Raw genomic sequence first — 88,935 nt, 5'->3', positions numbered from 1 at the left:
TCGACCGGACCAGCTACAAAGCCACCACGAGTATCAACATCCTCGTACTCGCAAGCCCTTGACAGCCTGGCCCAGCCACAAACTTCACGGCCTTGGCGCTAGCCCTGCGGCAGCCGCTCCAGCTGTGCCGCGATCCGTGTGATGTCCTCCTCGGCCTTGGCCAGCCGCGTACGGATCTTCTCGACCACGTGGTCGGGCGCCTTCGCCAGGAACGCCTCGTTGCCGAGCTTGCCGTTCGCCTGGGCCTTCTCCTTCTCCGCGGCCGCCAGATCCTTCGCCAGCCGCTTGCGCTCCGCGGCGACGTCGATCACCCCGGACAGGTCCAGCGCGACCTCGACACCCGCGACCGGCAGCGTCGCCGTGGCGGTGAAGCCGTCGCCCTCCGGCTGGAGCCGCAGGAGCTGCCGGATGGCCGGCTCGTGCGTGGCCAGCGCCGTACCGTCAAGGACCAGGCGGGCCGGGACGCGCTGGCCCGGCTGGAGCCCCTGGTCGGCGCGGAACCGGCGCACCTCGGTGATCACGGACTGGAGGGTCTCGATCTCCCGCTCGGCGGCCGCGTCCCGGAAGCCGCTGTCGGTCGGCCACTCGGCGATGACGGCGGACTCACCGCCCGTCAGCGTCGTCCACAGCGTCTCCGTGACGAACGGGACCACCGGGTGCAGCAGCTTCAGCGTGACGTCCAGGACCTCACCCAGGACGCGCTTGGAGACCTCGGCCGGCTCTCCGCCCGCCTGGAACGTCGTCTTGGACAGCTCGACATACCAGTCGAAGACCTCGTCCCAGGCGAAGTGGAACAGCGTGTCCGACAGCTTGGCGAACTGGAAGTCCTCGTAGTACGCGTCGACTTCGGTGACGACCGAGTTCAGCCGGGACAGGATCCAGCGGTCGGTCGCCGACATCTTCGAGGCGTCCGGCAGCGGTCCGTCCACCGTCGCGCCGTTCATCAGCGCGAAACGGGTGGCGTTCCAGATCTTGTTGGCGAAGTTGCGCGAGCCCTGGACCCAGTCCTCGCCGATCGGCACGTCGACACCGGGGTTGGCGCCGCGGGCCAGGGTGAACCGGAGGGCGTCGGAGCCGTACTTGTCCATCCAGTCCAGCGGATTGACCGCGTTGCCGAAGGACTTCGACATCTTCTTGCCGAACTGGTCGCGGACCATGCCGTGCAGGGCGATGGTGTGGAACGGCGGGGTGCCGTCCATCGCGTACAGGCCGAACATCATCATCCGGGCGACCCAGAAGAAGAGGATGTCGTAGCCGGTGACCAGGACGGAGTTCGGGTAGAACTTCGCGAGGCTCTCGGTCTGCTCGGGCCAGCCGAGGGTGGAGAACGGCCACAGGCCGGAGGAGAACCAGGTGTCGAGGACGTCGGTGTCCTGCTTCCAGCCCTCGGCCTCGGTGCCGGGCGGCTGCTCGTCGGGTCCGACGCAGACGACCTCGCCGTTCGGCCCATACCAGACGGGGATGCGGTGGCCCCACCACAACTGCCGCGAGATGCACCAGTCGTGGAGGTTGTCGACCCAGTCGAAGTACCGCTTCTCCATCTCCTGCGGATGGATCTTGACGCGGCCGTCCCGGACGGCGTCGCCGGCGGCCTTGGCCAGCGGACCGACCTTGACCCACCACTGCATGGACAGGCGCGGCTCGACAGTGGTCTTGCAGCGCGAGCAGTGGCCGACGGAGTGGACGTACGGGCGCTTCTCGGCGACGATCCGGCCCTCGGCGCGCAGCGCGCCGACGATGGCGGAGCGGGCCTCGAAGCGGTCCAGGCCCTGGAAGGGGCCGTGGACGGTGATGACGGCGTGCTCGTCCATCACGGTGATGGCGGGCAGGTCGTGACGCCGGCCGATCTCGAAGTCGTTCGGGTCGTGGGCCGGGGTGACCTTGACGGCGCCGGTGCCGAACTCGGGGTCGACGTGCTCGTCCGCGACGACCGGGATCGAACGGTCGGTGAGCGGCAGCTTGATGAGCTTGCCGACAAGGTGGCGGTAGCGCTCGTCGTCGGGGTGAACGGCGACGGCGGTGTCACCGAGCATGGTCTCGGCACGGGTGGTGGCCACGACGATGGTGTCGTCCCCGTCGCCGTACTTCATCGAGACGAGCTCGCCGTCGTCGTCCTGGTACTCGACCTCGATGTCGGAGATGGCGGTCAGGCACCGGGGGCACCAGTTGATGATGCGCTCGGCGCGGTAGATGAGTTCGTCGTCGTAGAGCCGCTTGAAGATGGTCTGAACGGCCTGCGACAGCCCTTCGTCCATGGTGAAGCGCTCACGCGACCAGGCGACGCCGTCGCCGAGGCGGCGCATCTGGCCGGAGATCTGCCCGCCGGACTCGTTCTTCCACTGCCAGACGCGGTCGACGAAGGCCTCGCGGCCGAGGTCGTGCCGGGACTTGCCCTCCTTGCCGAGTTCGCGCTCGACGACGTTCTGGGTGGCGATGCCGGCGTGGTCCATGCCGGGCTGCCACAGCGTCTCGTGACCCTGCATGCGCTTGCGGCGCGTGAGGGCGTCGATGAGCGTGTGCTCGAAGGCGTGCCCCAGGTGGAGCGAGCCGGTGACGTTCGGCGGCGGGATGACGACGGTGAACGGCGGCTTGTCGCTCTTCTCGTCCGCCTCGAAGTAACCCCGCTCTACCCAGCGCTCGTACAGCGGCCCCTCTACGTCGGCCGGCGCGTACTGGGTCGGCAGTTCGGTGTCGGGCGCTGGTGGCTGCTGCTGAGCGTTTTCGGTCACGGGGTCAGTTTAGAGGCGTCACGGCGCTGTCCCGAACCGCATTTGTTTCGTAACGGTGGCGACCCCGACGACATGGCACCGCCGCACCTGGGCCAGGATGTCAGGGACACATAAGCATCTGGAGGGGAACCCAGGAAATGAGCAACAACCAGCCGGGCCCGTACGGCGGGCAGCCCCAGCAGCCCGGGCCGTACGGCCAGCCGGGCCCCTACGGCCAGCAGCCGCCGCAGGGACCGCCCGCCCAGCCCGGCTACGGCTACCCCCAGCAGGCCCCTCCCGCCCAGCCGCAGCCCGGTTACGGCTACCCGCAGCAGGCCCCGGGCGTCCCGCCCCAGCAGGGCCCCTACGGCCAACAGCCTCCCTATGGACAGCAGCCCCCGTACGGCCAGCAGCCGCCCCAGGGCGGCTTCCCGCAGCCCCCAGCCTCCGGCGGCGGCAAGAAGACGGGCCTGATCATCGGCGTGGTGGCGGTCGTCGTGGTGATCGCGGTGATCGCGGCGGGTGTGTACTTCCTGACGAGCGGGGGCGGCGGCTCCAGCGTCGCGGACGACGGCCCGCACAAGCTGATCACGCCGGCGACGGTTCTCGACGGCCAGTACAAGAAGGCCGAAGGCTCCGGGAACGACGGCATGTCCAAGTCGGACCTGAAGGACGCCGAGAGCTGGGGCGTGAAGAGCCCGAAGGACGTCAACGCCAATTACCAGTCCGGGGACAAGAGCAACCCGCTTGCTCTGAAGCAGGTCACCTTCGGCGGCGTCTACGGCAAGATCGACGACCCCGAGAAGGCCGTCGACAACATGTTCGCGGACATGAAGAAGAACGCCGAGAAGGACAAGAGTGACGGCGGAGAGCTCCTCGGCAGCCCGAAGGCGTACAGCCCGAGCGGCCTGGACGGCGCCGTCCTCAAGTGCCAGGAGATCAAGGTCGGCCTGGGCACGTCGGGCAGCACGGCCGGCGGCCCCAAGGACATGACGATGCCGGTCTGCATCTGGGGTGACCACAGCACCCTCGGACTGGTGATGGCGGTCGACTTCGCATCCGCCATGACCGGCAAGGCGAGCAGCCTCGAGGACGCGGCCGCGACCACGGCCAAGCTCCGCAAGGACGTACGCGTCAAGGTCTGACGCCGGCCTGACGCACGAGGAAGGGCCCCGGTCGGTCGACCGGGGCCCTTCCTCGTGCGCGGCGGCCTCGTTCCCGCGGCGGCGGTTACGCCGTCTTCTGCTCGCCCGGACCGCGGCCGCGCGCGTCGCGCGGGATCAGGGTCGGGTTGACGTTGGAGAGGACCACGTCGGCCGTGATGACCACGCGGGCCACGTCCTTGCGGGACGGGACCTCGTACATCACGCCCTGGAGCACCTCCTCCATGATGGCGCGCAGGCCGCGGGCGCCGGTCTGGCGGAGGATGGCCTGGTCGGCGATGGCCTCCAGGGCCTCGCGCTCGAAGTCCAGCTCCACGCCGTCGAGTTCGAACAGCCGCTGGTACTGCTTGACCAGGGCGTTGCGCGGTTCGACCAGGATCTTCAGGAGCGCCTCGCGGTCCAGGTTGTGGACCGAGGTGATCACCGGCAGGCGGCCGATGAACTCCGGGATCATGCCGAACTTGACCAGGTCCTCCGGCATGACGTCCTCGAACTGGTCCTTGGTCTCCAGCTCCCGCTTGGAGCGGATCGTCGCGCCGAAGCCGATGCCCTTGGCACCCGCCCGGCCCTCGATGATCTTCTCCAGGCCCGCGAAGGCACCGCCCACGATGAACAGGACGTTCGTCGTGTCGATCTGGATGAACTCCTGGTGGGGGTGCTTGCGGCCGCCCTGGGGCGGAACCGAGGCCGTGGTCCCCTCGAGGATCTTCAGCAGGGCCTGCTGGACGCCCTCGCCCGACACGTCCCGCGTGATGGACGGGTTTTCACTCTTCCGCGCGACCTTGTCGATCTCGTCGATGTAGATGATCCCGGTCTCGGCCTTCTTGACGTCGTAGTCGGCCGCCTGGATCAGCTTCAGCAGGATGTTCTCGACGTCCTCGCCCACGTATCCCGCCTCCGTCAGCGCCGTGGCGTCGGCGATGGCGAACGGGACGTTCAGCATGCGGGCCAGCGTCTGGGCCAGCAGGGTCTTGCCGGAGCCCGTGGGGCCCAGCAGAAGGATGTTGGACTTGGCGAGCTCGATGCCGTCGTCCCGGCCCTGCGCGCCGCCGTTCTCGCCGGCCTGGACGCGCTTGTAGTGGTTGTACACCGCGACGGACAGGGCTTTCTTCGCGGCCTCCTGGCCGACGACGTACCCGTCCAGGAACTCGTAGATCTCGCGGGGCTTGGGCAGCTCCTCCCAGCGCACCTCGCTGGTCTCCGCGAGCTCCTCCTCGATGATCTCGTTGCAGAGATCGATGCACTCGTCGCAGATGTACACACCGGGCCCTGCGATGAGCTTCTTGACCTGCTTCTGGCTCTTGCCGCAGAACGAGCACTTGAGCAGATCGCCGCCGTCACCGATGCGTGCCACGGTGTGCTTCCCCTTCGCCTGGGAGACGCCTACGTCCAGCGGCTCCTGGTGCTGCCTTATGTCGACGGTACCTTGCCGGGCCCCTCGTTCGGGCCCCCCTTGGCACGGTTCGCTTTGACGTGCACCGTGCCAAGGAGTGGCAGACGATACTGCCTCCCGTCAGCGGACGGACGCGTTGTTCATCTTCCGGGTCGAGATGATCTGGTCGATCAGCCCGTACGACAGCGCCTCCTCGGCCGTGAGGATCTTGTCGCGCTCGATGTCCTCACGGATCTTCTCGATCGGCGTGGTGGAGTGCTTGGCCAGCATCTCCTCCAGCTGCGCACGCATCCGGAGGATCTCGTTGGCGGCGATCTCCAGGTCGGAGACCTGGCCGCGGCCGGTCTCGCTGTACGGCTGGTGGATCAGCACCCGGGCGTTGGGCAGCGCCATGCGCTTGCCCGGCGTGCCGGCGGCCAGCAGGATGGCGGCGGCGGAGGCCGCCTGGCCCATGCACACGGTCTGGATGTCGGGCTTCACGAACTGCATCGTGTCGTAGATGGCCGTCAGCGCCGTGAAGGAACCGCCGGGGCTGTTGATGTAGACCGAGATGTCCCGGTCGGGGTCCATCGACTCCAGGCACAGCAACTGCGCCATGACGTCGTTGGCGGAGGCGTCGTCGATCTGGACGCCGAGGAAGATCACGCGCTCCTCGAAGAGCTTCGCGTACGGGTCGTACTCGCGGATGCCCTGGGAGGTGCGCTCCACGAAGCGCGGGATGACATAACGGGACTCGGCCGTGGGGCCGGTGTACTCGGCACGCGTACGGTCGTAGAGGCCGCTGCCGGGGAAGTCGTTCACGGTGTCTCCTGGAAAGGGGCTGGGCGGTCGGCTGGGGCTGGCTGGGCTGCGCGGAGGTCTCGGACGCCCGCACGGGGCCGGGAACTCCGCAGGAGCGGCTCAGGGGGCCTCGTGGGCCCCCGTGGGAGCGGCTCAGGCCCCGGTGCCGCCACCGCCCGGCATGCCGGCGGCCGAGGTGATGACGTCGTCGATGAGGCCGTACTCCTTGGCCTCGGGGGCGTCGAACCAGCGGTCGCGGTCGGAGTCGCGGGTGATCTGCTCGACCGACTGGCCGGTGTGGAAGGAGGTCAGCTCGGCCATGCGCTTCTTGGTGTGCAGCAGCCGCTCGGCGTGAATCTTGATGTCCGAGGCCGAGCCGGCCAGACCGGCGGAGGGCTGGTGGATCAGGATCTCGGCGTTCGGCAGCGCGAAGCGCTTGCCGGGGGTGCCCGCGCTGAGCAGGAACTGGCCCATCGAGGCCGCGAGGCCCATGGCGATGGTCACCACGTCGTTCTTGATGTACTGCATGGTGTCGTAGATCGCCATGCCGGCCGTGATCGAGCCGCCGGGGCTGTTGATGTACAGGTAGATGTCCTTGTCCGGGTCCGCGGCAAGGAGCAGCAGCTGTGCGGTGATCTTGTTCGCGATGTCGTCGTCGACCGGCTGGCCGAGGAAGATGATCCGCTCGTTGAGCAGCCGGTTGTAGACCTGGTCGCCGAGGCCACCACCGATGGAAGGCTCGCCGGCGGCGGAGGGCATCAGATTCGTCACGTATCCACCTGCTCGTCTTACGACGGCGCCGGGCCGTCTCACGTGTTCCTGCCAGGGGCTGGGGACTCCCCTGCCCCCGTACTCATGGACCCTAACGCGCGGCTCCCGTCGGCGAATCCCGCTGAGGGGAGTGTTCGCCGGGGGCGTAGCGCGCGGCCTTCGGAAAAAGCGGACGGGCCCCAGGTCACCAACGTACCCGGGGCCCGTCCGCCGCGCGCATCCGTATGCCGTACGGATCAGGCCTCGGCCTTCTCCTCGCCCTCGCCCTCGGCGGCGGCGTCGGCGGTCTCCGCCTCGTCCTCTTCGTCGTCCAGGTCGACGATCTCGCCGTTGGTGTCCTTCACGGTCGCGGCCTCGACCACGACGGCCAGGGCCTTGCCGCGGGCGACCTCGCCGACCAGCAGCGGAACCTGGTTCTGCTCGACGACCGCCTGCGCGAACTGGTCGGGGGACATGCCGGAGGAGGCGGCGCGCCGCATGAGGTGCTCGGTGAGCTCCTCCTGGTTGACGTTGAGCTTCTCCGTCTTGACCAGCTCGTCGAGGACGAACTGGGTCTTGATGCCCTTGACCGCGGCGTCGCGGGTCTCGGTCTCGAACTCCTCGGCGGTCTTGCCCTGGATCTCCAGGTACTTGTCGAGGGTGAGGCCCATCTGGCCGAGCTGGTGGTGCTCCAGGTTGTGCTTGCGGGTGTTGATCTCGTCCTCGAGCAGCTTCTCGGGGACCGGGACCTCGACCAGCTCGAGCAGCTTGTCCAGGACGCGCTCCTGGGCCTGCGTGGCCTGGTCGTACTGCTTCATGTTCTCCAGGCGCTTGCGGCTGTCCGCGCGCAGCTCCTCGAGGGTGTCGAACTCCGAGGCGAGCTGCGCGAAGTCGTCGTCCAGCTCGGGCAGTTCGCGCGCGGCGACCTGGGTGACCTTGACGGAGACCTCGGCCTCCTTGCCGGCCGCGGAGCCGCCCTTGAGCTCGGAGGTGAAGGTGGCCTCGCCACCGGCCTCCAGGCCCTTCACGGCGTCGTCGATGCCGTCCAGCAGCTCGCCGGAGCCGATGGTGTAGGAGACGCCGTTGGCAACGCCGTCCTCGAGCACCTCGCCGTCGACCTTGGCCTCCAGGTCGATGGTGACCACGTCGCCGTCCTCGGCGGCGCGCTCGACCGGGCTCGTCGAGGCGAAGCGCTCGCGCAGCTGCTCGACGGCCTTGTCGACGTCCTCGTCCGCGACCTCGATGGCGTCGACCTCGACCTCGATGCCGGAGTAGTCCGGGATCTCGACGGCCGGGCGGACGTCGACCTCGGCGGTGAAGTTCAGCGTCTCGCCGTCCTTCAGCTCGGTGATGTCGACCTCGGGCTGGCCCAGCGGGTTCAGCTCCGCCTCGTTGACCGCCTCGGTGTAGAACTTCGGCAGCGCGTCGTTGACGGCCTCCTCCAGAACCGCACCGCGGCCGAACCGCTGGTCGATGACGCGGGCCGGGATCTTGCCCTTGCGGAAGCCCTTCACCGTGACCTGCTGGTTGATCTTCTTGTACGCCGCGTCGAGGCTGTCCTTGAGCTCCTCGAAGGGCACCTCGACAGTGAGCCGAACCCGGGTCGGGTTCAGGGTCTCCACGGCGCTCTTCACGGTTCGGTCTCCTTGTGGCTGACTGCTTGGATTCTGCCGGGGCCTGATGGGTCCGGCGGATTTCGACCCGCCCGGAGGAGTTCGCAGGCCCAGCAGGACCGGACACACGGGCGCGCAGTTTGCATAGTAACCGCAGCCACTCCGCGCCCCCAAAGGCGATCACGCGTGGTGACGCCGACCGGCGGCCGGCGGATGGTCGGGGTGGCGGGATTTGAACCCACGGCCTTCCGCTCCCAAAGCGGACGCGCTACCAAGCTGCGCCACACCCCGTCTGGTGCGACAGGTAGGGTACATGCCCGCAGGCAGTGCGGACGCCGCATTCCACGACCACCGGGAGCGCGCCGGGCGCGAACGGCGACCTCGGGGGAACGGAGTGTGCGTCGACGGCGCACGACCCGCTACGATGCCTTGTGTGCCGCGGTCGGCCGACCAGCGGCGCCTTGTGTGCGGGCGTAGCTCAATGGTAGAGCCCCAGTCTTCCAAACTGGCTACGCGGGTTCGATTCCCGTCGCCCGCTCTGTACGGCTGAGGGCCAGGTCGGAGGATGTTTCCTCCGCCTGGCCCTGGTCGTTTCCGGGGGTCGCGATCAGTCCGCCGTGTCCCCCGTGTGCCCCTCGCGGTTCCGCCGGCCCTTGTCGACGAGGCCGCTCAGCGCGTCAGCGATCAACCGGTCACGGTCGGCGCTGGCGTGCTGGTAGATCAACGCGGCCCGCGCGGTGCTGTGGCCCATACGCGCCATCAGCTCTCGCGTGCTTGCCCCGGTCGAGGCCGCGAGGGTGTTGCCCGTGTGTCGAAGATCATGGAAGTGCAGGCTCTTGATCCCGACGTCGCTGCACGCCTTCCGCCACACCCGGTTGAAGTGGTTCCGCCGAGGAGTCGCCCCCTTAGCGCCGACGAACACCCGCCCGTCCGTGCCTGGTTCGGCGTACCGCGCGAGGTGATCGCGGATGTCCGGGACGATCGCGGCGGGAATGGACACCGTCCGCTTGCCCGCAGCGCTCTTGGGCGCCTTGATCTCGCGTTGCCCGTTATCGAGTTCGGCGACGGCACGACGGACACGCACGGCGCCGTGGTCGAGGTCGAGGTCACGGCGGTGCAGGCCGACGAGTTCACCCCAGCGCAGCCCGAGGAAGCCGGCCATGAGGACCAGCGCCCGGTAACGGGGCTGGACGGCGTCGGCAAGGTCGTACACCTCCTGCACAGTGGCGGTCGGACGCTCCGGGGTGTGCACGGTGCTGGCGCCCTTGATCTGGCAGGGGTTTCGTCTGATCACCTGATCGGACACGGCCGTCGCCAAGATGGCGCGCAGCAAGGCGTATGCCTTTGCAACCGTGGTGGGACCTGTGCCGGCGGTCAACTTGTCGGCACGCCAGCGCCGCACGAACGGGGGCGAGATCTCAGCCACGTTGACGCTCCCGAAGGTGGGCTCCAGGTGGAGGCGGAGCAGCGATTCGTAGAGCTGACGCGTCCTCACCGTCAACTCCCGTTCCTTGACCCACGCAGCGGCGTACGAAGCGAACAGCACCTTCCCGGCGTCCGGGCTGTGCCAGTCACCGCGCCGCATCTCGGTTTGCTTGTCGGCAAGCCACGCGTCCGCTTCCCTCTTGGTGCGGAACGTGTCCGGAGCAGGGCGCAGCAGCCCATCCGGACCGACGTAGCGAGCCTGGTAGCGACCGGACGGGAGCTTGCGGACCCGGCCGAACTGCCGACGTTTGCCAGCCATCAGGCAGCCACCCCCCGGAGGCGCGGAGCACGCCGATGCGGTTCCACGGTGTTTGCGGAGATGAACTCCCGTACGACACTCTCCGGGATGCGGACGTGTCGGCCCACCTTCACGAAGGAGATCCGGCGTTCCTCGATCAAGCGCCGAGGGAAGCGAACGGTTGTGCCGAGGACTTCTGCGACTTCCTGCACGCTCAGGAGCCGATCCATGGTCACCACTCCCCCTCGGTGTCAGGCTCGGGCCAGTCGGCCAGTGCTTCGCGCGCTGTCTCGCGGTTCAGGCGGATGTCGCGGGCAATCGATGCTGCGAGCCAAGATTCGCCGGGGGTGTGGCCCTGTCCGGCGTAGGCCCAGTGGGCGAGGGTGAGCGTGGTGCCCTCCGTGTCGTCGAGGTCTTCAGGAAGCCCGCGCTCGCGGCGTTCCTGCCGGGCGCGGTAGTCGGCGCGCACCTGGCGCCGCTCGGTCAGCGTCGTGGAGTAGGCCCGCGACTTGGTCATGAAGTGGCCGCGGAAGCCGAGCATGTGCGCCCAGCGCCACAGCAGCCGATCCGGGTAGGCGTCATCGAGCACCCAGCACGCTTCGATCAGGCGGCGGGTGTGCGCGGGCATGTTCAGCTTGTCCAGCTCGGAGAGCTCCCCGATCCGGCGGTCTACCGTCTCGGTCGTCTCGGCCGCTTTGGTGGCGTACTTGGCGACGTAGGAGGCGACTGCCCCGTCGGTCAGCTCGACTCCGTCCATGCCGCCGATGGCCTGCACGTCGACTTGCGCGCCCCAGCGCAGGACCCGCGCGGGGAAAGTGCCGGCGGACGGCACCGGCACAGCCACCCGAGCGGCGGCGGCCCGGATCGCGGCATCCAGGAGGGCGACCGTCGCCCACGCCGGGGGCGGGGAGTCGGACCCGTCCGGCCCGTCCAGGCGCACCACGGCATGGAAGTGCACGGCCCCGCGTTTCTGGAACTCGGCGACCTTGCCGAAGGAGACCCGGCACACCTCCCGCATGGCCGTCTGGGTCAGGCCCGCACGGGCGGCGACCTCGCGGCGCAGGTAGATCGTGAAGCGCCGCCACAGGTCCCCGGCATGGTTGTTCCACAGCACCGCCCCCGCGTAGTCGTACCGCTCCAGGTCGAGAGCCGTGCCGAGCGCAGGATCATCCTCGGCATGCTGGGTGCCGCAGCGGCAGCGCCCGGACTCGGGACGGTTGTGGACGGGGCCGAACGAGGGGGCGGTGAGGGTGGCGAACACGCCGGGGTGCTGGCGGATCTCCCCCGAAATGCCCATGCGGGGATCTCCGGTGATCCCGGCACGGATCAGGTGGTAGACGTCCCCGGCGTAGGTCCAGGCGCACGAGGGGCAGCGAGAGGCCCGCCGGTTGCCGCAGGCCACCCGGAGCCGTCCGCCCGGCTCATGCTCGGTCGAGTAGGAGTACAGCACGTCACCCGTGCGAGCGTCGCGGGTGACCGTCTGGCCCACCAGGTGGATGGGGTTGGAGCATCCGCCCGTGCGCTTGATCTGCTCTTGCCAGCGGTCGAAGCCCGGAGCGTTCGCCACCCGCAGCAGATCGGCGAGGGTCAGCGGGTCGGCACCCAAGGAGGCCGCAGCACCAGCCACGGCCTCCGGGGCGACGGGGAACACCGTCATCCGGCCACCGCCAGCGAGGCACGGGCCACCGCGTGGAGCGCGCACGGCCGGTACAGGGGACCGTCGTCGTCGAACTCGTCCGGGGTCAGCGGCACGAGCCCGGTGTGACCGCCGTTGAACGGCCAGCGCGCCATCCAGCACGCGCACGGGATGCCGGACGGCTCAGTGCACCACTCCCACCGGCCGCCGAAGGACGGCACGCAGATGCAGGGCACCAGCGCACCCGGCAGACCCGACAGCTCTCCGCTGTCCACGGTCACCAGCGAGCCGACGCAGTCCGAGCACTGCTCGTCATCCTCGACCGGACGTGCGATGTGCAGAACCTCAAGGGTTCCAGTCATGATGGAACTTCCCTTCATGGGACGAAGGAGGGCGGCGGCTTGCTTGGCGGTAGGGCGCCGTCCTCCGGGTCATCTGCGGCTCAGCCGCATGACATACCTTGCTATATAGCAGACTAGATCGCAAGAGGTAGTGCGGCATAGGGTGTGCTATGTCGGCAAGCTCGGTACTCTCGGCGCATGACAGTTGAAGCCCACGACCCCAGGCCCAAGAAAGTGCAGATCGCCGACGCCTTGCGCGAAGAGATCGCAGCGCTACCGCCCGGGCATCGGCTCGCTTCACTGCGCGAGCTGGCCGACCGATTCAAGGTGACCACCGTGACGGCAGGCAACGCGCTGAAGGTGCTTGCAGACGAGGGCGTGATCGTCTCGGTTCCGACTCGGGGGTACTTCGTGCAGTCTCCGCCGAGTGCTGGCGAAGCCGGGCAGAATGCCGGCGGGCCGGTTAACCGAGATGAGATCAATGCAATCCACTCCGAGATTCAGCAACTTGCTGCCCGAGTAGCTGAGTTGGAGAAGCGCGCTCAGTCCCCGAGCAGTGCCTGACTGGTGATCCACCATGCGCGGCGGGCCATGGATGTACTAGGGACAGGCGTGGTGTCACCGGGGGACAGCCCTGGTGCCAACCCCCTGTCACCCCCCGTGTCACCAGCTCTCTGGATGCCAGACTCGGAGGCAAGCACCCGACGGGAGGGCAGCACATGAGTGACGAACGGCCAGCATGGGCGCGACGGCTTTCCTCAGAGCGCGAAGCCCGGCAGTGGTCGCAGGCCGAAGTGGTGGCCGCGCTGCGGGCGCACGCACCGAAGGCTCTGCCAGAAGGCTCCAGCATGGTGCGGCAGTGGAAGCGCTGGGAGTCAGGTGAGGTCATGCCGAGCGACTTCTACAAGCCGATCATCGCCGCCACCTTCGGCACCGTCACTCACGCGATCTTCCCGGTAGCCGGACAGCGAGACGGTAACGCCGAGATCGCGGCCATCAGCGGCATGGAGACGCTCGACATCATCAGCAGGTTGCAGGCATCCGACGTCGACAACGCCACGCTTGACGCGCTCCGGATCACGACGGACCGGCTGTGCTCCGAGTACCCATATCTGCCAAGCGCTCAACTCGCCGCCGAGGGTAGGCAGTGGCTCAAGCGGGTCGCCGGACTTCAGTCCCAGCGGCTCACGCTCGCACAGCACCGCGAAGTCCTCACCCTGTCCGGGTGGCTTGCGCTCCTGATCGGCTGCGTCGAGTACGACATGGGTGACCGGGCCGCAGCCGAGAGCACGCGGAAGGCGGCCCTGTCTTTAGCTCATGAGGCCGGTACCGCAGAGATCTCCGGTTGGGCTCACGAGATGCGAGCTTGGTTCGCACTGACCACGGGTGACTACCGGGGCATCCTCGCTGCCTCGCAGGCCGGTACGGGGGCGGCTCCCACGCATGGCGTAGCCGTACAACTCGCCGCCCAGGAGGCGAAGGGATGGGCGCGGCTGGGCGACCGCCGACAGACCGAGGTGGCGCTGGACCGAGGCCGAAAGCTGCTCGAAGGGATGCCCTATCCCGAGAACCTCGATCACCACTTCGTGGTGGACCCGGCAAAGTTCGACTTCTACGCCATGGACTGCTACCGACTGCTCGGAGAGGACCGGTTCGCCGAGAACCTCGCCCACGAGGTGATCAGGGCAGGCACCGACTTCGATGGATCCGAGCGATCGCCGATGCGAATGGCCGAGGCGAGGATCACCCTCGGTGTGGTCGCAGCGCGGCAAGGCGACTTGGACCAGGCGGTGAACTACGGCGAGTGGGCCTTGAAGGGCGACCGGCAGTCTCTGCCGTCCCTGCTCATGGTCAGCCGCGAGCTTGCAGCCATCGTCAATCGGGACTTCGCTGCCGAGCCGACTGGCCGTGAATACCTCGATCACCTGAACGCGCTAAGCCGCGCAAGCTAGAGCCCGTTACAGGTTTCTCTACCTCATCAAGGGGCGAAGACCAGGCCGGGGCTGGACTGAGACGGCACAGCCGAAGTCAGAACAGTGCCTCCGGCGGGGGATCGGCCGGCACCGGGATGGCGGGGGCGCCGTCCCCGACTGCGGGTCCGTAGTGGTGTGCGCGGGGAGCTCCCATCCCGTCCGCCATCGACCCAGGCAGAGCCGAGCAGACGCGGCCCAGGGCGTCAAGGTCGTTCGTACAGTGGCGCGCTCCACCTTGACGCCCTGAACCACGCCCGCTCCACGGTGTGTGGGTCGACGGCGGACGGGATGAGAGCTGGGGCGGGTGGTGGGTAGAGGAAGGAAGCGGGTGCAGCAATGGGGTCCTTAGGGAACCAACCCGCCCTTGGCCATGGATACAGTCCAGACTAGGTCCATGGCCAAGGGCGAGCATCGTGCAACCTTCAAAGAGATCATGGACTCTCTGGACCCCGGGAGCACCCATGAGGTCTGGCTCTCCGTCGTGAACAGCGGCGTGATCGACGATTGGGCCGGGGGTACCTGGCACCTGACCGGAAAAGAACTGGATGTACGAGTCGCCCGACGACTCGCGATCAGTGCCGACCTCATGGTGTTGGGACGCGGAGGCAGCACTCAGCTGGAGGATGTGCCCGCCGAGCAGCGCGCCGCAGTCTGGGAGACGGCCAGCCGACGCTACGAGGGTCCCGGCGGCAAGGTCGAAGGTCCCGAATGGCCGAAGGAACCGCTCTACTGCGCCTTCAAGTTCGCCTCGGAGGATGGACGAATCCTGCTGCTGATTGACGAGTCCTGCTGAAGTGGCGCAGCGCCGAGAGAAACCCCGGCCGCGTACCCGTTGCGTGCCTGTATCGAGGGGAGCGCGCAACCGGACTCTTCCAAACTGGTGCTCCAAGACGCAGAGAAAAGCCGCTTGTCAAGACCACGTGGGGCGGCTGACACCAGCGGCTGACACCAACAAGCGCGAACGGCAACGGTCGGCGCCGGACCTCAGTGGACGATCGGCCGAGGCGCAGGCCCGGTTGACCGACGTCGACGGTCCCCTGTGATCGACCTGATAAGGATGAGGTCAGATCTTCAAGTCTGCGTCCGGCACAGGCGCTGTTCCAACCTATGGACGGCGCCCGGGGCTTGCCCCAACCATTGAGGATCCACCGCCCGGAGGGTGCGTGGATCAGCTGCTGACTACGCAGGAGGGGCGTAAGGGTTCCCGTTGGACACCGGTGGCCCACCCCACTGCGCCCCCGGCGGCGGGACAGGAGCCCAGTCCGGTCCGCGGTGATCCAGCCACCACCTACCGATGGTGTGGAACTTCTCCTCGAAGCTGCGATCCCAGCTGAGGAACGCGGTGGTCGGCGCCCGCAGGCGGGTACGGCGGCCGCCTGCTTCGTAGATCACGACGGTGCGGCTTCCGAAGAGAGACTCGATCTGGATGGCTTGGACGTTCGACCAGGGGATGGTCCGGCGGCGGAGGTTATGCACGATGGCCGCCGATGGCGTGAGAGTGACCCCGAAGAGCCGCGAGGTGATCAGCACCACGGCCAGCAGGACACCCCACGTCAGTCCTGAGACCAGTACAGGACCAGACGGTCCCCCGTCCAACCAGAACAAGACCTGGGAGGCCATGACGATGATGCCGGACAGCATGGGCAGCAAGCGTTGGAGGCGCGTCAACCGGTACCGGATGCGCTCCGGCGGTATAGCTGTGACCTGCGATTGCTCCATCGATCCCCGCCCCTCACACAATGCAGCCAGTGGTAGCCCATCATCGCCAAGGCAGCATGGCGGACCAGGGGCCCGCTGTCCATCTGCCTACTCTCGGAAGCTGAGCAAGCGCTATGGAGAACTGGTCTGGCCACTTGCTGTGGCCGTGGATCTTGAGAGTGACGAAACTGACGCCTGCGCCGAGAGGAACTGAGGAACTTTCGCAGCCTGAGGTGCTGTGCCCCTTCCGTGCCCGAACGGTCAGCGACCAACGGGGAGCTACGGGGAACAACAGCGAGCCGCCTGCGTTCGCGCAGGTCAACATCGCGCCAGGTCAGCACGGATCCGCATACGCACTCTTCCAAACTGGCTACGCGGGTTCGATTCCCGTCGCCCGCTCTGTACGGCTCAGGGCCAGGTCGGAGGATCAATCCTCCGACCTGGCCCTGACCCGTTTCCACGAACACGGATGGCTCGCGCCCCATCCCGCAGGGTCAGCGGCACGTCACCTGGCCGTCAGAAGCTGATCGAGTTGATCGTGTGCGCTATCGAGTTCAGGAAGCGGTTGATGGACGGCGCCATTCCGGTGGAGGCGAGGAAGAAGCCGAAGAGTATGGCGACGATGGCCGGGCCCGCCTTGATGGAGCCCCCTCGGAGCAGCACCACCAGGATGATCGCCAACATCAGCACCACTGACAGTGAAATGGCCACAACTGATCACACCCTCGGTCGGTCGCTCTCCCGGCCCGCGGACGCCAGCCCCGCGCACCCCGCTGGAACCATCGTGCCACCAACCCGGCTTCCCTATGCGGCGGCTGACACATCATCGGCCACGCCACTCGCTCCGGGGACCGCGCCCCTTGGGACAGGGCGCTTCTCCGACCTTGATCCGTACGGCAATTCGGCGCCGTTCGGCGCACCGCCTCCGCAGGGAATTCGGCGAGATCTTTTACACGCCTGCACATTATTTTCGCAAGGAATTCGAATCGTCGCCCAGAACGTGAACCCGTGCGCCAACTCATCAGGATGAGTCCGGACATTGGGGGTGCGACTGCCCGCACGAAGGGCACGTGAGATGTGTCGACCATCACCCTTGAAGGCATGCCGACTTCGTCAAATCCCGGGTAGCCGCAGCGAATAACCGGCGTATGACGTCGGCGCTTTTACGGAACCCCGCGGACAACACTAGGGTGCCTCAGATGTTCCACGCTGCCTCGTCCCCCGGTCAGAACAGAACACCGCTCCCTCCGGCACAGCCACCGGCCCCCGGAGTGCCGAGTCCGCGCCGGTCGGACGAGTCGGGCGAAAGACCGGCCACACAGCGCGACGCGTTCTTCGACAACGCCAAATACCTGGCGATCGTGCTGGTGGCAGCGGGTCACTCCTGGGCGCCGCTCATGGACGACAGCCGCGTCCTGCGAAGCCTGTACATGTTCGTGTACACCTTCCACATGCCGGCCTTCATCATCATCTCCGGCTACTTCTCGCGCAGTTTCGACGCCCGGCCCGACCGGCTCAAGCGGCTGATCACCGGTGTCGCGGTTCCGTACATCGTCTTCGAGACCGCTCTCTCCCTCTTCAAGCGCTACGCCGGCCACAGCCCCGAACAGGACATCAGTCTCCTCGACCCCTGGTACCTGACCTGGTTCCTGTGCGCCCTGTTCATCTGGCGACTGACCGCCCCCATTTGGAAACTGGTCCGCCGGCCGCTGCCGCTCGCGCTGGTCATCGCCATGCTGGCGTCGGCCAGCTCGGCCATAGGCAACGACCTGGACCTTCAGCGGGTGCTGCAGTTCCTGCCGTTCTTCGTGCTGGGGCTGTCGATGAAGGCCGAGCACTTCCGGCTGGTGCGCCGCCGTTCGGTGCGGATCGCGGCGGTGCCGGTGTTCGCGGCGGCGCTGGTCACCGCCTGGTGGGCGGCGCCGCGGATGCACACCTCCTGGTTCTACCACCGTGACGCCGCGCAGGATCTGGGCGCGCCCTGGTGGGCGGGCCCAGTGATGACGCTGGCGCTGTTCGGCTGCTCGGTGGTGCTGACCGCCTGCTTCTTCGCCTGGGTGCCGGGTCGGCGGATGTGGTTCACGGCGCTCGGCGCGGGCACGCTGTACGGCTATCTGCTGCACGGCTTCGTCATCAAGGGCGCCGGCTTCCAGGGCTGGTTCGACCACGCCTGGCTGCACCGTCCGCTCGGCGAGATCCTCGTCACCGTCCTGGCGGCGACGGTCATCACCCTGTTGTGCACGCGCCCCGTGCGGCGGGTCTTCCGCTGCGTCATGGAGCCCGAGATGAAGTGGGCCTTCCGGCAGGACGCGGGCGATCAGGCCCGCGAGCGCCGGGAGGCTCGGCGGCCGCAGTGGGAGAAGGCCGGCTCGGTCAGCGCCTGAGAGGACCGGCCGGGAGCCCGAGAAGTGCGCGCATCCGTGCGTACTTCCCGGTCAGCCGGGTGCGGGTGGCCTCGTCGAGGACCGCGAGGCGGACCGGGTCGGCGTTGTGCGCCAGGTCCGCCTCCTTCACCAGGAGCGCGCCGGGCGTGGCGAGGATCCGCCGCGCGTACGCCTCCGGTTCCTCCCCCGCCCGCTTGGTGACCGCCAGCACGATGTCCTTCGTACGGCGGCTCAGCGCGGCCTCGCGCAGCCACCCTTCGGACAGGACGCCGTCCTCCACGGAGTCGTGCAGCCAGGCCGCCGCGATCTGCTCGCCGTCGCCGCCCCGGGCCCGTACACCCTCGGCGACGGCCCGCAGGTGCTCGGCGTAGGGCCGGCCCGCCTTGTCGGTCTGACCCTGGTGAGCCGCCCGGGCGGCGGTCTCGACCTCGGCCGGGGACATGGTGCGCGGGGTGCCAGGCGTGTCGGTCACCCGTCCAGTGTGTCAGCGTGCCGCCAGGGCCGTCGGGCCCTCGCGGCAGATCAGGAGCAGCGCGCGGTCGTCGTTGACGTCCTTCGCCACCGCTTCGATCAGGTGCCAGGCGGCGCCGTGGAAGCCGCCGGCGACATAGCGGTCGGCCTCGCCGGTGAGGCGGTCGATGCCCTCGACGATGTCGCGGTCGGACGTCTCCACCAGGCCGTCGGTGAACAGCATCAGGACGTCTCCGGCACGCAGGGAACCCTTGACCGGGTCGAACTGGGCGCCGTCGTAGACGCCGAGGAGCGGGCCCTCGGCGGCCTTCTCCTCCCAGCGGCCGCTGCCCGCGCTGAGCTGGAGGCCCGGCGGGTGCCCAGCGGAGTACAGCTCGTAGTCGCCCGAGTCCAGGTCCAGCACCAGATGGATGGAGGTCGCGAAGCCCTCGTCCCAGTCCTGGCGCAGCAGGTAGCCGTTGGCGGCGGGCAGGAACGCGTGCGGGGGCAGGCTGCCGAGCAGACCGCCGAACGCGCCCGACAGCAGCAGCGCCCGCGAGCCCGCGTCCATGCCCTTGCCGGACACGTCCGTGAGCACGACCTCCAGGGTGCGGCCGCCGTTCGTACGGGCGGCGACCACGAAGTCACCGGAGAAGGACTGACCGCCGGCCGGGCGCAGCGCCATCTCGTGGTGCCAGCTGCCGGGCAGGTGCGGCAGCTTGCTCTGGACGCGGATGCGTTCGCGCAGGTCGAACAGCATGGTGCCACCGCGCCGCCAGGGCACGCCGACCCGGCTGCGGAACTGGGCGATGATCAGCCCGAAGAAGCCGCAGGCGGCGACCACGAGCACCACGCCCGGGGTCACCCTGGACGGGCCCTCGGTGTACGGTCCCAGCCGCACCGACTCCACGATCAGCGCCGTGGCCGCGGCGGCGTACAGGCCGAGCAGGCTCGCCGGGCGCAGCAGCAGCCCGCCGGCGACGATGGGCAGCACCAGCGCGACCGGGGAGAACCACACCGAGTTGGCGAGCGTCAGCACCAGGATCAGCGGGATGGTCAGCAGCAGACCGCCGAGCGCGATCCAGTCCGAGCCGTCCCCGCGGAAGTAGTCGACGGCGGCTCTGCGCACGCCGACGCGGGCCCGGTGCCACTGCATCTTCAACCGGGCCGTGAACGTCTCGGCTTCCGCGCGCCGCTGTCGTCCTGCTGCCATTAGTTGGGGACCCTATCCATCGGACCTGACGCTTGGCACGGGAGGTCCCACTTGTCCCCCGTCCGAGGCTCGGATTCACAGTGAACTTCACCGGCGGCCGTCTCGCTGCCACCTGGGCGAAATTCGTTCGCTTGTTCTGGGGCGCGCTGGTAGGCATGGCGCATGGCGACTGAGCGTGCGACCGAGCCGAGGGTGCTGCGGCGGGACGAGTGGGACCGCTGGTACGACAACCTGATCCGCGCCTTCGGAGGGGTCCCGGAGCCGGCCGAGGAGCGGGAGGCCTGGAACTCCCTCACCGAGCCGGACCGTTCCCTGGGTGTCTGGGACGGGGACGTGTGCGTGGGCACGGCGGGGGCGTTCCGCTTCCGGATCACCGTGCCGGGCGGCGACTCGCTGCCGGCGGCCGGCATCACGATGGTGAGCGTGGCCGCCACCCACCGGCGGCGCGGTGTGCTGACGTCGATGATGCGGCGGCAGCTGGACGACGTGCGCTCCTGGGGCGAGCCGCTGGCGGTGCTGACCGCCTCCGAGCCGGCGATCTACGGCCGCTTCGGGTACGGCGCGGCGACCTTCCAGCTCAGCGCCGAGATCGACACCGACCGGGCCGGTCTGACGGTCCCGGCCGGCACGGACGGCATACGCCTGCGGTACGCGGCGCCCGCCGAGGTGCTGGACGACTGCGAGGCGGTGTACGCGCGGCTGGTGCCCGGCCGGCCCGGGATGCTGGCCCGGCAGCCCGGCTGGGAACGGCTGGCGCTGCTCGACCCGGAGAGCGCGCGGGACGGCGCCTCGCCGCTGCAGTGCGTGGTCGCCGAGCGGGCGGGCGAGGTCACGGGGTACGCCCGCTATCGCGTCAAGCCCGGCTGGGGCGTCGGCGGGCCCGAGGGCACGGTGCTCCTGACCGACCTGGCCGCGCTGGACCCGGAGAGCGACGCGGCCCTGTGGCGCTTCCTGTTCGGCATCGACCTGACCTCGACGCTGATCCTGCGGGAGCGGCCGGTCGACGACGCCTGGCAGTACCTGGTGTCCGACATCCGGCGGTGCCGGCCGCGGCTGCGGGACGTGCTGTGCGTACGGCTCGTGGACGTGGGCGCGGCGCTCGCCGCGCGGACCTACCAGACGCCGGTGGACGTGGTGTTGGAGGTGGCGGACGAATTCTGCCCCTGGAACGCCGGACGGTGGCGGCTGACCGGGGACGCCAAGGGGGCGTCCTGCGAGCGGACCACGGACGCGGCGGAACTCTCCTTGTCCGTACGGGAGTTGGGGGCGGCATACCTCGGTGGCGTGCCGCTGTCCGGGCTGGCGGCGGCCGGGCGGATACGGGAGCTGCGACGCGGGGCGCTGTCCGAGGCGTCGGTGGCGTTCGGCTCGGCGGTGGCGCCGTGGCTGCCGCACGGGTTCTGAGACGGGCGTCTCATCCCACCTTCGCGGGCTGCTGGCAGGTGGGGCACCAGAAGAGGTTGCGGGCGGCGAGGTCGGCTGTGCGGATGTCCATGCCGCAGATGTGGCAGGGCAGGGCGGTACGGCGGTAGACGTAGACCTCGCCACCGTGGTCGTCGACGCGGGGCGGGCGGCCCATGGCCTCGGGGGTGTGCTCGGGGCGGACGGTGTCGATGCGGTTGTTGCGGACGCCCTCGCGCATGAGGACGACGAGGTCGGCCCAGATGGCGTCCCACTCGGCCGGGGTCAGGTCCCTGCCGGGGCGGTAGGGGTCGACGCGGTACCGGAAGAGGACCTCGGCGCGGTAGACGTTGCCGACGCCCGCGACGACCTTCTGGTCCATCAGCAGGGCGGCGATGGTCGTACGGCTGCGGCGTATGCGGGCGAAGGCCCGGTCCGGGTCGGCGTCGGGGCGCAGGGGGTCGGGGCCGAGGCGGTCGTGCACGGCCTGCTTCTCGGCGTCGGTGATCAGGGCGCAGGTGGTGGGGCCGCGCAGGTCGACGTACGAGGTGGCGTTGGCGAGGCGGAGGCGGACGGTGTCCGTGGGCGGAGGTGCGGGAGCGTCGCCGAAGGTGACCTTGCCGAAGAGGCCGAGGTGGATGTGGATCCAGTCGCTGTCGCGGAAGCGGAGGAAGAGGTGTTTGCCGTGGGCTTCCGTGCGAGTGAGCTCCGCTCCGGTGAGGAGGGTGGCGGAGGCGGAGAACTTGCCCTGGGGGCTGGTGACGTGGGCCTGTCGGCCTGAGAAGTGGGCGGCGTAGTCCTGTGCGAGGCGGTGGATGGTGTGCCCCTCTGGCACGGGGTGTCCCTTCTTGCGGTTCTTTGCCCACCCGCCCGACTCGGTGGGTGGAGGGGCGCCGGCCTGGGGCTACGCCCCGGACGGGGCTTCCCCCGGACCCCGTTCCCCACCCACTCGCCCGTCTCGGTGGGTGAAGGGGTGCCGAGCCCGGGGCTGCGCCCCAGCCCCCCCCGGGGGCTCCGTCCCCTGCACCCCTGGCAGGACTCGGCCGGGATCGAGGACTGAGCCGGCCCGCAAGGTGGCGGCACGGCTCCCCTCGGGGCGCCGTGCCTTGGACGGTGAGGCCGTTACTGCTGGGGGTGGTGGGCCGGGATCGGGGGGAGGTCACCCGTCGATTCGTAGGCCGTGAGCATGTCGATGCGGCGGATGTGGCGCTCGTCGCCGGAGAAGGGGGTGCCGAGGAAGGTCTCGACGAACTTCGTCGCCTCCTCCGTGGTGTGCATGCGCGCGCCCACCGCGACGACGTTCGCGTTGTTGTGCTGGCGGCCGAGGGAGGCCGTCTCCTCGCTCCAGGCGAGGGCCGCGCGCACGCCCTTGACCTTGTTCGCCGCGATCTGCTCGCCGTTGCCGGAGCCGCCGATCACGATGCCGAGGGAGTCGGGGTCCGCGGCCGTGCGCTCCGCGGCGCGCAGGCAGAAGGGCGGGTAGTCGTCCTGGGCGTCGTAGATGTGCGGTCCGCAGTCGACGGGCTCGTGGCCCGCCGTCTTGAGCCACTCGACGAGGTGGTTCTTGAGTTCGAAGCCCGCATGGTCGGAGCCGAGATACACGCGCATGGTCCGAGTGTGACATGGCGGAATGCGCGCGGCAGCGCCGGGTCACGTGCACTATCACATCCGCCAGAAGAATGTGGCTAATCTTTCAAAGCTCAAAGAAACCTCAGGTAACAATTACATTTCGAAGGTTCACGGATTCCAATGCCTCCGTTTCACTGGAGCATCCCGTACACCGCTCGTACGGGAGACCGCTCCACCCGAGCAAAGGAATTCCCCCCATGACTTCGCAGCCGACCCTGTCGGAGACCGGAAGCGGCCATACGAACCCCGAGGGCCACGGTTCGGGGCTCCAGGCCGGGCTCAAGAACCGCCATCTGTCGATGATCGCCATCGGCGGTGTCATCGGCGCCGGTCTCTTCGTCGGTTCCAGCTCGGCCATCGCCACCGCCGGACCGGGCATCCTCCTCTCCTACGCCCTCGTCGGCACGCTCGTCGTCCTCGTGATGCGCATGCTCGGCGAGATGTCCGCCGCCAACCCCACCTCCGGTTCCTTCTCCGCGCACGCCGACCGGGCGCTCGGCGGCTGGGCCGGGTTCTCCATCGGCTGGCTGTACTGGTTCTTCTGGGTCGTCGTGCTGGCCGTGGAGGCGACGGCGGGCGCCAAGATCCTCTCCGGCTGGGTGCCGGCCGTGCCCCAGTGGGGCTGGGCTCTCATCGTCATGGTCGTGCTGACCGCCACCAACCTCGTCTCCGTCGGCTCCTACGGCGAGTTCGAGTTCTGGTTCGCCGGGATCAAGGTCGTGGCGATCGCCGCGTTCATCGTCGTCGGCGGGCTGGCCATCTTCGGCGCACTGCCCGGCGTACACAGCGACAAGGCGGGGCTCGGCAACCTCACCGACCACGGCGGGTTCCTGCCCCACGGTCCCGGCGCCATCCTGACCGGTGTACTGCTCGTCGTCTTCTCCTTCATGGGCAGTGAGATCGCCACCCTCGCGGCGGGCGAGTCGGAGGACCCGCAGCGCGCCGTCACCAAGTCGACCAACAGCATCATCTGGCGTATCGGCGTCTTCTACCTCGGCTCCGTCTTCGTCGTGGTCGCCCTGCTCCCCTGGAACGACAAGGCGATCACCGAGAAGGGCTCCTACGTGGCCGCCCTCGACTCCCTCGGTATCCCGCACGCCGGTCAGATCATGAACTTCATCGTGCTGACGTCGGTGCTTTCCTGCCTCAACTCCGGCCTCTACACCGCCTCCCGGATGGCCTTCTCGCTCGGCGAGCGCGGGGACGCGCCGAAGGCGTTCGCACGGACCACCCGCCGCGGTGTGCCGATGGCCGCGATCGTCTCGTCGGTCGTGTTCGGCTTCGTGGCCGTGTTCTTCAACTACAGGTTCCCGGACTCCGTATTCCTCTTCCTCGTCAACTCCTCCGGCGCGGTCGCCCTGTTCGTCTGGCTGGTGATCTGCTTCTCGCAGCTGCGGATGCGGAAGATCATCCAGCGGGAGGCGCCGGAGAAGCTGGTCGTGAAGATGTGGCTGTACCCGTATCTGACGTGGGCGGCGGCCGCGCTGATCGTCTTCGTCTTCGGCTACATGCTGACCGACACCGAGCACGACGGCCGCGAGACCGTGCTGCTGTCGCTGCTGGTCGCGGCGATCGTGCTGGTGATCTCCTTCGTCAAGCAGAGGCTCGGGAGCGGCCGTACGGCGGTCGCGGCCCCGGCCGCCGAGGAGACGGACAAGGTCGCGGCCGGCTGACGACGGTCACGGCAGGGCCCGGCAGGCGCGGTCAGGCCTGACGGTCCGGAACGCGAAAGAGGCCCGCCGGGGGACGTCGCAGGGCGACGCGGCGGGCCTCTTTCACAAGATTTCGCGGGATTTCCGCGGGATGTCCGCGGGATTCTCGCGGGCTTTCGCGAGTACCGGCGGGAACCTTTCGCCAGTACCGGAGGGAACTACGGCATCGCGAAGCGGTCGGTCACTTCCCGGCCAGCTTCCAGGCGCTGGGCAGCAGGCCCATCGCCAGGGCGGCCTTGAGGACGTCGCCGATCAGGAACGGGGTGAGGCCGGCGGCGAGCGCGGCGGACGCCGACATGCCGGTGGCCAGGGCCAGGTAGGGCACGCCGACCGCGTAGATGATCGCCTGGCCCAGCACCATCGTGACGGCCGTGCGCCAGACGTTGCGGTCCCCGCCGCGGCGGGCCAGGGCGCCCACGACGGTGGCTGCGAGCAGCATGCCGAGAACGTAGCCGAAGGAGACGGAGCCCGCGCCCGAGGCGCCGCCCGCGAACCACGGCACGCCCGCCGCGCCCGCGAGCGCGTACAGCGCGAGGGCGAGGAAACCGCGGCCGGCGCCCAGCGTGGTGCCCACGAGCAGCGCCGCGAAGGTCTGACCGGTCACCGGCACCGGGGAGTGCGGGACGGGCACCGCGATCTGGGCGGCGAGTCCGGTGAGCGCGGCGCCGCCCACCACGAGGGCCACGTCCCGGACACGGGACGTGGGCAGCAGGTCGGCGAGGACGACCCCGGTACGGGCGGGGGTGGCGGCAGCGGTACTCATGGGGACTCCGCGGAGTGAGGACAGTTCGGGACAGCGTGACGCTATCCCAGCGGCGGCGCGGCGATCACCGTCGGCGCTCGACAAGGGGTGAACGGACGCTTGGTCGGTTTCACACAAAGGAAACGCCGTACACCCGGCGGGACGTGACGCCTGTCACTGAGGTGGCGCGGTTTCCGCCACTCAGGCCGAGAGCACGGCGACTGTAGGGTCCCACCAAACGGCTCGACGGCTGGATCATGGGCGGTGCCGCGCGCCGCGCACCGGCCGCGACGGCCCGCGCGGGTAATCACCGTCTCACTCTGCGCACAGAGCGCGTCCGGATGGTGAGCGGGCGCTCCGTCGCGGTGGAGCGGCCGCCCAGACTGTGGGCGTTTTCGCATCTGCCCCCCACCGGACGGGCCTCCCCATGCCAAGCGACACCACCTCCCCCCATCTCTCGGCTTCGCCGGAGCAGGGGGGACCCCCGTCGACGCCCCCGCGGGCGGACGACGTCTCCCTGTCCCACGGCCTGAAGCAGCGCCATCTGTCGATGATCGCCCTCGGCGGTGTGATCGGCGCCGGCCTCTTCGTCGGCTCCGGCGCGGGCATCGCCGCCGCCGGCCCCTCGATCGTCGTCGCCTACGCCCTGTCCGGCGCGCTCGTGATGCTGGTCATGCGGATGCTGGGCGAGATGTCGGCCGCGTACCCGTCGTCGGGCTCGTTCTCCGCGCACGCCGAGCGGGCGTTCGGTCCATGGGCCGGTTTCACCGCGGGCTGGTCGTTCTGGGTGCTGCTGTGCACCGCGGTCGGCCTGGAGGGCATGGGCGCCGCGAAGATCGTCACCGGCTGGCTGCCGGGCACGCCGGAGTGGGTGTGGGTGGCGCTGTTCATGGTGGTGTTCTGCGGCACGAACCTGGCCGCGGTGAAGAACTTCGGCGAGTTCGAGTTCTGGTTCGCCGCGCTGAAGGTCGGCGCGATCGCCCTGTTCCTGGTCCTCGGTGTGCTGGCCGTCGCGGGCGTGCTGCCCGGCACGGACTCCCCGGGCGCCTCGAACCTCACCGACTTCCTGCCGCACGGCGGCCACGGCCTGGTCATCGGCCTGCTCGCGTCGGTCTTCGCCTACGGCGGCCTGGAGACGGTCACCATCGCGGCGGCCGAGTCGGAGAACCCGGTGCGCGGAGTGGCGAGCGCCGTGCGTACGGCGATGTGGCGCATCGCGCTGTTCTACGTCGGCTCCATGGCGGTGATCGTCACGCTCGTCCCCTGGGACTCCGAGGAGGTCGTCGGGAAGGGCCCGTACGTCGCCGCGCTGGACCACCTCGGGATCCCGGGGGCCGGTCAGCTGATGAACGTGGTGGTGCTGGTCGCGCTGCTGAGCGCGATGAACGCCAACATCTACGGCTCCTCGCGCATCGCGTACTCGCTGGTCGAGCGCGGTCAGGGCCCGAAGGCGCTGGCGAAGGTGTCCGGCGGGGTGCCGCGGACCGCGGTGCTGGCCAGCTCCGTCTTCGGTTTCGTCTGCGTTCTGCTGAGCTACTGGCGGCCCAACGACGTCTTCCCCTGGCTGCTGAACATGATCGGCGCGGTGATCCTCGTCGTCTGGATCTTCATCGCCGTCTCGCAACTGCGGCTGCGCCGCACGCTGGAGCAGGAGGCGCCGGAGAAGCTGGTGGTCCGGATGTGGGCGTTCCCATGGCTGACCTGGGTGGCCCTGGCCGGTATGGCGGCGGTCTTCGTCCTGATGGCCGGCGAGTCCGGCACGCGGGTGCAGCTGTACTCGACGGGCGCCATGACACTGTTCCTGGCGGCGGCCGGGTACATCCGGCAGCGCGGGCGCGCCCGGAGCTGACGCACCCCGGAACGCCGCCCGGCGTCGTGACCGTCTGCTCACCCCTCACCCGTCACCCTTCACCCGGCAGGCGGAAAGAAGTAAGCCCCCGCGAGAACCTGACTCGCGGGGGCTTTGCGTTCGGATGCGGCCCTGGCAGGGCCGGTTCCGCCCCCGGCAGGACCGGTTCCGGGCTCGCGGCACGGCACCCGCGCCCTTATGATCCCAATTCCGGCGAATCGTACAGCGATCCGACGACCGGACCGGAGGCGCGCATGCCCGACTACATCCACTGCCCCAACTGCCCCGAGAAGAAGTTGCACCCCTTCGGCAAGGTGGGCCCGGCCGAGGCGAAGCACATCAACGAGGCCCGCGGAGTGCGGGACGGCCACGGCTGGTGGCGGTGCGAGAGCCAGAGCCCCAAGGGACGCTGCCTGTGGGTCCAGCCGCGCTGGACCCAGGCGAAGGGCTTCAGCCTCCCCGAGAGCTTCCGCTGACCGGCCGGGTCAGAGGTTGCTGAAGTCCGGTCCCACCGTGCGGGTGCGCTTGATCTCGTAGAAGCCGGGGACGGAGGCGACCGCGAGGGTTCCGTCCCAGAGCCGGGCGGCCTGCTCGCCCTTGGGGGTGGGGGTGACGACCGGGCCGAAGAAGGCGATCTGCTCGCCGTCCGGGCCGGGGACCGCGATGACCGGGGTGCCGACGTCCTGGCCGACCTTCTCGATGCCCTCCTTGTGCGAGGCGCGCAGTTCGGCGTCGAACTCGAAGTTCTCCTGGTCGGCGTAGTCGATCAGGTCGGCGGGCAGGCCCACCTCGTCGAGCGCGGCGACGACGGCCTCGCGGGTGGGGCCCTCGCCGCGGTTGTGGAAGCGGGTGCCGAGCGCGGTGTAGAGCGGGCCGAGGACGTCGTGGCCGTGCTTCTGCCAGGCCGCGGTGACCACCCGTACCGGCCCCCACGCCTTGGTGGTCAGCAGCTCCCGGTATTCCTCGGGCAGTTCGTCCAGCCTCGGCTCGTTGAGCACCGCGAGGCTCATGATGTGCCAGCGGACCTCGATGTCCCGCACCTTCTCCACTTCCAGCACCCACCGGGACGTGATCCAGGCCCAGGGACACAGCGGGTCGAACCAGAAGTCGACGGGAGTCTTGCCGGACGACGGGGTCGCGGCGGAGGCGGTCTCGGACATGGCTCTCCTCGGTAAGGGGTCGTTGAACTGCCAACATCGACGGTCGTGCGCGGCATTCCCGGCTGCCGCGCGGCAAACCCGCATGGCAGGATCGGTGCTGTCCACATCGTGAAACCATCCGAGGGAGTGCCGCCCGTGCCCGGTGAGAATCTGTCCCGCGACGAGGCCCGGGAGCGGGCCGCCCTGCTGTCCGTCGACGCGTACGAGGTGTCCCTGGACGTGCGGTCCGCGGTGGGCGAGGACACCGGGGACGGTCCGCGGACGTTCCGGTCCGTGACGACGATCCGGTTCCGCTGCAACGAGCCGGGCGCGTCGAGCTTCGCCGACCTGCTCGCGCCGAGCGTCACCGCCGTCTCGCTCAACGGCAGGGACCTCGACCCCAGCGAGGTCTTCGACGGCTCCCGGATCCTCCTGGAGGACCTGGCCGCCGACAACGAGCTCGTCGTGGACGCGCAGTGCGCCTACTCGCGCACCGGTGAGGGACTGCACCGCTTCGTCGACCCGGAGGACGGCGAGGTCTACCTCTACACGCAGTACGAGCCCGCCGACTCCCGCCGGGTCTTCGCCAACTTCGAGCAGCCCGACCTGAAGGCGCCGTTCCGCTTCGAGGTGCGGGCGCCGGAGGACTGGACGGTGTGGAGCAACGGGGTCGGTGAGCGGCAGGACGGGGTGTGGCGGTTCGCCGAGACCAAGCCGATCTCGACGTACATCACCTGCGTGGTCGCGGGCCCGTACCACCAGGTGACGGACTCCTACGAGCGCGTGTTCGAGGACGGTACGCGGCTGGAGATCCCGCTGGGCGCGCTGTGCCGCAAGGGGCTCGCCAAGCACTTCGACGCCGAGGACGTCTTCCTGGTCACCAAGCAGGGCCTGGACTTCTTCCACGACCACTTCGACTACCCGTACCCGTTCGGCAAGTACGACCAGGCGTTCGTGCCCGAGTACAACCTCGGCGCGATGGAGAACCCGGGCATGGTCACCTTCCGGGAGGAGTACATCTTCCGCGGGAAGGTCACGCAGGCCTCCTACGAGGCCCGGGCCAATGTGATCCTGCACGAGATGGCGCACATGTGGTTCGGCGACCTGGTCACCATGGAGTGGTGGGACGACCTGTGGCTGAAGGAGTCCTTCGCCGACTTCATGGGCTCGTTCTCGCTGGTCGGCGCGACCCGCTTCACGGACGGCTGGATCACCTTCGCCAACCGCCGCAAGGCCTGGGCGTACCGCGCGGACCAGCTGCCCTCCACGCATCCGGTCACCGCGGACATCCGCGACCTCCAGGACGCCAAGCTGAACTTCGACGGCATCACCTACGCCAAGGGCGCCTCGGTGCTCAAGCAGCTGGTGGCGTACGTCGGCCAGGACGCGTTCCTGGAGGGCGCGCGGCGCTACTTCAAGCGGCACGCCTACGGCAACACCCGGCTGGGCGACCTGCTCGCGGTGCTGGAGGAGACCAGCGGCCGGGACATGGGCACGTGGGCGCGGTCGTGGCTCCAGACGGCCGGGGTCAACTCGCTGACCCCGCAGGTGGTGCTGGGCGCCGACGGCCGGATCGAGGAGCTGGCCGTGGTGCAGGAGGCCGCCGAGTCGGCTGCATCCGCTCATGCGGCTGCGCCGCGTGGGGAGCTGCGCCCGCACCGGGTGGCGGTGGGTCTGTACCAGCGGTCCCAGGTGGGGGCGCTGGAGCGGTACGCGCGCGCCGAGACCGACGTGGCCGGCGCCCGTACGGTGGTGTCCGAGCTGGCGGGTGCGGACGCGCCCGATCTGGTGCTGGTCAACGACGACGACCTGACCTACTGCAAGATCCGCTTCGACGAGACCTCGCTGGCGACCCTGCGGGAGCACCTGGGCGGCCTGACGGATCCGCTGGCCCGCGCGCTGTGCTGGTCGGCGCTGTGGAACCTGACCCGGGACGCGCTGCTGCCGGCGCGGGACTTCGTGGGCCTGGTGCTGCGCTTCGCCGGCCGTGAGACCGACATCGGCGTGCTCCAGATGCTGCACGCCTGGGCGGAGTCCGCGCTGGTGCACTACGCGGCGCCGCAATGGCGGGAGACCGGCGGGCGGGCGCTGGCCGAGGGCGCCCTGGCCGAGCTGCGGCAGGCCGAGCCGGGCAGCGAGCACCAGCTCGCGTGGGCGCGGTTCTTCGCCACGGCGGCCTCGGCGCCGGACGACCTGGAGCTGCTGAAGGGCCTGCTGGACGGCACGGAGGAGATCGCCGGCCTGGAGGTCGACCAGGAGCTGCGCTGGGCGTTCCTGGAGCCGCTGGCGGCGCACGGGGTGGCGGACGAGAAGGTGCTGGCCGCCGAACTCGCCCGGGACGACACCGCCTCCGGCAAGCGGCACCAGGTGCGCTGCCTGGCCGCGCGGCCCTCGGCCGCCGTCAAGGCGGGGGCCTGGGAGCAGGTGGTCGACTCGGACGCGCTGTCGAACGCGCTGGTGGAGGCGACGATCGCGGGCTTCGGGCAGGCCTCCCAGCGGGAGCTGCTCGCGCCGTACACGCCGAGGTACTTCGAGGCGATCGAGCGGGTGTGGACCGAGCGGTCCATCCAGATCGGCATGGACGTCGTACGGGGGCTGTTCCCGGCGTTGCAGGACTCGCCGGAGACCCTGGAGGCGACCGACGCGTGGCTCGCCGCGCACGAGGGAGCCGCTCCCGCGCTGCGCCGCCTGGTGCTGGAGGCCCGGGACGACCTGGCACGGGCGCTGCGCGGACAGGCGTGCGACGCGGCGGCCGGAACGTCCGCCGGCTGACCCGTAGTTCTGGCCAGGGGTCGGGCACGCCGTAACTGTTACACGATGCGTGCCCGGCTCGCCGTAACCCCTGGTCCACCCATGAGGGGACCAGGGGTTTTCGGCATCCGAACAACCGTCCTTTAGGGCGGGCTTGTCCAGGTTTGCCAACGGGCGTGTAACAGCGGTTACGGGCCGGTCGCGAAGCGGGAAACGTGCCGGACATGAACCACGAAACCCCGCTCTCCCCCCGCCCCTTGCACCACCTCGCAGAGGCGCCGCGCCGGATCCTGACCACCGCTCAGCTGCGCGAGCACGGAGTGCCGGCGGCCGAGGCGGCCGTGCGGTGCCGCGCCGGAGGACCCTGGCAACAGCTCCTGCCGGGCGTGTTCCTGCTGCATCCGGGCCCACCGACCAGTGAGGAGCGGCTGCACGCGGCGCTCCTGTACGCGGAGCGCGGACCGCTTCCGCACGCGGCCGCCGGGGTGCCGACGCAGCCGAGCGCCCAGGATCCGCACCGCCCGGTGTACGCGGAGGTGATGGTCACCGGCCTGGCGGCGCTCACCCTGCACGGCTTCGCCACGTCGCCCGGCCTGCCGGCCCTGGAGAAGATCGACGTCCTGGTGGAGCGCGGCCGGCGGCTGCGCTCGGCCGGCTGGGCGCGGATCGTCCGGGCGGCCGGCCTGCCCGCCGCCGAGGCGGTCACGGGTCTGCCGGTGGCCCCGGTGCCGCGCGCCCTGGCGGACGCGGTGGCCGGTCTGTCCGACGCGGGCACGGTACGGCGGCTGCTGACGGAGGCGGTGCGCGGCGGGTACTGCGAACCGTCCGCCGTGGTCCGCGAACTGACCGGGGCCGGGCTGCTGGGCCGGCCGCACGTGGTGGACGCGGTGGGCCTGCTGCTGGCCGAGGGGCGGGCGCTCGCGGAGGACCGGCTGTACCGGATGGTGCGCGAGCACGGGCTGCCGGACCCGGTCTGGAACGTGGACCTGCGGCTGCCGGGCGGCCCCCGTCTCGGCGGCGTGGACGCGTACTGGCCGGAGCAGGCGGTCGCCCTGGAGCTGGACACTCGCACCCCCCGCCACGGCGGCCGGCCGGACGACGAGACCCGGCACTCCGAGTACGCCCGCAAGCGCGAGCACCTGGAGCGGCTGGGCATCACGGTCGTCCACGTCACCCCCCGGAAGCTGCGGGAGTCCCCGGACCAGCAGGCGACCATCGTCCGCACCGCCCTGATGGCAGCCACCGACCGCGCCCCGGCCGCACACGTGGTGGCACTCCCCCGGTAGCACCCGGGCGCCGGACGGACACGTCAGGAGAGGAGGGGCCACCGGGCCACGCCCCGGCGGCCCCTCCTCGCACGCCACAAGGCGTACCGGCCGGGGGCGAACAGGGCGGCGCTGACGGATGTCACCGTCGACCGAGGGCCCACAGGTCGACGCGGACCGGCGCCACGCTCGGCCCGGCACGGACAGGCAGACGCGGTCGACCAGGCACAGACAGCGGGCGGGGGGCCACGCTGGGCCCGACGCAGGCAGGCGCGAGCCGGCGCCGCGCTCGGCGCGGACAGGCCCGCGCGGTAGGCCGGGGGGCGACAGGCAGACGCGGACCGGTGTCGCGCTCGACCGGGCACGGGCAGCCGGACACGGGCCGGTGCCGCGCTCAGCCGGACACCGGCGCGCGGACGCGGGCCGGTGCCGTGCTCGGCGGGCGCGGAGAGGCAGGCGGGCCGGTGCCGCGCTCGGCCCGGCACGGACAACCCGGCGCGGTCGGCCGGGGGTCGGCAGCCGGGTGTTGTCAGGTGGGGTTTCCCGTGGGTGGGCGGTTGTGCCATAGGTGCAGGCCCACGTCGACCAGGCCGACGCGGGGCAGTGCGGGTACCGCGTCCAGGGGGTGCCAGGCGGCTCGGTCCGTGGAGCCGCCCGTCTCGTGGCGCAGTTCGCCGCCGGTGACACGGCCCTCGTAGAGGATGCGCAGGCCGTGGAAGTCGGCGTGGGTGCCCAGGGGGCGCGGGTAGTTGCGGCGGACGGAGTCCAGGCCCAGGAGGGCGACCGGTTCGACGGTGTAGCCGGTCTCCTCCTCGGCCTCGCGCACGACGGTGTCGTAGGGGTCCTCGCCGTGCTCCATGCCACCGCCGGGCAGGGTCCACCGCCGGGCGCCGTCGCCCGCCACCCAGCGGGCCAGCAGCAGCCGTCCGTCCCGCACACACACGGCGTAGGCCGCCACCCTCAACTCCTTGTCCATGGGTGGACGTTACGGCAGGAAGAGGGCTGTCCGGCGTGAATCGGCAAGGACGGGGCCCAGCGCGCGGCCGGATGAACGCCCCTTGCGGCAGGTGTGGTTGCCCTCCGGCGATGCCGGGGAAAGCGCCATGGTTTGGACCCCTATGCCCCTCGTGACGCATGGCGGAAGTACGCCATGCTTCCATCCCGCCAGGACCAAGTCTCGTCAAACATCTTTCCTTTGGGTAAAGCTGAGCGATCATCCGACTCCGAAATCCGGACGATCGCGATCGACCCCGATCGCACCTCGCTTGGTTCCTTTACCTGCAAGGGATGCCGATGACCCCCGACCCCCAGCGCGCACCGCTCACGGGCGCGAGACGCCTGGCCCGCATCGCCATGGCCGCCGGCGTGGTGGCCGCGCTCTCCGTGGCCGGCCCGATACCCATGGCCGTCGCCCAGGACGGCCCCGCGGCCACCGACCCGACCGTCAAGCCGGCGGGCGACAAACTCGGTTCGGCCGACGCCGAACTGCTCGCCGAGGCCAAGGCCGAGGGCGCCAAGAACGTCACCATGATGATCGCGACCGAGCCGGGGCAGACCGCTCAGGTCGCCAAGCAGCTGGACGCGGTCGACGGCGGCGCCGTGGGCCGCACCTACGACAAGCTCGGCTACGTCCGCGCCACCGTGCCGACGGACAAGGCGGACTCGGCGATCGCCGCCGCCGCGAAGCTGTCCTCCGTGCAGGCCATCGACCTCAAGCAGGACATCCCGCTCGACGACCCGAGGCCCGAGGCGGACGCCCCCCAGGGCAAGGACACGAGCAAGGGGCAGGACAAGGGCACCTATCCGGCGCCGGACAAGAACACCCCCGCCGAGAACCCGTACAACCCGTCCTTCGAGACGGGCGCCGTCGACTTCGTGCAGAAGAACCCGAAGGCGGACGGCCGGGGCGTCACCATCGGCATCCTCGACTCCGGCGTGGACCTCGGCCACCCGGCGCTCCAGAAGACCACCACCGGCGAGCGCAAGATCGTCGACTGGGTCACCGCCACCGACCCGATCGTCGACAGCGACGGCACCTGGCGCCCGATGACCGCCAGCGTCACGGGCCCCCAGTTCACCTCGGGCGGCAAGACCTGGAAGACGCCGGCCGGCACCTTCCTGTTCAACACCTTCAGCGAGTCCGCGACCAAGGGCGGCGACGCCAACGGCGACCTGGACCGCGACGGCGGGACCGCCAGCGTGTGGGGCGTCCTGTACGACCCGGCGAACGGCACCGTCCGCGTCGACCTGAACAACAACAACGACTTCACGGACGACGTTCCGATGAAGCCGTACAAGGACGGCTACCAGGTCGGCTACTTCGGCCAGGACAAGAAGGACCCGGCGACCGGCGCCGACCTGCGCGTGCCGTTCGTCGTGGAGGTCCGCAAGGACGTGGCGATGGACCCCTACGGCGGGTCCTGGATCGGCAAGAAGGCCGACTTCGTCAACATCGGCGTCATCGAGTCCGAGCACGGCACGCACGTCGCCGGCATCACCGCCGCCAACAGCCTGTTCGGCGGCAAGATGAACGGCGCGGCCCCGGGCGCGAAGATCGTCTCCTCCCGGGCCTGCACCTGGAGCGGCAGCTGCACCAACGTCGCGCTCACCGAGGGCATGATCGACCTCGTCGTCAACCGCGGCGTGGACATCGTCAACATGTCCATCGGCGGCCTGCCGGCGCTCAACGACGGCAACAACGCCCGCGCGCAGCTCTACACGCGGCTCATCGACACCTACGGCGTGCAGCTCGTCATCTCGGCGGGCAACAGCGGCCCGGGCCTGAACACCATCGGCGACCCCAGCCTCGCCGACAAGGTCATCTCGGTCGGCGCGACCATCTCCAAGGAGACCTGGGCGGCCAACTACGGCTCCGTGGTGGACAAGTCGTACGCCATGATGCCGTTCTCCTCGCGCGGTCCGCGTGAGGACGGCGGCTTCACGCCGATCATCTCGGCGCCCGGCGCGGCCATCAACACCACCCAGACCTGGCTGCCCGGCGGCCCGGTCGCCGAGGCCGGCTACTCGCTGCCGGCCGGCTACTCGATGCTCCAGGGCACCTCGATGGCGTCCCCGCAGGCGGCCGGCGCGTCCGCGCTGCTGCTGTCGGCGGCCAAGCAGAAGCGCATCGACCTGACCCCGGCCACGCTCCGCACCGCGCTGACCTCGACCGCCAAGCACATCAAGGGCGAGCAGCCGCACAGCGAGGGCGCCGGCCTGATGGACATCGTCAAGGCCTGGAAGTCGATCGAGCAGGGCGCCTCGGCGCACGAGTACGCGGTCAAGGCCCCGGTCACCACCTCGCTGTCCTGGGCGCTCAAGACGCCCGACTTCGGCACCGGCCTGTACGACCGTGAGGGCGGCCTGAAGAAGGGCCAGAAGAAGACCTACGACGTCCAGGTCACCCGCACGACGGGCCCGGCCGGTTCGGTCAAGCACAAGCTGAGCCTGAAGAACGACGACGGCACCTTCAGGATCCTCGGCGACGACGAGGTCTCGCTGCCGCTGAACAAGCCGGTGACGGTCAAGATCGAGGCCCGTCCCGCCTCCGCCGGTGTGCACAGCGCGATCCTCGAGGTCGACGACCGCCGCACCGAGGGCGTGGACAAGCAGATCATGCTGACCGTCGTGGTCTCCACGGAGATCGCCAAGCCGTCCTACACCTACTCGGTGTCGGGTGTGGCGCAGCGCAACAGCACCACGTCGTACTTTGTGACGGTCCCGGAGGGCGCGAAGACCCTCGAGGTCTCGATGAGCGGTCTCAAGGACGGCAGCCAGACCCGCTTCATCGCGATCCACCCCTACGGCACCCCGGTGGACCCCACCTCGACGCCCAACTGCTACCCGAACTACAACAACCCGGCCAACACCTGCCGTCCGGACGTGCGTTCGTACGCCAAGCCGATGCCGGGAGTCTGGGAGATCGAGGTCGAGTCGCGTCGTACCTCGCCGCTGCTCGACAACCCGTACACGCTGAACGCGGCGGTCTACGGGCTGGACTTCAGCCCCGCGGTGCAGACGGTCGACGAGGCGAAGGCCGGTACGCCGGCCCCCGTGTCCTGGACGCTGACGAACAAGCTCGCCGGGCTGGACGCCAAGCTGAAGGGCGGCTCGCTGGGATCGTCGAAGACGGACCGGCCGACCATCGCCAACCATGACACCCACACCAGGACGGTCGTCGTCCCCGCCGGTGCCGAGCGCCTGGACGTGGCCATCGGCAACGTCTCGGACGCCGGGGCCGACCTGGACCTGTTCGTGTACAACGCCGCCGGCACGCGCGTCGCCTACTCGGCCGCGGGCGGCTCGGAGGAGTCCGTCTCCATCGCCAAGCCCGCCGCGGGCACGTACACCATCCTGATCGACGCCTACTCGGTGCCGGCCGGCACCACGGCCTACGACTACCGGGACGTGTACTACTCGGCGGCGCTCGGCTCGGTCAAGGTCGACGAGGCGAAGGTGTTCACCCTCGCCCCGAACGGCACGGCGCAGATCTCCGCCGACGTCATCGCGAACGAGCCGGCCCCCGCGGGCCGCGAGTTCTTCGGCGAGGTGCAGGTGCTGAACACCCGCGGCACCGCCGCGGGCCTCGGCAGCGTGAAGATCGGCAAGGTCGTCCCGTAACGGCGGTCTCCACCTCCGGTACGTGACGGCGGGGCGGGCTCCACTCGGAGCCCGCCCCTTGCGTTTCCGGCGGAGCCCGCCCACCGGGCCGTCGCACTCCGTCCCGCGCCGTCCCACTCCGTGGGCAATGATTGGACAGACGGACCCGGGACAGACGCATGATGGAACCGTCCTGCGCGTACCGCGTACGCAGCGTCAGTGAAGTGAGCAGAAGGAGTCACCGTGAGGATCGGAATCGTCGGAGCCACCGGTCAGGTCGGCACGGTCATGCGCGGGATCCTCACGGAGCGCGATTTCCCGGTGACCGAGCTGCGCCTGTTCGCCTCGGCCCGCTCGGCGGGGACGGTCCTCGACGGGGTCACGGTGGAGGACGCCGCCACCGCGGACTACACCGGCCTGGACATCGTGCTGTTCTCGGCGGGCGGCGCGACCTCGAAGGCGCTGGCCGAGAAGGTCGCCGCGCAGGGCGCCGTGGTGATCGACAACTCCTCGGCGTGGCGCAAGGACCCGGACGTCCCGCTGGTGGTGTCCGAGGTGAACCCGCACGCGATCACCGACCGCCCCAAGGGCATCATCGCCAACCCGAACTGCACCACGATGGCCGCGATGCCGGTCCTCAGGCCCCTGCACGCGGAGGCGGGCCTTCAGGCGCTGGTCGTCGCCACCTACCAGGCGGTGTCCGGCTCGGGCCTCGCGGGCGTCGCCGAGCTGCACGGCCAGACCCAGAAGGTCGTCGCGGACGCCGACAGGCTGACCCACGACGGCGCGGCCGTGGACTTCCCCGAGCCGTCCGTCTACAAGCGCCCGATCGCCTTCAACGTGCTCCCCTTCGCGGGCAACCTTGTCGAGGACGGCCTGAACGAGACCGACGAGGAGCAGAAGCTCCGCAACGAGTCCCGCAAGATCCTGGAGATCCCGGAGCTGAAGGTGTCCGGCACCTGCGTGCGCGTGCCCGTCTTCTCCGGTCACTCCCTCCAGGTCAACGCCCGTTTCGCGCGCCCGCTCAGCGTGGAGCGCGCGACCGAGCTGCTGGGCGGCGCCCCCGGTGTCGCCCTCTCCGACATCCCGACGCCGCTCCAGGCGGCCGGCCAGGACCCGTCGTACGTCGGCCGCATCCGCCGCGACGAGACGGTGGACAACGGCCTGGCCCTGTTCATCTCCAACGACAACCTCCGCAAGGGCGCGGCCCTGAACGCGGTGCAGATCGCGGAGCTGGTGGCGGCGGAGCTCAAGGGCTAGTCACCGGTCACCCGATCCCGGCGCACCTCGTAGAGGAAGCAGCCGTATTCGACGGCCCGGACGTGGACGAGCGCCACGGCCGGGTCGTCGAACGCTTCCGCGAAGGCCGCGTCGAACCGGGCGGAGCCCTCGCCGACCAGCCGCCCGCCCAGGATGCGGCCGTCGGCGCCGTAGCGCCGGACCACACGGTGGGCGTTGGTGAACGGGTGGCCTTCGCCGGCCGGCCCCGCGCACTCCCGCGCGTGGACGAAGACCGGCCCCTGCTCGTCGTACGCGCCCGGAGTGGCGCCCGTCTCCGCCGCCCAGCGCCGCAGCGGGGCGTAGGAGACCAGCGCGATCCGCTCCCCCGGCTCGCTCCTGCGCAGACAGCAGCGCAGGGGCGCGCCGCCCTCGTCGTCGGTGAAGGGGGCCGTCGGACGTCCCGCGTCGTCCCGTTCCCGCAGCCGCGCCAGCACGGCCGGGGCGATGGCACGTGCGCTGTGTCCCGTCGTTTCGCTCACTGTCGTCATGCCCTCAGGCTCGTGCCCCGCCGCCCCGGTCACCGGCGGGATCCGGTCGTCGCGTTCCGTGCCGGTCACGTGGAAGGATGGCGCAATCCACACATCACGAGGAGATGACCGCGTGCCTGGCACAAACCTGACTCGCGAAGAGGCGCAGCAGCGGGCGAAGCTGCTCACCGTTGACTCGTACGAGATCGATCTCGACCTCTCCGGCGCGCAGGAGGGCGGTACCTACCGGTCCGTGACCACGGTGCGCTTCGACGTCGCGGAGGACGGCGCCGCCTCCTTCGTCGACCTGGTGGCCCCGGCCGTCCACGAGGTGACCCTCAACGGCGACGCCCTCGACCCCGCCGAGGTCTTCGAGGACTCCCGGATCGCCCTGCCGGGCCTGCTCCGGGGCCGCAACGTGCTGCGGGTCGTCGCCGACTGCGCGTACACCAACACCGGTGAGGGCCTGCACCGCTTCGTCGACCCGGTCGACGACCAGGCCTACCTCTACACCCAGTTCGAGGTCCCGGACGCCCGCCGGGTCTTCGCCAACTTCGAGCAGCCGGACCTGAAGGCCACCTTCCAGTTCACCGTGAAGGCCCCCGAGGGCTGGACGGTGGTGTCCAACTCGCCGACGCCTGAGCCGCAGGACGACGTCTGGGTGTTCGAGCCGACGCCGCGCATCTCGACGTACATCACGGCGCTGATCGTCGGCCCGTACCACAGCGTCCACGGCGTGTACGAGAAGAACGGGCAGTCGGTCCCGCTCGGCATCTACTGCCGGCCCTCCCTCGCCGAGTTCCTCGACGCGGACGCGATCTTCGAGGTCACCCGGCAGGGCTTCGACTGGTTCCAGGAGAAGTTCGACTACGCCTACCCGTTCGAGAAGTACGACCAGCTCTTCGTGCCGGAGTTCAACGCGGGCGCGATGGAGAACGCGGGCGCGGTCACCATCCGCGACCAGTACGTCTTCCGGTCCAAGGTGACCGACGCGGCGTACGAGGTGCGCGCCGAGACGATCCTGCACGAGCTGGCCCACATGTGGTTCGGCGACCTGGTCACCATGGAGTGGTGGAACGACCTGTGGCTGAACGAGTCGTTCGCCACCTACACCTCCATCGCCTGCCAGGCCTACGCCCCGGGCTCGCGCTGGCCGCACTCGTGGACCACGTTCGCCAACTCCATGAAGACGTGGGCGTACCGGCAGGACCAGCTGCCGTCCACCCACCCGATCATGGCGGAGATCCGCGACCTGGACGACGTGCTCGTCAACTTCGACGGCATCACCTACGCCAAGGGCGCGAGCGTCCTCAAGCAGCTGGTGGCCTACGTCGGCATGGACGAGTTCTTCCGGGGCGTGCAGGCGTACTTCAAGCGGCACGCCTACGGCAACACGCGCCTGTCCGACCTGCTGGGCGCGCTGGAGGAGACCTCCGGGCGCGATCTGAAGACCTGGTCGAAGAAGTGGCTGGAGACGGCCGGCATCAACATCCTGCGCCCGGAGATCGAGACCGACGCCCAGGGCGTCATCACCTCCTTCGCCATCCGCCAGGAGGCCCCCGCCCTGCCCGCCGGCGCGAAGGGCGAGCCGACCCTGCGCCCGCACCGGATCGCGGTCGGCCTGTACGACCTCGACGAGGCGAGCGGCAAGCTGGTGCGCGCCGCGGACGGCCGGATCGAGCTGGACGTGGACGGCGAGCTGACCGCCGTGCCGCAGCTGGCCGGGCGGCCCCGCCCGGCGGTGATCCTGCTCAACGACGACGACCTGTCGTACGCCAAGGTGCGCCTGGACGAGGGGTCGCTGGCCGTCGTCACCGAGCGCCTGGGGGACTTCGAGTCCTCGCTGCCGCGCGCCCTGTGCTGGGCGTCGGCCTGGGACATGACCCGCGACGGGGAGCTGGCGACCCGCGACTACCTGTCGCTGGTGCTGTCCGGGATCGGCAAGGAGTCCGACATCGGTGTCGTGCAGTCGCTGCACCGCCAGGTGAAGCTGGCCGTCGACCTGTACGCCGACCCGACCGCCCGCGAGGCCCTGCTCACCCGCTGGACGGACGCCACGCTGGCCCACCTGCGCGCGGCGGACGCGGGCAGCGACCACCAGCTGGCGTGGGCGCGCGCCTTCGCGGCGACCGCCCGTACGCCGGAGCAGCTGGACCTGCTCGAGTCCCTGCTGGACGGCTCGCACACCATCGAGGGCCTGGTCGTGGACACGGAGCTGCGCTGGGCGTTCGTGGAGCGGCTCGCGGCCGTCGGCCGGTTCGACGAGGCGGAGATCGCGGGCGAGTACGAGCGCGACAAGACCGCGGCCGGTGAGCGGCACGCGGCCACCGCCCGCGCCGCCCGCCCGACCGAGGAGGCCAAGGCGGAGGCCTGGGCGTCGGTCGTCGAGTCCGACAAGCTCCCGAACGCCGTCCAGGAGGCGGTCATCGCGGGCTTCGTCCAGACCGACCAGCGCGAGCTGCTGGCGCCGTACGCGGACCGGTACTTCGAGGTGGTCAAGGACATCTGGGGCGCCCGCTCCCACGAGATGGCCCAGCAGATCGCGGTCGGCCTGTACCCGTCGATCCAGGTGTCCGAGGACATCCTGCGCAGGACCGACGAGTGGCTGGCCTCGGCCGAGCCGAGCGCGGCGCTGCGCCGGCTGGTCTCGGAGTCGCGGGCGGGCGTCGAACGCGCCCTGAAGGCCCAGGCGGCGGACGCGGCGGCCCAGCCGTAACACCGCCGGTACGGCGATGCCGTGCCACCGCCCGTGCGGCGACGAGGGGCGCCCGGTGCTCGACCGGGCGCCCCTTTCCCTTCCGGTCTCCGTCTTCTCCCGTCACTCGGGGCGGGCGAGCCCGGCGGCCGCGGACCGCAGTGCCGCCAGCACCCTCGCCGGCGCGGGCGCGTCCCGCGCCCCCTTGCGCACGGCCGCCACCACATGCCGGCAGGGCCGGTCGGCGGCCAGGGCGCGCATCACGACGCCCTCCCTGCTCACCGCCGCCATGCGCGGGACGAGGGCCACGCCCATGCCCGCCTCCACCATCGCCAGGATCGCCGTCCAGCCGGCCGCCGAGTGGCCCTGGCACGGGCTGAACCCGGCCGCCTCACAGGCCGCGCGCGTGATGTCCGACCAGGGGCCGCTGCCGCCGAAGATCCACGCCTCCTCCGCCAGCTCGGCGAGCCGTACCCGGGCCGCCGAGGCCAGCCGGTGCCCCGGCGGCAGAGCGAGGTCGAGCAGGTCGGCGAGCAGCGGCACCAGCGTGAACCGCGGGTCCACCGCGCTGGGCGCCTGCGCGGCCAGGGACAGCGCGAGGTCGACCTCCCCGGCCTCCAGCAGTTCGTAGGCCTCGCCCGCCTCCGCCTCCCGGACCCGGACGGTCACCGCCGGATGCGTGCCGCGCAGCGCCCGTACCGCCGGCACCACGAGCGCGGGCACCGCGGTGGAGAAGGCACCCACCCGTACCTCACCCGCCTCGCCCTTGGTATACGCGGCCAACTCGGCGTCCGCGCGTTCCAGTTGCTCGAACACGGCCTCGGCGTGCCGCAGCACGAGCCGCGCCGCGTCCGTGAGCCGCACCCGGCGCCCCTGCGCCTGCAGCAGTTCCACCCCGAGCTGCTTGGACAGGTTGGTCAGCTGCTGCGAGACGGCGGACGGCGTCATCCGCAGCGCGTCGGCCGTCGCGGTCACGGTCCCCTGCTCCCGCAGGGTCCGCAGGATCAGCAGCTTCCGGATCTCCCACTCGGCCATGGCGGCAACCTATACGGGCTGTACGGGGCCGCCCTGCGGAGTTCTCGCGCGAGTGCCCTCAGCGGCGCGAGGCCGTGCCGAGGACCACCCCGCCCAGGATCAGCGCCATGCACAGCGCCTGCCGGGGGTCGATCGCCTCGCCGAGCAGGGCCCACGACAGCAGGGCCACGCAGACCGGTTGCAGGTAGTAGACGAGTCCGGCGCGGGTCGGGCCGACGAGGGCGATCGCCTTGCCCCAGGCGAAGAACGCCACGGCGGAGGACATGACTCCGACGTAGAGCAGGGGCAGTACCGTGCCGGGGGCCGGTTCGAAGCCGCCCTGGACGGCGAGGCTGACGGCCTGCGCGGGCAGGAGCAGCACGGTGCCGAGCAGGAACGTGGTGAAGAGGAAGGCGACCCCGTCGAACTCGGCGGGGCGGCGGCGCAGCAGGGCGCTGTAGGAACCGAAGCAGCAGGCCGCGACGATCATCCACAGGTCCCCGGTCGTGAACGACGCCACCCCTCCTCCGCCCACGAGCAGCAGCACGCCCGCGCAGGCGGTCAGCAGCCCCACGACCCGGCGCGCGCCGAGCCGTACACCGCTCGCCCGTTCGAAGACCGCCATCAGCACCGGCGAGGCCGCCATGATCATGCCCATGTTGGCCGCCGGGGTGGTCAGGCCGGCCTGGTTGACCAGGGTGTTGTAGACGGCGACGCCGAGGAGGGAGGTCAGCAGCACATAGCCGAGGTGGCGCCGGGCCAGTTCTCGCTGCCGCCAGGCCGCGCGGGCGCCGAACGGGGCGACGGCGGCCAGTGCCACCACCCAGCGCCAGAACGCGTGCTGCACCGGCGGCACGCTGTCGTGCAGCGCGCGCGAGGTGACGAAGCTGCCGGCCCAGACGACGGTGGCGAGGGCGGCGAGCGCGGTTCCGAGAGCGGGGGCGCCCGCCCTCGCGCCGCTCGTGGCGGCGGGGCGGGCGGTGGTGCGGCCGCCGGTGGGTGGGGGCGGTGTGGTGGCCCGAGGGCGGACGTCGGCCACGTAGGTCCTCTCGCTGGTGGGTGGGCGGGGTCCGCTCTACCGTCGCAGCGCTGAACCGGTCAGGTCCATCGAATCTTTTCGAGCATTCCTTTCAGGAGAGCTGAACGATTGTGCCGGTGTGTCCTTGGGACGAGCCGCGCCGAGCTGTCCCGCCAGCGTCGCCCCGAACGCCAGCGCCATGCCGACCAGTTGGACCGGAGTGAGCGCCTGCCCGAGGGCGGCCCAGCCGACCACGGCCGCGGTGAGCGGCGACAGCGGGCCGAGGAAGGTGACCCGGGTGGCGGAGAGCCTGCCGATGCCGCGGAACCAGAGCCAGTAGGCGAGCGCCGTGTTGGCCAGGGCGAGGTAGGCGTAGCCGCCGAGGGCCCGGGCGTCCAGCGCGGGCGGCGCCCCCTCGGCCAGCAGGGCGAGGGGCGCGATCAGCAGTCCGCCCGCGGTGAGCTGCCAGCCGGTGAGCGCGAGCGGACCCACACCGGCCGGGCGGCCCCACCTCTTGGCCAGCACGGTGCCGGTGGACATCGAGGCGGTGGAGGCGAGGGCGGCGGCGACACCCACGCCGTCCAGCGTCCCGGCCGCCCTCAGCACGACGAGGCTGACCCCGAACGCGGCCACGACCCCGGTGAGCAGCGCCCGCCCCGTCGGCCGCTGCCCCAGCAGAGGCGCGGAGAGCCCCACGACGAACAGCGGTCCGACCGAGCCGACGACCGCCGCCATCCCGCCCGGCAGCCGGTACGCGGACAGGAACAGCAGCGGGAAGAAGGCGCCGATGTTCAGCGCGCCGAGGACCGCCGCCTTCCACCACCAGGCGCCCTTCGGCAGCACCCGGGCCAGCGCGAGCAGCAGCAGCCCTGCGGGCAGTGCCCGGGCCAGCGCCGTGAAGAGCGGCCGTCCTGGCGGCAGGAACTCGGTGGTGACGGCGTAGGTGGTGCCCCAGGAGACGGGGGCGAGGGCGGTGAGGGCGGCGAGGGACCAGGTGGCGGCGGGACGCTGGGAGACGGCCATGCAAGTAGCTTAGCTACAAGCTACTTAGCGTCAAGCTACTTTCTTGCGGTCGACCGTAGGGCGGCGGATACTCGGTCCATGAGTGAACGCCCCCAGCAGCGCAGGGACGCCGTCGACGCGATCATCGACCAGTGGGCGGCCGCGCGGCCCGATCTCGACACCGCGGGGATGGAGGTCTTCGGTCGGATCTTCCGGCTCTCGCGGGCGATGGGAGACCGGATGGAGAAGGCGTACGCGCCGTTCGGGATCTCGCGGGGCGAGTTCGACGTGCTGGCGACGCTGCGCCGGGCCGGCGAGCCCTACACCCTCTCGCCCCGGCAGCTCTCGGCGACGCTCATGCTCACCACGGGTGGGATGACCGGGCGGCTGGACAAGCTGGAGGTCGCGGGCCTGCTGCGGCGCTCGCCGGATCCGCACGACCGCCGCGGCCTCAAGGTCACGCTGACCGACAAGGGGCTGCGGCTCATCGACGAGGCGGTCGGCGCGGGACTGGCCGCGCAGACGGAGGCGCTGTCCGCCCTGGACGCCGAACGGGCGGGCGAGCTGGCCGCTCTGCTCAGGGAGCTGCTGGCCGGGACGTCGGAGTCATCAGGGACGCCGGCGTAGGAATCGGCCGGTGACCCCGCGGCCGCCCGGCCCACTGGTCCCGCAACGCACCCAGGGCGCCCACCTCACCCATGTACGGCGGCTGTGCGCGTACGTACGGCGAGGTCGGCGCCCTCGGAGAGCGTGTGCTGCGGACGGGCCCGCGGCGGGAGGAGGACTCGGTCAGGCCTTGGCCTTGACGTCCACGTCCCGGCTCGTGCGCGACAGCCGGTCCTTGGACTTGTCCAGGACCATGACCAGGCCGGTGATGACCAGGAACAGCAGGAGGGGGAGGCCGACGAACAGACCCAGCGTCTGGACGACGCTCAGGCCCTTGCCGGGGTCGTCGCCGTCGTCGCGGGTCAGCGCGAGCGCGGGAGACGACATGAGCAGCATCATCAGCGTCGTACCGGCGGCCAGAGCGCCGGCGCGCAGGGCGTTCTTCTTGTCCACGGTGCAAACGTAGCGAACCCCGAAACGGGTCGTGCGCCCGGGGTGCCGTATCCGCGCTGTTCGGCACCGGCGTGAGTGGCCCGGCGGTCAGCCCGTATCGCCCGGCGCGCCCCGTGCGTCCGTGCGCAGCACGTCCGTCAGGACGTGCAGCCGGGGGGACTCGGCAAGGTCCTCCAGGGTCACCGGACGGCCCTCGGCGTCGGCGACGGGCAGGCGCCAGTTCGGGTACTGGTCCCAGGTGCCGGGCAGGTTCTGCGGACGCCGGTCGCCGACCGTGTCCGGCAGCCACAGGCCGATCATGCGGGCCGGGGTGCGCAGCAGGAAGCGGTGGACGGCCTGGATCCCGGCCTCCTCCGAGGAGACGCCGGCGCCGTCGTCCGTGCCCCGCAGCAGGCCCAGCTCCGCCAGCAGGGCCAGCCACTCGCTCGTGTCCGCGGCGGCCTCCGCGCGCTCCTCCTCCAGGGGGCGGGTGAGCAGGCCGAGGCGGTGGCGCAGTTCGACGTGTTCGCCGGTGAGGCGGGCCGCGGTGGACGGCAGGTCGTGGGTGGTGGCGGTGGCCAGGCAGTCCGCACGCCAGCGTTCGGGGGGCAGGGGGCGGCCCGACCCCTCCCAGTCCCGTTCGAACCACAGCACCGAGGTGCCGAGCACCCCGCGCCGGTCCAGGGTCTCGCGCACGCCGGGCTCCACCGTCCCCAGGTCCTCGCCGATCACCACGGCACCCGCCCGCGAGGCCTCCAGCACCAGCACGGCGAGCATGGCCTCGGCGTCGTAGCGGACGTACGTGCCCTCGGTGGGCGGCAGGCCCCGCGGGATCCACCACAGCCGGAACAGGCCCATGACGTGGTCGATGCGCAGGGCGCCCGCGTAGCGGAACAGGGCGCGCAGCAGCCGGCGGAAGGGCGCGTAGCCGGAGGCGGCGAGGCGGTCGGGGCGCCAGGGCGGCAGGCCCCAGTCCTGGCCGCGCGCGTTGAAGGCGTCCGGCGGTGCGCCGACCGACATGCCGGCCGCGAAGTGGTCACGCTGCGCCCAGGCGTCGGCGCCGCCGGGGTGTACGCCCACGGCGAGGTCGTGCACGATCCCGATCCCCATGCCCGCCTCGCGGGCGGTGCGCTGGGCGGCGGTGAGCTGGGCGTCGGTGAGCCAGGCGAGCCAGGAGTGGAAGTCGACGCGGTCCGCCAGCGCGGCGCGGGTGCGAGCCGTCTCCGTCGAGCGGGGGTCCCGCAGCCCCTCCGGCCACCGGCTCCAGTCCGAGCCGTGCACCTCGGCGAGGGCGTACCAGGTGGCGTGGTCCTCCAGGGCCCGGCCCTGCTCGGCGAGGAAGTCGACGTAGGCGGCGCGGCGGCCGGGTCCGAGCGGCACCCGCCGCACCAGCTCCAGCGCCTCCCGCTTGAGCTCCCACACCGCGTCCCGGTCGATCAGCGCGTCCTCGTCCAGTACGGCGGCGCGCAGCCGTCCGGCCCGCTCCAGCAGGGGCCGCAGCCGCTCGCGGTCCTCGGCGTAGGCGAACTCCGTGACGTCCTCGACGCGCAGGTGCACCGGGTCGGGGAAGCGGCGCGAGGAGGGGCGGTAGGGGGAGGGGTCGGCGGGTGGTCCGGGCACGGCCGCGTGCAGCGGGTTGACCTGCACGAACCCGGCGCCCAGCGCCCGTCCGGCCCAGCTGCTCAGCTCGGCGAGGTCACCGAGGTCGCCCATGCCCCAGGAGCGGTGGGAGAGGAGGGAGTACAGCTGGACGAGCAGCCCGTACGAACGTCCCGCCGGGGTGGGCAGCCGGGGCGGGGCGGCGATCAGGTGCGCCTGCCCGGTGCGGCCGTCGGGGGCGGTGGCGGTCAGCCGGTGGACGCCCGGCGGAAGGCGGTCCACACGGTCCGTCCCGTCCACGCGGTGCACCCAGGAGCGGGTCTCGCCCCGCTCGGTCTCGACGTCCAGCCGGGTGCCGGGCGGCAGCCCGGCGAGGGCGGCCGCCGGCAGCCCGGCGTCCGCCTCGGCCGCGGGGCCGCCGCCGCCCGCGCGGCCGCCGGTGGGGCCGTCCGCGGGATCGTCCGTGGGGCCCAGCCAGCACACCACCGTCGGCGGCAGCAGCCGTTCGTCCCGTTCCCGTTCGCGGGCGGTGAGCGCGGCGCGGGCGGCCGCGGGGGTGCTCCCGTCGACGTCCAGGGCGGCCAGGGCCGCGACGACCGCGGTGGCGGAGGCGGTGACCGTACGGCCCGGGGAGGGGCTGTAGGAGGCGGCGACGCCGTGCAGCGCGGCGAGCCGGGTCAGCTCGTCACCGAGAGATCCGGGAGCTCCGGGAGATCCGGAAGGTTGGTGAGGTCCGGGAGGTTCGTCCGGCCGCGGTTCCGTCATCTACAACTCCGCGCGACAGGGGTCCTGTTCGGCCGACTCGGCGACCGATTCGCTGGTCAGGGGGGTGGCCTCGGCGAGCGGCGGCTCGCTGGTGAGCGGCTCGGCGTCGGGCAGCGGCGGCTCGCTGGTCAGCGGGACGTCGGCGCGGGTACCCTCCGCGCTGAACACGCTCAGGCCGGGGTCGGCGGGCAGCAGGTGGTCGGCGGGCGGCTCCGCCACGTGTTTGGACAGGGCCGAGAGCAGAAGGTGTGCCGGTGCGGCCACGGGGGCCTCCTTGTCGAGTACGGCATCAACGGGATTACCGCAGCCCTACCCAGTGCTCGCCGCGGCAGACGTATGAGAACGACCTACGTGCCGCTGGTCACATTCCCCTCCACCAGGTTGGGGCAATCACGGCACAACGGCCACTCTCGTTGACACCTTCCCGCAGGGATGGTGTGGTCAGGACTCTTCGACACTGCCTTCGGCTCGCCCGGCGAAGGCCGATCGACGAGGAGGGGCCGTGCGGCGTCGGCGCGGTATGGGGCACGGGAAGAGCGCGGCCGCACTCGCGTTCGCCGTCATGGCCGGAACACTGGGAGCCGCACCCGCGGCCATCGCGGCGCCATCCGCCCCCGACCCCGGCACCGGCCTCCCGGCCGCGAACCCGGAGCACCCCGCCACGGACTCTCCCGGCCACGCGGTGTGGCCGCGCCCGCAGTCCCTGCGGACGACCGGCGGCGCGGTGAAGGTCGCCGACCGGAACGTCGCCCTCGTCACCGACGCGGAGGCGGACCCGTACGCCCTGAGCGCGCTGCGCTCGCTGCTGTACGGGGCCGGGGCCCGGACGGTCACGGACCTCGCCGTGACGGACCCGGTTCCGGCGGGCGCCCTGGTGGTGCGCGCGTACACCGAGCGGGCGCACGGCGACCCGCGGCACGCGCTGCCCTCCGGCGGCTACCTCATCGCCACGGGCGGCGGCGCCCTGACGCTCACCGGCGCCGGCGAGGACGGCCTGTTCCACGCCGTGCAGACGCTGCGGCAGCTGCTGCGCCCCGACGGGACCGTCCCCGGGGTGACCATCCGGGACTGGCCGGGCACCGCCGTGCGCGGCACCACCGAGGGCTTCTACGGCACCGCGTGGACGCAGCGGCAGCGGCTCGCCCAGCTGGACTTCATGGGCCGCACCAAGCAGAACCGGTACCTGTACGCCTCGGGCGACGACCTCTACCGCCAGGAGCGCTGGCGCGAGCCGTACCCGGCCATACAGCGGGCCGCCTTCCGGGAGCTGGCCGACCGGGCGAGCGCCAACCACGTCACGCTCGGCTGGGCGGTGGCGCCGGGCCAGTCGCTGTGCTTCGCCTCGGACGACGACGTACGGGCGCTGACCCGCAAGCTGGACGCGATGTGGGAGCTCGGTTTCCGGGCGTTCCAGCTCCAGTTCCAGAACGTCAGCTACAGCGAGTGGCACTGCGGCGCGGACCCGGCCCGTTTCGGCTCCGGCCCGGACGCGGCGGCACGGGCGCAGGCGCGGGTGGCCAACGAGGTCGCCCGCCACCTGGCGGAACGGCATCCGGACGCGGCGCCGCTGTCGCTGATGCCGACGGAGTTCTACGAGGACGGCGCGACACCCTACCGGCGGGCGCTGGCGACCGCGCTGGACGCATCGGTGCACGTCGCCTGGACCGGGGTGGGCGTGGTGCCGCGGACCATCACCGGCGACGAACTCGCCGACGCCCGCGCCGCGTTCGCGCATCCGCTGGTCACCATGGACAACTACCCGGTCAACGACTACGCCGAGGACCGCATCTTCCTCGGCCCGTACACCGGGCGCGAACCGGCCGTCGCCAGCGGCTCGGCCGCCCTGCTGGCCAACGCGATGGAACAGGCGGAGGCCTCCCGCATCCCCCTGTTCACGGCGGCCGACTACGCCTGGAACCCCCGCGACTACCGTCCCGAGGAATCCTGGCAGGCGGCCATCGCCGACCTCGCGGGGGGCGACGCACGGCGCCACGAGGCGCTGTCGGCCCTGGCCGGCAACGACGCGTCCTCGGTGCTCGGCGGCACCGAGTCGGCGTATCTGCGCCCGCTGATCGCGGACCTGTGGCACGCCCGTACGACGACGGACCGGGCCGCGAACGAGCGTGCCGAGCAGCGGCTTCGCGCCGCCTTCACGGTGCTGCGCGACCTGCCGCGGGAACTGGCAGGCGAGGGCACCCTGGCGGACGAAGTCGCGCCGTGGTCCGCACAGTTGGCCCGCTACGGCAAGGCGGGCGAGGCGGCGCTCGACATGCTCCGCGCCCAGCGCGCGGGCGACGCGGCGGGGGCCTGGACCGCGTACCGGACGCTGGACCGGCTGCGGGCCGAGGCCAAGCAGGCCGATGTGACGGTCGGCAAGGGCGTGCTGGACCCCTTCCTCGACCGGGCGCGGCAGGAGTACGAGACCTGGGCGGGTCTGACGCACGAGCCGGCCGAGGACCCGGGCGGGGCGCCGGACGGCCGCACGATCCGTTTCCCGCACGCCCGCGCCCTCACCGCCGTGACGGTCCTCAGCGACCCCGGAACCACCGGTGACGTCGAGGTCCACGTCCCCGGACAGGGCTGGCGCCGGGTGGGATCGCTGGCGGAGCGGGGCGCGACGGAGCTGGACACCGCGCAGTCCCCGTCCCCGGGCGGCCCGTTGACGCACCCGCCCGCCCTCTGGCCGCCGGTCTCCCCGGCTCCGGGCGTCTGGACGCGCCCGCCGGCCCTCGTGCAGCCCACTCCCCCGCCGGCCGGCACCCGCGTCGACGCCGTCCGCGTGACCGGCGTCTACCCCTCCCGGGTGCGCCACCTGGTCCCCTGGTTCGCCGACACCCCGGTCGCGGACCTGGAGCTGCCGCGCGCCGAGGCCGACGCGGAGATCGGCGGCACGGAGCGGCTGACCGCCCGGCTGTCCTCCGGCCGTCCGGCCGACGTGCAGGGCAAGGTCACCGTGGAGGCCCCCAAGGGCATCAAGGTCCGCGTCCCCGCCACCTCGCTCACCGTGCCCCGCGGCACCACGGTGGACGTCCCCGTCGAGGTGACCGTGCCGCCGGCCACGCCCGCACGCGCGTACGACATCCGCGTCACCTTCGCCGGAGTGACCCGCACCCTCACGGTCCGCGCCTTCCCGCGCACCGCCGGCCCCGACCTGGCCCGCACCGGCACGCCGAGCTCCTCCGCCGACGAGACCCCCGACTTCCCGGCCTCCGCCGCGATCGACGGAAACCCGGACACCCGCTGGTCCTCCCCCGTCGACGACGGCGCCTGGTGGCAGGTGGAGCTGCCGCACCCGGTGCGCCTGGGCAAGGTCGCCCTCCACTGGCAGGACGCCCACCCCTCCGCCTATCGCGTACAGGTCTCCGCCGACGGCCGCCGCTGGCGCACCGCCACCACCGTCCGCAACAGCACCGGCGGCCGCGAAACCCTGCGCATGGACGCGCGGGACGTCCGCTACATCCGCGTGCAGGGCGACAAACGAGCCACCCAGTACGGCTATTCGCTGTGGTCGGTGGAGGCGTACGCGGTCGCGGACTGAGCCCACCGGGCAGCCGACGCGGTCGGAATGTCCGGCGAGACCGTCCGGCGAAAAGCTCGCGATCACTATTCACTCAGTACATGTACTCAGTACATACTGAGCGCATGAGCACCCGCCACATCCTGCTGGGCCTGCTCGCAGGAGGGCCGAGCCATGGCTACGACCTGAAGCGACGCCACGACGAACACTTCCCGCAAGCCCGCCCGCTGGCCTACGGGCAGGTCTACACGACCCTGCAGCGGCTGGTCCGCGACGGACTGGCCCAGGTGGAGGGCACCGACTCCGACGGCGGGCCGGAGCGCACGCTGTACCGCCTCACGGCCGAGGGCTCCCGGGACGTGGCCGTCTGGGCCGGGCAGGTCACGCCTCCCGCGCCCTTCGTGACGAACGAGATCTTCGCGAAGGTCGTCGTGGCGATCCTCACCGGTGGCGACCCCGCCGCCCATCTGCTCGCGCAACGCGCCGCGCACATGGACCGGATGCGGGAGCTGACGGCGGTCAAGACCGCCCCGGGCGCCGGTCTGACGACCGTGCTCTCGGCGGACTACGCCCTCAACCACCTCGACGCCGACCTGCGCTGGATGACCACCACCCAGGCCCGGCTCACCACTTTGACCGCTCTGACCGTGGAGGTCGACCGAGCATGAACAACCCTCCGGCGCCCCTTCTGGTGGCCCGAGACCTCGTCAAGTCCCATGGCAGGACCCCGGCGTTGCGCGGGGCGTGCCTGGAGCTGCGCGAGGGCGAGATCGTCGCCGTGACCGGCGCCAGCGGCAGCGGGAAGTCCACGCTGCTGCACTGCCTGGCGGGCATCGTCCGGCCGGACGCGGGCTCGGTGACGTACCGCGAGGAGCGCGTCGACAGGCTGCCGGAGCAGCACCTGAGCGAGCTGCGCCGCACCGACTTCGGAGTGGTGTTCCAGTTCGGCCAGTTGATCCCCGAGCTGACCGCCGTGGACAACGTCGCACTGCCGCTGATGCTGGCCGGGACCGCGCGGGGGGCGGCCCAGGAGCGGGCGGGGGCATGGCTGGAGCGGTTCGGTGTGCGGGAGCAGGAGGCCGCGCGGCCCGGGGAGTTGAGCGGAGGTCAGGCACAACGCGTGGCGTTGGCACGGGCGTTGGTGACCTCCCCGAGGGTGGTGTTCGCGGACGAGCCGACGGGGGCACTGGACTCGCTGGCGAGCGAGCAGGTGATGACGGCCCTGGTGGGCGCCGCCCGGGAGGCGGGCACGGCGGTCCTGCTGATCACGCACGACGCCCAGGTGGCGGCGTACGCCGACCGCGAGGTGCGGTTGCAGGACGGCGTGGCGGTCGCGTCGGGGGTGCTCGCGTGAGGACCGATCTGCGGCTGGCCTGGCTGCTCGTCCGGGGTTCGGACCGGTGGGAGTGGTGGCGGATCGCGCTCACGGCGGCGGGGGCGATGTGCGCGACGGGGCTGGGTCTGGCGGCCGCCGTCCTGGCCTCGGTGCACGGACAGTACCGCTTCTCCTTCGGCAACGGCCTGCTCGACCATCCCGGGGAGCGCTCCGGGGTGATCGTCACGCTGCTGCTCCTGCTGGTGCCCGTACTCGGGTTCCTCGGGCAGTGCGCCCGGATCGGCGCGGTGCACCGCGACCGGCGGACGGCCGTGCTGCGGCTGGCGGGCGCGGAGCCGGGCCGGGTGCGGCGGATCGCCGCGCTGGAGACCGGGCTCGCCTGCCTGCTGGGCTCGGCGCTCGCCACGGCCGGGGCGGCGTGCGTACTGGTGGCCGTGTGGGAGCGGCCGGCCGCGTCTGCCTGGGCCGGGATGGCGCTGGTCGCGGCCGCGGTACCGGTACTGGGCATGGCGGCCGGGGTGCTGGCGCTGCGCCGCGTGGTGGCCTCACCGCTGGGCTGGGTGCGGCGGAGCCATACGCGGTCGGGGCGTGGTCCGGCGCTGATGTTCGTGGGCGGACTGCTGGTCGTGGGCGTGGTGGCGCTGGGGGCGGTGGCCGGTACGTCCGCCGACTCCCCGCATGCGGGCCTGACGAGGGGCCCGCTCGTCGTCATGGCGGCGGTCCTGGCCGTCGGCGCGGGCGCGGTGTGGCTCACGGGCGCCCTGTCCCGGCTGACCGGGCGGCTGCTCGCGGCCCGGACCGGCTCCCCGGCGGCGCTGATCGCGGCGGAACGGCTGCGGGACGATCCGTGGGCGGCGGCCCGCACCCATGCGGCGGTGTTGCTGGTGACGGTGGTCGGCACCGGGTACATGGGCGTACGGCAGGCGCTGCTCGCCCATCTGGAGACCATGGACCGCACGTACGGTTTCGCCGAGGACGCCTCCTTCTACACGACGGGCCTGAACCTCACGGCCGCCGCCATCGTCCTCGCCCTCGCGATCGTCCTCGTCGCGCTCGCCGTCGGAACCGCCGAGTCCGTCGCCACCCGCCGCCGGGCCCTGGCCGCGCAGGTGGCCGCCGGAGTACCGCAGCGGGTGCTCGCCCGGGCCCTCCTGCTGGAGACCGCCCTGCCCCTGGCCCCGGCCGTCCTCGTGGCGGGCGCGGGCGGCCTGGCGATCGGCCTCTGGTACGCCCTCCTCGCCGCCGGGACCGTGCCCTACACGGCGCTCCTGGTCCCCGCCGGCGTGTACGCCACCTGCCTGCTGGCCGCGGCCGCCTCGCTGCCGCTGCTGCGGCGCTCGGTCCGGCCCGCGGAGCTGCGGTACGCGTGAGCCTTCCGTATCAACTACTTGACACAGTTTGATTCACCGGGAATTGTATCAAGCAGTTGATGCACTTGCGGGAGAGCAGGGATCGGCATGCGTGCTGCCACAGAAAACGGCGACTCGTGGCGCCAGAGCCTCGAAACCCTCGTGCGGTGGACTGGCGCGGCGGCCGGACTGACGGTGAACGCGCTGGTCAGCTATGGCTCCGAGTCGGACGTGGACCTGCTGTACACGTTCGCCGTGTTCGGTCTGTGCGTCATGGCGAGCGCCTTCGCGGCGGACGCGCTCGCCCGCCGGAGCCCCGGCCGGCTGCGCGTCGCCAGCATGACACCGCGCCGGATCCGGGACTACGCGCCCCGCGCCCTGACTGTCGCGCTGACCGTGCAGGCCGCCGTGCTCCTCGTCCTGCTGGTCGTCGCCGTGGCGACGGCCTCGCCGGACGAGGCGGGACGCTCGGGGCACGCGCTGTCCGTCACCTGCCCGGCGGGGGCCCAGGTGCTGTCGCCGTGGCCCGGCCCGCACTACGCGCGGCCCGCTCTCGGTGGTCTCGCACTGGGTACCGTTGTCGGCGCGTTACTCCTGCGCCGTATCACCGCCGGGCCCGGAAGCGACGACCAGCGTCTCACCGGGGCCCGGGCCGCGATCGGCGCGTGGGGGGTACTCGTGTGCGCGCCTCTTTTCGGCGTCTCCCTGACGATGGGCGTCGTGGTGCTGAGCCTGGCCTGCGGAGGAGTGATGAAAGTGGCGGCGCTGTGGGGGCTGGCCATCATCGCCCTCGTCTCCGCCGTGACCGCGGGGCACTGCCTCTGCGTCTCGCTGCTCCCGCAGGCCTATGTCAAGGTGCGGCTGTGAACGCGAACGACGTGAGCATCCGGGTCGTCCACCCCTCCCCGGTGCCGCCCTACGAGCAGATCCGCGCGCAGCTGGCCGATCTGATCTCCGTCGGCCGGCTGCGCATGGGCGACAGGCTGCCGTCCGTGCGCCAGCTCGCCTCCGACCTGGGACTGGCCAACAACACGGTGGTGCGCGCCTACCGCGAACTGGAGGCCGCGGGCCTCGTCAGGAGCCGCCGGGGCTCCGGCACGCAGGTCATCGCCCCGGCACCCGCCACCGACGTCAAGGCGAAGCTCCACGAGTACGCCGGCACCTACGCCGCCGCGGCCAGACAGCTCGACGTCAGCGACGAGGAGGCACTCGCGGCCGTCCGGCACGCCCTGGCGAGCCTCGACACCACCTGACCGTTCCGGTCTTCGCGACCGGCCCCGGTGACGCGCGCCGCCCACGACCCGCGTCCGGAGCGTGATCCCCAGGCGGATGGCCGTGGGGGACCGCGCTCCGGGCGGGTGGCCGTGGGCAATGCGAAGGCCCGGAATCGTCAGGCGGAGATGCCGTCGATCCGGGCCAAGGCGTCGTCCGCGCCGTACGGCTGCAGGTAGGGCAGCCAGCGCGGGTCCCTATGCCCGGTGCCGATGATGCGCCAGGCCAGGCCCGTGGGCGGGGCCGGCTTGTGGCGCAGTCGCCAGCCGAGCTCGACCAGGTGGCGGTCGGCCTTGACGTGGTTGCAGCGGCGGCAGGAGGCCACCACGTTGTCCCAGACGTGCTTGCCCCCGCGCGAGCGCGGGATGACGTGGTCGACGCTGGTGGCGATGCCACCGCAGTACATGCACCGGCCCCCGTCGCGCGCGAACAGCGCCCTTCGGGTCAGAGGAACGGGCCCCCGGTAGGGAACCCGTACGAAACGCTTGAGCCGGACCACGCTGGGTGCGGGGACGGTGACGGTTGCGCTGTGCAGATAGGCGCCGGACTCCTCGAGGCAGACTGCCTTGTTCTCGAGGACGAGGACGAGCGCGCGGCGGAGCGGTACGACGCCGAGGGGCTCGTACGACGCGTTGAGGACCAGGACATGCGGCACGGATGCCTCCTTGTACGCCGGCGGCGCGTGGCTCGCGCCGGGGCTGCCTGCAGTCAGTTTCCCCTCATGCCTGGTGAACGCGCCACCATGTCCCGGTAACGGGCTGGGAGTGTTTTCGACCACACCTCATTCATCCCCCGGATCACGGCCCCTTCACACGGCCTGATCAGAGGCCGGTGGTCACCGTCTTCCCATGCGCCCTTCCCCGAACTTCACGGGAACCCACACACCCTGCCCCGTTAGTGTGGTGGTTCTGCCCGTCCGGTGATCGCTTCGTGACCCAGTCGATATTGACCCCGTGCCGGAGGGCGGATTGCACCTGGAGGTACCTGCCGTGTCCTTGCCCGCCGTCCTGTCGGCCGCCGGTCCGTCGCCGTCGCCGTCGCCCTCCGAGTCGCCGGCCCTGACGGTCCCGACGTTCCAGGACGCCCACGAGACCGCGACGAACGCGGCCAGCTGGGTCGAGCAGAACTGGTCCACGTGGCTCGCCATCGGCCTGAAGATCCTGCTGATCCTGGTGATCGCGGCGGTGCTGAGGGGCGTGGTCCGGCGGGCGATCACCAAGGTCATAGACCGCATGGCCCGTACCGCCCAGGCGGTGGACGGCACCGCGCTGGGCGGGCTGCTGGTCAACGCCGAGCGCCGCCGGCAGCGCTCGCAGGCGATCGGCTCGGTGCTGCGCTCGGTGACGAGCTTCCTGATCCTGGGCACCGCGGCGCTGATGGTGCTGTCCACCTTCGAGATCAACCTGGCACCCCTGCTGGCCTCGGCCGGTGTGGCCGGTGTGGCGATCGGTTTCGGCGCCCGCAACCTGGTCACCGACTTCCTCTCCGGCGTCTTCATGATCCTGGAGGACCAGTACGGCGTCGGCGACTCGATCGACGCGGGCGTCGCCGCCGGCGAGGTGATCGAGGTCGGACTGCGCGTGACCAAGCTGCGCGGGGCGAACGGCGAGATCTGGTACGTCCGCAACGGCGAGATCAAGCGCATCGGCAACCTCTCCCAGGGCTGGGCCACGGCCGGCGTCGACGTCACCGTCAGGACGGACGAGGACCTGGACAGGGTGAAGGCCACCCTCGACGAGGTCGCCGAGCGGATGAGCAAGGAGGAGCCCTGGAACGAGCTCCTGTGGAGCCCGATCGAGGTGCTCGGCCTGGACAGCGTGCTGATCGACTCCATGGTCGTGCGCGTCACCGCCAAGACCATGCCGGGCAAGTCGGTGACCGTCGAGCGGGAGCTGCGCTGGCGCATCAAGCGCGCCTTCGACGCGGCCGGCATCCGGATCGTGGGCGACGCGACGGCCCCGGCGGAAGAGGCGGCAGCCGACCCTACGGCGGGCATGTCGGCCCCCTCGGCATTCGCCAGCACCACCTCCCCGCAGTCCCTGACGGCCTCACCGATCCCACCGCCGCCCCTGTCGAAGTAGCACCACCGCGCCCCCACGGCGAAAAGAGGCGGCGCCCGGAAACCCCCGGGCGCCGCCTCTCGCGTGTACGAAAGAGGGACGGAACGGTTCAGCACACTCGTTCGAGTGAAGGGGTGCGGATTCCACCGTGCGACGCGCCCCGCACGCTCCATCGTTCTGCCGGGGCACCCGGCGCGGGCGTAGCCTGACACCAGCGCGACAAGGAGATCAGCGATGAGCGCCGAACCGATCATGGAGCCGGTGATGACGCAGGTGGACCCCATCGACCTGTTGAACGCGATCGAAGAGGCGTCGCCGATGCCCATTCGGCCGGAGTACATCGAGGGGACGGTCATCGTGCCGCCACAGCCGAACGACAACCACAACGACGGCGCCTTCAAGCTCGCGGTCCAGTTCTTCAACGCCGGGTTCGAACTGGCGGGCATGGGCAACGGTTATCGCGCCGCCAACAAGGACGGCGGCACCATGGCCCTGCTCATTCCGGACTTCTACGTCCGGCGACGCAAAGCCTCCGAACTCGACGAGTCCTACCGCAGGACCCACAAGGGCTGGTACCCCGTCGACATGATCGCCCTCGTCGGCGAGGTGACTTCGAGCAACCACTGGACGGACACCGGCCCCAAGCTCCGCACCTACGCCGCCGCGGGCGTCTCCGTCTACGTCCTGGTCAACCGCGAGACCCGGACCGCCCACTGCTACACCACCCCCGTGCTCCCCGACGAGGACCCCACCAAGGCGTACTACGACCGCGAGGCCAAGGTCGACCTCGGCGATCCGCTCCCTCTCCCGGCGCCGTACCCCACGCTGGACACGGCACCGTTCCTCAAGGACTGACCGGACCGGGCTCCCGCCGCGCGCACCCTCGCCGCCCCCGCAGACAACGACTCCGTTGCCCGGGGGCGCTTTTCTCTTGACGTTCGCTTCACCCCGGGCATACCTTCCTCCCACCCAAATAGGAAACTTTCCTAACAGTGATCTCCAGGGGAGGACAGATGCCGACACGTATGTCAGGAACCGCCGGCACGCCGGGCACCCCGCGGGTCCTGCGCGCCATGAACGACCGCGCCGCCCTGGACCTCCTGCTGGAGCACGGACCGCTGTCGCGCACCAGGATCGGCAAGCTGACCGGCCTGTCCAAGCCGACCGCCTCCCAGCTCCTGGCCCGCCTGGAGGCCGCCGGGCTGGTCCTCGCCACGGGGACCAGCGAGGGGCGCCCCGGCCCCAACGCCCAGCTGTACGCGGTCGATCCGACCGCCGCCCACGCCGCCGGACTGGACGTCACCCCCCTCCGCATCCGCGCCGCCGTCGCCGACATCACCGGCCGCACCGTCGGCGAGTACGAGTTGCCGACCCCCGGCCGGCGCCCGTCCCAGCCCGTCGTACGGCAGGTCACCGACGCCCTCGACGGCGCGGTGAAGGCGGCGGGGCTGGCCCCCGGCAACGTACACCGGCTGGTCATCGGCACCCCCGGCGCCTTCGACCCCAACACCGGCCGGCTGCGCTACGCCTCCCATCTGCCCGGCTGGCACTCCCCCACCCTGCTCGACGAACTCGCCGCCGCCCTGCCGATGCCGGTGGAGTACGAGAACGACGTCAACCTCGTGGCCATGGCCGAGCAGCGGCTCGGCGCGGCCCGCGGCCACCGGGACTTCGTGCTGCTGTGGAACCAGGAGGGCCTCGGCGCCGCCCTGGTGCTCGGCGGCCGGCTGCACCGCGGCTGGACCGGCGGCGCCGGCGAGGTCGGCTTCCTGCCGGTGCCGGGCACCCCGCTGGTCCGCCAGGTGACCAGGGCCAACAGCGGCGGCTACCAGGAACTGGCCGGCTCACAGGCGCTGCCGAAACTGGCCCGCGAGCTGGGCATCGAGGACCTGCCCACAGGATCCTCCGCCGAGGCCGCCGCCGAACTCGTCGCCCGCGCCGCCGACCACGCCACCGGCCCCCACCGCACGCTCCTGACGACGTACGCGACCCGGCTCGCGACCGGTCTCGCCTCCCTTGTCTCCGTCCTCGACCCCGAACTCGTCGTCCTCAGCGGCGCCTCGCTCACCGCCGGTGGCGAGGTGCTGCGCGCCCTGGTCCAGGCCGAACTGGAGGAACTGGCCGCCTCCCGGCCCCGCCTGGTGATCGGCGACGTCCGTGAACACCCCGTGCTGCGCGGCGCGTTGGAGAGCGCGCTCGCGACCACCCGCGACGAGGTCTTCGACACCTCGCGCTGACCGCCGTACCCGCCCCGCGTTTTCCCTCACCGCCCGCCCGTCCCAGGGAGATCCAGCCATGCCCGAAGTACCCCGGAAAGCGGCCCTCGCCCTCGCTGCCTCCGCCGCCATGGCACTGCTCGCCACCGCCTGCACCGGTCAGCCGAGCTCCGGCGCGAACGACGACGCGTCGAAGGACACGACCATCAACTTCTGGCACGCCTGGAGCGATCCGAGCGAGGTGAAGGCCGTCACGTCGCTGATCGACGGCTTCCGGAAGGCGCACCCCAACATCCGCGTCAACGTCGTCGGCAACATGACCGACGACAAGATCAACCAAGCGCTGCGCACCGGCGGCGACAAGGCGCCCGACGTGATCTCCTCCTTCACCACCAACAACGTCGGGAAGTTCTGCTCCTCGGGCGCGCTGGTCGATCTCAACCCGTTCTTCGAGAAGACGGACACGGACCCGGAGAAGACCTTCCCCAAGGCGATGAACGAGTACACCCAGTTCGACGGCAAGCGCTGCACGGTGCCGCTGCTGGGCGACGCCTACGGCCTCTACTACAACAAGGACGCCTTCGCCGCCGCGGGCATCGAGAACCCCCCGAGGACCTGGTCCGAGTTCGAGGCCGACGCCAAGAAGCTGACGATCCTCCAGGGCGGCGGCTACCGGCAGCTCGGCTTCATGCCGGACTACCACGGCTGGGAGTCGACGACCGAGCACTACTTCGCGCAGTTCTCCCCGGCGTACTTCGACTCCAGCGGCAAGTCGAACCTGGCGAAGGACCCCGCGTTCGAGAAGGGCTTCACCCTTCAGAAGCGGCTCGTGGACGAACTCGGCGGCTACCGGAAGCTGGAGAAGTACCGCGCCACCCTCGGCGACGAGTGGGGCCCCAAGCACCCCTTCCACACCGGCCAGGTGGCCATGCAGCTCGACGGCGAGTGGCGGCTGGGCATGGCCGAGGAGGCCAAGCCGGAGTTCGAGATCGGCGTCGCCCCGCTGCCCGTCCCCGACGACCAGGCCGACCAGTACGGCAAGGGCTACATCACCGGCACCATCGCCGGCATCGCCGCCACCAGCAAGAAGCAGAACGCGGCCTGGGAGCTGGTGAAGTACATCACCACGGACACCGACGCGGTGGTCGGCTTCGCCAACGACATCCACAACGTGCCCTCCACGCTGGCCGCGCTGAAGTCCCCGAAGCTGAAGTACGACCCGCGCTTCAAGACCTTCCTGGACATCGCCGCCAACCCGTACTCGACCACGACGCCCGCCTCCGTCAACGGCGGCCAGTACCTGGTGACGATCCAGCAGTTCGGCTACGACTACGAGAGCGGCAGGGCGAAGGATCTCAAGGCCGGGCTGCTCAGGACGGCCCAGCAGATCGACACGGACATCGCGCAGGCGAAGTAGGCGCGCATGACCACCGTCACCCTGGCGTCCAAGCGCCGCCGCTCGGCGCTGAAGACCCTCGCCTTCATGTCGCCGTGGCTGATCGGCTTCGCGGTCTTCTTCGCCTATCCGCTGATCTCCACCGTCTACTTCTCGTTCGTGCACTACGACGGCTTCCAGCCGCCGACGTGGCGCGGCACCGGGAACTGGACGTACGTCTTCCAGAACTACCCGCTGTTCTGGCCGGCCCTGCGCAACACCCTGTGGCTGGTCCTGGTGATGGTGAGCCTGCGGGTGGTCTTCGGGCTCGGCGTGGGCCTGCTGATCACCCGGATCAGGACGGGCACGGGTGTCTTCCGCACCCTGTTCTACCTGCCCTACCTGGCCCCGCCGGTGGCGGCGACCATGGCCTTCGCCTTCCTCCTCAACCCCGGTACGGGCCCGGTCAACTCCCTCCTGGAGCGGGTCGGGATCTCCGCGCCCGGCTGGTTCAACGACCCCACCTGGTCCAAGCCGGCCCTGACGATGCTCGCCCTGTGGGGCGTGGGCGACCTGATGGTCATCTTCATGGCCGCGCTGCTCGACGTGCCCACGGAGCAGTACGAGGCCGCGGAGCTGGACGGCGCCTCGCCCTGGCAGCGCTTCCGGTACGTCACGCTGCCGAACATCTCGCCGATCGTGATGTTCGCGGTGGTCACGGGTGTGATCCAGACGATGCAGTACTACACCCAGCCGCTGATCGCCGGAAAGGTCGCCTCGGGTGTGATCCAGGGCGCGGGCACCCAGTTCGAGCCCGGCTACCCGGACAAGTCCACGCTCACCCTCCCCCAGCTCGTGTACAACCTCGGCTTCCAGCGCTTCGACTACGGCTCGGCCTGCGTGGTGGCGCTGGTGCTGTTCGCCCTGTCGATGGTGTTCACCGCGTTCCTGATGCGGCGCCGGGGCGGTCTCATCCAGGCAGGTGACTGACGATGGCCCAAGTGCTCGACAAGCCGCTGGGGTCGAAGACGCGGCCCTCCCCCGCCGCGCGCGCGGCCCGCCGCAGGGCGGTGCTGGAGTGGATCGCGGTCCACTCGCTGGGCGTGGCGGCCGCGCTGTTCTTCGTCCTGCCCTTCGTGTTCGTCCTGCTGACCTCGCTGATGAGCGACAGCCAGGCCCTCAGCCGCGATCTGGTCCCGCACACCTGGGAGTGGGACAACTACAAGCGGGTCCTCGACACCCCGGGCTTCCTCACCTGGTGGAGGAACACGCTGGTCTACGCCGGTCTCGGCACGGTCCTGACCGTCGCGTCCTCACTGCCCGTGGCGTACGCGCTGGCGAAGTTCCGCTTCCGGGGCCGCAACCTGTCGCTCATGCTGGTGATCTCGATGATGATGCTGCCCCCGCAGGTGATCATCATCCCGATGTACCTGTTCTGGGCCAAGCAACTGGACGTGTCCGGCACGCTGTGGCCGCTGATCATCCCGATGGCGTTCGGCGACGCGTTCTCCGTCTTCCTGCTGCGGCAGTTCCTGACGACCATTCCGAACGAGTACCTGGACGCGGCGAAGGTCGACGGCTGCGGCGAACTGCGCACCCTGCTGAAGGTCGTCGTGCCCATGGCCAGACCCGGTCTCGCGGCCGTCGCCCTCTTCCAGTTCTTCTACGCCTGGAACGACTACTTCGGCCCGCAGATCTACGCCTCGGAGAACCCGGGCGCGTGGACCCTGTCCTACGGCCTGGAGTCCTTCAAGGGGGCCCACCACACCGACTGGAACCTCACCATGGCCGCGACCGTTCTGGTCATGGCCCCAGTGATCCTCGTGTTCTTCTTCGCCCAGAAGGCATTCGTCGAGGGCGTCACACTCACCGGAGTGAAGGGTTAAACAGCCATGAAACTCACCGTGGTCGGCGGCGGCTCGACCTACACCCCCGAACTCGTCGACGGTTTCGCGCGCCTGCGGGACACCCTGCCCGTCGAGGAACTCGTGCTGGTGGACCCGGCGGCGGACCGGCTGGAGCTGGTGGGCGGACTGGCCCGCCGCATCTTCGCCCACCAGGGCCACCCTGGCCGTGTCGTCACCACCTCCGACCTGGACGCGGCCGTCGACGGCGCCGACGCGGTGCTGCTCCAGTTGCGCGTCGGCGGCCAGGCGGCCCGCCAGCAGGACGAGACATGGCCCCTGGAGTGCGGCTGCGTCGGCCAGGAGACCACCGGCGCGGGCGGTCTGGCCAAGGCGCTGCGCACGGTCCCGGTGGTCCTGGACATCGCCGACCGGGTCCGCCGCGCGAACCCGAACGCCTGGATCATCGACTTCACCAACCCGGTCGGCATCGTCACCCGCGCCCTGCTCCAGGCAGGCCACCGGGCGGTCGGCCTGTGCAACGTGGCGATCGGCTTCCAGCGCAAGTTCGCGCAGATGCTCGGCATCGCGCCCGCCGACGTCCACCTGGACCACGTGGGCCTGAACCACCTCACCTGGGAGACGGGGGTGCGTCTGGGCGGCCCGGAGGGCGAGGACGTACTTCCCGCGCTCCTGGCCGAGCACGGCGAGACGATCGCCGGCGGCCTGCGCCTGCCCCGCCCGCTCCTGGACCGCCTGGGCGCGGTGCCCTCCTACTACCTGCGCTACTACTACGCGCACGACGAGGTCGTGGAGGAACTGCGCACCAAGCCGTCCCGGGCGGCCGAAGTGGCGGCGATGGAGCGGGAGTTGCTGACGATGTACGGCGACCCGGCCCTGGTGGAGAAGCCGGCCCTGCTGGCCGGGCGGGGCGGCGCCTACTACTCGGAGGCGGCCGTGGACCTGGCGGCGGCCCTGCTGGGCGGAGGCGGCAACCCGTACCAGGTGGTGAACACGTACAACAAGGGCACCCTGCCCTTCCTCCCGGACGACGCCGTGATCGAGGTGCAGGCGGCGGTGGGCTCCAAGGGCGCGGTCCCCCTCCCCGTCTCCGACGTGGACCCGCTGTACGCGGGCCTGATGGCCGACGTGACGGCGTACGAGGACCTGGCCCTGGAGGCGGCCTTGCGCGGCGGCCGGGACCGGGTATTCCGCGCCCTCCTCGCACACCCCCTGATCGGCCAGTACGCGTATGCCGAGGCCCTCACCGACCAACTTGTCGCGCACAACCGGGAGTACCTCGCGTGGGCCTGACCGCAAGCGTCCTCGCCATCGACGCGGGCAACAGCAAGACCGACGTGGCGGTGGTGGCGGCCGACGGGCAGGTCCTCGCCACGGCCCGCGGCGGCGGGTTCCGGCCGCCGGCCGTGGGCGTCGGGACCGCGGTGGACGCCCTGGAGGAAACGGTCCGGCGGGCGTACGCGCAGGCCGGCGTCACCGGCGCCGGCCATGTCTCGGCATGCCTGGCCAACGCCGATCTGCCGGTGGAGGAGGAGCAGTTGGCGTCCGCCCTGCACGCGCGCGCGTGGGGCACGACGGTGCAGGTCCGCAACGACACGTTCGCCATCCTGCGCGCGGGCGTGGCCGAACCGCGCGGGGTCGCGGTCGTCTGCGGCGCCGGCATCAACTGCGTCGGCATGCTCCCGGACGGCCGCACCGCCCGCTTCCCCGCGCTCGGCCGCGTCTCCGGCGACTGGGGCGGCGGCTGGGGCCTGGCGGAGGAGGCCCTGTGGTACGCGGCCCGCGCGGAGGACGGCCGCGGCGCGCCCACCGCCCTGTCCCGCACCCTGCCCGCCCACTTCGGGCTGGCCTCCGTGTACGCCCTCGTCGAGGCGCTGCACCTGGGGCACGTCGACCACCACCGCCGCCACGAACTGGCCCCGGTCCTGTTCGCCACGGCCGACCAGGGCGATCCGATCGCGCGCACGATCGTCGACCGCCAGGCCGAGGAGGTGGTGGCCATGGCCACGGTCGCCCTGACCCGCCTCGGCCTGCTCGACGAGGAGACCCCGGTCCTCCTCGGCGGCAGTGTCCTCGCCGCCCGCCACCCCCGACTCGACGACGCCGTACGCGACCTCCTCGCCGCCCGCGCCCCCAAGGCGGTCCCGCGGGTCGTCACGGCCCGCCCGGTCCTGGGCGCGGCCCTCCTGGGCCTGGACCACGTGGGAGCGCCGGCGGCGGCCCTGGAAAAGGTGCGGGCCCACTTCGAGCAGTGAGAGACGGCGAGCATCGCAACGGTGGGCATTCCGCGAGCGCGGCCGGGGGAACCGAACTGGTTCCCCCGGCGTATTCATGGGCAAGGGGTGGTACGGGGCGAGCGCACTGCGGCCCGGCCGAGTTCCAGTGAAGGCCGGTGCGGATGTCGGTCCCGGCAGCGATACTTGCGGCGACGGATGACCACGGGGGAGGTCAGCAGTGACACAACCGCCGACGAGCAGATCGGCACCGCCGGGCCCGGGCCTGCCCACCCTGCCGGCGGTTCCGCCGCAGTCCGCGGCCCCCGCCCCCGCCGCGCGGCCCCCCGCGCCCCCGCGCCGCACCGCCTTCGCGGAGGGTGCCGAGCGCCTGCGCGCCGCCGCCACCACGGAGCCCGGCCGCCTGCGCATCATCGGCGCCGTCCTCGCCCTCCTCGTCCTGGCCTTCGGCGCCGTCACCGCCCTCCAGGCCACCGACCGCGCCTCGGCCGCCGACGACGTCCTGCACCGCAGCCAGCCGCTCAGCTCCGACGCGGCCGACATCTACCGCTCGCTCGCCGACGCCAACACCATGGCGACCAGCGGCTACCTGGCCGGTCTCCAGGAGACGACGGCCACCCGCGAGCGCTACGAGGCCGACGTCCGCACGGCCGCCGCCAAGCTGGTCACCGCCGCCGCCAACTCCGCCCCCGGCAGCCCCTCCGCGGCCACCATCACCAAGCTCAACGAGCTCCTGCCGCGCTACAAGGGCCTGGTCGAGTCCGCCCGCGCCAACAACCGCCAGGGCTTCCCGGTGGGTGGCGCGTACCTGCGCGCGGCCAACGAAACCATGCAGGACGAGATGCTCCCGGCGGCCGAGGACCTGTACCAGAAGGAGAACCAGCGGCTGCGCTCCGACTACGGGGACGCGACACCGTACCCGTGGGCCGCGATCGCCCTCGGCGCCGTCGCCCTGGCCGCCCTCGCCTGGGCCCAGCGGCGCAACTACCAGCGCACCAACCGGGTGCTGAACCACGGCCTGGTCGCCGCGACCGCCGCCACCACCGTCGTCCTGCTGTGGCTGGTGATCGGCCACAGCGTCGCGGGCGCGGGACTCAACGGCTCCTACACGCACGGCGTGCGCTCGCTGAACGTGCTGCACGACGCCCGTATCGCCTCCCTCAAGGCACGCAGCGACGAGAACCTGACCCTCGTCAGCCGCGGCGCGGAGACGAAGACGCTGAAGGACGGCACGGTCATGGACGCCTACGACTGGGCCTACGACCAGGAGCTCGGCACCCTCGCCCGGACGCTGTCCCGGGCCGGCGCCCTCGCCGAGGACCCGGGGGGCAGAAAGCCGGTGGACACGGCGAACGAGTCGATGAAGGTCTGGAAGCAACGACACGAACTGGCCCGCCAGGCCAACGACTCCGGCGACTACCAGAAGGCGCGCGACCGGGTCATCGGCACCACCGCCAAGGACCGGACGGAGTCGACGGGTGAGTGCTTCGACAACGTCGACGCCTCCCTCGCGTCCGCGCTCACCCATGAGACGGGTCGGTTCCGGCAGGCCGCGCAGGGCGGCCGGGCCGCCCTGCGCGGCCTGCCGGCCGGCTCCGCGGTGCTCACGGTGTTCGCCGCGGCCGGGGCGGTGCTGGGCATCGGGCGCAGGCTTTCGGAGTACCGGTGAAAGGGAGCGTGACAGCGGTGAGAGGGGGCGTGGCGATGCGAGCACGACGTCTGCGGGCCGGCCTGAAGGGCTGGGGCGGTGTCGGCGCGATGGCGGCCGTCTGCGCCCTGGCGCTGGCGTTCGTCCTGCTGCTGCCCCGCACCCAGCCGCAGGGCGCCGGCGGCCCCGCCGCAAGCGGCTCGCGAGCCGTGCACGGCACGCAGTCCAAGGCGGACAACTGCCAGGACAGCCAGGCGCAGAACCTGAGCCCGTCCCCGTCCGGCGCCGGCGGCCCCACGCTGAGCGCCATCCGATCGCGCGGCTATCTGACGGTCGGCGTCGACCAGAACAGCTACCGCTGGGGCTACCGCAACCCGAACAACGCCTCAGGCGCGCTCGAGGGCTTCGACATCGACCTCGTGCACCGCATCGCCGAGGACATCCTCGGCGACGCGAACAAGGTCCAGTTCAAGGCCATCCCCACCAACGAGCGGATACCCGCGATCCGCAGTGGCCGGGTGGACATGGTGGTGCGCACCATGACCATCACCTGCGACCGGCTGAAGCAGGTGGCGTTCTCCGCCCCCTACTTCCTGACCGGCCAGCAGGTCCTGGCCCCCAAGACCTCCGGCATCACCGGCTACGACGGCTCCCTCGCCGGGAAGAGGATCTGCTCGGCGACCGGTTCCACGGCCTACGACCACCTGTCCGCCGACACCAAGGACGGCAGGCTCCCCGCGTCCACCGACATCACCACCACCGTCCCCAACCAGCTGGACTGCCTGGTGCGGCTCCAACTCGGCGAGGTGGACGCGGTGGTGACGGACGGCGCGCTCGCCGCCAGCCAGGCCGCGCAGGACCCCACGGTGGCCTTGAAGGGCGCCTCCTTCACCAAGGAGTTCTACGGTGTGGCCATGAAGCTCGGTGCCGACGATCTGGTCCGCCAGGTCAACCGGACACTGGAGAACTACCGCAAGGACGGAGGCTGGAAGGCGTCGTACGGGACGTGGCTGTCCGCCACGCTGGGTAAGGACTCACCGTCGGCCACCGCGCCGACGCCGAGCTACCGGTGACCGGTCACCGGCCGGCGCGGCACCGACGGAACAGCAGAACCGACAGCACACAGGCGACACGCAGCAGCGAGAGGTGATCGATGGGCGTCACGGACCCCGCCGGGCCCGTCATGGACCGGGACGAGGTGGACCGTGCGCTGGCGCGGCTCGGCGCGGAGCACGAGGCCATCGAGACCTCGCTGCTCGCCCTTCAGGACCACGCGGGCCGCAGACTCCTGGAGGGCGCCGAACTGACCGGCGTCACCAAGGAGAGCTGGGCGGCCACGGAGGCGTCGATCACGCTGCTGTGGGCGTACTTCGACGCCTACAGCGGCGCCCTGCGCACCGCCCGTGACATCCGCGCCCGTCGCCGCTGGTCCAGCCGCGAGGACCTGGTGGAGCTGACCGAGGTGCTGCGCGGCGAGTCCGTCACCGTCTCCGGCGCGGCCGCCGCGCCCGCCCTGCCCGGTCCGGGCCGGCTCAGCCAGAGCTTCTCCCTGGCCACGCTGGTGGACCGGATGAACGAGCTGTACGCGACCGGTCTGGACATGGTGGTCGCCGCCGACGCGGTGTGGTCGGCGCTGCCCGCGCGGATCGATCTGCTGGCCGCCGAGCTCCAGCGCACCCGCCGGCTCGCGCACTCGGTCGGTGTCCGCCCCGGCGAGCACCCGGCGGGCGACGACCTGGAGCGCGTCACGCGCACGCTGACGAGGCTGCGCGCGGAGGTGATCTCCGATCCGCTCGCCTTCTGGCTGCCCGCGCAGGGCAGTTCGGCACCGGGCGGCGGACGGCCGGACACCACGGTGTACGACCGGGAGGCGCGGGCGCTGGACGAGGTGCGCCGGGAGATCGACGCCGTGCTCGGGGTCCGGCAGGACGCCGAGCAGCGGCTGATCAGGCTGCGGGACGTGCTCTCGCGCGCGGACCGCACGCTCGCCGAGGCGCGCACCGCGCGCGGCGAGGTGCTGGCGAAGATCGCCGCCACGGAAGTGCCGGTGGTCAGCGGTCCGCCGACCGCCCTCCAGGAGCAGCTGGCGGCGGCCGCCGAGTACCGCAGGCAGGCCCGGTGGCACCGGCTGTCGCCGCTCCTGGAGTCACTGGAGCAGAAGGCGGAGGACGAACTTGAGCGCGCCCGTGAGTCGTTGACGGCGGTCACCGCGCCGCTGGCGGTCCGTGCCGAGCTGCGCGGGCGACTGGACGCGTACAAGGCGAAGGTCGCCCGGCACGGCCTGGCGGAGGACCCGCTGCTGGTCGAGCGGTACGACGCGGCGCGCCGCATGCTGTGGAGCGCGCCCTGCGACCTGCGGGTGGCCGAACAGTCCGTGCTGCGCTACCAGCAGGCTGCGGCCGAGCTGCTCGGCGGCTCGCGGGTGCCGGAGCAGGGCGGGCCCGAGGGACGGTAGGGGGAGTCATGAGTCAGGCGGGGCAGACCTGTCAGCGGCCGGACTGCGGCGGGACGTACGAGGACGTCGGCGGCGGCGAGCTGTACTGCGACACGTGCGGTCTCGCGCCGGTCGTCTCGGCGACCGGCATGGTGGGCTCGCCGCCCACCGGCGTGACCGGCGGTGGCGGGGACTCGCGGGGTTCGGTGGGCGGCGGCGGTTCGGCCTCCAGTGCCCGTAGTACCCGTACGTCGTCGCAGTCGTCGAAATCGCGCCGCTCGGTGTCGGGGCGGCTCTCGCGCTCGCTGTCGGGCAAGGCGACCGGCCGGTCGGTGTCGGTGCGCAGCTCCGGCTCCACGACGGGCTCCTCCGGCCGCGGCCGGCTGGGCGCGGGTCTGGTGCAGGTGCCGCAGGTGCCGCGGCCCGACCCGCGTTCGATGGTGCTGGAGAACCCCGAGGTGCCGGAGCGCAAGCGGTTCTGCTCGCGCTCGGACTGCGGTGCGCCGGTCGGGCGCGCGCGGGGGGACCGCGCGGGCCGTACGGAGGGCTTCTGCACCAAGTGCGGGCACCCGTACTCCTTCGTGCCCAAGCTGAGGGCCGGGGACATCGTCCACGGCCAGTACGAGGTCGTGGGCTGTCTGGCGCACGGCGGCCTCGGCTGGATCTACCTCGCCGTGGACCGGGCCGTGTCCGACCGCTGGGTGGTGCTCAAGGGCCTGCTGGACACCGGCGACCAGGACGCGATGGCGGCGGCGATCTCCGAGCGGCGGTTCCTGGCGGAGATCGAGCACGGCAACATCGTGCGGATCTACAACTTCGTCGAGCACCTCGACCAGCGCACCGGCTCCCTCGACGGCTACATCGTGATGGAGTACGTCGGCGGCAGGTCGCTGAAGGAGATCGCCAACTCCCGCCGCACAGCGGAGGGCAGGCGCGACCCGCTGCCGGTGGAGCAGGCGTGCGCGTACGGGATCGAGGCCCTGGAGGCGCTCGGTCATCTGCACAGCCGCAACCTGCTGTACTGCGACTTCAAGGTCGACAACGCGATCCAGACCGAGGACCAGCTCAAGCTGATCGACATGGGCGCGGTGCGCCGGATGGACGACGACGAGTCGGCCATCTACGGCACGGTCGGCTACCAGGCGCCCGAGGTCGCCGAGGTCGGCCCGTCGGTGGCCAGCGACCTGTACACGGTGGGCCGTACGCTCGCCGTCCTCACCTTCGACTTCCAGGGCTACACGAACGTCTTCGCGGACTCCCTGCCCGACCCCGACAACATCGAGGTCTTCCGCCAGTACGAGTCCTTCTACCGCCTGCTGGTCCGTGCCACCGACCCCGACCCGGCCCGCCGGTTCGCCTCGGCGCAGGAGATGGCCGAGCAGCTCACGGGCGTGCTGCGGGAGGTCGTGTCCCTCCAGACCGGCCGGGCGCGGCCGGCCCTTTCGACGCTGTTCGGCCCGGAACTGCGGGTGACGGACGCGGAGTTGTTCCCGAAGCTGGACGGGGACGTGTCCCGGCTGGGGGCGCGGGCGGCTCGCCCTCGCGGATCGGCCCCGGCCCTCGCGGCCGGTACCACGCACGGCCACGGCGCTCCGGGCACACCGAACGCTCCGGCTCCCCCGGCGCTCGTCAAGCCCGTCGACACGCCCGCCGCCGCGCTCGCCCTGCCGGTCCCCCACGTCGACCCGAGTGACCCGAACGCGGGTTTTCTGGCGGGCCTGTTGACGTCCGCGCCCGGGGAACTGGCGCACGCGCTCGCGGCGGCGCCCACACAGTCGGCCGAGACCCGGCTGCGCCAGGTCAGGGCCCGGTTGGAGACCGGCGAGGCGGCCACCGCGCTGGAGGTCCTGCGCCAACTGGAGCAGCGGCACCCGGACGACTGGCGGGTCGTCTGGTACCGGGGCGTGGCCTCCCTGGTCACCGGCGACCACGAGGAGGCTGCCCTCGCCTTCGACGCGGTCTACGACGCCTTCCCCGGCGAGGTCGCGCCGAAGCTGGCGCTCGGTCTGTGCGCCGAGGTGCTCGGCCAGCTCGACAACGCCGCCGAGTACTACCGCCTGGTGTGGTCGACCGACCCGAGCCAGGTCAGCGCCGCGTTCGGGCTGGCCCGCGTGCAGCTCGCCTCCGGCGAACGGCCCGGCGCGGTACGGACCCTGGAGTCCGTTCCGGAGTCCTCGATCCACTACACGGCGGCGCGCGTGGCGGCCGTACGGGCACGACTGCGGCACCGTACGGCGGCGGCGTCCGACACGCCGTTCCTGGACGATCTGACGGCCGCCTCCGGGCAGGTCGAGGCACTTCAGGCCTACGGTCTGGACCCCGCCCGGCGGGAGCGGCTGTCGGCGGAAGTCCTCGGCTGCGCCCTGGACTGGGTACTCTCCGGGGGCCGGGCCACCGACCCGGCCGCCCGGCGGGTGCTGCTCGGAAGCGACCTGGACGAGCGGGGACTCCGCTTCGGCCTGGAGCGTTCGTACCGCACGCTGGCCCGGCTGGCGCCCGGTGGCGAGGAGAGGATCGACCTGGTGGAACGTGCCAACCGTTACCGCCCCCGGACGTGGGTGTAGTTGATGTCGCAGATGCACCAGCAGGCCGCGCTGCCGAAGTGCCCGAGCTGTGCGGAGCCGCTCGAATCGGGTGACCGCTTCTGCGGCGCGTGCGGGTACGACCTGTCCGCGGCCGCCGAGGGACCGGGCGACGCGTCGACGCTCACCATGGACCGCGGCGCGGTGCCGCGCCCGGCCGGCCCCGGCGAGCGTGCCGACGACGCCGTGTGGCCGCGCGCACCGCACCCGGACACCTCCGAGGCACCACCGAGGCTGCACCTGCCGACGGACCTGCCGGGCACGGACTCGAGCGGCTCCCCGCTGCCCGCTCCGGCACAGCAGGCGCAGGCTCAAGCCCAGTCCCAGGCCCAGGCGGCGGTTCAGCAGCGGCCGCAGCCGGTGGCGCAGTCCCCGCAGCAGCCACAGACGGCTCAGCCCCAGCCACAGCCTGAGGCGCAGCCACCCGCCGAGGCCCAGGCGGCGGCCCGGCCGCTGCCGGCCGCTCAGCCGCCGCGTCAAGTGCAGGCCCAGCAACAGCCGCAGGCTCAAGCACGGGCCGCAGTTCAGCAGCAGCCGCAAGGACAAGGGCAGGCGCAGCCGGAAGCGCAGCAGCAGCCGCAGCCGCAGCCGCAAGGCCAGGGTCCGCAGCCGCAGGGACAGCCGCAGCAGCAAGGGGCGTCCGCCTCGGGCGTGCGGCTCGACCGGCCGGCGGAGCCGGACGAATACCCGTTGCAGGCGCCGGACCCGCGCGTGCCCACCGACTCCGACGCCGCCGCTCCGGGCGACGGCACTCCGGGCGAGGCCGCCACGGTGTGCGTGGCCTGCCGGGCCGGCCGGGTCGACAGCGACGGCTACTGCGAGAACTGCGGGCACGCCCAGCCGCGCGAACGCGACCACATGGAGCAGGAGTCGGGCCCGATCGCCGCCGTCAGCGACCGCGGCCTGCGCCACCACCGCAACGAGGACGCCTTCGCCCTCGGCCGCACCGCGCTGCCCGACGGCTCGCCCGCCCTTGCGGCGGTCGTCTGCGACGGCGTGTCCTCCGCGACCCGCCCCGACGACGCCTCCCTCGCCGCCTCACGAGCGGCGAGCGAGTCGCTGCTGGCCGCGCTGCCCCGGGGCACGCACCCGCAGCAGGCCATGCACGACGCGATCGTCGCCGCCGCGCAGGCGGTCGACGCGCTCGCCGGGGAGCCCGCGTCGGCCGGCCGGCACTCCGCCCACCAGAACGCGCCGGCCTGCACGTTCGTCGGCGCGGTGGTCGCCTCCGGGCTGCTGGTCGTCGGCTGGGTCGGCGACAGCCGCGCCTACTGGATCCCGGTGGACCGCGGCGCGCCCCCGGCCCGGCTCACCGAGGACGACTCGTGGGCCGCGCAGATGGTCTCCGCGGGCCTGATGTCCGAGGCGGAGGCGTACGCCGACGAGCGCGCCCACGCGATCACCGGCTGGCTCGGCGCGGACGCCTACGAACTGGAGCCGCACACCGCCTCCTTCAAGCCGGACCGGCCGGGAGTGGTCGTGGTGTGCACGGACGGGCTGTGGAACTACGCCGAGACGGCCCGGGAGATGGCCGAGGCCGTCCCCCTCGACGCCGACGTGCGCCCGCTGCACAGCGCCCGGGTCCTGGTCGGCCACGCCCTGGACGGCGGGGGCCACGACAACGTAACAGTGGCCGTCGTGCCGTTCCCGGCCGCGCCGCAGGGGGCAGGATCGGCCTGAGGGACGTACGCGGGGGCGCGTGACGGGAACCCCCGGCCGAGCCCTCAGCGCGGGGAAGCTCCGAGGGCCGGCGGGGGCCGGCCCGTTCACAGTCGTCGTCCCCGTTCACGGGGTCCAGAGGGGGATCTGGGACAGCATGGCGAATTTCTCGAAATCCAGCGTGCCGCAGTTCTCGGTGGACGTGTACCAGAACGAGTACCTGCCGGAGGGCGGCCAGGAGGTCAACTCGATCGTCACGGTCAGCGCGACCGGCGGCGGCACGATCGGCAGCGCGGTCGCGGCACCACACCTGTACACACCCGGGCAGGGGCCGTCCGCCGCGGTGGCGATCATGGTCGACTGCTCGGGTTCGATGGACTACCCGCCGACCAAGATGCGCAACGCCCGGGACGCCACGGCCGCCGCGATCGACACCCTGCGCGACGGCGTGCACTTCGCGGTGATCGGCGGCACGCACGTGGCCAAGGAGGTCTATCCGGGCGGCGGCCGGCTCGCGGTCGCCGACGCGACCACCCGCGACCAGGCCAAGCAGGCGCTGCGCAGGCTCAGCGCGGGCGGCGGCACGGCCATTGGCACCTGGCTGCGGCTGGCCGACCGGCTGCTGTCCTCGGCCGACGTCGCCATCCGGCACGGCATCCTGCTCACCGACGGCCGCAACGAGCACGAGTCGCCCGAGGACCTCCGGCGGACGCTCGACGCATGCGCGGGTCGCTTCACATGTGACGCGCGGGGCGTGGGCACCGACTGGGAAGTGAAAGAAGTCACACAGATCGCCTCCGCGCTGCTCGGCACCGCCGACATCGTCGCCGACCCGGCGGGCCTGGCCGCCGACTTCACGCGGATGATGGAGACGGCGATGGGCAAGGAGGTCGCGGACGTCTGGCTGCGGGTGTGGACGCCGGTGGGCACGACCATCAAGTTCGTCAAGCAAGTCGCCCCGGCCGTGGAGGAGTTGACCGACCGCCGGGCCGAGGCGGGGCCGCGCGCCGGGGACTATCCCACCGGATCCTGGGGGGACGAGTCCCGCGACTACCACCTCTGCGTGGAGGTGCCCGCGGCCGGCATCGGACAGGAGATGCTCGCCGCCCGGATCTCCCTGGTGGTGCCCCAACCGGATGGAACGGTGCAGAACCTCGGCGCCCAGGGCCTGGTACGGGCCGTGTGGACCGACGACATGACCGCCTCCACCTCGATCAATCCGCAGGTGGCCCACTACACCGGGCAGGCCGAACTGGCGCAGGCCATCCAGCAGGGCCTCGACCTTCGCAAAGCGGGCGATTTCGATGGAGCAACGGCCAAACTGGGCCGCGCTGTTCAGCTCGCCGGGGCCTCGGGGAACGCGGATACTGCGAAACTGCTTGCGAAGGTGGTGGACGTGGTCGACGCCGCGACGGGTACTGTGCGACTGAAAGCGAAGGTCGACGAGGCCGACGAGATGACTCTCGAGACCCGGTCCACCAAGACCGTTCGTGTGAAGAAGTGACGCGGGAAGACCGCGGAAGACAGCGAGCCCGGCCCCTCGGGGTTGGAGAAATCCGGCCGCACCGGCCGGAAAAGGAGAGGGGGAAGCGCCGACATGCCGACCTGCCCGAACGGACACCAGTCGGGTTCCGACGACTGGTGCGAGGTGTGCGGTCACCGCATGGCCGGTGCCGTGCCTCCGCCTCCCCCTCCGCCCCCGGTCGGGGGCTACGGCTTCCCGCCCGCGCCGGGGCCCGGCGGTCCCGGTCAGCCGGGTGCGCCCGGCGTGCCCGGTGGGCGCCCGCACCTGTCCGCCGTACCGGACCCCGAGCCGGAGCTCTGCCCGCAGTGCCGTACGCCCCGCGAGGGCGGCGCGCCGTTCTGCGAGGAGTGCCGGTGGAACTTCCTGACGAACACGGCGACCTCGTACACTCCGGCCGCGCCGCCGCCCGGCGCCGGTCCCGGCCCGCGTTTCCCGCAGCCGCCCGGCCCGGCCTTCGGCGGTGACACGTTCGAGTACCAGGGCTCCCGGCCGTCCCAGGTGAACCGGCCCGCCGAGCCGATCCCGCACGCCCCGCCCTTCGGCACCGAGCCCCCGGGCCGCCCCGGGCCGCCGAACTTCGGCACCGAGCCCCCCGGCCGCCCCGGCCCGCCGAACTTCGGCGGCGACCCGTCACGGCCGGTTCCGCCACCGCCCGGTGCCCCCGGAGCGCCCGGTGGTGCCCCGCAGGCGTTCCAGCAGCCCGGCCCGCCGGCTCCGCCCGGGTTCCCGCAGGAGACCGGCCGACCGCAGCACGGCGGTGACGACGACTGGGTGATCTCCCCGCCGTCGTCCACGGGCCCCTCCGGTCCGGGCGTCCCCGGCCGTCCCGGCCCCGGCCAGGCGGGCGGCTACGGCTACCCGCAGCCGGGTGCCACCCAGGCCCCGCCGGGACCGGCCTTCCCGCAGCAGCCGCAGCAGCCCGCGACCTGGACGGCGACGATCGGTCCGGACCGCGACTACTTCATGGCGATGATGCAGCGCTCCGGCCCCGAGGCCACGGGCCTGAACCTGCCCGCGTACTCGCCCGAGCAGCAGCGCACGCTCACCGGCAACCAGGTCACCATCGGCCGCCGCCGGCACTCCACCGGCGACACCCCCGACATCGACCTGTCGGTCCCGCCGGAGGACCCGGGCGTCTCCCACCAGCACGCGGTGCTGGTCCAGCAGCCCGACGGCAGCTGGGCGGTGGTCGACCAGAACTCGACCAACGGCACCACGGTCAACGGCTCGGAGGACCCCATCCAGCCCTTCGTGCCTGTCCCCCTCCAGGACGGCGACCGCGTGCACGTGGGCGCCTGGACGACGATCACGATCAGGCGCGGCTAGGGCCCACACGGATCACGTAAGGACCGGTGGCTCCAGGCTCTCTGCTGTGAAGCAGGTCCTAGGCCTCCGGTCCTCCGTCCGGCCGTCTGAGAGCATGGACGGGTGAATGAGATTCGGCGTGGCACGCTTCAGGAGCAGACCTTCTACGAGCAGGTCGGCGGCGAGGAGACCTTCCGTCGGCTGGTCCACCGTTTCTACGAGGGGGTGGCCGGGGATCCCGAGTTGCGGGCGATGTACCCCGAGGAGGATCTGGAACCGGCCGAGGAGCGGCTGAGGCTGTTCCTGATCCAGTACTGGGGCGGTCCGACGACGTACGGCGAGCGGCGCGGCCACCCGCGGCTGCGGATGCGGCACGCGCCCTTCCAGGTCGACCGGGCGGCGCACGACGCCTGGCTGCGGCACATGCGGGTGGCCGTCGACGAGCTCGGCCTGTCGCAGGAGCACGAGCAGACGTTGTGGAACTACCTGACGTACGCGGCGGCGTCGATGGTGAACACTCCCGACTGAGCCGCCGCGCAGGCACCTGAGTACCGGATTCCGGTCGTCCGGCGCCGGATTCCGATCACGATCCGGTCAAGCTCGGCCCATGAACGCTTACCCGCGCCGCGCTCCCTCTGACAACATCACCGAAAAGGTCTGGACAACGGCAGGGGGAGCCGGGTGGCGGGGTTCACGGGATTCGTCCTGCTGCGAGCGCGGGCGCACCGGCTGCTGCTGGCCGCCGCGTTGCTCACGGTCCTGCTGACCACGGCGGTCCTGGCGACGCTCACCGCCTACTCCGGCGCGATCGGCGACGCGGCGCTGCGCCACTCCCTGCGGGACCCGCGCAACGCCGCCGACGCCTCCTTGGTCGTCCGCGGCGACACACCGCCCGAGAAGCGCGCGGCCGCCGACGCCGCCGTACGCGAGCAGACCCGCAAGGCCTTTGACGGGCTGCCGGTCACCGTGCGCACCCTGGTGCGCTCCGGCCCCTACGGCCTGCCCCTGTCCCTGCGGCCCCCGGCAGAGCGCTCCGGCGACCCGGACCTGACCTACTTCGCGGCGATGGACCCCACCCAGGTGCGGCTCGTCTCCGGACGCCTCCCCGGCGCGACGGCGACGCGCGACGTCGAGGTCGCGCTGCCGCAGACCGCCGCGCAGCGCCTCGGGCTGAAGCCCGGCGCCCGGCTCACCCTCACCGACCGCCTCGGCGGCCGGAAGGCCCAGGTGCGGATCACCGGGCTCTACCGCCCCGTCAGCGCCGACGCACCGTACTGGCGGCTGGACGAACTGGGCGGTCGCGGCGTCCGCAAGGTCAGCTTCACGATGTACGGGCCGCTGCTGACCGACCCCGCCGTCGTCACCGGCGGCAGGGTGAGCGCGGGACAGACCGCGTGGCAGGCGTCGGCGGACTTCTCCACGCTGACGACCGGGCGGATCGGGACACTGCGCGACGCGGCGCGCGAGAGTGCCGCGTCCCTGCGGAAGTCCACGGCGGTGAGCGGCGCACCGGAGGTCACGTCCTCGCTGCCCGCCGTCCTCGACCGGATCGACCGCTCCCTGCTCGTGGCCCGCTCCACCCTGCTGATCGCCGTGCTCCAGCTGGCGTTGCTCGCCGGCTACGCGCTGCTGCTGGTGGCCCGGCTGCTGAGCACCGAACGCGGCGGGGAGACCCGCCTGCTGCGGGCCCGCGGCGGCTCCCGAGCCCGGATCGCGGGCCTCGCCGCCACAGAGGCGCTGCTGCTCGCCGTGCCCGCGGCGGCCTGCGCGCCGCTGCTGGCGGGACCGCTGACCGGACTGCTGGCCGGGCAGGGCGCCCTGGCCCGGATCGGACTGCACCCGGACGTCTCCGCGGCCGGGCGGCCCGGGGTCTGGCTGGTGGCGGCGGCCGTGGCGCTGGGCTGCGCGATGGCGGTGACGCTGCCCGCGCTGACCTCGTCATTCACGACCGGCTCGCGGGCCCGTGCGCTGCCCGCGCCGCTGCGCGCCGGCGCGGACGTGGGACTGCTGGCGGTGGCCGGTGTGGCGTACTGGCAGCTGAACCGGCAGCCCTCCGGCGCGGTCGGCGGCGATCTCACGGGCACGCTCGGCATCGACCCGCTGCTGGTCACCGCGCCCGCGCTGGCCCTGCTGGCCGGAACGGTGCTCACCCTGCGGCTGCTGCCGCCGGTGGCCCGGCTGGCCGAGCGCCGCGCGACCGGAGGCCGCGGACTGCCGGCCGCGCTGGCGGGCTGGCAGTTCAGCCGCCGCCCGATGCGCGGGGCCGGTCCGGTGCTGCTGCTCGTACTCGCCATCGCGCTGGGCATGCTGGCGATCGGTCAGGGCGCTTCCTGGGACCGCTCGCAGGACGACCAGGCCGACTTCCAGGCGGGTGCGCCGGTGCGCGTACTGGCCGCCGGGGAGGGAGACCTCGGCCGCACCGAGCGGTACGCGGCCCTCCCCCACGTGAGCGCCGCCGCTCCCGCGGTCCGCACCACGCTGTCGCTGTCCGGCAACCGCAACGCGACCGTGCTCGCGCTGGACACCGCGAACGCGGCGGACACGATGCTGATGCGCCCCGACCTGGTGTCGGATCCCGTACGGCCGCTGCTGGCGGGGCTCGCGCCCAAGAGCCCGACGGCGGGTCTGAAGGTGCCCGCCGGGACGGCCCGTCTGCGGCTGACCACCGCCATCCGCGGCGCCGGAGCCGGGAGTTCGGCGGACGTGGGGGCCACCGTCGAGGACCGCTACGGAGTCCCGTACCGGATGCCGCTCGGCGCGCTGCCCGCCGACGGCCACTCCCACCCGCTGGACCTGGATCTCCCCGCCACCGCGGGCCCCCTCGTCCTGACCGGCCTGGACGTGACCCTGTCCCAGCCCGTCGGCCACAACGAGCGGCACCGCCTCACCGTCTCCGAGGCGACCGCGACCGCCGCCGACGGGACAGAGCGGCACCTGAGCCTGCCGACGACCTGGAAGGCGACCTCGGCCGGCACCGGCTCCGACCCCTCCCCCTTCGACACGCCGGGCGCACCCTCCGTGACGTCCTCCCGCCCGCTGACCGTCACCTACAGCACCGGCTACGTGCCGCGCGACCAGCCCTGGGCGACGGGCACGCTGACCCTGCGGCTCCAGGTCGCACAGCCCGCGCAGCCAGAGATCACGGCCCTGGCGACCGACCGCTTCCTGGCCTCCACGGGCGCCCGTGCAGGGCAGCGGCTGGACGTGACGTTCGGCGGCCAGAACGTTCCGGTCCGGATCGTCAGCGCGGTACGGGAACTGCCGACCATGGCCGGTGCCGACCAGGCCGGTGCCACGGCACACGACGGCGGAGGCGTGCTGATGGATCTGCGGTCGGTGAACCGGCTGCTCCAGGCACGCCACGGCGAGAGTGTGGTGCCCACCGAGTGGTGGCTGCGCACCGACGACGGCCAGGCGGCGCGTGTGGCCGCGGCCCTGCGGGCCCAGCCCGACATCGCCCCGGCGCAGGTGATCGTGCGGGAGGAGATCGCCGCCCAACTGCGCGACGACCCGTTCGGCGCCGGACCCGCGGCCGCCTTCACCGCCGCGGCCGTGGTCGCCGCGGCGCTGGCCGCGGTCGGTTTCGCGGTGAGCGCGGCCGGAGCGCTCAGGGAGCGGGACGCCGAGTTCGCCGTGCTGCGCGCCCTGGGCGCCCCGCGCCGCCAGTTGGCGCGGACGCTGGCCGCCGAGCAGAGCGTGCTGCTGGCCCTGGCGCTGGCGGTCGGCGTGGCCCTGGGCACCGTGCTGACACGGGCCGTGATCCCGCTGATCGTGCTGACCGGGCAGGCCACGAAACCTTTGCCGACCGTCCTGGTCGAACTGCCGGTCGCCCGGGTGGCCGTGCTGCTGGCGGCCGTCGCCGCCGCGCCGCTCGTCGTCACGGCGGTACTGACCCTGCGCCGGCCCGACCCGGCGCTGTCCCTTCGAGACCGCGGAGGTGAGTGAGCTGAACGCCGTCACTCCCGCCTGGGTCCGGGTACGCCTGCGCACCGCGCCGGGTGCCGCGGCCGCCCTCGCCCTGCTGGTCGCGCTGACCGCGTGCCTGGCGGCCGCGTTCCCGCGCGCGGTCGACCGGTACGAGGACGCCGGCCTGGTCCGGGCCGTCGACCGGGCGACCCCGAAGCGCACCACCCTGCTGATGTACGCCCCGCAACCCGGCCTCCAGTTCGCCCAGCGGGAACGGGAAAAGGCGCTGCTCCCGCCCGTCATGGGCCGACAGCACGCCGCCGTCCTCGGCGCCGTCGGGCGGCCGCTCGCCGCCGACCCCGGCCGGTCGGCGTACGGGGTGCTGACCGGCACCGACCTCCCCGTCCCCGACCCCTGGCTCCCGCGGCCCAACGGGCTGCCCCCGCAGGTCCGCCTGGTCGCGCAGAGCGGACTGGCCGCGCACTCCTCGGTGCGCACGGGCCGGCTGCCGCGGGCGAACGGCGAAGTGACGGCGGCGACCGCGCAGGTGGAGGCCGCCGTGACCGCCGAGACGGCCAGGAGCCTGCACATCGAGGTCGGCTCCGTCATCCACGTACCCGCCGCGTCCCGGCCCCCGCTGGCCGTGCGGATCACCGGCATCCTGACGCCGCGTGAGCGCGACGGCGCGTACTGGGCGACGCAGCCCCTGATGCGCACCCCGGCGCTGGTCCCCGTGAACCCGACCGACCCCCTCTCGGAGAAGTGCTGGCTCGGCGCCCTGCTGCTCCCGCCCGAGGCGGCCCCCGCCATGCTGGGCACCGACGGACATCCGATCCGGTACTGGCAGGTGGCACCCGACACCGGCGCCCTGCACGCCCACGACCTCGACGGCCTGAAGTCCTCCGTCGCAGCCCTGAAGTCCGGGCCGGGCCTGGTACAGGTGCGCACGGCCACCGACCCGGCCGCGCAGGTCAGCACCGACCTCGACGACGTGCTCGTCTCCTACGGCCACCTCAGGTCCGGTGTCGGCCCGCTGGTCGCGGTCGCCGCCTTCGGCAGCGCGACCGTCGCCCTCGTCGTCCTGCTGATGGCCGGGGGCCTGGCCGCCGACCGCCGCCGCTCCGAACTCACCCTGCTGCGCGCCCGCGGCGCCTCCCTGACCGGCCTGGCCGGCCGGCTGTTCGCCGAGACGGCGGTGGTCGCCGTGCCCGCTGGGGCGCTCGGGCTCGGTGCGGCCCTGCTCGCCGTCCCCGGGGGCCGCCCGGGCCAGGCAGTCCTCGCGGCCGCGGTGGTCACCGCCGTCGCCTGTGCCGCGCTGCCCGTGCGCGCGCTGGTCGCGCACCGCGCGGTCAGCGTCCACGGACCGCGCGAGGACACGGTGTCCGTACGTCCCTCCCGGCGCCGTACGGTCGCCGAGCTGACGCTGCTGGTGATCGCGGCGGGAGCGGTGGAGGCGCTGCGGCGGCACGGGGTCTCGGGGCCCTCGGAGGGTGCCGGCGCCTCGGACGGGTCCGGAGACCAACTGGTGTCCCTGGCCCCCGTGCTGGTGGGCGTGATCGCGGCCCTGGTGCTGGTCCGCCTGTACCCGCTGCCGCTGCGCTGGCTGATGCGTCCGGCCGACCGGCTGCGCGGGGCGGTGGGCCATCTGTCCCTGGCCCGCGCGGGCCGTTCCTCCGTCTCGGCGGTGCTGCCCCTGCTGGCGCTGCTGACGGCGCTCACCACCGCCGCCTTCGGCGGTTCGGTACTGGCGGGCGTGGCCGACGCCCGCGACCAGGCGGCCCTCCTCGCCGTCGGCGCCGACGGGCGCGTCGAGGACACCGGCGCGCTGCCGGCCGGCTTGGCCGACCGGGTGCGCCGGACACCGGGCGTGCGGGGGCTCACCGAGGTGAGCGTCGACTCCCTGGCCAAGGCGGGAACGGACCTGACCCGGGTGTCCCTGGCGGGCGTCGACCCGGCGTCCTACGCCTCCCTGGCCAGGAGCACCGGCCTCGGCGTCTTCCCCGAGCAGCAACTGCGGCGGCCGGCCGACGGCGCCCGGGCCCCGCTGCCGGCACTGGCCTCCCCCTCCATCGCCGAGACGTTCGGCAGGCAGCCGTTCAGCGTGATGCTGGGCGACGGGACCGACGTCACCGTCCGGATCGTCACCGTCCGGGACCGGACCCCGGCCGTGGTAGGCACCAGCTTCCTGGTCGTGGACCGGGCCGGGCTGAGCCGCGAGACGACCCGTACGAACACACTGCTCCTGACCGGCGGCCACCCGGACGCCGGCGCCCTGCGCCGGACGGTGGGCAAGTCGGTGTCCGTGCACCTGCGTTCCGAGGAGCGGGCCCAGTACGTCGACTCGCCCCTCCAGTCCGGCGCCGAGCGCGTCTACGCGGTGGCGGTGGCCGCCGGTGCCGGCTACGCCGTCCTGGCCCTGCTGCTCGCCCTGCTGCGCGCCGCCCCCGAGCGTGCCGCGCTCCTCGCCCGCCTGCGCACCATGGGCCTCACTCGCGCGCAGGGCCGCCGTCTGCTCGTCCTGGAGTCCCTGCCCCAGGCGCTGCTCGCCGCGGCGGGCGGAGCGCTGGCGGGCTGGGCGACCGTCCTGCTGCTCTCCCCCGGCATCGACCTGACGGCCATCGCGCTGCCGTCGACGACGGCGTCCGCCGGCGGGAACGCGCTGCGGACGGACCCGCTCTCGCTGGCCCTGCCGGCGGCGGCGGTGCTGCTGCTGACCGTGGGGATCGCCGTGAGCCAGGCGTGGTGGACGGGACGCAGGGGATCGGTACGGGAGTTGAGAGCGGGGGACGCGAGATGAACCGACCGGACCGCCACAGCCGCCGTAGCCGCCGTAGCCGCCGCGCAGGAGAGCCCCGATGACGACGAACCCCACCCTGGCCGACCTGGCCGAGCGCGCCACCGCGAACCGCACCCGCCCGGCCTACGGCCACGACGCGCTGATCAGCTGCGACCGCCTGGTCCGCATCTTCACCGCCGACGGCGTGGAGGTCCAGGCCCTCCAGGGCCTGGACCTGCTGGTCCGCGAGGGCGAGCTGATGGCCCTCGTCGGCGCCTCCGGCAGCGGCAAGTCCACCCTGATGAACATCCTCGCCGGGCTGGACACTCCCACGGCGGGCGCGGCCCGGGTAGCGGGCCACGACCTGCTCGCCATGACCGCGAAGGACCGCCTGCGCTACCGCCGCGAGGTCGTCGGCTTCGTCTGGCAGCAGACCTCCCGCAACCTGCTGCCCTACCTGACGGCGGCGCAGAACGTCGCCCTGCCCATGCAGTTGTCCGGCGCCCGAGGGCGAAGCCGCCGCGCCAAGGCCGAACGCGCGGTGGAACTCCTGGAGTTGCTGGAGGTGGGCCACTGCCGCGACCACCGCCCGCACCAGATGTCGGGCGGCCAGCAGCAGCGCGTGGCGATCGCGGTGGCCCTCGCCAACAACCCCGCGGTGCTGCTCGCCGACGAGCCCACCGGCGAACTGGACTCCCACACCGGCGAGCAGGTCTTCGCCGCCTTCCGCACCGCCAACGAGCATCTGGGCACGACGATCGTCATCGTCACCCACGACCAGGCGGTGGCCGGTGAGGTCCGCCGCACGGTCGCCATCCGCGACGGCCGCACCTCCAGCGAGGTGCTGCGCCGCAGCGAGGTGGACGCGGCGACCGGCGACGAGAAGCTGGTGAGCCGCGAGTACGCCATGCTCGACCGGGCCGGCCGTCTGCAACTGCCGGCCGAGTACACCCAGGCCCTGGGGATGCGCGACCGGGTGGCGCTGGAGCTGGAGCCCGACCACATCGCGGTGCGGCCGGACGACAGCGAGGGAAGCTGAGCCGCCGCGGTCAGCGGACGCTGACGTCCAGGGAGCCGAGTCCGGCCTCCGCCCGCCGTACCGCGATCGAACCGTAGGGGGTTCGCAGCCGCAGCCACGTCCCCGACGACAGCAGCGCGAGGTCCTCCTCGCCGGAGGCCGCCGGGGGCCTCGCGGAGTCCCCCTCGCCGACGGCGGCGGGGGGCCTGAGGAACCGCAGCGACTGTGCCGCGTGCACGGCCCGCACGGGCAGTTGGGTCTCGCCGACCAGCCGGGACCAGATCTCCCGCCCGATCCGGTCGAGTTCGGCGCGTGTGCGGTGCTCCTGCGCCAACTCCCGCGTACGGGAGCGGAACTCGGCGACCGCGGCGGCCACCGTCGCGCCCAGGACACCGGCCGGGGGCAGCCCCGGCTCCGTCCGCCAGCCGCCGCGCGGCGGCAGCACGCCGGCCCACGGCGGCCCGGTCACCGCCGCCGGGACCGCGGCCGTGGCCGCCGACTCGTCGACGGACTCCAGCAGTTCACCGGCGGAGACGGTCACGTCGAGCGTGGCGTCGGGCTCGCCGCGGTACGGCTCGGCGAGCCGCACCGCACGCACGGCCAGCACCTCGAAGGACGCCGGCCGTCCGAAGACGGCGAGCGCCGTGCCCGTCGCCTGGAGGCGCACCGCGGCCGAACGGTCGTAGTGCAGCAGCCGGGAGAGGAAGGCGGCGAGGTCGGCCGCCTCCGTCTCGTCGGCGAGGTGGAGGACCGTCATGCGGCGACGGCCTCCTCCTTGTCGCCCGCGTCCGCGGCGTCGTCACCGGTGCCGGCGTCGTCGGTGTACTCCTGGAGGAACTCGCGCTCCTCCACGGTGATCCGGCGCGGACGCTGCGCCTCGAAGTCGAACGGCACGATCACCGTCGAGGCCCGGACGTAGACCTGGTCGCCGTCCTTGACCTCATAGGTGAGGGTGAAGGACGCCGCCTTGATCTCGGTGACCCACAGCTCGATGTCCACCGGCGCGTGCCGGTGGACGAGCTGGCGCTTGTAGTCGATCTCGTGGCGCGCCACCACGGACCCCTGCTTGAACTCCTTGTCCGGGCGGAACAGGAAATCGATGCGTGCCTCCTCCAGGTAACGGAGGAACACCACGTTGTTGACGTGGCCGTACGCGTCCATGTCCGCCCAGCGCAGCGGGCAGCGGTAGATGTGGCGCATCTGCTTCGATCAGCCCCGGGTCAGCTTCTTGTAGGTGGCGCGGTGCGGCCGGGCGGCGTCCGGGCCGAGTCGCTCGATCTTGTTCTTCTCGTACGACTCGAAGTTGCCCTCGAACCAGAACCACTTGGAGTCGCCCTCGTAGGCGAGGATGTGCGTCGCCACGCGGTCCAGGAACCACCGGTCGTGGGAGACGACGACGGCGCAGCCGGGGAACTCGAGGAGCGCGTTCTCCAGGCTGGACAGGGTCTCGACGTCGAGGTCGTTGGTCGGCTCGTCGAGGAGCAGCAGGTTGCCGCCCAGCTTCAGGGTGAGCGCCAGGTTGAGGCGGTTGCGCTCACCGCCGGAGAGCACGCCGGCGGGCTTCTGCTGGTCCGGGCCCTTGAAGCCGAACGCGGACACATACGCCCGGGACGGCATCTCGACCTGGCCGACGTTGATGTAGTCCAGCTCGTCGGAGACGACGGCCCACAGCGTCTTCTTCGGGTCGATGTTCGCGCGGCTCTGATCGACGTAGGAGATCTTGACGGTCTCGCCGACCTTGATGCTGCCGGAGTCCGGCTGCTCCAGGCCCTGGATCATCTTGAACAGCGTGGTCTTGCCCGCGCCGTTCGGGCCGATGACGCCGACGATGCCGTTGCGGGGCAGCGTGAAGGAGAGGTCGTCGATGAGGACCTTCTCGCCGAAGGCCTTGTTGAGGTTGTTGACCTCGACGACGACGCTGCCCAGGCGCGGGCCCGGCGGGATCTGGATCTCCTCGAAGTCCAGCTTCCGCATCTTCTCGGCCTCGGCGGCCATCTCCTCGTAGCGGGCCAGACGCGCCTTGGACTTGGCCTGCCGCCCCTTGGCGTTCGACCGCACCCACTCGAGCTCTTCCTTGAGCCGCTTCTGCCGCTTGGCGTCCTTCTGGCCCTCGACCTTCAGACGGGCGGCCTTCGTCTCCAGGTACTTGGAGTAGTTGCCCTCGTAGCCGTGCAGCCGGCCGCGGTCCACCTCGCAGATCCAGCCGGCCACGTTGTCCAGGAAGTACCGGTCGTGGGTGACGGCCACGACGGTGCCCTCGTACTTGGCGAGGTGCTGCTCCAACCAGTTCACCGACTCGGCGTCGAGGTGGTTGGTGGGCTCGTCGAGGAGCAGCAGGTCGGGCTGCTCGAGCAGCAGCTTGCACAGCGCGACACGGCGGCGCTCACCACCGGAGAGGGTGGTGACGGGCCAGTCGCCGGGCGGGCAGCCCAGGGCGTCCATGGCCTGCTCGAGCTGGGCGTCGAGGTCCCACGCGTTGGCGTGGTCGAGCTCCTCCTGGAGCTTGCCCATCTCCTCCAGCAGCGCGTCCGAGTAGTCGGTGGCCATCTGCTCGGCGATCTCGTTGAACCGGTCGAGCTTGCCCTTGATCTCGGCCACGCCCTCCTGGACGTTCTCCAGGACCGTCTTCTCCTCGGTCAGCGGGGGCTCCTGCAGCAGGATGCCGACGCTGTAGCCGGGCGACAGGTACGCGTCACCGTTGGACGGCTGCTCCAGCCCCGCCATGATCTTCAGCACGGTCGACTTACCGGCGCCGTTCGGGCCGACGACGCCGATCTTGGCACCCGGAAGGAAGTTCAGGGTGACGTCGTCGAGAATCACCTTGTCGCCGTGCGCCTTGCGCGCCTTGCGCATGGTGTAAATGAACTCAGCCAAGAGAAACCGTCCGGCAGCTTGAAATCAGGCAGTGGGCAGATACACCCCATCTTGCCGTACCGCCACCCCTACGCGGAAACCCATCTGGTCCGGGTCCTCTGACCTGGGGTTTCACTGGTGGCGACGGTGGCTCGACTGTCACTGTCGGTCGCCGTTGGTCGGCCTCGGGCGCCCTCGCACGGCCCAGAGACGGCCCAGCCCTACATGTTCAGAGGGGGGCGTCCTTGCCCAGCGAGCGACCCAGGGCGCTGATCACTCGGCCCAGCCGCTCATTGGCTTCGTGAGGCAGCGCCGGGATGGGCGCGCCGGCAGCAAGGTGCTCGCCCACTAACCAGAGCACCTCGTACAGGTCCTCGGCGCTGGTGCGGTCCAGGCGCAGAACAATGTCATCGGTCATAGCGGCAAGCCACTGAACATGATCGGGCGATGTCGGGTGATTGCCTGACAGGTGAGGGATGGGTCCGGTAGATGTGTGTGCGTGAATGACTCCACGCCCGAGGACGGCGAGCCCACCTCCTTCGTCGAGAAGACGAAGAACCTGTACGGGAAGCACAAGGGGAAGATCCTCGCCGCCGGCACCGCCCTGGGCGGCGTGGCCCTGGCCGTCGTTGTCGTGGTCGCCAGGAAGGCCATGGAACAGAACGCCACCGAGGAGGCCGAGGACATCGGGTCGGTCGCCGACCCCGCGGCCGTGGACGAGCGACGGAAAACCCCCGTCAAGCACCAGGTAGTCGAGCATACGAGGACCCTTGCTGACGGGCGCGTTGTTCCCGTTGCGGGTTACGAGCGGGGCGGCTCCTCGGATGACGAGGATGAGGACGAGGACCCCGGCGAAGCCGCAGCCTGAGCGCCTGGGGGAAAGGCACCGCGGCCTGTCGCTCAGGCGAACGCCGGTCTCCTGCGGTCGCGGGGCGATCCGTAGCGGTGCAGTGTGGAAGGCGTGGGCTCCGGGCAGGGACGTGTGGGTCTTGGGCAGCCGTGGCAGCCGTGGCAGCCGAGCCACCTGCTGCTACTGATCCCTGTTGTGCTCATTGTTGTGATCACTGCCGCGGACATCGCGACTGGGCCAAATATCGTTCTCGGCCCCCTGCTGGTGGTCGCGCCCACGCTCACCGCGTGGTTCGCGGGCCCCTGGATGACGGCCGGTATCGGCGTCCTGGCCATGGCGGGCGAGGCGATCAGCGGCTGGCGCACCGGAACGCTGTCTTCGCGGAACGTCGTGGTGGAGGTGATCGCTATCGCGGTGATCACCTCGTTGATCGTGGTCCTGTGTGCGGTGCGCGACCGGCACGCACGCCAGATGGCCAGGGTCCGATCGGTCGCCAAGGCCGCCCAGCAGGTGGTGATGTGGCCGCTGCCGAGCCGGCTCGGCCCGCTGCGGCTCGCCTGTGTTTATCTGGCTTCCGAGGAGGAGGCCGAGATAGGCGGCGACCTGTATGCCGCCGTCCGCATCGGCAGCGCGGCCCGCGTGATGATCGGCGACGTGCGGGGCAAGGGCCTGCCCGCCCTGGGCGAGGCCGCCCTCCTGCTCGGCGCCTTCCGCGAGGCCGCCCACCAGCACACCTCCCTGCCCGACCTGGCCGCTGCCCTGGAACGGAGCATGACCCGCTACCTTCCCGACCTCGAACCGGAGGACGAGGTGGGAGAACGCTTCGTGACCGCTCTTCTGGTCGAGATCGCCGACGCCGAGCCCCTGGTCCGCATGACCAGCTGCGGCCACCCGGCACCCCTGCTGCTGGGCCCGGACAACACCGTCACTGTTCCCCGCCTCCACCCCGCGCCCCCACTCGGCGTCGGCGTCGCGGATCCCGACAACCACGCTGTCGATGTCCTGCCCTTCGGCCCAGGGGACACGCTGCTCCTGTACACCGACGGTGTCATCGAAGCCCGTGACCACAACGGCGTCTTCTACCCGCTCGCGGAACGCGCAGCCCAGTGGACCGACCACCCTCCAGAGGCACTGCTCCACAGCATCGAACGCGACCTGCTCGCCCACACCGGCGGACGCTTCGGCGACGACGTCGCTCTCCTCGCCATCCACCGGGCCCCCATCCCCCACCCCGGCAGCCACCTTCAGCACGTCCAGCGCGGACACGCCGGCGTCAGCGGGCAGTAGGCGAGGATGCCTTGCTCCTCCGGCTGGCGCCTTCTCATCGGAGGCGGACATCGGGCACGGTGTTGTGGAAGCGGGGA

Annotated in this window: 72 protein-coding genes and 2 tRNA genes; 43 read left to right on the top strand and 31 right to left on the bottom strand. The window is 71.7% G+C overall.

What is annotated here, in order from left to right:
• Positions 1–98 precede the first annotated feature (98 nt).
• Positions 99–2,729 carry a valine--tRNA ligase gene (locus ACWEK3_RS27350; protein WP_453250801.1) on the bottom strand — a complete coding sequence of 877 codons (2,631 nt, stop codon included), beginning with the start codon at positions 2,727–2,729 and terminating at the stop codon, positions 99–101.
• A 137-nt stretch (positions 2,730–2,866) separates the two neighbouring features.
• Between ACWEK3_RS27350 and ACWEK3_RS27345 the strand changes: the two genes are divergently transcribed.
• A complete protein-coding gene (locus tag ACWEK3_RS27345; protein ID WP_450547442.1) occupies positions 2,867–3,853 on the top strand; it encodes a hypothetical protein in 987 nt (328 codons plus the stop codon).
• An 85-nt stretch (positions 3,854–3,938) separates the two neighbouring features.
• Here ACWEK3_RS27345 and clpX read toward each other — a convergent pair whose 3' ends face one another.
• From clpX to ACWEK3_RS27320, 5 genes are all read right to left on the bottom strand, one after another.
• Positions 3,939–5,225, bottom strand: a complete 1,287-nt coding sequence (gene clpX / locus ACWEK3_RS27340) for an ATP-dependent Clp protease ATP-binding subunit ClpX (RefSeq protein ID WP_100566838.1) — start codon at positions 5,223–5,225, stop codon at positions 3,939–3,941.
• A gap of 159 nt (positions 5,226–5,384) precedes the next feature.
• On the bottom strand, positions 5,385–6,065 hold the full coding sequence (locus tag ACWEK3_RS27335; RefSeq protein WP_326802452.1) for an ATP-dependent Clp protease proteolytic subunit: 681 nt from the start codon (positions 6,063–6,065) through the stop codon (positions 5,385–5,387).
• A gap of 132 nt (positions 6,066–6,197) precedes the next feature.
• Complete coding sequence (locus ACWEK3_RS27330) at positions 6,198–6,803, bottom strand: ATP-dependent Clp protease proteolytic subunit (RefSeq protein WP_376542533.1); 606 nt, start codon at positions 6,801–6,803, stop codon at positions 6,198–6,200.
• Between the two features lie 248 nt (positions 6,804–7,051).
• Positions 7,052–8,428, bottom strand: coding sequence for a trigger factor (gene tig, locus ACWEK3_RS27325; RefSeq protein ID WP_384429820.1), 1,377 nt, complete (start codon positions 8,426–8,428; stop codon positions 7,052–7,054).
• 193 nt (positions 8,429–8,621) lie between these two features.
• Positions 8,622–8,698, bottom strand: a tRNA-Pro gene (locus ACWEK3_RS27320).
• Positions 8,699–8,874: 176 nt separating this feature from the next.
• Here ACWEK3_RS27320 and ACWEK3_RS27315 point away from each other — a divergent pair.
• A tRNA-Gly gene (locus ACWEK3_RS27315) sits at positions 8,875–8,945 on the top strand.
• Between the two features lie 69 nt (positions 8,946–9,014).
• Here ACWEK3_RS27315 and ACWEK3_RS27310 read toward each other — a convergent pair.
• From ACWEK3_RS27310 to ACWEK3_RS27295, 4 genes are read right to left on the bottom strand one after another with little or no spacing between them, the layout of a single operon-like run.
• Entirely contained in the window at positions 9,015–10,151 is a 1,137-nt protein-coding gene (locus tag ACWEK3_RS27310; RefSeq protein ID WP_453250800.1) for a tyrosine-type recombinase/integrase, read from the bottom strand.
• Complete coding sequence (locus ACWEK3_RS27305; RefSeq protein ID WP_390872757.1) at positions 10,151–10,360, bottom strand: excisionase family DNA-binding protein; 210 nt, start codon at positions 10,358–10,360, stop codon at positions 10,151–10,153. Before ACWEK3_RS27305 ends, ACWEK3_RS27310 begins: the two co-directional genes overlap by 1 nt.
• A 2-nt stretch (positions 10,361–10,362) precedes the next feature.
• A complete protein-coding gene (repSA, locus tag ACWEK3_RS27300; protein ID WP_453250799.1) occupies positions 10,363–11,787 on the bottom strand; it encodes a replication initiator protein RepSA in 1,425 nt (474 codons plus the stop codon).
• Positions 11,784–12,128 (bottom strand): hypothetical protein, encoded by a 345-nt coding sequence (locus ACWEK3_RS27295; RefSeq protein ID WP_453250798.1) that lies wholly within the window; start codon positions 12,126–12,128, stop codon positions 11,784–11,786. The genes repSA and ACWEK3_RS27295 overlap by 4 nt, the downstream gene beginning before the upstream one ends.
• A 177-nt stretch (positions 12,129–12,305) precedes the next feature.
• Between ACWEK3_RS27295 and ACWEK3_RS27290 the strand changes: the two genes are divergently transcribed.
• The 3 genes from ACWEK3_RS27290 to ACWEK3_RS27280 all read left to right on the top strand — a co-directional run bounded on the left by ACWEK3_RS27290 (position 12,306) and on the right by ACWEK3_RS27280 (position 14,873).
• Positions 12,306–12,671: a GntR family transcriptional regulator gene (locus ACWEK3_RS27290; protein ID WP_453250797.1), complete on the top strand. Its 366-nt coding sequence runs from the start codon at positions 12,306–12,308 to the stop codon at positions 12,669–12,671.
• A gap of 155 nt (positions 12,672–12,826) precedes the next feature.
• Positions 12,827–14,059: an XRE family transcriptional regulator gene (locus tag ACWEK3_RS27285; protein ID WP_384427084.1), complete on the top strand. Its 1,233-nt coding sequence runs from the start codon at positions 12,827–12,829 to the stop codon at positions 14,057–14,059.
• Between the two features lie 415 nt (positions 14,060–14,474).
• Positions 14,475–14,873, top strand: a complete 399-nt coding sequence (locus ACWEK3_RS27280; RefSeq protein WP_453250796.1) for a hypothetical protein — start codon at positions 14,475–14,477, stop codon at positions 14,871–14,873.
• Positions 14,874–15,259: 386 nt separating this feature from the next.
• Here the strand turns inward: ACWEK3_RS27280 and ACWEK3_RS27275 are convergent, their stop codons facing one another.
• On the bottom strand, positions 15,260–15,721 hold the full coding sequence (locus tag ACWEK3_RS27275) for a YdbT family protein (protein WP_390876560.1): 462 nt from the start codon (positions 15,719–15,721) through the stop codon (positions 15,260–15,262).
• Positions 15,722–16,294: 573 nt separating this feature from the next.
• Positions 16,295–16,489, bottom strand: a complete 195-nt coding sequence (locus ACWEK3_RS27270; protein WP_365417378.1) for a hypothetical protein — start codon at positions 16,487–16,489, stop codon at positions 16,295–16,297.
• 488 nt (positions 16,490–16,977) lie between these two features.
• On the opposite strand from ACWEK3_RS27270, the gene ACWEK3_RS27265 reads away from it, so the two are divergent.
• The gene (locus tag ACWEK3_RS27265; RefSeq protein ID WP_450546992.1) at positions 16,978–18,162 is read left to right on the top strand and encodes an acyltransferase family protein; all 1,185 of its coding nucleotides are present in this window, start codon (positions 16,978–16,980) and stop codon (positions 18,160–18,162) included.
• Here ACWEK3_RS27265 and ACWEK3_RS27260 read toward each other — a convergent pair.
• Both ACWEK3_RS27260 and ACWEK3_RS27255 read right to left on the bottom strand, forming a co-directional pair.
• A complete protein-coding gene (locus ACWEK3_RS27260) occupies positions 18,152–18,604 on the bottom strand; it encodes an HD domain-containing protein (protein WP_450546993.1) in 453 nt (150 codons plus the stop codon). The genes ACWEK3_RS27265 and ACWEK3_RS27260 overlap by 11 nt on opposite strands.
• Before the next feature lie 42 nt (positions 18,605–18,646).
• A complete protein-coding gene (locus ACWEK3_RS27255) occupies positions 18,647–19,825 on the bottom strand; it encodes a PP2C family protein-serine/threonine phosphatase (protein WP_361408436.1) in 1,179 nt (392 codons plus the stop codon).
• Between the two features lie 162 nt (positions 19,826–19,987).
• On the opposite strand from ACWEK3_RS27255, the gene ACWEK3_RS27250 reads away from it, so the two are divergent.
• A complete protein-coding gene (locus tag ACWEK3_RS27250; protein WP_453250795.1) occupies positions 19,988–21,229 on the top strand; it encodes a GNAT family N-acetyltransferase in 1,242 nt (413 codons plus the stop codon).
• A gap of 10 nt (positions 21,230–21,239) precedes the next feature.
• Here the strand turns inward: ACWEK3_RS27250 and ACWEK3_RS27245 are convergent, their stop codons facing one another.
• Both ACWEK3_RS27245 and ACWEK3_RS27240 read right to left on the bottom strand, forming a co-directional pair.
• Positions 21,240–22,061, bottom strand: a complete 822-nt coding sequence (locus ACWEK3_RS27245; RefSeq protein WP_453250794.1) for an Fpg/Nei family DNA glycosylase — start codon at positions 22,059–22,061, stop codon at positions 21,240–21,242.
• Positions 22,062–22,348: 287 nt separating this feature from the next.
• Positions 22,349–22,834, bottom strand: a complete 486-nt coding sequence (locus tag ACWEK3_RS27240; protein WP_450546989.1) for a ribose-5-phosphate isomerase — start codon at positions 22,832–22,834, stop codon at positions 22,349–22,351.
• Positions 22,835–23,052: 218 nt separating this feature from the next.
• Between ACWEK3_RS27240 and ACWEK3_RS27235 the strand changes: the two genes are divergently transcribed.
• A complete protein-coding gene (locus tag ACWEK3_RS27235) occupies positions 23,053–24,528 on the top strand; it encodes an amino acid permease (RefSeq protein ID WP_450546988.1) in 1,476 nt (491 codons plus the stop codon).
• 220 nt (positions 24,529–24,748) lie between these two features.
• Here the strand turns inward: ACWEK3_RS27235 and ACWEK3_RS27230 are convergent, their stop codons facing one another.
• Positions 24,749–25,330 (bottom strand): biotin transporter BioY, encoded by a 582-nt coding sequence (locus ACWEK3_RS27230; RefSeq protein WP_450546987.1) that lies wholly within the window; start codon positions 25,328–25,330, stop codon positions 24,749–24,751.
• A gap of 406 nt (positions 25,331–25,736) precedes the next feature.
• Between ACWEK3_RS27230 and ACWEK3_RS27225 the strand changes: the two genes are divergently transcribed.
• Together ACWEK3_RS27225 and ACWEK3_RS27220 are read left to right on the top strand one after the other, a co-directional pair.
• A complete protein-coding gene (locus ACWEK3_RS27225) occupies positions 25,737–27,158 on the top strand; it encodes an amino acid permease (protein ID WP_450546986.1) in 1,422 nt (473 codons plus the stop codon).
• Positions 27,159–27,412: 254 nt separating this feature from the next.
• On the top strand, positions 27,413–27,634 hold the full coding sequence (locus ACWEK3_RS27220; RefSeq protein WP_390723910.1) for a hypothetical protein: 222 nt from the start codon (positions 27,413–27,415) through the stop codon (positions 27,632–27,634).
• 9 nt (positions 27,635–27,643) lie between these two features.
• Here the strand turns inward: ACWEK3_RS27220 and ACWEK3_RS27215 are convergent, their stop codons facing one another.
• Positions 27,644–28,318, bottom strand: coding sequence for a mycothiol-dependent nitroreductase Rv2466c family protein (locus ACWEK3_RS27215; protein WP_450546985.1), 675 nt, complete (start codon positions 28,316–28,318; stop codon positions 27,644–27,646).
• 135 nt (positions 28,319–28,453) lie between these two features.
• Here ACWEK3_RS27215 and pepN (ACWEK3_RS27210) point away from each other — a divergent pair, with 135 nt between their 5' ends.
• The gene (gene pepN / locus ACWEK3_RS27210) at positions 28,454–31,069 is read left to right on the top strand and encodes an aminopeptidase N (RefSeq protein WP_450546984.1); all 2,616 of its coding nucleotides are present in this window, start codon (positions 28,454–28,456) and stop codon (positions 31,067–31,069) included.
• A gap of 203 nt (positions 31,070–31,272) precedes the next feature.
• Positions 31,273–32,334, top strand: a complete 1,062-nt coding sequence (locus ACWEK3_RS27205) for a hypothetical protein (RefSeq protein ID WP_453250793.1) — start codon at positions 31,273–31,275, stop codon at positions 32,332–32,334.
• A 508-nt stretch (positions 32,335–32,842) separates the two neighbouring features.
• On the opposite strand, the gene ACWEK3_RS27200 is transcribed toward ACWEK3_RS27205, so the two are convergent.
• Complete coding sequence (locus ACWEK3_RS27200; protein ID WP_453250792.1) at positions 32,843–33,289, bottom strand: NUDIX hydrolase; 447 nt, start codon at positions 33,287–33,289, stop codon at positions 32,843–32,845.
• Between the two features lie 317 nt (positions 33,290–33,606).
• Between ACWEK3_RS27200 and ACWEK3_RS27195 the strand changes: the two genes are divergently transcribed.
• Positions 33,607–36,933 carry a S8 family serine peptidase gene (locus tag ACWEK3_RS27195; RefSeq protein WP_453250791.1) on the top strand — a complete coding sequence of 1,109 codons (3,327 nt, stop codon included), beginning with the start codon at positions 33,607–33,609 and terminating at the stop codon, positions 36,931–36,933.
• Between the two features lie 222 nt (positions 36,934–37,155).
• Positions 37,156–38,172 (top strand): aspartate-semialdehyde dehydrogenase, encoded by a 1,017-nt coding sequence (locus tag ACWEK3_RS27190; protein WP_453250790.1) that lies wholly within the window; start codon positions 37,156–37,158, stop codon positions 38,170–38,172.
• Here the strand turns inward: ACWEK3_RS27190 and ACWEK3_RS27185 are convergent.
• Positions 38,169–38,681, bottom strand: coding sequence for a DUF1203 domain-containing protein (locus ACWEK3_RS27185; RefSeq protein ID WP_450542600.1), 513 nt, complete (start codon positions 38,679–38,681; stop codon positions 38,169–38,171). The genes ACWEK3_RS27190 and ACWEK3_RS27185 overlap by 4 nt on opposite strands.
• 112 nt (positions 38,682–38,793) lie before the next feature.
• Between ACWEK3_RS27185 and pepN (ACWEK3_RS27180) the strand changes: the two genes are divergently transcribed.
• A complete protein-coding gene (pepN, locus tag ACWEK3_RS27180) occupies positions 38,794–41,376 on the top strand; it encodes an aminopeptidase N (RefSeq protein ID WP_450542602.1) in 2,583 nt (860 codons plus the stop codon).
• A gap of 102 nt (positions 41,377–41,478) precedes the next feature.
• Here pepN (ACWEK3_RS27180) and ACWEK3_RS27175 read toward each other — a convergent pair whose 3' ends face one another.
• Genes ACWEK3_RS27175 through ACWEK3_RS27165 form a run of 3 tightly spaced genes read right to left on the bottom strand, consistent with a single transcriptional unit; the run spans position 41,479 to position 44,410 of the window.
• A complete protein-coding gene (locus ACWEK3_RS27175) occupies positions 41,479–42,390 on the bottom strand; it encodes a LysR substrate-binding domain-containing protein (RefSeq protein WP_453250789.1) in 912 nt (303 codons plus the stop codon).
• A 58-nt stretch (positions 42,391–42,448) separates the two neighbouring features.
• Positions 42,449–43,408 carry a DMT family transporter gene (locus ACWEK3_RS27170; protein WP_453250788.1) on the bottom strand — a complete coding sequence of 320 codons (960 nt, stop codon included), beginning with the start codon at positions 43,406–43,408 and terminating at the stop codon, positions 42,449–42,451.
• Positions 43,409–43,444: 36 nt separating this feature from the next.
• The gene (locus ACWEK3_RS27165; protein WP_453250787.1) at positions 43,445–44,410 is read right to left on the bottom strand and encodes an EamA family transporter; all 966 of its coding nucleotides are present in this window, start codon (positions 44,408–44,410) and stop codon (positions 43,445–43,447) included.
• Positions 44,411–44,488: 78 nt separating this feature from the next.
• Here ACWEK3_RS27165 and ACWEK3_RS27160 point away from each other — a divergent pair, with 78 nt between their 5' ends.
• Positions 44,489–45,016, top strand: a complete 528-nt coding sequence (locus ACWEK3_RS27160; RefSeq protein ID WP_450542607.1) for a MarR family winged helix-turn-helix transcriptional regulator — start codon at positions 44,489–44,491, stop codon at positions 45,014–45,016.
• A gap of 162 nt (positions 45,017–45,178) precedes the next feature.
• On the opposite strand, the gene ACWEK3_RS27155 is transcribed toward ACWEK3_RS27160, so the two are convergent.
• The 3 genes from ACWEK3_RS27155 to ACWEK3_RS27145 all read right to left on the bottom strand — a co-directional run bounded on the left by ACWEK3_RS27155 (position 45,179) and on the right by ACWEK3_RS27145 (position 48,055).
• Positions 45,179–45,448 carry a hypothetical protein gene (locus ACWEK3_RS27155; RefSeq protein WP_390723897.1) on the bottom strand — a complete coding sequence of 90 codons (270 nt, stop codon included), beginning with the start codon at positions 45,446–45,448 and terminating at the stop codon, positions 45,179–45,181.
• A gap of 87 nt (positions 45,449–45,535) precedes the next feature.
• Entirely contained in the window at positions 45,536–47,791 is a 2,256-nt protein-coding gene (gene malQ / locus ACWEK3_RS27150) for a 4-alpha-glucanotransferase (protein WP_453250786.1), read from the bottom strand.
• Entirely contained in the window at positions 47,792–48,055 is a 264-nt protein-coding gene (locus tag ACWEK3_RS27145; RefSeq protein WP_361408376.1) for a hypothetical protein, read from the bottom strand.
• 256 nt (positions 48,056–48,311) lie between these two features.
• On the opposite strand from ACWEK3_RS27145, the gene ACWEK3_RS27140 reads away from it, so the two are divergent.
• From ACWEK3_RS27140 to ACWEK3_RS27115, 6 genes are all read left to right on the top strand, one after another.
• Entirely contained in the window at positions 48,312–51,329 is a 3,018-nt protein-coding gene (locus ACWEK3_RS27140; protein ID WP_453250803.1) for a beta-N-acetylglucosaminidase domain-containing protein, read from the top strand.
• 104 nt (positions 51,330–51,433) lie between these two features.
• Positions 51,434–51,976: a PadR family transcriptional regulator gene (locus ACWEK3_RS27135; RefSeq protein ID WP_450542611.1), complete on the top strand. Its 543-nt coding sequence runs from the start codon at positions 51,434–51,436 to the stop codon at positions 51,974–51,976.
• A complete protein-coding gene (locus ACWEK3_RS27130) occupies positions 51,973–52,662 on the top strand; it encodes an ABC transporter ATP-binding protein (protein WP_453250785.1) in 690 nt (229 codons plus the stop codon). The genes ACWEK3_RS27135 and ACWEK3_RS27130 overlap by 4 nt, the downstream gene beginning before the upstream one ends.
• On the top strand, positions 52,659–54,014 hold the full coding sequence (locus tag ACWEK3_RS27125) for an ABC transporter permease (RefSeq protein ID WP_450542615.1): 1,356 nt from the start codon (positions 52,659–52,661) through the stop codon (positions 54,012–54,014). The genes ACWEK3_RS27130 and ACWEK3_RS27125 overlap by 4 nt, the downstream gene beginning before the upstream one ends.
• An 87-nt stretch (positions 54,015–54,101) precedes the next feature.
• Complete coding sequence (locus ACWEK3_RS27120; protein WP_453250784.1) at positions 54,102–54,860, top strand: hypothetical protein; 759 nt, start codon at positions 54,102–54,104, stop codon at positions 54,858–54,860.
• Positions 54,857–55,246: a GntR family transcriptional regulator gene (locus ACWEK3_RS27115; protein WP_361408361.1), complete on the top strand. Its 390-nt coding sequence runs from the start codon at positions 54,857–54,859 to the stop codon at positions 55,244–55,246. The genes ACWEK3_RS27120 and ACWEK3_RS27115 overlap by 4 nt, the downstream gene beginning before the upstream one ends.
• 137 nt (positions 55,247–55,383) lie before the next feature.
• Here the strand turns inward: ACWEK3_RS27115 and ACWEK3_RS27110 are convergent, their stop codons facing one another.
• Complete coding sequence (locus tag ACWEK3_RS27110; protein ID WP_141360845.1) at positions 55,384–55,920, bottom strand: HNH endonuclease; 537 nt, start codon at positions 55,918–55,920, stop codon at positions 55,384–55,386.
• A gap of 334 nt (positions 55,921–56,254) precedes the next feature.
• Between ACWEK3_RS27110 and ACWEK3_RS27105 the strand changes: the two genes are divergently transcribed.
• The 19 genes from ACWEK3_RS27105 (at position 56,255) to ACWEK3_RS27015 (ending at position 83,889) form a co-directional block, all read left to right on the top strand.
• A complete protein-coding gene (locus ACWEK3_RS27105; protein WP_453250783.1) occupies positions 56,255–57,346 on the top strand; it encodes a mechanosensitive ion channel family protein in 1,092 nt (363 codons plus the stop codon).
• A gap of 213 nt (positions 57,347–57,559) precedes the next feature.
• Positions 57,560–58,180: a Uma2 family endonuclease gene (locus tag ACWEK3_RS27100; protein ID WP_453250782.1), complete on the top strand. Its 621-nt coding sequence runs from the start codon at positions 57,560–57,562 to the stop codon at positions 58,178–58,180.
• A gap of 170 nt (positions 58,181–58,350) precedes the next feature.
• The gene (locus ACWEK3_RS27095) at positions 58,351–59,562 is read left to right on the top strand and encodes an ROK family transcriptional regulator (protein ID WP_453250781.1); all 1,212 of its coding nucleotides are present in this window, start codon (positions 58,351–58,353) and stop codon (positions 59,560–59,562) included.
• A 58-nt stretch (positions 59,563–59,620) separates the two neighbouring features.
• Positions 59,621–60,958 carry an ABC transporter substrate-binding protein gene (locus tag ACWEK3_RS27090; protein ID WP_453250780.1) on the top strand — a complete coding sequence of 446 codons (1,338 nt, stop codon included), beginning with the start codon at positions 59,621–59,623 and terminating at the stop codon, positions 60,956–60,958.
• 6 nt (positions 60,959–60,964) lie between these two features.
• Positions 60,965–61,906: a carbohydrate ABC transporter permease gene (locus ACWEK3_RS27085; RefSeq protein ID WP_365773823.1), complete on the top strand. Its 942-nt coding sequence runs from the start codon at positions 60,965–60,967 to the stop codon at positions 61,904–61,906.
• A gap of 2 nt (positions 61,907–61,908) precedes the next feature.
• A complete protein-coding gene (locus ACWEK3_RS27080) occupies positions 61,909–62,802 on the top strand; it encodes a carbohydrate ABC transporter permease (RefSeq protein ID WP_453250779.1) in 894 nt (297 codons plus the stop codon).
• Positions 62,803–62,808: 6 nt separating this feature from the next.
• Complete coding sequence (locus ACWEK3_RS27075; RefSeq protein WP_453250778.1) at positions 62,809–64,074, top strand: 6-phospho-beta-glucosidase; 1,266 nt, start codon at positions 62,809–62,811, stop codon at positions 64,072–64,074.
• Positions 64,065–65,036, top strand: a complete 972-nt coding sequence (locus ACWEK3_RS27070) for an N-acetylglucosamine kinase (RefSeq protein WP_450542629.1) — start codon at positions 64,065–64,067, stop codon at positions 65,034–65,036. Before ACWEK3_RS27075 ends, ACWEK3_RS27070 begins: the two co-directional genes overlap by 10 nt.
• 199 nt (positions 65,037–65,235) lie before the next feature.
• Positions 65,236–66,684, top strand: coding sequence for a hypothetical protein (locus tag ACWEK3_RS27065; RefSeq protein WP_453250777.1), 1,449 nt, complete (start codon positions 65,236–65,238; stop codon positions 66,682–66,684).
• A gap of 35 nt (positions 66,685–66,719) precedes the next feature.
• A complete protein-coding gene (locus tag ACWEK3_RS27060) occupies positions 66,720–67,736 on the top strand; it encodes a glutamate ABC transporter substrate-binding protein (protein WP_390872724.1) in 1,017 nt (338 codons plus the stop codon).
• 80 nt (positions 67,737–67,816) lie between these two features.
• The gene (locus ACWEK3_RS27055; protein WP_453250776.1) at positions 67,817–69,118 is read left to right on the top strand and encodes a hypothetical protein; all 1,302 of its coding nucleotides are present in this window, start codon (positions 67,817–67,819) and stop codon (positions 69,116–69,118) included.
• 8 nt (positions 69,119–69,126) lie between these two features.
• The gene (locus ACWEK3_RS27050) at positions 69,127–71,661 is read left to right on the top strand and encodes a tetratricopeptide repeat protein (protein ID WP_453250775.1); all 2,535 of its coding nucleotides are present in this window, start codon (positions 69,127–69,129) and stop codon (positions 71,659–71,661) included.
• Positions 71,662–71,664: 3 nt separating this feature from the next.
• On the top strand, positions 71,665–73,359 hold the full coding sequence (locus tag ACWEK3_RS27045; protein ID WP_453250774.1) for a PP2C family serine/threonine-protein phosphatase: 1,695 nt from the start codon (positions 71,665–71,667) through the stop codon (positions 73,357–73,359).
• 136 nt (positions 73,360–73,495) lie between these two features.
• Entirely contained in the window at positions 73,496–74,842 is a 1,347-nt protein-coding gene (locus ACWEK3_RS27040; RefSeq protein ID WP_453063993.1) for a vWA domain-containing protein, read from the top strand.
• 93 nt (positions 74,843–74,935) lie between these two features.
• Complete coding sequence (locus ACWEK3_RS27035; protein WP_450542642.1) at positions 74,936–76,189, top strand: FHA domain-containing protein; 1,254 nt, start codon at positions 74,936–74,938, stop codon at positions 76,187–76,189.
• A gap of 102 nt (positions 76,190–76,291) precedes the next feature.
• Positions 76,292–76,696, top strand: coding sequence for a globin (locus ACWEK3_RS27030; protein ID WP_365427293.1), 405 nt, complete (start codon positions 76,292–76,294; stop codon positions 76,694–76,696).
• 153 nt (positions 76,697–76,849) lie between these two features.
• Positions 76,850–80,113: an FtsX-like permease family protein gene (locus ACWEK3_RS27025; RefSeq protein ID WP_453250773.1), complete on the top strand. Its 3,264-nt coding sequence runs from the start codon at positions 76,850–76,852 to the stop codon at positions 80,111–80,113.
• 1 nt (position 80,114) lies between these two features.
• A complete protein-coding gene (locus ACWEK3_RS27020; protein WP_453250802.1) occupies positions 80,115–82,871 on the top strand; it encodes an FtsX-like permease family protein in 2,757 nt (918 codons plus the stop codon).
• Between the two features lie 58 nt (positions 82,872–82,929).
• Positions 82,930–83,889: an ABC transporter ATP-binding protein gene (locus ACWEK3_RS27015; RefSeq protein WP_450542645.1), complete on the top strand. Its 960-nt coding sequence runs from the start codon at positions 82,930–82,932 to the stop codon at positions 83,887–83,889.
• A 10-nt stretch (positions 83,890–83,899) separates the two neighbouring features.
• Here the strand turns inward: ACWEK3_RS27015 and ACWEK3_RS27010 are convergent, their stop codons facing one another.
• The 4 genes from ACWEK3_RS27010 to ACWEK3_RS26995 all read right to left on the bottom strand — a co-directional run bounded on the left by ACWEK3_RS27010 (position 83,900) and on the right by ACWEK3_RS26995 (position 87,139).
• Positions 83,900–84,625 (bottom strand): hypothetical protein, encoded by a 726-nt coding sequence (locus tag ACWEK3_RS27010; RefSeq protein WP_450542646.1) that lies wholly within the window; start codon positions 84,623–84,625, stop codon positions 83,900–83,902.
• Positions 84,622–85,068, bottom strand: a complete 447-nt coding sequence (locus tag ACWEK3_RS27005) for an acyl-CoA thioesterase (protein ID WP_450542648.1) — start codon at positions 85,066–85,068, stop codon at positions 84,622–84,624. Before ACWEK3_RS27005 ends, ACWEK3_RS27010 begins: the two co-directional genes overlap by 4 nt.
• Positions 85,069–85,077: 9 nt before the next feature.
• Positions 85,078–86,742, bottom strand: coding sequence for an energy-dependent translational throttle protein EttA (gene ettA / locus ACWEK3_RS27000; protein ID WP_361408295.1), 1,665 nt, complete (start codon positions 86,740–86,742; stop codon positions 85,078–85,080).
• A gap of 208 nt (positions 86,743–86,950) precedes the next feature.
• Positions 86,951–87,139, bottom strand: a complete 189-nt coding sequence (locus ACWEK3_RS26995; RefSeq protein ID WP_453250772.1) for a hypothetical protein — start codon at positions 87,137–87,139, stop codon at positions 86,951–86,953.
• Between the two features lie 81 nt (positions 87,140–87,220).
• Between ACWEK3_RS26995 and ACWEK3_RS26990 the strand changes: the two genes are divergently transcribed.
• Together ACWEK3_RS26990 and ACWEK3_RS26985 are read left to right on the top strand one after the other, a co-directional pair.
• Complete coding sequence (locus ACWEK3_RS26990) at positions 87,221–87,589, top strand: hypothetical protein (protein ID WP_450542652.1); 369 nt, start codon at positions 87,221–87,223, stop codon at positions 87,587–87,589.
• 189 nt (positions 87,590–87,778) lie between these two features.
• Positions 87,779–88,858 carry a PP2C family protein-serine/threonine phosphatase gene (locus ACWEK3_RS26985; protein ID WP_450542654.1) on the top strand — a complete coding sequence of 360 codons (1,080 nt, stop codon included), beginning with the start codon at positions 87,779–87,781 and terminating at the stop codon, positions 88,856–88,858.
• The last annotated feature ends 77 nt before the right edge of the window (positions 88,859–88,935 follow it).

It is taken from the genome of Streptomyces sp. NPDC004721 (assembly GCF_053601495.1).
Note: the sequence above shows the minus strand (reverse complement) of the source record. Positions and strands in the feature narration are given on the sequence as shown.

What these genes read in the sequence shown, in the direction of transcription:
- ACWEK3_RS27040 (WP_453063993.1), top strand. Translation starts at nt 73,496, where the DNA reads ATGGCGAATTTCTCGAAATCCAGCGTGCCGCAGTTCTCGGTGGACGTG.
- ACWEK3_RS27130 (WP_453250785.1), top strand. Translation starts at nt 51,973, where the DNA reads ATGAACAACCCTCCGGCGCCCCTTCTGGTGGCCCGAGACCTCGTCAAG.
- ACWEK3_RS27100 (WP_453250782.1), top strand. Translation starts at nt 57,560, where the DNA reads ATGAGCGCCGAACCGATCATGGAGCCGGTGATGACGCAGGTGGACCCC.
- ACWEK3_RS27305 (WP_390872757.1), bottom strand. Translation starts at nt 10,360, where the DNA reads ATGGATCGGCTCCTGAGCGTGCAGGAAGTCGCAGAAGTCCTCGGCACA.
- ACWEK3_RS27345 (WP_450547442.1), top strand. Translation starts at nt 2,867, where the DNA reads ATGAGCAACAACCAGCCGGGCCCGTACGGCGGGCAGCCCCAGCAGCCC.
- ACWEK3_RS27220 (WP_390723910.1), top strand. Translation starts at nt 27,413, where the DNA reads ATGCCCGACTACATCCACTGCCCCAACTGCCCCGAGAAGAAGTTGCAC.
- ACWEK3_RS27045 (WP_453250774.1), top strand. Translation starts at nt 71,665, where the DNA reads ATGTCGCAGATGCACCAGCAGGCCGCGCTGCCGAAGTGCCCGAGCTGT.
- ACWEK3_RS27230 (WP_450546987.1), bottom strand. Translation starts at nt 25,330, where the DNA reads ATGAGTACCGCTGCCGCCACCCCCGCCCGTACCGGGGTCGTCCTCGCC.
- ACWEK3_RS27090 (WP_453250780.1), top strand. Translation starts at nt 59,621, where the DNA reads ATGCCCGAAGTACCCCGGAAAGCGGCCCTCGCCCTCGCTGCCTCCGCC.
- ACWEK3_RS27160 (WP_450542607.1), top strand. Translation starts at nt 44,489, where the DNA reads ATGAGTGAACGCCCCCAGCAGCGCAGGGACGCCGTCGACGCGATCATC.
- ACWEK3_RS27095 (WP_453250781.1), top strand. Translation starts at nt 58,351, where the DNA reads ATGTCAGGAACCGCCGGCACGCCGGGCACCCCGCGGGTCCTGCGCGCC.
- ACWEK3_RS27080 (WP_453250779.1), top strand. Translation starts at nt 61,909, where the DNA reads ATGGCCCAAGTGCTCGACAAGCCGCTGGGGTCGAAGACGCGGCCCTCC.
- ACWEK3_RS27255 (WP_361408436.1), bottom strand. Translation starts at nt 19,825, where the DNA reads ATGGCAGCAGGACGACAGCGGCGCGCGGAAGCCGAGACGTTCACGGCC.
- ACWEK3_RS27135 (WP_450542611.1), top strand. Translation starts at nt 51,434, where the DNA reads ATGAGCACCCGCCACATCCTGCTGGGCCTGCTCGCAGGAGGGCCGAGC.
- ACWEK3_RS27265 (WP_450546992.1), top strand. Translation starts at nt 16,978, where the DNA reads ATGTTCCACGCTGCCTCGTCCCCCGGTCAGAACAGAACACCGCTCCCT.
- ACWEK3_RS27235 (WP_450546988.1), top strand. Translation starts at nt 23,053, where the DNA reads ATGACTTCGCAGCCGACCCTGTCGGAGACCGGAAGCGGCCATACGAAC.
- ACWEK3_RS27185 (WP_450542600.1), bottom strand. Translation starts at nt 38,681, where the DNA reads ATGACGACAGTGAGCGAAACGACGGGACACAGCGCACGTGCCATCGCC.
- ACWEK3_RS27165 (WP_453250787.1), bottom strand. Translation starts at nt 44,410, where the DNA reads ATGGCCGTCTCCCAGCGTCCCGCCGCCACCTGGTCCCTCGCCGCCCTC.
- ACWEK3_RS27285 (WP_384427084.1), top strand. Translation starts at nt 12,827, where the DNA reads ATGAGTGACGAACGGCCAGCATGGGCGCGACGGCTTTCCTCAGAGCGC.
- ACWEK3_RS27140 (WP_453250803.1), top strand. Translation starts at nt 48,312, where the DNA reads ATGGGGCACGGGAAGAGCGCGGCCGCACTCGCGTTCGCCGTCATGGCC.
- ACWEK3_RS27200 (WP_453250792.1), bottom strand. Translation starts at nt 33,289, where the DNA reads ATGGACAAGGAGTTGAGGGTGGCGGCCTACGCCGTGTGTGTGCGGGAC.
- ACWEK3_RS27290 (WP_453250797.1), top strand. Translation starts at nt 12,306, where the DNA reads ATGACAGTTGAAGCCCACGACCCCAGGCCCAAGAAAGTGCAGATCGCC.
- ACWEK3_RS27175 (WP_453250789.1), bottom strand. Translation starts at nt 42,390, where the DNA reads ATGGCCGAGTGGGAGATCCGGAAGCTGCTGATCCTGCGGACCCTGCGG.
- ACWEK3_RS27330 (WP_376542533.1), bottom strand. Translation starts at nt 6,803, where the DNA reads ATGCCCTCCGCCGCCGGCGAGCCTTCCATCGGTGGTGGCCTCGGCGAC.
- ACWEK3_RS27225 (WP_450546986.1), top strand. Translation starts at nt 25,737, where the DNA reads ATGCCAAGCGACACCACCTCCCCCCATCTCTCGGCTTCGCCGGAGCAG.
- ACWEK3_RS27055 (WP_453250776.1), top strand. Translation starts at nt 67,817, where the DNA reads ATGGGCGTCACGGACCCCGCCGGGCCCGTCATGGACCGGGACGAGGTG.
- ACWEK3_RS27050 (WP_453250775.1), top strand. Translation starts at nt 69,127, where the DNA reads ATGAGTCAGGCGGGGCAGACCTGTCAGCGGCCGGACTGCGGCGGGACG.
- ACWEK3_RS27195 (WP_453250791.1), top strand. Translation starts at nt 33,607, where the DNA reads ATGACCCCCGACCCCCAGCGCGCACCGCTCACGGGCGCGAGACGCCTG.
- repSA (WP_453250799.1), bottom strand. Translation starts at nt 11,787, where the DNA reads ATGACGGTGTTCCCCGTCGCCCCGGAGGCCGTGGCTGGTGCTGCGGCC.
- ACWEK3_RS27060 (WP_390872724.1), top strand. Translation starts at nt 66,720, where the DNA reads ATGCGAGCACGACGTCTGCGGGCCGGCCTGAAGGGCTGGGGCGGTGTC.
- ACWEK3_RS27205 (WP_453250793.1), top strand. Translation starts at nt 31,273, where the DNA reads ATGAACCACGAAACCCCGCTCTCCCCCCGCCCCTTGCACCACCTCGCA.
- ACWEK3_RS27035 (WP_450542642.1), top strand. Translation starts at nt 74,936, where the DNA reads ATGCCGACCTGCCCGAACGGACACCAGTCGGGTTCCGACGACTGGTGC.
- ACWEK3_RS27010 (WP_450542646.1), bottom strand. Translation starts at nt 84,625, where the DNA reads ATGACGGTCCTCCACCTCGCCGACGAGACGGAGGCGGCCGACCTCGCC.
- ACWEK3_RS27240 (WP_450546989.1), bottom strand. Translation starts at nt 22,834, where the DNA reads ATGCGCGTGTATCTCGGCTCCGACCATGCGGGCTTCGAACTCAAGAAC.
- ACWEK3_RS27085 (WP_365773823.1), top strand. Translation starts at nt 60,965, where the DNA reads ATGACCACCGTCACCCTGGCGTCCAAGCGCCGCCGCTCGGCGCTGAAG.
- ACWEK3_RS27015 (WP_450542645.1), top strand. Translation starts at nt 82,930, where the DNA reads ATGACGACGAACCCCACCCTGGCCGACCTGGCCGAGCGCGCCACCGCG.
- ACWEK3_RS27250 (WP_453250795.1), top strand. Translation starts at nt 19,988, where the DNA reads ATGGCGACTGAGCGTGCGACCGAGCCGAGGGTGCTGCGGCGGGACGAG.
- ACWEK3_RS27310 (WP_453250800.1), bottom strand. Translation starts at nt 10,151, where the DNA reads ATGGCTGGCAAACGTCGGCAGTTCGGCCGGGTCCGCAAGCTCCCGTCC.
- ACWEK3_RS27280 (WP_453250796.1), top strand. Translation starts at nt 14,475, where the DNA reads ATGGCCAAGGGCGAGCATCGTGCAACCTTCAAAGAGATCATGGACTCT.
- ACWEK3_RS26995 (WP_453250772.1), bottom strand. Translation starts at nt 87,139, where the DNA reads ATGACCGATGACATTGTTCTGCGCCTGGACCGCACCAGCGCCGAGGAC.
- malQ (WP_453250786.1), bottom strand. Translation starts at nt 47,791, where the DNA reads ATGACGGAACCGCGGCCGGACGAACCTCCCGGACCTCACCAACCTTCC.
- ACWEK3_RS27275 (WP_390876560.1), bottom strand. Translation starts at nt 15,721, where the DNA reads ATGCTGTCCGGCATCATCGTCATGGCCTCCCAGGTCTTGTTCTGGTTG.
- ACWEK3_RS27215 (WP_450546985.1), bottom strand. Translation starts at nt 28,318, where the DNA reads ATGTCCGAGACCGCCTCCGCCGCGACCCCGTCGTCCGGCAAGACTCCC.
- ACWEK3_RS27075 (WP_453250778.1), top strand. Translation starts at nt 62,809, where the DNA reads ATGAAACTCACCGTGGTCGGCGGCGGCTCGACCTACACCCCCGAACTC.
- ACWEK3_RS27295 (WP_453250798.1), bottom strand. Translation starts at nt 12,128, where the DNA reads ATGACTGGAACCCTTGAGGTTCTGCACATCGCACGTCCGGTCGAGGAT.
- ACWEK3_RS27120 (WP_453250784.1), top strand. Translation starts at nt 54,102, where the DNA reads ATGCGTGCTGCCACAGAAAACGGCGACTCGTGGCGCCAGAGCCTCGAA.
- ACWEK3_RS27260 (WP_450546993.1), bottom strand. Translation starts at nt 18,604, where the DNA reads ATGTCCCCGGCCGAGGTCGAGACCGCCGCCCGGGCGGCTCACCAGGGT.
- ACWEK3_RS27005 (WP_450542648.1), bottom strand. Translation starts at nt 85,068, where the DNA reads ATGCGCCACATCTACCGCTGCCCGCTGCGCTGGGCGGACATGGACGCG.